Origin of the sequence: Streptomyces physcomitrii, from assembly GCF_012273655.1 — a bacterium.
In the GTDB taxonomy this organism is placed as follows: Bacteria; Actinomycetota; Actinomycetes; order Streptomycetales; family Streptomycetaceae; genus Streptomyces; species Streptomyces physcomitrii.
The window spans coordinates 57,672-173,014 of sequence record NZ_JAAWWP010000009.1 but is presented as its reverse complement, the minus strand read 5'-3'; the positions used below and the strand labels follow the sequence as shown (position 1 = coordinate 173,014).

Annotated in this window: 86 protein-coding genes and 1 pseudogene (2 of these 87 cut by a window edge); 31 read left to right on the top strand and 56 right to left on the bottom strand. The window is 73.2% G+C overall.

The window, feature by feature from the left end:
- Together HFV08_RS16630 and HFV08_RS16625 are read right to left on the bottom strand one after the other, a co-directional pair.
- A protein-coding gene (locus HFV08_RS16630; RefSeq protein WP_168540258.1) for a sensor histidine kinase crosses the window boundary here: on the bottom strand, window positions 1–635 show its beginning. It extends 646 nt beyond the left edge of the window; 635 of the gene's 1,281 nt are visible here — the first part of the coding sequence; the start codon lies at window positions 633–635; its stop codon lies beyond the left edge, outside the window.
- A 4-nt stretch (window positions 636–639) separates the two neighbouring features.
- Window positions 640–1,293, bottom strand: a complete 654-nt coding sequence (locus HFV08_RS16625) for a response regulator transcription factor (protein ID WP_168540256.1) — start codon at window positions 1,291–1,293, stop codon at window positions 640–642.
- Between the two features lie 350 nt (window positions 1,294–1,643).
- On the opposite strand from HFV08_RS16625, the gene HFV08_RS16620 reads away from it, so the two are divergent.
- On the top strand, window positions 1,644–1,817 hold the full coding sequence (locus tag HFV08_RS16620; protein ID WP_168540254.1) for a hypothetical protein: 174 nt from the start codon (window positions 1,644–1,646) through the stop codon (window positions 1,815–1,817).
- A 97-nt stretch (window positions 1,818–1,914) separates the two neighbouring features.
- Here the strand turns inward: HFV08_RS16620 and HFV08_RS16615 are convergent, their stop codons facing one another.
- Complete coding sequence (locus tag HFV08_RS16615; RefSeq protein ID WP_168540252.1) at window positions 1,915–2,718, bottom strand: inositol monophosphatase family protein; 804 nt, start codon at window positions 2,716–2,718, stop codon at window positions 1,915–1,917.
- Window positions 2,719–2,816: 98 nt separating this feature from the next.
- Window positions 2,817–3,944, bottom strand: coding sequence for a ferrochelatase (locus tag HFV08_RS16610; protein ID WP_168540250.1), 1,128 nt, complete (start codon window positions 3,942–3,944; stop codon window positions 2,817–2,819).
- Window positions 3,945–4,213: 269 nt separating this feature from the next.
- On the opposite strand from HFV08_RS16610, the gene HFV08_RS16605 reads away from it, so the two are divergent.
- On the top strand, window positions 4,214–5,521 hold the full coding sequence (locus tag HFV08_RS16605) for a D-arabinono-1,4-lactone oxidase (RefSeq protein ID WP_168540248.1): 1,308 nt from the start codon (window positions 4,214–4,216) through the stop codon (window positions 5,519–5,521).
- Window positions 5,522–5,549: 28 nt separating this feature from the next.
- Here HFV08_RS16605 and HFV08_RS16600 read toward each other — a convergent pair whose 3' ends face one another.
- Window positions 5,550–6,806 (bottom strand): hypothetical protein, encoded by a 1,257-nt coding sequence (locus HFV08_RS16600; RefSeq protein ID WP_168540246.1) that lies wholly within the window; start codon window positions 6,804–6,806, stop codon window positions 5,550–5,552.
- 481 nt (window positions 6,807–7,287) lie between these two features.
- Here HFV08_RS16600 and sepH point away from each other — a divergent pair, with 481 nt between their 5' ends.
- A complete protein-coding gene (sepH, locus tag HFV08_RS16595; RefSeq protein ID WP_168540244.1) occupies window positions 7,288–8,376 on the top strand; it encodes a septation protein SepH in 1,089 nt (362 codons plus the stop codon).
- Window positions 8,377–8,583: 207 nt separating this feature from the next.
- On the opposite strand, the gene HFV08_RS16590 is transcribed toward sepH, so the two are convergent.
- Window positions 8,584–9,414 (bottom strand): sulfurtransferase, encoded by an 831-nt coding sequence (locus HFV08_RS16590; RefSeq protein ID WP_168540242.1) that lies wholly within the window; start codon window positions 9,412–9,414, stop codon window positions 8,584–8,586.
- Between the two features lie 335 nt (window positions 9,415–9,749).
- Between HFV08_RS16590 and HFV08_RS16585 the strand changes: the two genes are divergently transcribed.
- Window positions 9,750–10,577: a VOC family protein gene (locus tag HFV08_RS16585; RefSeq protein WP_168540240.1), complete on the top strand. Its 828-nt coding sequence runs from the start codon at window positions 9,750–9,752 to the stop codon at window positions 10,575–10,577.
- Between the two features lie 39 nt (window positions 10,578–10,616).
- Here the strand turns inward: HFV08_RS16585 and HFV08_RS16580 are convergent, their stop codons facing one another.
- The 4 genes from HFV08_RS16580 to HFV08_RS16565 form a co-directional block, all read right to left on the bottom strand.
- Window positions 10,617–11,267, bottom strand: coding sequence for a thymidine kinase (locus HFV08_RS16580; protein ID WP_040247360.1), 651 nt, complete (start codon window positions 11,265–11,267; stop codon window positions 10,617–10,619).
- A 52-nt stretch (window positions 11,268–11,319) separates the two neighbouring features.
- Window positions 11,320–12,507 carry an alkaline phosphatase family protein gene (locus tag HFV08_RS16575; protein WP_168540238.1) on the bottom strand — a complete coding sequence of 396 codons (1,188 nt, stop codon included), beginning with the start codon at window positions 12,505–12,507 and terminating at the stop codon, window positions 11,320–11,322.
- The gene (locus tag HFV08_RS16570) at window positions 12,507–13,094 is read right to left on the bottom strand and encodes a DUF5998 family protein (RefSeq protein ID WP_040247366.1); all 588 of its coding nucleotides are present in this window, start codon (window positions 13,092–13,094) and stop codon (window positions 12,507–12,509) included. Before HFV08_RS16570 ends, HFV08_RS16575 begins: the two co-directional genes overlap by 1 nt.
- Window positions 13,095–13,156: 62 nt before the next feature.
- A complete protein-coding gene (locus HFV08_RS16565) occupies window positions 13,157–16,072 on the bottom strand; it encodes a bifunctional acetate--CoA ligase family protein/GNAT family N-acetyltransferase (protein WP_168540236.1) in 2,916 nt (971 codons plus the stop codon).
- A gap of 161 nt (window positions 16,073–16,233) precedes the next feature.
- Here HFV08_RS16565 and HFV08_RS16560 point away from each other — a divergent pair, with 161 nt between their 5' ends.
- Complete coding sequence (locus tag HFV08_RS16560) at window positions 16,234–16,515, top strand: HPr family phosphocarrier protein (protein WP_040247371.1); 282 nt, start codon at window positions 16,234–16,236, stop codon at window positions 16,513–16,515.
- Between the two features lie 301 nt (window positions 16,516–16,816).
- Here the strand turns inward: HFV08_RS16560 and HFV08_RS16555 are convergent, their stop codons facing one another.
- The 4 genes from HFV08_RS16555 to HFV08_RS16540 all read right to left on the bottom strand — a co-directional run bounded on the left by HFV08_RS16555 (window position 16,817) and on the right by HFV08_RS16540 (window position 21,656).
- A complete protein-coding gene (locus HFV08_RS16555) occupies window positions 16,817–17,503 on the bottom strand; it encodes a GntR family transcriptional regulator (RefSeq protein ID WP_168540234.1) in 687 nt (228 codons plus the stop codon).
- 198 nt (window positions 17,504–17,701) lie between these two features.
- Window positions 17,702–18,484: a M23 family metallopeptidase gene (locus HFV08_RS16550; RefSeq protein WP_168540232.1), complete on the bottom strand. Its 783-nt coding sequence runs from the start codon at window positions 18,482–18,484 to the stop codon at window positions 17,702–17,704.
- Window positions 18,485–18,921: 437 nt separating this feature from the next.
- Window positions 18,922–20,292 carry a M16 family metallopeptidase gene (locus tag HFV08_RS16545; protein ID WP_168540428.1) on the bottom strand — a complete coding sequence of 457 codons (1,371 nt, stop codon included), beginning with the start codon at window positions 20,290–20,292 and terminating at the stop codon, window positions 18,922–18,924.
- 8 nt (window positions 20,293–20,300) lie between these two features.
- Window positions 20,301–21,656, bottom strand: coding sequence for a M16 family metallopeptidase (locus tag HFV08_RS16540; RefSeq protein WP_168540230.1), 1,356 nt, complete (start codon window positions 21,654–21,656; stop codon window positions 20,301–20,303).
- 327 nt (window positions 21,657–21,983) lie between these two features.
- Here HFV08_RS16540 and HFV08_RS16535 point away from each other — a divergent pair, with 327 nt between their 5' ends.
- Window positions 21,984–24,437 (top strand): DNA gyrase/topoisomerase IV subunit A, encoded by a 2,454-nt coding sequence (locus HFV08_RS16535; RefSeq protein WP_168540228.1) that lies wholly within the window; start codon window positions 21,984–21,986, stop codon window positions 24,435–24,437.
- 191 nt (window positions 24,438–24,628) lie between these two features.
- Here the strand turns inward: HFV08_RS16535 and HFV08_RS16530 are convergent, their stop codons facing one another.
- Window positions 24,629–25,807, bottom strand: a complete 1,179-nt coding sequence (locus HFV08_RS16530) for a CobW family GTP-binding protein (RefSeq protein ID WP_312885653.1) — start codon at window positions 25,805–25,807, stop codon at window positions 24,629–24,631.
- Window positions 25,808–26,006: 199 nt separating this feature from the next.
- On the opposite strand from HFV08_RS16530, the gene HFV08_RS16525 reads away from it, so the two are divergent.
- Complete coding sequence (locus tag HFV08_RS16525) at window positions 26,007–26,384, top strand: VOC family protein (RefSeq protein WP_168540226.1); 378 nt, start codon at window positions 26,007–26,009, stop codon at window positions 26,382–26,384.
- Window positions 26,385–26,450: 66 nt separating this feature from the next.
- Here HFV08_RS16525 and HFV08_RS16520 read toward each other — a convergent pair whose 3' ends face one another.
- On the bottom strand, window positions 26,451–27,689 hold the full coding sequence (locus HFV08_RS16520; protein WP_168540224.1) for a citrate synthase/methylcitrate synthase: 1,239 nt from the start codon (window positions 27,687–27,689) through the stop codon (window positions 26,451–26,453).
- A 260-nt stretch (window positions 27,690–27,949) separates the two neighbouring features.
- Here HFV08_RS16520 and HFV08_RS16515 point away from each other — a divergent pair, with 260 nt between their 5' ends.
- From HFV08_RS16515 to HFV08_RS16500, 4 genes are all read left to right on the top strand, one after another.
- Window positions 27,950–29,221 carry a citrate synthase gene (locus HFV08_RS16515; protein ID WP_168540222.1) on the top strand — a complete coding sequence of 424 codons (1,272 nt, stop codon included), beginning with the start codon at window positions 27,950–27,952 and terminating at the stop codon, window positions 29,219–29,221.
- Between the two features lie 78 nt (window positions 29,222–29,299).
- Window positions 29,300–30,229, top strand: a complete 930-nt coding sequence (locus HFV08_RS16510; protein ID WP_168540220.1) for a ferredoxin family protein — start codon at window positions 29,300–29,302, stop codon at window positions 30,227–30,229.
- Window positions 30,230–30,325: 96 nt separating this feature from the next.
- Window positions 30,326–32,164 carry a sensor histidine kinase gene (locus HFV08_RS32550; RefSeq protein WP_168540218.1) on the top strand — a complete coding sequence of 613 codons (1,839 nt, stop codon included), beginning with the start codon at window positions 30,326–30,328 and terminating at the stop codon, window positions 32,162–32,164.
- Window positions 32,161–32,829, top strand: a complete 669-nt coding sequence (locus HFV08_RS16500) for a response regulator (protein ID WP_168540216.1) — start codon at window positions 32,161–32,163, stop codon at window positions 32,827–32,829. Before HFV08_RS32550 ends, HFV08_RS16500 begins: the two co-directional genes overlap by 4 nt.
- Window positions 32,830–33,018: 189 nt before the next feature.
- Here the strand turns inward: HFV08_RS16500 and HFV08_RS16495 are convergent, their stop codons facing one another.
- From HFV08_RS16495 to HFV08_RS16475, 5 genes are all read right to left on the bottom strand, one after another.
- Window positions 33,019–34,611, bottom strand: coding sequence for a monocarboxylic acid transporter (locus HFV08_RS16495; RefSeq protein WP_168540214.1), 1,593 nt, complete (start codon window positions 34,609–34,611; stop codon window positions 33,019–33,021).
- On the bottom strand, window positions 34,608–35,078 hold the full coding sequence (locus HFV08_RS16490) for a DUF485 domain-containing protein (RefSeq protein WP_168540212.1): 471 nt from the start codon (window positions 35,076–35,078) through the stop codon (window positions 34,608–34,610). Before HFV08_RS16490 ends, HFV08_RS16495 begins: the two co-directional genes overlap by 4 nt.
- Window positions 35,079–35,171: 93 nt before the next feature.
- Complete coding sequence (locus tag HFV08_RS16485; RefSeq protein WP_168540210.1) at window positions 35,172–35,870, bottom strand: response regulator; 699 nt, start codon at window positions 35,868–35,870, stop codon at window positions 35,172–35,174.
- Window positions 35,867–37,018, bottom strand: coding sequence for a sensor histidine kinase (locus HFV08_RS16480; protein WP_168540208.1), 1,152 nt, complete (start codon window positions 37,016–37,018; stop codon window positions 35,867–35,869). The genes HFV08_RS16485 and HFV08_RS16480 overlap by 4 nt, the downstream gene beginning before the upstream one ends.
- A gap of 265 nt (window positions 37,019–37,283) precedes the next feature.
- Window positions 37,284–39,404, bottom strand: coding sequence for a DNA gyrase/topoisomerase IV subunit B (locus HFV08_RS16475; protein WP_168540206.1), 2,121 nt, complete (start codon window positions 39,402–39,404; stop codon window positions 37,284–37,286).
- 456 nt (window positions 39,405–39,860) lie between these two features.
- Between HFV08_RS16475 and HFV08_RS16470 the strand changes: the two genes are divergently transcribed.
- Complete coding sequence (locus tag HFV08_RS16470) at window positions 39,861–40,091, top strand: DUF7455 domain-containing protein (RefSeq protein ID WP_040247410.1); 231 nt, start codon at window positions 39,861–39,863, stop codon at window positions 40,089–40,091.
- 11 nt (window positions 40,092–40,102) lie between these two features.
- Here the strand turns inward: HFV08_RS16470 and HFV08_RS16465 are convergent, their stop codons facing one another.
- From HFV08_RS16465 to HFV08_RS16435, 7 genes are all read right to left on the bottom strand, one after another.
- Window positions 40,103–41,032, bottom strand: coding sequence for a S1 family serine peptidase (locus HFV08_RS16465; RefSeq protein WP_168540204.1), 930 nt, complete (start codon window positions 41,030–41,032; stop codon window positions 40,103–40,105).
- 143 nt (window positions 41,033–41,175) lie between these two features.
- Entirely contained in the window at window positions 41,176–42,738 is a 1,563-nt protein-coding gene (locus HFV08_RS16460) for an RNA polymerase sigma factor (protein WP_168540202.1), read from the bottom strand.
- 444 nt (window positions 42,739–43,182) lie between these two features.
- Window positions 43,183–44,070: a FadR/GntR family transcriptional regulator gene (locus tag HFV08_RS16455; protein ID WP_168540200.1), complete on the bottom strand. Its 888-nt coding sequence runs from the start codon at window positions 44,068–44,070 to the stop codon at window positions 43,183–43,185.
- A 162-nt stretch (window positions 44,071–44,232) separates the two neighbouring features.
- Window positions 44,233–46,395 carry an ATP-binding cassette domain-containing protein gene (locus tag HFV08_RS16450; protein WP_168540198.1) on the bottom strand — a complete coding sequence of 721 codons (2,163 nt, stop codon included), beginning with the start codon at window positions 46,393–46,395 and terminating at the stop codon, window positions 44,233–44,235.
- Between the two features lie 161 nt (window positions 46,396–46,556).
- Entirely contained in the window at window positions 46,557–47,315 is a 759-nt protein-coding gene (locus tag HFV08_RS16445) for an NUDIX hydrolase (RefSeq protein ID WP_168540196.1), read from the bottom strand.
- Between the two features lie 163 nt (window positions 47,316–47,478).
- A complete protein-coding gene (locus HFV08_RS16440) occupies window positions 47,479–48,981 on the bottom strand; it encodes a DUF4192 domain-containing protein (RefSeq protein ID WP_168540194.1) in 1,503 nt (500 codons plus the stop codon).
- 356 nt (window positions 48,982–49,337) lie between these two features.
- Window positions 49,338–49,961, bottom strand: coding sequence for a ScbR family autoregulator-binding transcription factor (locus HFV08_RS16435; protein ID WP_210430392.1), 624 nt, complete (start codon window positions 49,959–49,961; stop codon window positions 49,338–49,340).
- Between the two features lie 165 nt (window positions 49,962–50,126).
- Here HFV08_RS16435 and HFV08_RS16430 point away from each other — a divergent pair, with 165 nt between their 5' ends.
- Window positions 50,127–52,286, top strand: a complete 2,160-nt coding sequence (locus HFV08_RS16430) for a RecQ family ATP-dependent DNA helicase (protein WP_168540193.1) — start codon at window positions 50,127–50,129, stop codon at window positions 52,284–52,286.
- A gap of 184 nt (window positions 52,287–52,470) precedes the next feature.
- A complete protein-coding gene (locus HFV08_RS16425; protein WP_246341797.1) occupies window positions 52,471–53,106 on the top strand; it encodes a hypothetical protein in 636 nt (211 codons plus the stop codon).
- 66 nt (window positions 53,107–53,172) lie between these two features.
- Here the strand turns inward: HFV08_RS16425 and HFV08_RS16420 are convergent, their stop codons facing one another.
- Both HFV08_RS16420 and rnhB read right to left on the bottom strand, forming a co-directional pair.
- On the bottom strand, window positions 53,173–53,793 hold the full coding sequence (locus tag HFV08_RS16420; protein ID WP_168540191.1) for a hypothetical protein: 621 nt from the start codon (window positions 53,791–53,793) through the stop codon (window positions 53,173–53,175).
- A gap of 67 nt (window positions 53,794–53,860) precedes the next feature.
- On the bottom strand, window positions 53,861–54,562 hold the full coding sequence (gene rnhB, locus HFV08_RS16415) for a ribonuclease HII (RefSeq protein WP_168540189.1): 702 nt from the start codon (window positions 54,560–54,562) through the stop codon (window positions 53,861–53,863).
- Between the two features lie 397 nt (window positions 54,563–54,959).
- On the opposite strand from rnhB, the gene HFV08_RS16410 reads away from it, so the two are divergent.
- Window positions 54,960–56,507 carry an MFS transporter gene (locus HFV08_RS16410; RefSeq protein WP_168540187.1) on the top strand — a complete coding sequence of 516 codons (1,548 nt, stop codon included), beginning with the start codon at window positions 54,960–54,962 and terminating at the stop codon, window positions 56,505–56,507.
- A 25-nt stretch (window positions 56,508–56,532) separates the two neighbouring features.
- Here HFV08_RS16410 and HFV08_RS16405 read toward each other — a convergent pair whose 3' ends face one another.
- From HFV08_RS16405 to nrdR, 5 genes are all read right to left on the bottom strand, one after another.
- Window positions 56,533–57,429: an ADP-ribosylglycohydrolase family protein gene (locus HFV08_RS16405; protein WP_168540185.1), complete on the bottom strand. Its 897-nt coding sequence runs from the start codon at window positions 57,427–57,429 to the stop codon at window positions 56,533–56,535.
- 12 nt (window positions 57,430–57,441) lie between these two features.
- Window positions 57,442–58,137 carry a histidine phosphatase family protein gene (locus HFV08_RS16400; RefSeq protein WP_168540183.1) on the bottom strand — a complete coding sequence of 232 codons (696 nt, stop codon included), beginning with the start codon at window positions 58,135–58,137 and terminating at the stop codon, window positions 57,442–57,444.
- Window positions 58,138–58,214: 77 nt separating this feature from the next.
- Window positions 58,215–58,820: a YdbC family protein gene (locus HFV08_RS16395; protein WP_040256399.1), complete on the bottom strand. Its 606-nt coding sequence runs from the start codon at window positions 58,818–58,820 to the stop codon at window positions 58,215–58,217.
- 245 nt (window positions 58,821–59,065) lie between these two features.
- Window positions 59,066–61,975: a vitamin B12-dependent ribonucleotide reductase gene (locus HFV08_RS16390; RefSeq protein ID WP_168540181.1), complete on the bottom strand. Its 2,910-nt coding sequence runs from the start codon at window positions 61,973–61,975 to the stop codon at window positions 59,066–59,068.
- A gap of 165 nt (window positions 61,976–62,140) precedes the next feature.
- The gene (nrdR, locus tag HFV08_RS16385; RefSeq protein ID WP_168540179.1) at window positions 62,141–62,695 is read right to left on the bottom strand and encodes a transcriptional regulator NrdR; all 555 of its coding nucleotides are present in this window, start codon (window positions 62,693–62,695) and stop codon (window positions 62,141–62,143) included.
- A 520-nt stretch (window positions 62,696–63,215) separates the two neighbouring features.
- On the opposite strand from nrdR, the gene lexA reads away from it, so the two are divergent.
- Window positions 63,216–64,010 (top strand): transcriptional repressor LexA, encoded by a 795-nt coding sequence (lexA, locus tag HFV08_RS16380; protein WP_168540177.1) that lies wholly within the window; start codon window positions 63,216–63,218, stop codon window positions 64,008–64,010.
- A 152-nt stretch (window positions 64,011–64,162) separates the two neighbouring features.
- On the opposite strand, the gene HFV08_RS16375 is transcribed toward lexA, so the two are convergent.
- The 7 genes from HFV08_RS16375 to HFV08_RS31170 all read right to left on the bottom strand — a co-directional run bounded on the left by HFV08_RS16375 (window position 64,163) and on the right by HFV08_RS31170 (window position 75,441).
- A complete protein-coding gene (locus tag HFV08_RS16375) occupies window positions 64,163–66,133 on the bottom strand; it encodes a helix-turn-helix domain-containing protein (RefSeq protein WP_168540419.1) in 1,971 nt (656 codons plus the stop codon).
- A 176-nt stretch (window positions 66,134–66,309) separates the two neighbouring features.
- Complete coding sequence (locus HFV08_RS16370; protein ID WP_168540175.1) at window positions 66,310–67,716, bottom strand: MFS transporter; 1,407 nt, start codon at window positions 67,714–67,716, stop codon at window positions 66,310–66,312.
- Between the two features lie 124 nt (window positions 67,717–67,840).
- The gene (locus tag HFV08_RS16365; protein ID WP_168540173.1) at window positions 67,841–68,683 is read right to left on the bottom strand and encodes a 3-hydroxybutyrate dehydrogenase; all 843 of its coding nucleotides are present in this window, start codon (window positions 68,681–68,683) and stop codon (window positions 67,841–67,843) included.
- 100 nt (window positions 68,684–68,783) lie between these two features.
- Window positions 68,784–70,778 (bottom strand): ATP-dependent DNA helicase, encoded by a 1,995-nt coding sequence (locus HFV08_RS16360; RefSeq protein WP_168540171.1) that lies wholly within the window; start codon window positions 70,776–70,778, stop codon window positions 68,784–68,786.
- Window positions 70,779–71,360: 582 nt separating this feature from the next.
- Window positions 71,361–72,119, bottom strand: a complete 759-nt coding sequence (locus HFV08_RS31635; protein WP_168540169.1) for a GNAT family N-acetyltransferase — start codon at window positions 72,117–72,119, stop codon at window positions 71,361–71,363.
- 38 nt (window positions 72,120–72,157) lie between these two features.
- Entirely contained in the window at window positions 72,158–74,092 is a 1,935-nt protein-coding gene (locus tag HFV08_RS31630; protein ID WP_376770643.1) for an IucA/IucC family protein, read from the bottom strand.
- Window positions 74,093–74,097: 5 nt separating this feature from the next.
- Window positions 74,098–75,441: an aminotransferase class III-fold pyridoxal phosphate-dependent enzyme gene (locus HFV08_RS31170; RefSeq protein ID WP_312885650.1), complete on the bottom strand. Its 1,344-nt coding sequence runs from the start codon at window positions 75,439–75,441 to the stop codon at window positions 74,098–74,100.
- Window positions 75,442–75,734: 293 nt separating this feature from the next.
- On the opposite strand from HFV08_RS31170, the gene HFV08_RS16345 reads away from it, so the two are divergent.
- Together HFV08_RS16345 and HFV08_RS16340 are read left to right on the top strand one after the other, a co-directional pair.
- Window positions 75,735–76,958 carry a trypsin-like serine peptidase gene (locus tag HFV08_RS16345; RefSeq protein ID WP_168540167.1) on the top strand — a complete coding sequence of 408 codons (1,224 nt, stop codon included), beginning with the start codon at window positions 75,735–75,737 and terminating at the stop codon, window positions 76,956–76,958.
- Between the two features lie 181 nt (window positions 76,959–77,139).
- Window positions 77,140–78,339, top strand: coding sequence for a trypsin-like serine peptidase (locus HFV08_RS16340; RefSeq protein ID WP_168540165.1), 1,200 nt, complete (start codon window positions 77,140–77,142; stop codon window positions 78,337–78,339).
- Window positions 78,340–78,413: 74 nt separating this feature from the next.
- Here HFV08_RS16340 and hflX read toward each other — a convergent pair whose 3' ends face one another.
- Window positions 78,414–79,919, bottom strand: a complete 1,506-nt coding sequence (gene hflX, locus HFV08_RS16335; protein ID WP_168540163.1) for a GTPase HflX — start codon at window positions 79,917–79,919, stop codon at window positions 78,414–78,416.
- A 434-nt stretch (window positions 79,920–80,353) separates the two neighbouring features.
- On the opposite strand from hflX, the gene HFV08_RS16330 reads away from it, so the two are divergent.
- From HFV08_RS16330 to HFV08_RS16315, 4 genes are all read left to right on the top strand, one after another.
- On the top strand, window positions 80,354–81,169 hold the full coding sequence (locus tag HFV08_RS16330) for an SCO2400 family protein (protein ID WP_168540058.1): 816 nt from the start codon (window positions 80,354–80,356) through the stop codon (window positions 81,167–81,169).
- Between the two features lie 345 nt (window positions 81,170–81,514).
- Window positions 81,515–81,880, top strand: a complete 366-nt coding sequence (locus tag HFV08_RS16325; protein ID WP_040247461.1) for a bifunctional 3-phenylpropionate/cinnamic acid dioxygenase ferredoxin subunit — start codon at window positions 81,515–81,517, stop codon at window positions 81,878–81,880.
- Complete coding sequence (locus HFV08_RS16320) at window positions 81,877–83,061, top strand: NAD(P)/FAD-dependent oxidoreductase (RefSeq protein WP_168540161.1); 1,185 nt, start codon at window positions 81,877–81,879, stop codon at window positions 83,059–83,061. Before HFV08_RS16325 ends, HFV08_RS16320 begins: the two co-directional genes overlap by 4 nt.
- Before the next feature lie 139 nt (window positions 83,062–83,200).
- Window positions 83,201–84,322: an aromatic ring-hydroxylating oxygenase subunit alpha gene (locus HFV08_RS16315; RefSeq protein ID WP_168540159.1), complete on the top strand. Its 1,122-nt coding sequence runs from the start codon at window positions 83,201–83,203 to the stop codon at window positions 84,320–84,322.
- A gap of 42 nt (window positions 84,323–84,364) precedes the next feature.
- On the opposite strand, the gene HFV08_RS16310 is transcribed toward HFV08_RS16315, so the two are convergent.
- Both HFV08_RS16310 and purU read right to left on the bottom strand, forming a co-directional pair.
- Window positions 84,365–85,171, bottom strand: coding sequence for an IclR family transcriptional regulator (locus HFV08_RS16310; protein WP_168540157.1), 807 nt, complete (start codon window positions 85,169–85,171; stop codon window positions 84,365–84,367).
- Between the two features lie 183 nt (window positions 85,172–85,354).
- Window positions 85,355–86,230, bottom strand: coding sequence for a formyltetrahydrofolate deformylase (gene purU, locus HFV08_RS16305; protein ID WP_168540155.1), 876 nt, complete (start codon window positions 86,228–86,230; stop codon window positions 85,355–85,357).
- A 198-nt stretch (window positions 86,231–86,428) separates the two neighbouring features.
- Between purU and HFV08_RS16300 the strand changes: the two genes are divergently transcribed.
- The 6 genes and pseudogenes from HFV08_RS16300 (at window position 86,429) to HFV08_RS16275 (ending at window position 96,361) form a co-directional block, all read left to right on the top strand.
- Window positions 86,429–88,867 carry a GcvT family protein gene (locus HFV08_RS16300; RefSeq protein WP_168540153.1) on the top strand — a complete coding sequence of 813 codons (2,439 nt, stop codon included), beginning with the start codon at window positions 86,429–86,431 and terminating at the stop codon, window positions 88,865–88,867.
- A gap of 140 nt (window positions 88,868–89,007) precedes the next feature.
- Window positions 89,008–90,297, top strand: a complete 1,290-nt coding sequence (glyA, locus tag HFV08_RS16295; RefSeq protein ID WP_168540151.1) for a serine hydroxymethyltransferase — start codon at window positions 89,008–89,010, stop codon at window positions 90,295–90,297.
- Window positions 90,294–91,526 carry a sarcosine oxidase subunit beta family protein gene (locus tag HFV08_RS16290; protein ID WP_168540149.1) on the top strand — a complete coding sequence of 411 codons (1,233 nt, stop codon included), beginning with the start codon at window positions 90,294–90,296 and terminating at the stop codon, window positions 91,524–91,526. The genes glyA and HFV08_RS16290 overlap by 4 nt, the downstream gene beginning before the upstream one ends.
- A 12-nt stretch (window positions 91,527–91,538) precedes the next feature.
- Window positions 91,539–94,669, top strand: a pseudogene (locus HFV08_RS16285) (sarcosine oxidase subunit delta).
- On the top strand, window positions 94,659–95,276 hold the full coding sequence (locus HFV08_RS16280) for a sarcosine oxidase subunit gamma (RefSeq protein ID WP_168540147.1): 618 nt from the start codon (window positions 94,659–94,661) through the stop codon (window positions 95,274–95,276). Before HFV08_RS16285 ends, HFV08_RS16280 begins: the two are co-directional and overlap by 11 nt.
- 2 nt (window positions 95,277–95,278) lie before the next feature.
- A complete protein-coding gene (locus HFV08_RS16275) occupies window positions 95,279–96,361 on the top strand; it encodes an S-(hydroxymethyl)mycothiol dehydrogenase (protein ID WP_168540145.1) in 1,083 nt (360 codons plus the stop codon).
- Between the two features lie 18 nt (window positions 96,362–96,379).
- Here HFV08_RS16275 and HFV08_RS16270 read toward each other — a convergent pair whose 3' ends face one another.
- From HFV08_RS16270 to HFV08_RS16255, 4 genes are all read right to left on the bottom strand, one after another.
- A complete protein-coding gene (locus tag HFV08_RS16270; protein WP_168540143.1) occupies window positions 96,380–98,530 on the bottom strand; it encodes a RelA/SpoT family protein in 2,151 nt (716 codons plus the stop codon).
- Between the two features lie 166 nt (window positions 98,531–98,696).
- Window positions 98,697–99,584 (bottom strand): diaminopimelate epimerase, encoded by an 888-nt coding sequence (gene dapF, locus HFV08_RS16265; protein WP_168540141.1) that lies wholly within the window; start codon window positions 99,582–99,584, stop codon window positions 98,697–98,699.
- Between the two features lie 63 nt (window positions 99,585–99,647).
- Window positions 99,648–100,103, bottom strand: coding sequence for a hypothetical protein (locus HFV08_RS16260; RefSeq protein ID WP_168540415.1), 456 nt, complete (start codon window positions 100,101–100,103; stop codon window positions 99,648–99,650).
- 379 nt (window positions 100,104–100,482) lie between these two features.
- Window positions 100,483–106,419 carry a WD40 domain-containing protein gene (locus HFV08_RS16255; RefSeq protein ID WP_168540139.1) on the bottom strand — a complete coding sequence of 1,979 codons (5,937 nt, stop codon included), beginning with the start codon at window positions 106,417–106,419 and terminating at the stop codon, window positions 100,483–100,485.
- Between the two features lie 258 nt (window positions 106,420–106,677).
- Here HFV08_RS16255 and HFV08_RS16250 point away from each other — a divergent pair, with 258 nt between their 5' ends.
- Window positions 106,678–107,844, top strand: coding sequence for an ArsB/NhaD family transporter (locus tag HFV08_RS16250; RefSeq protein WP_168540413.1), 1,167 nt, complete (start codon window positions 106,678–106,680; stop codon window positions 107,842–107,844).
- A gap of 4 nt (window positions 107,845–107,848) precedes the next feature.
- On the opposite strand, the gene HFV08_RS16245 is transcribed toward HFV08_RS16250, so the two are convergent.
- The 4 genes from HFV08_RS16245 to HFV08_RS31625 all read right to left on the bottom strand — a co-directional run bounded on the left by HFV08_RS16245 (window position 107,849) and on the right by HFV08_RS31625 (window position 111,338).
- A complete protein-coding gene (locus HFV08_RS16245) occupies window positions 107,849–108,805 on the bottom strand; it encodes an inositol monophosphatase family protein (RefSeq protein ID WP_168540137.1) in 957 nt (318 codons plus the stop codon).
- Window positions 108,789–109,526: a hypothetical protein gene (locus tag HFV08_RS16240; RefSeq protein WP_168540135.1), complete on the bottom strand. Its 738-nt coding sequence runs from the start codon at window positions 109,524–109,526 to the stop codon at window positions 108,789–108,791. The genes HFV08_RS16245 and HFV08_RS16240 overlap by 17 nt, the downstream gene beginning before the upstream one ends.
- A gap of 149 nt (window positions 109,527–109,675) precedes the next feature.
- A complete protein-coding gene (locus HFV08_RS16235) occupies window positions 109,676–110,632 on the bottom strand; it encodes a hypothetical protein (protein WP_168540133.1) in 957 nt (318 codons plus the stop codon).
- 400 nt (window positions 110,633–111,032) lie between these two features.
- Complete coding sequence (locus tag HFV08_RS31625) at window positions 111,033–111,338, bottom strand: hypothetical protein (protein ID WP_246341796.1); 306 nt, start codon at window positions 111,336–111,338, stop codon at window positions 111,033–111,035.
- Here HFV08_RS31625 and HFV08_RS16230 point away from each other — a divergent pair.
- Complete coding sequence (locus HFV08_RS16230; protein WP_246341795.1) at window positions 111,328–112,464, top strand: phospholipase D-like domain-containing protein; 1,137 nt, start codon at window positions 111,328–111,330, stop codon at window positions 112,462–112,464. The two genes, HFV08_RS31625 and HFV08_RS16230, sit on opposite strands and share 11 nt — an antisense overlap.
- 57 nt (window positions 112,465–112,521) lie before the next feature.
- Here HFV08_RS16230 and miaA read toward each other — a convergent pair whose 3' ends face one another.
- Window positions 112,522–113,475 (bottom strand): tRNA (adenosine(37)-N6)-dimethylallyltransferase MiaA, encoded by a 954-nt coding sequence (miaA, locus tag HFV08_RS16225; RefSeq protein WP_168540129.1) that lies wholly within the window; start codon window positions 113,473–113,475, stop codon window positions 112,522–112,524.
- Window positions 113,476–113,687: 212 nt separating this feature from the next.
- On the opposite strand from miaA, the gene HFV08_RS16220 reads away from it, so the two are divergent.
- Window positions 113,688–113,936 (top strand): antitoxin, encoded by a 249-nt coding sequence (locus HFV08_RS16220; RefSeq protein ID WP_040247496.1) that lies wholly within the window; start codon window positions 113,688–113,690, stop codon window positions 113,934–113,936.
- A gap of 100 nt (window positions 113,937–114,036) precedes the next feature.
- Here the strand turns inward: HFV08_RS16220 and HFV08_RS16215 are convergent, their stop codons facing one another.
- Together HFV08_RS16215 and miaB are read right to left on the bottom strand one after the other, a co-directional pair.
- Window positions 114,037–114,756, bottom strand: a complete 720-nt coding sequence (locus HFV08_RS16215) for a class III extradiol ring-cleavage dioxygenase family protein (protein WP_168540127.1) — start codon at window positions 114,754–114,756, stop codon at window positions 114,037–114,039.
- A gap of 190 nt (window positions 114,757–114,946) precedes the next feature.
- Window positions 114,947–115,343 carry the 3' portion of a tRNA (N6-isopentenyl adenosine(37)-C2)-methylthiotransferase MiaB gene (gene miaB, locus HFV08_RS16210; RefSeq protein ID WP_168540125.1) on the bottom strand. It continues 1,109 nt past the right edge of the window, so only the last 397 of its 1,506 coding nucleotides appear in the window; its start codon lies beyond the right edge, outside the window — the gene reads right to left on this strand; the stop codon is at window positions 114,947–114,949.

Genomic DNA, 115,343 nt, shown 5'->3' with positions numbered 1-115,343 from the left:
GGGGTGCGCAGCTCGTGCGAGGCGTTGCCGACGAAGCGCTGCTGTGCGGTGAAGGCCCGCTGGAGCCGCTCCAGCATGTCGTCGAAGGTGTCCGCCAGCTCCTTCAACTCGTCGTCGGGACCGTCGAGTTCGATCCGCCGGGCGAGGTCGGAGCCGGCCACCTGCCGGGCGGTACGGGTGATCCGGCCGAGCGGCGAGAGGACCCGTCCGGCCATGGCGTAGCCGAAGGCGAAGGCGATCACGCTGAGGCCGAGCAGGGCGAGCAGCGAGCGGCTCAGCAGGTCGTCCAGGGCCTCCTGGCGCTGGTGGTTCACGCACTCGTTGAGCGCCTGGTTGAACGCGTCCTGGGAACCGGTGGCGGAGACCAGGGCCGGACAGGCGTCGCTGGAGACCCGCAGCACGGTGCCCTGGACGATCTTGAACGGGAGTTCGTTGCCGACGTGGACGGCCTGCGCGGCGAGCAGGTAGATGATCGAGAGCAGCAGGATGCCCGCGATCAGGAACATGCCCCCGTAGAGCAGGGTGAGCCGTATCCGGATGGTCGGGCGCAGCCAGGGGAAGGGCGGGTCGACGCGGCGGGGGTCCCAGTTCGGGCGCGGCGGGGTCCCCGGGGGCGTGGGCGCGGAGCTGACCACGGGCTCAGATCCGGTAGCCGGAGCCGGGCACGGTCACGATGACCGCCGGTTCGCCGAGCTTGCGGCGCAGGGTCATCACGGTGACCCGTACGACATTGGTGAAGGGGTCGGTGTTCTCGTCCCAGGCCTTCTCCAGGAGCTGCTCGGCGGAGACCACGGCGCCCTCGCTGCGCAGCAGCACCTCCAGGACCGCGAACTCCTTCGGGGCGAGCTGGATCTCCCTGCCGTCGCGGAAGACCTCGCGGCGGTTGGGGTCCAGCTTGATCCCGGCGCGCTCCAGGACGGGCGGCAGCGGCAGGCTGGTGCGGCGGCCGAGCGCCCGGACCCGGGCGATCAGCTCGGTGAAGGCGAAGGGCTTGGGCAGGTAGTCGTCCGCGCCGATCTCCAGGCCCTCGACCCGGTCGCTGACGTCCCCGGAGGCGGTGAGCATCAGGACCCGGGTGGGCATGCCCAGCTCCACCAGGCGGCGGCAGACGTCGTCGCCGTGGACGAGCGGCAGGTCGCGGTCGAGGACGACCACGTCGTAGTCGTTGACCCCGATGCGCTCCAGGGCGGCGGCACCGTCGTAGACGACGTCTACGGCCATGGCCTCCCTGCGCAGTCCGGTGGCCACCGCATCGGCGAGCAGCTGCTCGTCCTCGACCACGAGTACGCGCACGTGACGTCCTTCCTGTGGAACCGCGCGGGGCGGCCCCGGCTCCGGGGGTGAGCCTCCATCCTGCCCCTTTCGGCCATAAACCGGCGGTAAGGCGGAGGGCGGCCCGGGGGCGGGGTCCGGACCGCGGCGGCGCAAGGGTCGCGCCCCGGACGGGGGAACGGGCGGAGATTTTCTTGCGGAGGCGAGGTTTCCGTCCAGGACGGCAGGGGGAAGACGACTGCACACCCGCGATCAGGCTTCCGCTGTGGCGTACCCACGAACCGCTTTCCGCAGGGCGGGGCAGCCGTGATCGTCCCCATTGGGCACACCCCCGTGCCACCGACCACGACCCAGGACGAGGGGGCGCAACCATGGACGCTTTCACCACGGGACTTCTGCAGCGCATAAGGGCGACCGAGTCCGACCTCCACCGGGCCCAGGAGACGGGCGACGACTTCCTCGTCGAGGTCGAGCAGTCCGAGCTGGACGATCTGCACCGGCTCGCCGCCGATCACGGAGTGGAGCTGGACGTACAGCACGCCTGAGCCCGCGCGGCTCGGCCCACGCAGGGGCAGGGCCCCGGCACCGGAGGGCTTCCGGTGCCGGGGCCCTGCCGTGTGCCGGGGTCCCGCGCGCCGGGTCTCAGTCGTCGTGCCAGGCGCCCAGCTCTTCGAGGCGCCCCTGCAGGGCTTCGAAGAGTCCGGGCGGCGCGGCCACCGTCAGCTCGCCGGACGCCGCCTGCCCGGGGCGCCCGCCGGTGAGGGCGCCCGCCTCCCGGGCGATGAGGTCGCCGGCCGCGATGTCCCAGGGGTTGAGTCCGCGCTCGTAGTACGCGTCGAGCCGGCCGGCCGCCACATCGCACAGGTCGATGGCGGCCGAGCCGCCGCGCCGGATGTCGCGCACCCGCGGGACGAGTGCCCGGACCACCTCGGCCTGCTTCGCGCGCCGCTCGGCGAGGTAGCCGAAGCCGGTGCCGACCAGGGCGAGGGCGAAGTCGGGGGCCGGGCGGACCCGGATCGGCCGGTCGTCGAGGTAGGCGCCCCCGCCGAGCACGGCGCGGCAGGTCTCGCCGCGCATCGGGGCGTGGACGACCCCGACCAGCGTCTCGCCGTCCTTGCGCGCCGCGATGGACACGCACCAACTGGGCAGTCCGTAGAGGTAGTTGACGGTGCCGTCGACGGGGTCGATCACCCACTGGACGCCGCTGGTGCCCTCGACGCTCGCGCCCTCCTCGCCGAGCACCCCGTCCTCGGGCCTGCGCTCGGTGATCAGCGAGGTGATCATGCGCTCGGAGGCGAGGTCCATCTCGGTGACGACGTCGACCGCGCTGGTCTTGGTGGCGGCCACGCCCAGGTCGTCGGGGCGGGCGTCGCGCAGGAAGTCGCCCGCGCGGCGGGCCGCCTCCAGGGCGGTGTCGAGGAGTTCGGCCCTCAGCTGGTCGGTCACTCGTTTCCTCCGGCCGGTCGTACGGGGTGGATGTGCGGGCCGGGCGGCGCTGCCCGGCCGGACAGGGGCGCGGATCCGGGCCGCCCCCGCCCAGGCTCTCAGGCGTAGGGACTCCCGGCTCCGGCGGCCGCCGGGCGGGGGGTCCTGGCCGGGCAGCAGCCGACCGGGCACAGGTCGTGGCTCGGGCCGAGGGCGCCGAGGGCGCAGCGCTCGACCGGCTGCCCGCGTTCGGCGGCGGCGCGCTCCAGGACCAGTTCGCGCACCGCGGCGGCGAACCGGGGATCGGCGCCGACGGTGGCCGAGCGGCGCACCGGCAGGCCGAGCTCGGCGGCCTTCTCCCTGGCCTCGGTGTCCAGGTCGTAGCGGACCTCCATGTGGTCCGAGACGAAGCCGATGGGGGCCATGACCACGGCGGGCGCCCCGGCCGCGTGGACGGACTCCAGGTGGTCGCAGATGTCGGGCTCCAGCCAGGGGATGTGCGGGGCGCCGGAGCGCGACTGGTAGACGAGCCGCCAGGGGTGGTCGACGCCGGTCCGCTCCCGTACCGCCCCGGCGATCAGGCGGGCGACCGCCAGGTGCTGGGCCACGTAGGCGCCGCCCTCGCCGTGCGCCTCCTCGGGGCCCGAGGTGTCGGCCGCGGCGGTGGGGATGGAGTGCGTGGTGAAGGCGAGGTGGGCGCCCTCGCGCACCTCGGCGGGCAGGTCCGCGAGGGAGGCGAGCACCCCCTCGGTCATCGGCTCGACGAAGCCCGGGTGGTTGAAGAAGTGGCGCAGTTTGTCGACGCGGGGCAGCGGGAGCCCCTCGGCCTCCAGGGCGGCCAGCGACTCGGCGAGGTTCTCGCGGTACTGGCGGCAGCCGGAGTAGGAGGCGTAGGCGCTGGTCGCGAGGACGAGGACGCGCCGCCGCCCGTCGCGGACCATCTCGCGCAGGGCGTCGGTCAGATACGGCGCCCAGTTGCGGTTCCCCCAGTACACGGGAAGGTCCACGCCGTGCTCCGCGAAGTCCTCGCGCAGCGCGGCGAGCAGCTCGCGGTTCTGCTCGTTGATCGGGCTGACGCCGCCGAAGAGGAAGTAGTGCTGCCCGACCTCCTTCAGCCGCTCCCGGGGGATGCCGCGGCCCCGGGTGACGTTCTCCAGGAAGGGCAGCACGTCCTCGGGGCCTTCGGGGCCGCCGAAGGAGAGCAGCAGCAGGGCGTCGTACGGACCGGGATCGCGCTCTGGGGACATGGCAGAGATCCTGCCACCCGGCCCCCGCCCGGCCGCAGGCGACCGGCCCGGGCTCCGCCACCGCTTCCCCGCGCCCGGCATCCGGGGGGCGGACCGGTAGCGGGCCGAAGGCCGCGAAAGGGCACATGAGTATGATCCAGCAGCGAACCGGCGGGTCACACGGGCGCCGGTCGCGGTGCCCCTCGTCGCGAGCCGCGGGTCCCAGGACCCGTCCGGGGGGTACGTGCCATGCGCGCGCGGCGCGTCGCGACCCGGAGGGACCTCACCACATGCCGAAGAACAGCGGTGCCTGGCGCAACTGGGCCGAGAACGTCGTCGTCCGCCCCGCGCGGGAGGTCACCCCCGCCTCGGTGGAGGAGCTGCGCGAGGCGGTGGCGGCGGCCGCCGCGGACGGGCTGCGGGTCAAGGCGGTGGGCACCGGGCACTCCTTCACCGCCGCCGCGGCCACCGACGGAGTGCTGGTCCGCCCCGAGCTGCTCACCGGGATACGCGAGATCGACCCGGCGGCGGGCACGGTGACCGTCCTCGCCGGGACCCCCCTGAAGCGCCTCAACCGGGCGCTCGCCCGAGAGGGGCTCTCGCTCGCCAACATGGGCGACATCGAGGAGCAGACCGTCGCCGGGGCCGTCGCCACCGGGACGCACGGCACCGGCCGCGAGACCGCCTCGCTCGCCGCCCAGGTCCGCGCCCTGGAACTGCTCACCGCCGACGGCGAGTTGCTGCGCTGCTCCCCCGAGGAGAACCCGGAGCTGTTCGCCGCGGCGCGCCTCGGACTCGGCGCGCTCGGCATCGTGACGGCGCTCACCTTCGCGGTGGAGCCGCTCTTCCTGCTCACCGCGCGTGAGGAGCCGATGAGCCTCGAGCGGGTCACCGCGGAGTTCGACCAACTGCACGCCGAGAACGAGCACTTCGAGTTCTACTGGTTCCCGCACACCGGCAACTGCAACACCAAGCGCAACAACCGCAGCGCGGGACCGGCCGCCCCGGTCGGCCGGGTCCGCGGGCTCCTGGAGGACGAGGTCCTCTCCAACGGCGCCTTCCAGCTGGTCAATTCGCTCGGCCGGGCGGTTCCGGCGACGATCCCGCCGCTCGCCCGGTTCTCGAGCACCGTCCTCTCGGCCCGGACCTACACCGACATCCCGCACAAGGTCTTCACCAGCCCCCGCCGGGTCCGCTTCATCGAGATGGAGTACGCCCTCCCGCGCGCCGCCCTGGTGGAGGTGGTGCGCGAACTCCGCGCCCTGATCGAGCGCTCCGGGCTGCGGGTCAGCTTCCCGGTGGAGGTGCGCACCGCGCCCGCCGACGAGGTCTGGCTCTCCACCGCCGCCGGCCGCGAGACCGCCTACCTCGCGGTGCACCTGTACCGCGGCACCGCCCACCAGGCCTACTTCGGCGCCGCCGAACGCCTCTTCACCGCCCATGGGGGCCGCCCGCACTGGGGCAAGATCCACACCCGGAGCGCCGAGTACCTCGCCGCCGCCTATCCGCACTTCGGCGATTTCAGGGCCCTGCGCGACCGCCTCGACCCCGGCCGCCTCTTCCAGAACGACTATCTGCGCCGGGTACTCGGCGACTGAGCCGGGCGCCCGCCCCGGCCGCGGAACCTCACCGCCCCTCGCGCCCCGAGGTCGAATTCCCCTGCCCGGCGGGCGACTTGCCGCTCTCGCCGGACTCGCCGGTGGCCTTGCCGCCGCTCGGCTCGGGCGCGGGCGTCGAGTCGCCGTCCCCCGGTACCTCCGGTGAACTGCCGTTCGGATCGCTCTCCCCCGGCCGCTGCGACCGACTCGCCCCCGGGGAAGGCGTGTTCGCCCCGTCCCCCTCCGGGGCCCCGTCCTTCCCCGGCGTCTCCTTCTGCTCCGGAGTGGGCGAACCGCCGTCCTGGCTCCCGGAGTCGGAGGGCTCCTCGCCGGTGTCCGCGGGCCCCCGGGGCGCGGGGTCCGAACGGTGACCGCCGCCGGAGACCACATCACCGACCGTGGTGCCGCCGCGCCCGCCGTCCAGGCTCTGGCCGGAGACGAGTTCGTACGCGGTGATCCCGCCCATGGTCAGCGCGAAGACCGCCGCGGTGGCGAGGAGCGGGCGCTTCAGGGAGGCGCGGCGGGCGCGGTGCACCGAGGGGGCGCCGAAGCCGTCGTCCGGGCGGGGGCCGTCCGGGTCGCCGAACCGGCCGTCCCGGTACGGCTGTCCGGCCTCCCCGTACCGCGCGCTCCGCGGTTCGGACCCGGCGGCGAACGGGCCCGGGGCGGCGCCCGTGAGCAGGCGGGTGGCGTCCCGGCCCGGGTCCTCCCCGGGCGCGGACTCACCCGGGGGGAGCCCGGGGACAGGTGTGCGGTCGCCGCCGGGCTCCGGGGTGACCCGGGGCAGCAGGCGGGTGCGGTCGGCGGCCGGGTCGCGCAGCAGCGGGGTGCCCCCGGCCGCCGCGCCCCCGGCGGCGGCGGTGCCCCAGGTGGTCAGGGCGGGCGGGCCGCTCGGCAAGGGGGGCGGGGCGGAATCAGGCCGGAAGGTGGGCGGTACCGGTTCACCGCCCGAAGTCACCGGCACCTGGCGGGACTTGGGCTTCGCCTGGACGGCCACCTCGCGGATCTGCTCGCCGGTGCGCCGGAAGAAGTGCTGGAAGAGGGTGCCGCCGCAGGTGGCCACCACGCTCACCACACCCGCGCCCAGGATCGTCCCGTAGACCCCGAGGTTGGCGGCCAGTTTGGCGGCGACCACCGCCGCCACCGCGCCGCCCGCGACCTGCGGCAGGTTCAGGTCGAGCCGGCGCCCGCGCCCGGACTCCTCTTCCTCCTCGGCCGCCGCGCGCCCCGGCGCCCCGGCCCGGGCGCGGCCGCCGCCCGACGGCTTCCGGTCCCTCTCCGGCATCCTTCGCATACCTGACCCTTGCCTGCCTTTCTCGTCGAAGTACATGGGCTCCGGGAGAAAGGGACGTACGGGCGAAGTCCGTAGTTCCGATTACGGCGATCACGTGAAGAACGCCACGGACCGTGACGGCCGAATCAGGGCCCCGCGCGGCCAACTGCCGCCCCCCGCGAGAAGTTCGGTGGCGCGCCGCCCCACCGACATGGCACGAATGGAGTAGTGTGACGAGCCCTGGGTCAGGTCTCCCACCAGGGTGACGGGGGCTCGCCAGGGCCGCCAGGGGGGAGACTCGTTGCACAGGGTGACCTGCCCGGTCACCGAGCGTTGCGAACTGGTAACCGTGCCATAACGGCGGTCCAGGGCCCACGCCCGACACGCCGGGCAACTCGGCAAGGTTGTGGCAGGCTGCACCCGGGCAGGCCACACTCGACTAGCGGAAGCAGCGACGCAGGTGACGTCGGCAGGCACCACCCGGGAGGTCCCCATGCCCGAACTGCGTGTCGTGGCCGTCTCCAACGACGGCACACGGCTGGTGCTCAAGGCTGCGGACAGCACGGAGTACACGCTTCCCATCGACGAACGGCTCCGCGCTGCCGTACGCGGTGACCGTCCGCGCCTCGGGCAGATCGAGATCGAGGTGGAGAGCCACCTCCGCCCCCGTGACATCCAGGCGCGGATACGAGCCGGTGCCACCGCCGAGGAGGTCGCCCAGCTCGCCGGTATCCCCGTCGACCGGGTGCGCCGCTTCGAGGGCCCGGTCCTCGCCGAGCGCGCCTTCATGGCCGAGCGCGCCCGCAAGACCCCGGTGCGCAGGCCCGGCGAGAACACCGGCCCCCAGCTCGGGGAGGCCGTGCAGGAGCGCCTGCTCGTCCGCGGTGCCGAGAAGGACACCGTGCAGTGGGACTCCTGGCGCCGCGACGACGGCACCTGGGAGGTCTGCCTGGGCTACCGGGTGGCCGGTGAGGCGCACACCGCGAGCTGGACGTACGACCCGCCCCGGCGGCTCGTCCAGGCCGTGGACGACGAGGCGCGCTCGCTGATCGGCGAGTCCGACGACCTCGCCGAGCCGGAGCCGAGCTTCCCCTTCGTCCCGCGGATCGCCCGCCTGCCCAGGGACCGGCCGCTGGACCGGGACCGCCCGCTGGACCGCGGACTCGACCGGCAGCTGCCGCCCGCCTCCCCGCCGCCCGCGGCGGAGACGGAGGAGTCCACGACCGCGACCGCCGGGACCGACCAGGGCCGCGACTCGCTCACCAGCCTCCTGGAGGCGGTGCCGAGCTTCCGCGGTGACCTGGTCGTGCCCGAGCGTCCGGCTCCGGCCGCCGCCGAGCACACCCCGGAGGACGACGAGCCCGAGGCGGAGCCGGAGGCCGAGGAGCCGCCCGCGAGCGCGGCCGGAGCCGGTGCCGCCTACGCGGACGTGCTCATGCCGCGCGCCGTGGCCAGCCACCGCGACCGCCTGGTCGGCTCCACCGACCGGCAGGCGGAGGCCGACGGGGTGCGCCCCGGCCGCCGGGCTGCCGTGCCCAGCTGGGACGAGATCGTCTTCGGCACCCGGCGCAAGAAGGAGTAGCGGTCCGGCCCTCGCCGGGCAGGACCCCGAGCGGTCGGCACCTGACCGCGCATGGCTGAGGGGAGCGCACCGCTTCGGTGCGCTCCCCTCAGCCATGTCCGGCGGAGTCGGCGGCTGACGGCAACGGGGCAGTCGCGCGTGCCGGCCCCCGCGAGCCCGGCCCGATCCGATCCGGAGAGGGAAGGCCCCGGGCTCAGTGCCCCGCGCTCACTGCGGCTCGGCGCCGGTGGCCACCGGCCGGGAGCGGTCCGCGGTCCACTCGGACCAGGAGCCCACATAGAGCGCCGCCTCGATTCCGGCCACCTCCAGGGCCAGCACCTGCTGGGCGGCGGAGACCCCGGAGCCGCAGTAGACGCCGACCTCCTCGGCCGCGGGGGCGCCGAGGGCCGCGAAGCGGGCCGCCAGCTCGGGGGCGGGCCGCAGCCGTCCGTCCGCGGCCAGGTTCTCGGTGGTGGGCGCGGAGACGGCGCCCGGGATGTGGCCGCCCACCGGGTCGATGGGCTCCACCTCGCCGCGGTAGCGCTCGGCGGCCCTGGCGTCCAGGAGCAGCCCCCGGCGGGCGAGCTTCGCGGCGCCGTCGGCGTCCAGGACCGGCATCCCGCCCGGCCGGGGCACGAAGTCACCGGGCGCCGGCGTCACCTCGCCGCTCTCCCGCTCCCCCGTCCAGGCCGGGAACCCGCCGTCCAGGACCCGTACGCGCGCGTGCCCGGCCCAGCGGAGCAGCCACCAGGCCCGCGCGGCGCCCCAGCCGAGCCCGTCGTCGTAGACCACGACCTCGGAGTCCGCCGACACACCCGCCCGGCGCAGGGCGGCCCCGAGGACGGCCGGATCGGGCAGCGGATGGCGCCCAGCCGGTCCCGGCGGGCCCGCCAGCTCCGCGTCGAGGTCCACGAACACCGCGCCCGGGAGGTGTCCCGCCAGGTAGGCGGGGCGCTGGTTCGCCCCGCCCGCCGGCTGGAAGCGGACGTCGAGGAGGACGGGCGGCCGCTCGCCCGCGAGGGCGTCGGCGAGCCCGGCGGCGGTGATCAAGGAAGTCATGCTCCCCATCCTCGCGCACCCGGTGGCCGATTCGGCTCGGCTCGGCCAATCTGCACTCAGCAACGCGCACCACCACAGGGTGTACGGGAGTGGGCACACGGTGTAGAACTGAGCGACGCCTCTCGGCGAGCGGACGGTCACCCACCGGAATCCGCGCGGTGGCCGCCCTCCGGCGAACCGCATCCCGGTGGTGGACGCCGTACCGGAGTGCGTCCGCCACGCGCGCAGGACACGAACCGGACCCGGTCGCCGCACGGCGCCCCGGGCACCGGCCGCGGGCGACGGCACCGGGCGGTGGACGGGTGAGGCCCCGAGAGGGCCCGAGGAGAGTGACGATGACCGAGGCACAGCAGCCGCAGACCACGGGGCTTCGCGACAGGGCGCCGCGGCGGTCGCCGGGCGAGCCCTGCTGGGTGAGCCTGATGGTCCACGACATCGCGGGCATCCAGCACTTCTACGAGTCCCTCTTCGGCTGGGAGTTCGCCCCCGGACCGGAGCAACTGGGGCCCTACGTAAGGGCGTTGGTCGGCGGCCACGATGTCGCGGGAATCGGCCAGCTGCCGCCGGACCGGCATCTGCCGGTGGCCTGGACCCCGTATCTGGCCACCGAGGACACCAACCGCACCGCGGAGACCATCCGGCTCTGCGGGGGCACGGTCGGGGTGGGGCCGCTGGACGCCGGGGAGGCGGGGCGGCTCGCCCTCGCCTCCGACACCGCGGGGGCGGTCTTCGGCATCTGGCAGCCCGCCGAGGGGCTCGGCACCGCGGTCAGCGGGGTGGCCGGGGCCCCGGCCTGGAACGAACTCCTCACCCGGGAGACCGAGAGCGTGGTGAAGTTCTACCAGGCGGTCTTCGGCTACGAGGTGGAGGCCGAGGTCTCGGCCGACTTCGACTATCTGACGCTGCACGTGGGCAGCAGACCGGTGGCCTCCCTGCACGGCGTCGGCCAGTCGCTGCCGCGCGACCGCGGGGCGCACTGGATGACCTTCTTCGAGGTCGACGAGCCCGACGAGGCGGCCGCGCTCGCCGCCGACCTCGGCGGGCAGATCCTGCAGCCGCCGCGGGACGCCGCGCACGGCCGGGTGGTGACGATCGCGGACCCCGAGGGCGCCGCCTTCACGCTGATCCGCTCGGCGCACCGGCGGCCCCGGACGGCTCTCTGAACGGAGGCCCCGGCAGGTGCAGTCGGGTCCGCCGCGCTCTCAGTGCGGGGACACCGGCAGTACATCGGGCGAGAGGGCGCCGGCCCGGGCCGCCGCACTGGTCATCCGGCGCCGGTGGTGGCGGCGGCACAGCACCTCGTAACCGACCTCCTCCGCCGCCTGGTTGACGTCCCCGACCACGACCTGGGCGCCCTCGACGATCATGCGGCCGCCCACCGTACGGGCGTTGTGGGTGGCCCGGGCTCCGCACCAGCACAGCGCCTCGACCTGCAGTACCTCTATGCGGTCGGCGAGTTCGATGAGGCGCTGGGAGCCGGGGAAGAGCTTGGTGCGGAAGTCGGTGGCGATACCGAAGGCGAAGACGTCGAGTTCCAGGTCGTCCACGATCCGGGCGAGCTGGTCGATCTGCTCCGGGGCGAGGAACTGCGCCTCGTCCACCAGGACGTAGTCGACCCGGCCGCCGCGGGTGATGAGGTCGACCACGTAGGCGTACATGTCCATGCCCTCGGCGGCCTCGACGGCGTCGCGGACCAGCCCGAGGCGGGAGGAGAGCTTGCCGTGCCCGGCCCGGTCGTCGCGGCTGAGGATCACTCCCTGCAGGCCCCGGGCGGAGCGGTTGTGCTCGATCTGGAGGGCCAGCGTGCTCTTTCCGCAGTCCATGGTTCCGGAGAAGAACACCAGCTCGGGCATGGGAAGGAGACCTTTCGGGTGGGGGTCGGCTTCGGGCGGCGGTCGGGCCGGCTCAGGTGCGGACTTCGACCAGCGGGACGAGCTGCTCGGCGGGCGTCATCGAACCATGGTTGCCCACCATCGCGGACTCCTTGGGCTCCCGGCGCGAGGCGGTGACCAGGACGTCGTCCCGGGCCGCGGCGATCACCTCGCCCAGCCGCGGCAGGACGCGCTCGTCGACCTCGGGCCCGAACCAGCCCGCCGCGACGGCCTCGTCCCGCCCGGCCACCCAGAACTGCTCGCCGAGGACCTCGCGCCACACCGTGAGGACGTCCCCGGCGGCGCCGGGCACCGCGTAGACGTGCCGGGCGCGGCCCTCGCCGCCGAGCAGGGCGACTCCGGCGCCCAGCTCCCAGTCCTCGTCGAAGTCGATGCGGTGCTGCTCGTCGAAGGGGATGTCGACCATGCCGTGGTCGGCGGTGACATAGAGGGCGCTGCGCGGCGGGAGCTGCTCGGCGAGGCGCCGGACCAGGGAGTCCACGTAGCGCAGCTGGGCCCGCCAGGGCTCGGAGTCGACGCCGAAGCGGTGCCCGGCGCCGTCCAGTTCGGAGTAGTAGGTGTAGACCAGGGCCCGGTCGTCGGCGGCGAGTTGAGCGGCCGCGGTGTCCATGCGCTCCTCGCCGGTGGGTCTGCCGAGAAACGTTCCGCCGCTGAGCGCGATCTTGGTGAGCGGGGTGTTCTGGAAGGCCGGGGCGGTGACCTGCGCGGTGCGCACCCCCGCCGCGGCGGCCCGCTGGAAGACGGTCGGATACGGCTGCCAGGCCTCCGGCGGCGACCAGGGCTGCCAGCGCAGCTGGTTCATCAGCTCGCCGGTGGCCGGGTTGCGCACGGTGTAGCCGGGCAGCCCGTGCGCGCCCGGCGGCAGCCCGGTGCCCACCGAGGCGAGCGAGGTCGCGGTGGTGGCCGGGTATCCGGCGGTCAGCGGCAGTCCGGTGCCGCCGCGCGAGGTGTGCAGCAGCGAGGTGAGGAAGGGCGCCTCGCCGGGGTGGGCCTTCAGCTGCTCCCAGCCCAGCCCGTCGACGAGGAAGACGCAGACCCGGTCCGCGACCGGCAGCTCGGTCAGCCGCGCCTCGAAGCCGGGCACGCCGAGACCGGCGGCGAGGGTGGGCAGCAGATCGGCGAGGGAACCGGTGCCGTAGAGCGGCACGGGGGCGGTGTCGAGCGCGAGGGGCTCGGGTTCGTCCCAGGTGGCCTGGCCCATCAGTTCCGGGTGTCCGGTGTCGCTTCGGAGAGGGCCTTGGCGAAGGCGAGGGTCTGCCGCACGGTGTCGGCGCCGTCGCCCGCCTCGCTGACCCGCAGGCTCAGGTCGTCGGCGGTCGAATTGCCCGTATAGCCGTGGTCCGCCTCGCAGTTGGGATCGCCGCAGGCCGCCGGCTCCAGGTCGATACGGGAGACGGCGCCCCAGCCGATGGTGAGGACGACCTCCCGCGGCAGGGTCCCGGGGGTGTACGACTCCGGGTTCGCCACCACCCGGCTCACCACGACCGAGGAGATCCGGCCGAGCTTCACGGACTCCGTGGAGGTGGTGGCGTAGGGGCTCGGGGAGGTCGCGTCGGCCGCCTGCTCGTCGGTGTGGCTCACGATGAAGCGGGTGCCGGTCAGCACCAGCACGGTGACGTGGCGGCGGACCTCGTTCGCGTCGAAGGTCGTCTCCTGGTGGACCAGGTACGAGCAGAGGGGCTCCGAGCCCACCGCGGCCTCCACGGCCTCGGCCACGAGAGCCGGGTAGTAACCGCTGCGCTCGATCGCCGCGCGCAGCCCCTGGGTCGTCGTACTGGTCTTGGCCATGCGGCCATCCTACGGCCCCCGGCGGCCCCCGCGGTGCGTGCGTGCGGCGGTCCCTTCACCCGTCAGTAGGAGGGGAGGGTGCGCGGGCCCAACTCGCCGCGCGCGGGCGGCCTGGCCAGACGCAGGCTCGCCCCGAGGACGGAGAGCCCGTGCGGGGCGACCACGACCGGTTCCAGGGTGACCGCGACGACCTCCGGGTGGTCGTCGACGAGCCGGGACAGGCGCAGCAGCAGCTCTTCGAGGGCCGCGGTGTCCACCGGTGCCGAACCGCGCCAGCCGAAGAGCAGCGGGGCGGTGCGGATCGAGCGGATGGCGGACTGGGCCTCCCGGTCGGTCACCGGGATGAGGCGGTGCGCGGTGTCGCCGAGGAGTTCGGAGGCGGCGCCCGCGAGACCGAAGGTGAGCACGGCCCCGGCGGCCGGGTCGACCACGGCGCGCACCACGGTGTCCACGCCGCGCGGCATCATCGCCTGCACCACCGGGCGCAGCTCGGCGGGGCTGCCGAGGCTCTCGGTGAGCTCGGCGTAGGCGCGGCGCAGCCGGTCCTCGTCGGCGAGGTCGAGGCGGACGCCGCCGAGGTCGGCGCGGTGCCGCAGATGCGGGGCGGTGGTCTTGAGGGCGACCGGGTAGCCGAGCGCGCGGGCGGCCTCGGCGGCGGCGTCCGCACTGGGCGCCGGGGGCGAGGGGCGCACGGCGATGCCGTAGGCGGCGAGCAGCGCCTCGGCGGCCACCGGTTCGAGGGTGAGGCCGCGGGGGTCGTCCCCGGCGCCGGCCAGCTGCTCCTCGATGAGCGCGGCGGCGGCCTGCTCCTCGATGTCCTCGTACTCGGGCACCCGGCCGGGGTCGGCGGCCCACTCCCGGCGCCACTGGGCGTAGCGCACGGTCTCGGCGAGGGCCCGCACGGCGCGCTCCGCGGCCGGATAGGCGGGGATGCGGCGCGGCGGGCCGGGCTCGGTGTCCGGGCCGCCGGGGTCCGCGATGCCGGTGTCCGGGGCCCCGGTGACGGAGGAGCCGGTGGGAGCGGGGCCGGGGGTCGCAGCCCCAGGGGCCGCGGGGCCCGGGGCCTCGGGCCGCGGTCGCGGGGTGGCGGAGGAGGAGCGGGGCGGGGCGGTGCTGGTCGCGGCGGACAAGGCCCGGGCCAGTCCGCCGAGTTCGAGGTGGACGACGGCCACCGGCTTGGCCGGGTACTCGGCGGCCGCCGCGCGCAGGGCCTCGGCCAGCGCCTCGTCGCCCGCGCCGCCCTCCTGCACGCTCGGGATGGCGGTGACCACGACCGCGTCGCACCGCTCGTCGGCGAGGGCCCCGCGCAGCGCGTCGCGGAAGGCCTCGGGCGAGGCCTCGGTGGTGAGGTCCAGGGGGCGCAGCGGGCGCAGCCCCTCGGAGAGGCAGGCGTCGTAGGTGAGCAGGCCGAGGGATTCGGAGTTGCCGAGGATGGCCACCCGGGGCCCGCCCGGCAGCGGCTGCCCGGCGAGCAGCAGCCCGGCGTCGACGAGTTCGGTGATGGTGTCCACGCGGATCACCCCGGCCTGCCGCAGCAGGGCCGAGACGGTGGCGTACGGCAGGCGGCTGGCGCGGACCGCGTGGCCGAGCGGGGAGACCCCGCTGTGCCGGGCGCCCTGCACCACCACGAGCGGCTTGGCGGCGGCGGTGCGGCGGGCGAGGCGGGTGAACTTCCGCGGATTGCCGAGGGTTTCGAGGTACATCAGGGCGACATCGGTGTCCGGGTCGTCGTACCAGAACTGCACGAGGTCGTTGCCCGAGACATCCGCCCTGTTGCCCGCGGAGACGAAGGTGGAGACGCCGGTCACCCCGGTCACACCGCCGCCGCGCCGGTGCAGGCTGGAGAGCAGGGCGATGCCGATGGCGCCGGACTGCACGAACAGGCCGATGCGTCCGGGCCGCGGCAGCTCGGGGGCGAGCGAGGCGTTGAGCAGGGTGCCGGGCGCCGTGTTGACCACCCCGAAGGCGTTCGGGCCGATCAGCCGCATCCCGTACGAGCGTGCCTGGCGCACCAGTTCGCGCTGGAGCTCGCGTCCGGCGGGGCCGCTCTCGGCGTATCCGGCGGAGAGCACCACCAGCCCCTGGACGCCGTGTTCGCCGCACTCGGCGACCGCCTCGGGGACCTGCGGTGCGGGCACCGCGAGCACCGCGAGGTCCACCGGCTCGGTGATCTCGGCCAGGGTCCGGTGCGCGGGGACGCCGTCCAGCTCGGTCTGCTCCGGCGCGAAGGCCCGGTTCACGGCGTGTACGCGGCCCTGGTACCCGGCGGCCAGGAGATTGCCCAGGACGGTGCGGCCCACTCCGCCGGGGGCCCGGCCGGTGCCGATGACCGCGACCGAACCGGGGTTGAGCAGGCGCTGCACGGAGCGGGCCTCGGCGCGCTGCTCGCGGGCCCACTGCACGGCGACCGAGGCCTCGGTGGGCTCCAGGTCGAAGGAGAGGCGGACGACGCCGTCCTCGAAGCTGCGCTCCTGCTGGTAGCCCGCGTCGGTGAAGACCTTGATCATCTTGCTGTTGGCGGGCAGCACCTCGGCGACGAAGCGGCGGATCCCGCGCTCACGCGCCACCGCCGCGATGTGTTCGAGGAGGGCGGAGGCGACCCCGCGGCCCTGGTGCGCGTCCTGGACGAGGAAGGCGACCTCGGCGCCGTCGGCGGGGGCGGAGGCGGCCCGGCCGTTCACGTCGATGCGGTCGTAGCGCACGGTGGCGATGAACTCGCCGCCCACGGTGGCCGCGAGGCCCACCCGGTCCACGTAGTCGTGGTGGGTGAAGCGGTGCACATCGCGAGCCGACAGGCGCGGGTAGGGCGCGAAGAAGCGGTAGTACTTCGACTCGTCCGAGACCTGCTCGTAGAAGCTGGTCAGGCGGTCGGCGTCCTCGGTGGTGATGGGCCTGATGCGCGCGGTCCCCCCGTCGCGCAGCACGACGTCCGCCTCCCAGTGGGCGGGGTAGTCGTGCCGGTCCGACGGCGTCTGCATGGGGCCAGCGTACGGGCCCCGGCCCGGTGCGGGCCCGTCCGGGAGGCGGACCCGGGGGTGGGCGCGGCCCTCGGCGGGGCGGGGGTTCCGCGGGGCGGAGCGGGCGTGCGCGACACTGGACGCCGAGACGGTGGGACACCCGAACAGAAGGGCTGCATCAGATGGCTGAGCGTCGCGTCAAGGTCGGCTGGCCGGAGGGCCTCCACGCCCGGCCCGCCTCCATCTTCGTCCGTGCCGCGGCGGCCTCGGGGGTACCGGTGACGGTGGCCAAGGGCGAGGGCGCCCCGGTGAACGCCGCCTCCATGCTGGCGGTCCTCGGGCTCGGGGCGCTGGGCGGCGACGAGATCGTGCTCAGCTCGGACGTGGAGGGCGCCGAGCAGGCCCTGGACCGCCTGGCGAAGCTGGTCACCGAGGGGCTCGGGGAACTGCCGGAGACGGTCTGAGACCTGCCGGGACGGGCCGGGACGCGGGACGGTCCGCGGTCCGGCCCGAGGCCGGTTCGAGGTCCGAGGCGGTCCGAGGGCGGCGGGTGAGCGGCGCGGAAGGACCCCGGCGCGGGAAAGTCCGGCATCGGAAAACGGCGCACGGGAGAATTCCGTGCCGGCGGCGGACAGACACACGGAGCGCCGCATCGACCGAATTCTTTCGGTGCGGCGCTTTCCTCTTCCCGGCCGCCGAAAAGGAATGCGGGCAGCAGAAAGAGACGCCTGCGAAATGCTCTGCTCTTTGTATACGGCAGCCGTGTTAATCGCGGCCGCTCGCCGTGTTTACGGCATGTTGCGAACTCCTCACCGGCGGGCTCTTCCTGGCGAACCGCACCCGGTGGCCGGCGGCCGCCCGCTCGTGGTGCAGGGCCGTGAGCCCGCGCGCCCGCTCCGCGTCCCCGCGGGCGACGGCGTCGACTATCGCCCCGTGCTCCGCCCAGGAGTCCGCGGGCCGCGCGGGCCCCTCGACCGTGTACATCCAGGCGATCTTGTGCCGCAGCTGGGTCAGCAGGGTGATCAGGCCGGGGCTGCCCGAGGCCTGGACGAGGGTCTCGTGGAACCAGCCGCCGAGCGAGCGCAGATCCTCGCTGTGTCCGCGTCCGGCCCGCTCCTGCCCCAGCCTGACCAGGCCCCGGAGCACCTTGAGATGGGCCTCCGTACGGCGCTGCGCGGCCCGGGCGGCGGCCAGCGGTTCGAGCACCGTCCGGATGTCGAGGACGTCGGCCGCCTCCTGCTCGGTGGGCTCGGCCACGCAGGCGCCCGCGTGCCGCCGGGTGATGACGAAGCCCTCGGCCTCCAGGGTGCGCAGGGCCTCGCGCACCGGGACCCGCGAGACGCCGTAGCGCCGGGCGAGGACTTCCTCGGTCAGCCGCCCGCCCCGCTCGTGGACCCCGGCGACGATGTCGTCCCGGATTGCCGTGCATACCGTGTGCGCGGGAATGCGCATGACCGGACCTCCGCATTGATCCGCGCGTAACGCTCTGCAGGAACACTCGTGTCGTGACTCTATTGCAGAACGACGGAATTTCCGATGGCGCACGGGAATCCGGAGATATTTTTGGGACAACCGTGAAAGCCCCGGCTCACGAGCCGGGGCTTTCACGGCATTTCCGCCCAGGGCCTGTCCGGCCGTGCGGCGTTCCGCTCAGAGGTCGACGCCGTGCGAGCGGAGATAGGCGACGGGGTCCATGTCGGAGCCGTAGTCGGGTCCGGTGCGCGCCTCGAAGTGGAGGTGCGGCCCGGTGGTGTTGCCGGTCGCGCCGGACAGGCCGAGCTGCTGCCCGGGGGTCACCGACTGGCCGGCGCTCACCCCGATCGAGGAGAGGTGCCCGTACTGGGTGTACGTGCCGTCGTGCATCTTCAGCACGACCTCGTTGCCGTAGGCGCCGCCCGAACCGGTGCTGACGACGGTGCCGCGGCCGACGGCGTGGACCGGGGTGCCGGAGGCGGCGTGGAAGTCGACGCCGGTGTGGCTGCCGGAGGACCAGATCGCGCCGCCGGTGCGGTAGCCGGTGGAGACGTACGAGCCGGAGACGGGCGCCACATAGGCGTTGAGGCGGCGGCGTTCGGCGGCCCGGGCGGCGCGCTCCTCGGCGGCGCGCTCGGCACGGGCCTTGCGCTTGGCCTCCTGGGCCCGGCGCTCCGCCTCGGCCTCCGCCTTCCTCTTGGCGGCGGCCGCGTCGGCGGCGCTCTCCTGGGCGTCGGCCTGGGCCGCGATCTTCTCGGCGAGCGAGGTGCCGACCTCGTCGACGGCTATCGCGCCGGCCAGCGCCGAGCCCTCGGGCTCCGGCTGGGCCGCGCCCGCGGGGGACGCGAGGGTGCCGAGGACGCCCGCCGTGGTGAGGGCGGCGACGCCCGCGGCGGTGGCGGAGGTACGGGTCAGGCGGCTCGGCCTGCGGTGTCTGCCGCGGGCACGGGTGATCGCCATACGTGTGGCTCGTCCTTTCCTTCCCTATCGCCTACCGGGTTAGCGGTGGGGGTACCTCCCAGGCCCTTGAGGCACTGGGGGAGGGTTCGGAGCAGGAAGGTCTCCTACGGAACGCCCTTGCGAGGGCGCCCGATTCACCCCAGGAACTGCGTTCCCGGCGCCGCGGACGGCGGGCGGGAGGTGGGTCCCCGGCTCCCCTGGCTCGCGCCGTGGGGGGACTCGGCGATGGCTGCCCGGTGCCGCGGGTGCGGCGCGCACATGACGAACAGCCGGAGAGACGCTAAGCGGGACAACCGCCCGGACCAAACCGAAACGGGCTTTTGTCACGCACACCACACGGCAGATCGGAAACCCGGCCCCAATACGGACATGACCGACCCCGGCGGCCATGTCGCCGCCGGGGTCGGTCGCGGGGCGCGGACGCCGCCGCGGGGCCTCTACTGGCCGGTGACCACGGTCACTTCACCGATGCCGAGGGCGCGCACCGGCTCCTCGATCTGGGCGGCGTCGCCGACGAGCACCGTGACGAGGCGGTCCACCGGGAAGGCGTTCACCACAGCGGCGGTCGACTCGACGGTGCCGGTCCCGGCGAGCTGCTGGTAGAGCCTGCCCTGGTAGTCGTCCGGGAGTTGCTGCTCCACCTGGTCCGCGAGCGTCGAGGCGACGGCGCCCGCCGTCTCGTACTTCAGCGGGGCCACGCCCACCAGGTTCTGTACCGCCACATCGCGTTCGGCGTCGGTCAGGCCCTCGGCGGCGAGGGTGCGCAGCACCTTCCACAGGTCGTCGAGGGCGGGGCCGGTGGAGGAGGTGTCCACCGAGCCGGAGATGGCGAGCATCGCGGCGCCCGAACCGTCCTCGGCGGACCGCAGGACCTGGGTGAAGGCCCGTACGCCGTAGGTGTATCCCTTCTCCTCGCGCAGCACCCGGTCGAGGCGGGAGGTGAGGGTGCCGCCCAGGCAGTAGGTGCCGAGCACCTGGGCGGGCCAGACGCTCTCGTGCCGGTCGGGGCCGATCCGGCCGATGAGCAGCTGGGTCTGGACGGCGCCGGGGCGGTCCACGATGACCACCCGGCCGGTGTCGTCGGCGGTGACCCGCGGCGGGGTGCTGGGCTCGGCGGTGCCGCCGGTCCAGGCGCCGAGGGTGTCGCCGAGCAGGGCGTCCAGGTCGATGCCGGTCAGGTCGCCGACCACGACCGCGGTGCCGGTGGCGGGGCGGACGTGCTTCTCGTAGAAGGCGCGTACGGCGGCGGAGTCGATCGCGGCGACCGTCTCCTCGGTGCCCTGGCGCGGCCGGGACATCCGGGAGCCCTCGGGGAAGAGCTGCCGGGACAGCTCCTTGGCGGCGCGGCGGGCGGGGTTGGCCGCCTCGTGCGGGATCTCGTCGAGGCGGTTGCGGACCAGCCGCTCGACCTCGCTGTCCGCGAAGGCGGGCGCGCGCAGGGCGTCCGCGAGCAGACCGAGGGCCTTGGCGAGCCGGGAGGCGGGCACCTCCAGGGACAGGCGCACACCGGGGTGGTCGGCGTGCGCGTCCAAGGTGGCGCCGCAGCGCTCGAGTTCGGCGGCGAACTCCTCGGCGGAGTGCTTGTCGGTGCCCTCCGAGAAGGCGCGGGCCATGATGGTGGCCACGCCGTCCAGGCCCGCGGGCTCGGCCTCCAGGGGGCTGTCCAGGAGCACCTCCACGGCGACGACCTGCTGGCCGGGGCGGTGGCAGCGCAGCACGGTCAGGCCGTTGGCGAGGGCGCCGCGCTCCGGTGCGGGGAAGGCCCAGGGCTTGGCCTCGCCGGCCTGGGGCTGCGGGTGGAACTGCATGGTCGCGCTCACTTCGCCGTCTCCTCGTCGTTGCCTGCGGCCTCGGCCTCGTCGCCCTCGGCGGTCAGCGGCTCGTAGACGAGCACCGCCCGGTTGTCGGGGCGCAGCCGCGCCGCGGCGACCTCGCGCACCTCCTCGGCCGAGATGTCCAGGACGCGCTGCACCGCGGTCAGCGCGAGCTGTGGGTCGCCGAACAGGACGGCGTAGCGGCAGAGTTCGTCGGCGCGGCCCGCTACGGTGCCGAGCCGGTCCAGCCACTCGCGCTCCAACTGGGCCTGGGCGCGCTCCATCTCCTCGGGCGTGGGGCCCTCGGCCGCGAACCGAGCCAGCTCCTCGTCGACCGCGGCCTCGATCTCGGGCACCTCGACCTCGGCGGAAGTCTTCACGTCCAGCCAGCCGAGCGAGGGCGCGCCCGCCAGCCGGAGCAGCCCGAATCCGGCGGCGACCGCCGAACGGTCGCGGCGCACCAGGCGGTTGTAGATCCGGGAGGACTCGCCGCCGCCGAGGACGGTCAGGGCGAGGTCGGCGGCGTCGCCCGCGCGGGTGCCGTCCTCGGGGAGCCGGTAGGCGGCCATCAGCGCGCGGGCCGGGACCTCCTCCTCGACGACCTCGCGCAGCTGCTCGCCGAGGATCTCGGGCAGCGAGCCGTCGCGCGGGGCGGGCTTGCCGTCGTGTCCCGGGATGGACCCGAAGTACTTCTCGATCCATGCGAGGGTCTGCTCGGGGTCGATGTCGCCGACGACCGACAGGACCGCGTTGTTGGGCGCGTAGTAGGTGCGGAAGAAGGACTGGGCGTCCTCCAGGGTGGCCGCGTCGAGGTCGGCCATCGAGCCGATGGGCGTGTGGTGGTAGGGGTGGCCCTCGGGGTAGGAGAGCGCGGTGAGCTTCTCGAAGGCGGTGCCGTAGGGGACGTTGTCGTACCGCTGGCGGCGCTCGTTCTTCACCACGTCGCGCTGGTTGTCCAGGGACTGCAGGTCGAGCGCGTCGAGCAGGGAGCCCATCCGGTCGGCCTCCAGCCACAGGGCCAGTTCGAGCTGGTGGGCCGGCATGGTCTCGAAGTAGTTGGTGCGCTCGAAGCTGGTGGTGCCGTTGAGCGAACCGCCCGCGCCCTGCACCAGTTCGAAGTGCCCGTTCCCCTGCACCTGCCTCGACCCCTGGAACATCAGGTGCTCGAAGAGGTGAGCCAGGCCGGTGCGGCCCTCGACCTCGTGGCGGGAGCCGACGTCGTACCAGAGGCAGACCGCGGCGACCGGAGTCAGGTGGTCCTCGGAGAGCACGACCCTGAGGCCATTGGCCAGGCGGTGCTCGGTCGCTGTCAGGCCGCCGGAACCGGCCTGCGCTGTGGCCGTGTGACCCATGGGCATGTACGTCCCTTCGATCCAGAACTGCTGAACGCGGTGTGATCGTGCTGTTCGGTCGTGTGCGTCGTGCTCGTGCTGTTCGCCGTGCCGGTGGTGCTCGTCATGGCCGCTGGTCGTGCCTGCGGCGGCGTCATGCGCTGCCACTGTATGCAAGCGTGCTGACACCTGGCGAAGTTCCCGCAGTCGGCACGCCCTGAGTGAACGCCGCGGCGCCGTCCGCGGCGGTCGGATCGCCCTCTTGTGACGGGTCGCGGTCGGCGTTGTCGGTGCGCAGGTCCACAATGGTCGGCGTCAGATCACGTTCATGTTGGTGAAGGAGCCGCAGCAGCGATGGCCCGCCGCAGCACGAAGACCCCGCCGCCCGGGGAGGAGTTCGAGGAGCGGATCCTCGACATCGACGTCGTCGACGAGATGCAGGGCTCCTTCCTCGAGTACGCGTACTCGGTCATCTATTCCAGGGCCCTGCCGGACGCCCGCGACGGGATGAAGCCGGTCCACCGGCGCATCGTCTACCAGATGAACGAGATGGGGCTGCGGCCCGATCGCGGGTACGTGAAGTGCGCCCGCGTCGTCGGCGAGGTGATGGGCAAGCTCCACCCGCACGGCGACGCCTCGATCTACGACGCGCTCGTCCGGCTCGCGCAGCCCTTCTCGATGCGGCTGCCGCTGGTCGACGGCCACGGCAACTTCGGCTCGCTCGGCAACGACGACCCGCCCGCCGCGATGCGGTACACCGAGTGCCGGATGGCCGACGCCACCAGCCTGATGACGGAGTCGATCGACGAGGACACCGTCGATTTCGCGCCGAACTACGACGGCCAGGAGCGGGAACCGGCCGTCCTCCCGGCGGCCTACCCCAACCTCCTGGTGAACGGCTCCTCCGGCATCGCCGTGGGCATGGCCACCAACATGGCGCCGCACAACCTGCGCGAGGTGATCGCCGCCGCCCGCCACCTGATCCGGTACCCGGGCGCGGACCTCGACGCCCTGATGCGGCATGTGCCCGGCCCCGACCTGCCCACCGGCGGGCGGATCGTCGGTCTCGGCGGCATCCGGGACGCCTACGAGAACGGCCGGGGCACCTTCAAGATCCGGGCGACCGTGGCCGTGGAGGACGTCACGGCGCGCCGCAAGGGCCTGGTGGTGACCGAACTCCCCTTCACCGTCGGCCCGGAGAAGGTGATCGCCAAGATCAAGGACCTGGTCGGGGCGAAGAAGCTGCAGGGCATCGCCGACGTCAAGGACCTCACCGACCGCGAGCACGGGCTGCGCCTGGTCATCGAGATCAAGAACGGCTTCGTGCCCGAGGCGGTCCTGGAGCAGCTCTACAAGCTGACGCCGATGGAGGAGTCCTTCGGCATCAACAACGTCGCCCTGGTGGACGGCCAGCCCCTGACCATGGGCCTCAAGGAGCTCCTGGAGGTCTACCTCGACCACCGCTTCGGCGTGGTGCGCCGCCGCAGCGAGTTCCGCCGCGGCAAGCGCCGCGACCGCCTGCACCTGGTGGAGGGCCTGCTCGTCGCGCTGCTCGACATCGACGAGGTCATCCGGCTGATCCGCTCCAGCGAGAACTCGGCCCAGGCCAAGCAGCGCCTCATCGAGCACTTCTCGCTGAGCGAGATCCAGACCCAGTACATCCTGGACACCCCGCTGCGCAGGCTCACCAAGTACGACCGCATCGAGCTGGAGTCCGAGCGCGACCGGCTCAAGCAGGAGATCGAGGAGCTGACCCGGATCCTCGAATCGGACGCGGAGCTGCGCAAGCTCGTCTCCTCCGAACTCGCCGCCGTGGCCAAGAAGTTCGGCACCGACCGGCGCACCGTGCTGCTGGAGTCCTCCGGCGCCGCGGCCCCGGTGGTCGACCTTCAGGTCGCCGACGACCCCTGCCGGGTGCTGCTCTCCTCGACCGGGCTGATCGGCCGTACGGTGACGGCCGAGCCGCTGCCCGAGGGCGACGGCAAGCGCACCAAGCACGATGTGATCGTCTCCGCGGTCCCGGCGACCGCGCGCGGCGAGATCGGCGCCGTCACCTCCGGCGGGCGGCTGCTGCGGCTCAATGTCGTCGACATCCCGCAACTGCCCGAGGCGGCCGCGCCGCCGAACCTCGCGGGCGGGGCCCCGGTCGCCGAGTTCCTGACCCTGGAGGGGGACGAGACGCTGGTCTGCCTGACCACGCTCGACGAGTCCTCCCCCGGGCTCGCCCTCGGCACCCAGCAGGGCGTGGTGAAACGCGTGGTGCCCGACTACCCGTCCCACAAGGACGAGTTGGAGGTCGTCACGCTGAAGGACGGCGACCGGATCGTGGGCGCCGTGGAGCTGCGCACCGGCGAGGAGGACCTGGTCTTCATCACCGACGACGCCCAACTGCTGCGCTACCAGGCCTCCCAGGTGCGCCCGCAGGGCAGAGCGGCGGGCGGTATGGCGGGCGTCAAGCTCGCGGAGGGGGCGAGGGTGCTCTCCTTCACGGCCGTCGATCCCGCGGTGGAGGCGGTGGTGTTCACGGTCGCCGGTTCGCGGGGCACCCTCGACGACTCGGTGCAGACCACGGCGAAGATGACCCCCTTCGACCAGTACCCGCGCAAGGGCCGGGCGACCGGCGGCGTCCGCTGCCAGCGCTTCCTCAAGGGCGAGGACTGCCTCCACCTCGCCTGGGCCGGTCCCGTCCCGCCGCGGGCCGCCCAGAAGAACGGGGCGGCCGCGGAGCTGCCCGAGATGGATCCGCGCCGCGACGGCTCGGGGGTCTCGCTGCCCAAGACGGTCGCGGTGGTCGCGGGGCCGGTGTAGCCGGAGAGCCGAACTGCCGAACTACCGGACAGGCACCGGGAGTCGGCAGCCGGGAGGAGTCGGGCCGGGCCCCGGCGGGTGCGTTCCGTGCCCCGCCGGGGCCCGGTCGCGTGTCCGGCCCGGCGGCGTGTCCGACCGACTCGCTTGTCCGGCCCGGCAGCGTGTCCGGCCCGGCGGACGGTCCTGCCGGATCAGCCGGGGTACGCCGCCGGGTCAGCGTCCGGCGAGCGGTGGGCGTCCGGCTCCGCGCCGTCTCCGTCCGCGGGCTCCGGCGCCCCGTACTCCCCCGGGGCCGCCGCGGGCTCGGGATCGGCCACGTACCGCAGGACTCCCCACATGGTGTGCTCCTCCGGGATGTCACCGGGGCCGGACAGGCGGCAGCCGTGCAGTTCCTTCTCCAGGGCGGCGGTGTCGAAGCCGGAGCCGATGAGCACCAGTTGGGTGGTGCGCGGGGTGCCGGCGGGCCAGGGCTCCGGGGAGAAGCGCAGGAAGCGGCCGACCGCGTGCACCTCGTAGCGGTTGGCGGGGTCGAGGGCGCCGAAGTCGACGTACCCCTTGATGCGGTAGAGGCCCTCCGGCCGGCTGTCCAGGAAGTCCATCAGGCGGCGCGGGTGCAGCGGGGCCCCGCTGGTGAAGGCCAGGCTCTCGTAGCCGCTGTGCAGGTGGTCCGCCCCGTGGTCGTGGCCGTGGCCGTCGGAGGGATGGTCGCCGTCCCCGGCCGGGGCGGTGCGGAGGTCGTCGAAGGAGAGCTGTCCGAAGCGCTCGGTGACCGGCTTGCGCTCGAAGAGCAGCGCCGGGTCGATCCGCCCGAAGGAGGCGTGCACGACCGCCGCCCGGTCGGTGCGGGAGGACACCAGCTCCCGCAGGCGCGGGAGTTCCCCGGTGCCGAGGCGGTCGGCCTTGTTCAGGACGACCAGATCGGCCACCGCGAGATGCCGGTCGATCTCCGGGTGGCGCTGCCGGGTGGCCTCGAACTCGACGGCGTCCACCACCTCGACGAGCCCCCCGTACACGATCCGGCGGTTCTCGCTCGCGAGGACCATGCGGACGAGTTCCTCGGGTTCCGCGAGTCCGCTGGCCTCGATGACGATCACGTCGATCCGGGCGGCGGGCCGGGTCAGCTGCTCCAAGAAGCCGTCGAGCTCACCGACGTCGACCGCGCAGCACAGGCAGCCGTTGCCCAGCGAGACGGTCGAGTCGCCGAGCCGTCCCGCGACCGCCATCGCGTCGATCTCGATGGAGCCGAAGTCGTTGACGACGGCGCCGATACGGCTGCCCCTGCTGCTGTGCAGCAGATGGTTGAGCAGGGTCGTCTTGCCCGATCCCAGGAAGCCCGCGAGGACGACGACCGGAATCTGCGGCTCACTCACGGCGGGCCCTTTCGGCAGGAGGCGGCGGCTGACGACAGGTGTCGGACCCGCCTCACCGCGAGGCGGCAGGCCGGTCGTCGGCCAGGATACGAGCCGGGTCCGACACCGCTGCCGCGCCGCTCCTCCCCGGGCGGGCGTGGGCGGTAGCCTCCCGCCCACGCTCACGAAGCCCAGAGCACGAAGCTCAGAGGGAGTCACCATGGCCACCCCGCCACCGCGCTTCACCGGGACCGTCCTCGACGCCCCCGACCCCCGCCTACTCGCCCGCTTCTACGCCGACCTGCTGGGCTGGCGGATCGTCGCGGACGAGCCGGAGTGGGTGAAGCTCGCCGCCCCGGAGGGCGGCCCCGCTCTCGCCTTCCAGGCCGAGCCCCGCTATGTGCCGCCCGCCTGGCCCGCCGCCGAGGGCGCCCCGGGGATGATGATGCATCTCGACTTCGAGGTGGCGGACCTCGACACCGGTGCCGCGCACGCCGAGTCCTGCGGCGCCGTCCTCGCCGACTTCCAGCCCCAGGACGACGTACGGGTCCTCCTGGATCCGGCGGGGCACCCGTTCTGCCTGTGGGTGCGGACCTGAGGCCCTGCCCGGGGGTGCGGACCTGAGACCTGCCCGGGCGCCGGAGGCCCGCACGTCCCGCGAGCCTCAGGCAGCGGATTCCGGTGCGGGGACGGGCGGCACGGGCACGGGCGGCACCGGGCCCACATAGCGCGCCGCGGGACGGATGATCTTCGAGTCCTCGGCCTGTTCCAGGATGTTGGCGCTCCAGCCGACGACCCGTGCCGCGGCGAAGGTGGGCGTGAACATCTCCCGGGGCAGTCCGCAGAGTTCCATCACCACCCCGGCGTAGAACTCGACATTGGTGTGCAGCTCGCGGCCCGGCTTGAGCTCGGCGAGGAGGGCCTCCACCCGGCGCTCCACCTCGGTCGCGAACTCCACCAGGGGCCCGCCGAACCCCTCGGCCAGGGTCCGCAGCAGCCGCGAACGCGGGTCCTCCGTGCGGTAGACGGGATGCCCGAAGCCCATGATCCGCTCGCCCGCGAGGACCCGCGCGCGGATCCAGGGGTCGATCCGCTCCGGGCTGCCGATCGCGTCCAGGGTGTCCAGGGCCCGGCTGGGCGCACCGCCGTGCAGCGGACCGGAGAGCGCGCCGACGGCCCCGGCGAGGCAGGCGGCCACATCGGCGCCGGTGGAGGCGATCACGCGGGCGGTGAAGGTGGACGCGTTGAAACCGTGGTCGATCGTCGAGATCAGGTACGTCTCGACGGCCCGGGCGCGCTCCGGGTCCGGCTCCGAACCGGTCAGCATGTAGAGGTAGTTGGCGGCGTAGGGCAGGTCCTCGCGCGGCTCGACCGGCTCCAGGCCCCGGCCGAGCCGGTGCAGCGCGGTCAGCAGGGTCGGGGTGACGGCGCAGGCGGCGAGGGTGTCCTCCCGGCGCGTCTCGGCGTCGGTGTCGTAGACCGGCCGGAAGCCCTGGGCGGCGCCGTAGAGCGACAGCGCCGTGCGCAGACCGGCGAGCGGACCCGACCGCACGCTCGCCGCGGCCAGCGCGGGCAGCGCGGCCCTGACCTCCTCGGGCAGCCGCCGCAGTGCCGCGGTCCGCCGGGTGAAGGCCGTGCGCCGGGCCGCGTCCGGGAGTTCGCCGTGGACCATCAGGTGCCAGACGTCCTCGAAGCTCCTGGTCCGCGCCAGCTCGATCGCCGAGAACTGCCGGTAGTGGTAGAAGCCCTCGCGGCCGCGCACATCGCCGAGGGCGGTCCGCGTGACGACGACCCCGGCGAGCCCGCGCGGGGCGTCGGCGGCGCCGGGCCCGGTGGCCCCGCCCCCTCCCGGTGCCGTACCGAGCGGCTGACTTCCCGCATTCGCGGTCGAGTTGATCGACATATTGATCCCCTGCCTGTGCCGTGGCCGAGAAGGGAGCGCGAAGGGCTCCGCGCGGAGTCGACGCACGACTGCCCTCTCTCCTCCCACCCGGACCCTCTCTCCGTACGGGACTGCTGTGCCCGGGATGACCGGACTTCCTCAGATGCTTCGACTCTCCATGGTTGACTTGAAAGCTGTCAATATTGATTGAATCAATGCACAGCTCGGCCCCCATACAGAGTCGACGGCAGAGCACGGAGAAACAGGGATACGGTGACGCCATGACCGACGCGCAGCATCCTCAGCGGACCCGGGACGACGGCGGCGACGCCGAGCGCCGTCTGAGCACCCGGGAGGCCGCGGACCTCCTGGGCGTCAAGCCCGAGACGGTCTACGCCTACGTGAGCCGCGGCCAGTTGAGCAGCCGCCGCGGCGGAGGCGGACGGGGCAGCACCTTCGACGCCGCGGAGGTCGAGGCGCTCGCCCGGCGCAACGGGCGGGAGCGGCGCGGTGAGCCCGCGGCCGGAGACCTCGCCGTACGGACCCGGCTCACCCTCATCGACGAGGACCGCTACTGGTTCCGCGGCGTGGACGCCGCCGCACTCGCCCTGAGCCGCTCCTACGAGGAAGTCGCCGAGTGGCTGTGGACCGGGAAGCCGGTGCCGGGCGCCGAGTTCACCGCTCCCCCGGCGCATCTCGACGCCGCCCGCCGCTCGGTCGCCGCCCTGCCCGGGGAGAGCGGCCCGATCGACCGCCTGCGGGTGGCGGCCGTCGCCGCGGCGACCGCGGACCCGCTGCGGTTCGACCTCTCCCCCGAGTCGGTGCTCGGCACCGCCCGCACGCTGATCCCGACCCTGGCCTGCGCACTGCCCCCGCTCCAGGAGGCGGCACCGGACACCGGCCCCCTCGCCGCCCGCCTCTGGGGCCGCCTCACCCCGAGGGCGCCCGAGGCCGCCGCCGTGCACGCGCTCGACACCGCCCTCGGCCTGCTCGCCGACCACGATCTCGCCGCCTCCACCCTCGCGGTACGGGTGGCCGCCTCCGCCCGCGCGCACACCTACGCGGCCGTCTCGGCGGGGCTCGGCGTCCTCGAAGGCCCGCTGCACGGCGCGGCCAGCGCCCTGGCCCACCGGCTGCTCGACGAGGTGCTCCAGCGCGGCGGGGCCGGCCCGGTCATCGCCGCCGAACTGCGGGCGGGCCGCGGCATCCCCGGCCTCGGCCACCGGCTCTACCGGGGCGAAGACCCGCGCGCGCAGGCCCTGTTCGGGCTGCTGGAAGAGGTCCCCGGGGCCGGACCCGCCCTGGACGCGGCCCGGGACGTGGTCGAGACGGGCGCCCGCCACACCGGCCTGCACGCCAACGCGGATCTGGCCCTCGCGGTGCTGACCCTCGGCACCGGCATGTCCGCGGAGGCGGGCGAGACCGTCTTCGCCGTGGCCCGCACCGCCGGGTGGATCGCGCACGCCCTGGAGGAGTACGGGGAACGCCCCCTGCGCATGCGCCCCGTGGGCCGCTACGCCGGGCCCCTCCCGCCGCAGCCCCTGCCCGGGTGACCGGCCCCCGCGGGACGGCGCGAGAAGGCCACCGAGCCGCGCAGTTGCACACGGTCCAGGCAGGTTAGGCTCACCTCCGTGAGTATCTGCGCACCTGCATCGCAGCACCTCGGCGAGCCGCTCGCGGGGACCGCCGCCACCGCCGCCACCTGGCTGCTCGTCGAACAGCCCGGCCCCTGGGGCGCCAAGGCACTCACCGCCAGCCACCTCGACCCCGCCCTCGGCGCCGCCCTGGAGTCCGCGGCCGAGGGCACCGGCGTACGGGTCGCCCTGATCCGGCGCCCCGGCCGCCACTCCGACGCCGGACCCGACGCGGCCCGCCGGATCTACGCGGCGCACACGGCACCGGGCGGCGACTGGATCCGCACCGCCACCACCGAGGATTCCGCCCGCCTCCTCGACCTGGACCTCCCGGCCCTCGGCGCGGGCGACCCCGGCTCCTTCGACCGGCTGCCGGGCGCCGCCGCACACAGCGGGGCGCCCCTCGTCCTGGTGTGCACCAACGGCAAGCGGGACCGCTGCTGCGCCCTCCTCGGCCGCCCCCTGGCGAGGGAGCTGGCCGAGTCCGGGCAGGGCGACATCTGGGAGGTCACCCACCTCGGCGGCCACCGCTTCTCCCCCACCCTCCTCGTCCTGCCCTACGGCTACGCCTACGGAAGGGCCGCGGCGCACACCGTGAAGGACGTCCTGACCGCGGTCGCCGACGGGCATATCGTCCTCGAGGGCTGCCGCGGCAGATCCGCCTGGGAGCGCCCCGGCCAGGCCGCGGAGCTGGCCGTACGGGCCACGGCCCGCGAGACCCGGGCAGGGGTGCTGCGGGTGGCCCGCACCGAGGGCGCCGCCCCGCGCTGGGAGGTCACCGTCGCCCACCGCGACGGACGGCACTGGCAGGTCACCGTGGCCCAGGGCGCCTCCCTGCCGCCCCGCCCGGAGAGCTGCGGGGCCGCGCTGGGGACCCCGGCCCGGATGGACGTGGTGGCGGTGAGGGAGACCGCGCCCACGAGCTGAGCCGCGGGCCCGCCCAAGGGTGCCGGGCCGCACCGGCTGAGGCGCATGTCACAGGGATTGCCCCGGCCCTGGTACCGCCCCGTACCGTTCGTACCCATGAGCCCGATATCCGCCGCCCGCCGCCTGCGCCGGCTCCTGCCCAGGCGGGCCTTCGCGCAGGTGCTGCTGATGCAGCTGGGCATCGCCGCGGGCGTCGCGGTCCTCGCCACCGGCCTCTTCCTCGCACCGCTGGGCGACCAGCTCGACGACCAGGCCATGCGGCGCGCCCTCGCCATCGCCCAGACCACGGCGGCGCACCCCGCGCTGGCCGAGGAGCTGCGCACCAGCGAGCCGGGGGTCCACGGGCCGGTGCAGACCGAGGCCGAACGCATCCGGCGGGCGAGCGGGGCCGAGTACGTGGTCGTCATGGACACCCGGGGCGTGCGCTGGTCGCACCCCGACACCACCGGCCTCGGCCACCGGGTCTCCACCGACCCGGGGGCCGCGCTCGCGGGCCGGGAGGTCATGGAGATCGACGAGGGCACCCTCGGCCGCTCCGCCCGCGGCAAGGTGCCGCTGCGGGACGAGGAGGGCCGGATCGTGGGCGCGGTCTCGGTCGGCATCGCGTACGACAGCGTCCGCGCCCGCCTGATCCACGCCATTCCGGAACTGCTCGCCTACGCGGGCGGCGCCCTCGCCGTCGGGGCGCTGGCCGCCTGGCTCATCTCCCGGCGGGTGCAGCGCCAGACCCGCGACCTGGCCTTCTCCGACATCGCCGCGCTGCTCGCGGAACGCGAGGCCATGCTGCACGGCATCCGCGAGGGCGTGGTGGCCCTGGACCGCGAGGGCCGCCTGCGCCTTGTCAACGACGAGGCGCAGCGCCTGCTCGGACTCGGCGCCGGGGCCATCGGCGAACCCCTGGAGGCGGTACTCGGCCCGGGCCGCACCACCGACGTCCTCGCCGGGCGCGTGCGGGGCACCGATCTGCTGACCGTACGCGGCCCCCGCGTCCTGCTCGCCAACCGGATGCCGACCGAGGACGGCGGGGCCGTCGCCACCCTGCGCGACCGCACCGAGGTCGAGGAGCTGGGCCGCGAACTCGACTCCACCCGCGGCCTCATCGACGCCCTGCGCGCCCAGGACCACGAACACGCCAACCGGATGCACACCCTCCTCGGCCTGCTCGAACTGGGCATGTACGAGGAGGCCGTGGAGTTCGTCGCGGATGTCACCGGCGCCCACCGGATGACGGCGGAGCAGCTCACCGAGATGATCCACGACCCGCTGCTCTCGGCGCTCCTCGTCGGCAAGGCCACGGTCGCGGCGGAGCGCGGGGTGGACTTCACGGTCCGCGCCGAACCCGCCCTCCCCGACCGGCTGGTGGACGCCCGGGGCCTGGTCACCATCGTCGGCAATCTGGTCGACAACGCCTTCGACGCGGCCTCCGGGACCACCGGGGCCCGGGTCGAACTGGAGCTGCGGGTGGACGCGCGCACCGTGGTCCTGGAGGTACGGGACACCGGTCCCGGCGTCCCCGAGGCCGAGCGCGAGTCGGTGTTCGTGGAGGGCTGGTCCACCAAGCGGCCCCCCGCCCACGGCAAGCGCGGGATCGGGCTCGCCCTGGTACGGCGGCTCGCCGAACGCCAGGGCGGCAGCGCCACGGTCGACGAGACCCCGCACGGCGGCGCCCGCTTCACCGTGGTGCTGCCGGAGGCCTTGACCCCGCCCTCGGCACCGGCTGTGGCTGCGTCGGCGTCATCGGATGCGGCCGCTTCGGTGGCAACTGGCCCGGCGGGCACGGAAGATGGGGGCGGCTCGGCGGGTACGCCGAAGCCAGCCGGTTCGGTCGGCACGGTCGGTACGGATGGCACAGGTGACACGGGTGGTGCGGCAGGCACGCCGGGAGCCGCTGGTGCGAGCGGTGCGGCTGACGCCACGGGGGAAGGTGAGCGGTGATCGAGGTCCTCGTCGTCGACGACGACATCCGGGTGGCGGACGTCAACGCCGCCTACGTGGCACGCGTCCCCGGCTTCACCGTGACCGGTACCGCCCACAGCGCCGCCGAGGCCCTGCGACTGCTCGACGCCCACCACGTCGACCTGGTCCTCCTCGACCACTACCTGCCCGACGGCACGGGACTCGACGTGGTCCGCCACCTCCGCGAACGCGGCCACCAGGCCGACGTCATCATGGTGACCGCGGCCCGGGACGTGGCCACCGTACGAGCGGCCATGCGGCACGGCGCCCTGCAGTACCTCGTCAAGCCCTTCTCCTTCTCCGGCCTGCGCGCGAAGCTGGAGGCCTACGCGCAGCTGGGCTCCCTCGACGAGGGCGGCGAGGCCGAACAGGCCGAGGTGGACCGGATCTTCGGTGCCCTGTCCGCCACGGCACCCCCGGAACTCCCCAAGGGCCACTCCCCCACCACCGCCGAGCTGGTACGCCGCGTCCTGCGCGAAGCCGAAGGCCCCCTCTCCGCCCAGGACCTCGCCGACCGCACCCAGCTGAGCCGCCAGACCGCCCAGCGCTACCTGAAGCTCCTCGAACGCACCGGCCGCGTCCGCCTCACCCTCCGCTACGGCGACGCCGGCCGCCCGGAACACCGCTACGAGTGGGGCACGTAGCCGGGGCCTGAGCCCCGGGCCGGGGCGAGGGAAGCCTGAGCCCCGGGCCCGGAGCGAGCGAGGCCCAAGCTTCCGATACGAGGTCTGCCCACTTTCCGGCACGAGGGCCCCGTCTCGGGTACGAGGCCTTGCCCTCTGCGGTACGAGACCCCGTCCAGCTCTCCGGTACGAAGGCCCGCGGCGCTGCTCTCAGACCGCGCCCGCCCCGGTCAGCGAACGCACCTCGGTCTCCGCGTGCTTGTCCTCGTCCGCCTGCTCCGGGGAGGTCACGGTGCCGAGCCACCCGGCGAGGAAGCCGAGGGGGATCGAGACCAGCCCCGGGTTCTCCAGGGGGAAGAGCTGGAAGTCGAGTCCGGGGAACATCGAGGACCCGCTGCCGGAGACCACCGGCGACAGCGCGACGAGCAGCAGCGCCGGCAGCAGCCCGCCGTACACCGACCAGACCGCTCCCCTGGTGTTGAACCGCCGCCAGAACAGCGAGTAGAGCAGGACCGGCAGATTCGCCGAGGCCGCCACGGCGAAGGCGAGACCGACGAGGAAGGCGACGTTCAGGTCCCGCACCAGCAGCGCGAGGCCGATCGCCACCGCCCCGATCCCGGCCGCCGCCACCCGCGCCACGGCCACCTCGCTGCGCTGCTTGGCGCCCTCGCGCCGCAGACTCACGTAGAGGTCGTGGGCAACCGAGGCGGAGGAGGCCAGGGTGATGCCGGCGACCACGGCCAGGATCGTCGCGAAGGCGATCGCCGCCACCACCGCGAAGAGCACGGTGCCGCCCGTGGAGTCCAGTCCCCCGCCCAGATCCCCGGCGAGCAGCGGCACCGCGGTGTTCCCCGCCGCGTTCGAGTCCCGTACCTCCCGGGAGCCGACGATCGCCGCGGCACCGAAGCCGAGGACGATGGTCATCAGGTAGAAGCCCCCGATGAGGCCGATCGACCAGACCACGGACCGCCGGGCGGCGCGCGCCGTGGGCACCGTGTAGAAGCGGGAGAGGATGTGCGGCAGCCCGGCGGTCCCGAGGACCAGGGCGAGCCCCAGGCTGATGAAGTCGAAGCGCGCGGTCCAGTCGCCCCCGTACCGGAGCCCGGGTGCCAGGAAGTCCCCGCCGTGACCGCTGCGTTCGGCCGCGGTGCGCAGCAGGTGGTCGAAGTCCCCGTGGAACCTGACCAGGACGAGCACGGTGAGCGCGACGGCACCGCACATCAGCAGCACGGCCTTGACGATCTGGATCCAGGTCGTCGCCCGCATCCCGCCGAGGGACACATAGATCACCATGAGCGCGCCGACGCCGATGACCGTCCAGGCCTGGGCGAGGCCGCCGGTCCCGCCGAGGAGCAGGGCCACCAGGCTGCCCGCCCCGACCATCTGCGCGACCAGGTACAGCACCGACACCGTCACCGAGGAGGCCCCGGCGGCGATCCGCACCGGCCGCTCGCGCATACGGGCGGCGACTACGTCGGCCAGCGTGAAGCGTCCGCAGTTGCGCACGAGTTCGGCCACGAGCAGCAGCACGACCAGCCAGGCGACGAGGAATCCCACCGAGTAGAGCAGGCCGTCGTAGCCGTAGAGCGCGATGAGGCCCGAGATGCCGAGGAAGGACGCCGCCGACATGTAGTCCCCGGCGATGGCGAAGCCGTTCTCCATCGGTGAGAAGAGCCGCCCACCGGCGTAGAACTCCTCCGCCGAACCCTGCCGGTTCCGTCCCGCCCAGGTGGTGATCCCCAGTGTCGCCAGGATGAAGACACTGAACAGCACCAGGGCCAGGTTCTGGTGGTCGTCGGTCACTTGGTGATTCCTCGCGTCAGTTCCTGTGTGTCCCAGCGCAGTTCGAGCGCCGCCCGGTCCCTGCGCAGCCGGGCATGGCGTGCGTACGCCCAGGTGAGCAGGAAGGTGGTCAGGAACTGCCCGAGTCCCGCGAACATCGCGATGTTCACCACCCCGATGACCGGACGCGCCATCAGCTCGGGCACCGTCGTGGCGGCCACCACATAGGCCACGTACCAGAGGAGGAATCCGATGACGGCGGGGACGACGAACCGGCGGTACCGGCCGCGCACCTCCTGGAAGGCCGCGCTCTGCTGCACCTCCCGGTAGACACTTGCCGCGCTCCGCTCCGGTGAGCCCCCGGGTCCGGGCACGGGGACCGGCCGGTCGGCGGTGGCGTCGGTGCCCGCCCAGCCGACCGCCGGGGCGTCCTGCCAGGGATCGTCCAGCCGGATCTGCCCGGCCTCGCTCCCGTCGTGCTTGTCCACCGCACTCTCCTTGCCCGCGACTGCTTCAGACGCGTCATCAAGGATGGACGGACAGTGAGCGTCCCTGCTCGGCTCCTTCCCCTCTTCACACCATCAGGTGATGGACCGTCCAGGCGGTCGGACAAGTCCATGGGCGTATGCGTAACGCACCGCTCCCGCCCGGTCCTTGAGCCCCGCCTTGGCGAAGAGATTGTTGATGTGGGTCTTCACGGTGGCCGTGGAGACATGCAGGGCGGTGGCGATCTCCTGGTTGGAGCAGCCGTCCGCGATCTTGACGAGCACCTCGGTCTCCCGGGCGGTCAGTCCGTCCGGCGGCGGGGAGGCCGTCTCGGCGTCCGCAGGTGCCGACAGCCGCTCCAGAAGGCGGCGTTGGACACTCGGCGAGAACCCCGCCTCACCGGCCAGCACGCTGTGCACCACCCGGACGATCTCCTCGCCCCCGGCGTCCTTGGTCAGATAACCCCGCGCCCCGGCCCGCAGTGCGGGGAAGACCGAGTCGTCGTCCCCGAAGGTGGTCAGCACCACCACCTGGGTCCCCGGGTACTCCCGGCGGATGCGTCGGGTGGCCTCGACGCCGTCGCACCGCGGCATCCGGAGGTCCATCAGGACCGCGTCCGGGGCGAGTTCGGCCACCTTCGCCACGGCCTCCTCGCCGTCCCCCGCGGAGCCGACCACCGTGATCCCCGGCAGCAGACCGAGGATCATCACGATGCCCTCGCGCACCACCGTCTGGTCGTCGACCACCACGACCCGGGCCACCCGCTGCTGCCCCGCGTCCTCCCCGACGGTCATACCGGCACCTTCAGCCTCACCATGAATCCCTCTTCGTACGGCCCGGCGTGCAGGGAGCCGCCGAGCAGTTCGGCACGCTCCCGCATCCCGAGGAGACCGTAACCGGCGCCGGCCACCGCCAGTTCGCCCGCCGGTCCCCCGTCGTCCTTCACCGCCAGGGTGATGTGTTCTCCCCCGTACTCCAGCCGCAGGGCGACCCGGGCTCCGGGAGCGTGCTTGCGGACGTTGGTGAGGGCTTCCTGCGCCACCCTCCGCACGGCCTGGGAGGCCTCGGCGGACAAGGGGCACCGCTCCCCGGTGACGGTGACCTCCCCGTCCTCCGCGAGGGAGACCAGCTCCTTCAGGTACTCCTCCAGCGGTGTCATGTCGCCCCGCAGGGCCGAGAGCGCCTGACGGGTCTCGTCCAGTCCCTCCTTCGCCATGCCGCGGGCGGCGACGATCCGCTCCCGTACCGCTTCACGCCCGGCGTCCTGGTCCAGGAGGATCCGGGCCGCCTCCAGGTGGACGAGCTGGGCGGAGAGGCTGTGCGCGAGGACGTCGTGGATCTCTCTGGCTATCCGGGCCCGCTCGGCGAGGGCCGCCGACTCCCGCTCCGCCTCCCGCGCGGCGCGTTCCTGGGCCAGCAGCCGCCGGGCGCTGCCTCTGGCCTCCGCGTCCAGCCGGAGCACGTACCCCGCCAGGCACATGCCGACCGTGGTGACGGCGGTGACGATCCAGGCGTCGTTGTCGACGGCTATGTAGGCGCCGAGAGCCGCTGCCGTCGCCGGTACCGCGGCGAAGAGCGGCAGCCGTTCCAGGGCGGTGACGGCGCAGACGCACCACAGCACCAGCGCGGGCACCGCGAGCCCGACCTCCTGCGCGGCGATCCCGGCCCCGAGGAGCACCCCGAGCAGCAGCACCGACGGCCGGAGCCGGTGCCGGTAGGTCATCCGGAAGAAGGCCCAGGCCGCCGCGGCGCAGACGGCGAGTCCGAAACCCGCGCCCACGACGACCGTCACCGAGGCGTCCCGGTCCGCGAGCCCGCTCCAGACCACGAGCGCGACCACCATGATCCGCACCGCCCGGGTCAGGATCCGGCGCGCGGGAGTCATCTCGGCCGGCGACAACGCCTCCCGCGAGGGCCACCGGGACCAGGCCTCGGCGGTCATTCCCGCTCCCCTCGGGGCAGGCGGGCCGGGCGTCCACCGAGCGGCACCCGTATGGCCCCGGCGGTCGCCACGGCAGGAGTGACCGGGCCGCGAAGGGCGGATACGAGCGCGGACATGAGCGCCTCCGTCGAAGAGTCGTTGACGAGCACTTCGCACGGTACGGCGCCTTCTCCTGCACCCGGATCGGAGCAGGGGTGGATCATGGGTGGATCTGCGGTCTCCACCCGTGGGTGGAGGCATCCCGGAGATGCCCCCACCTGCCGCCTCAGGCGTCGATACGGGAGCGGTCGAGGGTCGCCGCCGAGCCCGTGATGAACTCCTTGCGCGGGGCCACCTCGTTGCCCATCAGCAGGTCGAACACCTGCTCCGAGGCCTCCAGATCGGAGATGTTGATGCGGCGCAGGGTGCGGTGCCGCGGGTCCATCGTCGTCTCCGCCAGCTGGTCCGCGTCCATCTCGCCGAGACCCTTGTAGCGCTGGATGGAGTCCTTGTAGCGCACGTTGGTGCGCTGGAGTTCGAGCAGCGTCTCGCGCAGTTCCCGGTCGGAGTACGTGTAGACGTACTTCTCCTGGCCCTTCTTGGGCTGGCTGAGCTCGATGCGGTGCAGCGGCGGCACCGCCGCGAACACCCGCCCGGACTCGACCATCGGGCGCATATAGCGCTGGAAGAGGGTCAGCAGCAGGCAGCGGATGTGAGCGCCGTCGACGTCCGCGTCCACGAGCAGGATGATCTTCCCGTAGCGGGCCGCGTCGATGTCGAAGGTCCGGCCCGAACCCGCTCCTATGACCTGGATGATCGCGCCGCACTCGGCGTTCTTCAGCATGTCGGACACGGACGACTTCTGGACATTGAGGATCTTGCCGCGGATCGGCAGCAGCGCCTGGAACTCGGAGTTGCGGGCCAGCTTGGCGGTACCGAGCGCCGAGTCGCCCTCGACGATGAAGAGTTCGCTGCGTTCCACGTCGTCGCTGCGGCAGTCGGCCAGCTTGGCGGGCAGCGAGGAGGTCTCCAGGGCGGTCTTCCGCCGCTGCGCCTCCTTGTGCTGGCGGGCGGCGATACGGGTGCGCGCCGCGGCCACCGCCTTCTCCATCACCGCGCGCGCCTGCGCCTTGGCGTCCCGCTTGGTGGAGGTGAGGAAGGCCTTCAGCTCCTTGGCGACGACATTGGCCACGATGCGGTTCGCGGCGGAGGTGCCGAGCACCTCCTTGGTCTGGCCCTCGAACTGCGGCTCGGCGAGGCGGACGGTCACCACGGCGGTCAGCCCTTCGAGGGCGTCGTCCTTGACGATGTCGTCCTCGGCCACCCGCAGCAGCTTCTGCGCCCGCAGCGCCTCGTTCATCGTCTTGGCCACCGACCGCTCGAAGCCCGCGACATGGGTGCCGCCCTTGGGGGTGGCGATGATGTTGACGAAGGACCGCAGCGTGGTGTCGTAACCGGTGCCCCAGCGCAGGGCCACGTCCACGCCGAGATCCCTGGTGACCTCGGTCGGCGTCATCTGGCCGTGGTCGTCGAGGACCGGCACCGTCTCCTTGAAGGACCCCTGCCCGGAGAACCGCAGCACGTCGCAGACCGGCTTGTCGGAGGCGAGGTACTCGCAGAACTCGCTGATGCCGCCGTCGTAGCGGAAGGACTCCTCGCCCTTGGTGCCGCCCTCGCCGAGGCCCATCTCGTCGCGGACGACGATGGTGAGACCGGGCACCAGGAAGGCCGTCTGGCGGGCCCGCTGGTGCAGGTTCTCCAGGGAGAGCTTGGCGTCCTTGAGGAAGATCTGGCGGTCGGCCCAGTAGCGGATCCGGGTGCCCAGCCGATTCTTCGGGATCTTCTTGGTCTTCTTCAGACCGCCCTCGGTGAAGGATCCCTCGGGTCCGCGGCCCGAGAAGGCCCCGGGAACCCCGCGGCGGAAGCTGACCGCGTGGGTGTGGCCGCCGCGGTCGACCTCGACGTCCAGGCGGGAGGAGAGCGCGTTGACGACGGAGGCGCCGACACCGTGCAGACCGCCGGAGGCCGCGTACGAACCGCCGCCGAACTTGCCGCCCGCGTGCAGCTTGGTCATGACGACCTCGACGCCGGACATGCCGGTCTTCGGCTCGACGTCGACCGGGATGCCCCGGCCGTTGTCGCGGACCTCCACGGAACCGTCGTCGTGGAGGAGGACGTCGATGTGGTCGCAGTAGCCGCCGAGGGCCTCGTCGACGGAGTTGTCGATGATCTCCCAGAGGCAGTGCATGAGTCCGCGGCTGTCCGTGGACCCGATGTACATACCCGGTCGCTTGCGAACCGCTTCGAGCCCCTCGAGGACCAACAGGTGCCGCGCGGTGTAGTTGGAGCCGTCACGGTCTGCTCCGGTCAGCAGCGCAGTGGACGGCACGGACATTTCGGCGGTCACGCGGGTTCGCTCCTCGCTGAATTTCAGTTGCGGCCCTGGTGGGTAAAGGGCCCGGCATCGGTCGCCGGTCAGAGCGTACCGAGGCCTGGTAGAGCCGTTGTCACGCCACCCTTGTTCCCTCGCAGACTAGTGCAGGCCCGGGAGGTAATCGTACGTACGTACGATCCCTCTGTGGGGTGAAGCCCACATCGCGTTCCCAAGAAGGCATGAACCATTTAGGCTCCGGGCACGTCCTCCTCAACAACCGGCAAGCCAGCCGGGGGGACCGAGACCGAAGAAACCGCGCGAACCCGTAAGACACATAGACACGCAATACGGCACATTCGCCGCCAACCGTCAGCAGCCAGCCATCCACGGAGAGAAAACTTCCAGGGAAACGCCGCGAGCGGGAACGTTTTCGGCCTGGTTGGATGTTGACCCTGGTACGACAGCTCGTCGAGCTAGAGAAGAGGCGACGTGACTACTGTTCTGACCCCCGCGAGCCCGCTGACCGCGGCCGACCGGTGCGACCGCTGCGGCGCCCAGGCCTATCTGCGCGTTGTCCTCCTGAGCGGCGGTGAACTGCTCTTCTGTGCCCACCACGGCCGGAAGTTCGAGCCGGAACTCAAGAAGATCGCCGCTGAGATACAGGACGAGACCGAGCGGCTGACCGCGTCCCCGGTGCCCGCCGAGGACGAGGACCGCTGATCCCTCGCAATTCAACGACGAGCCACTCCGGCAGAGGCCGGAATCGGGCGGTCGCCCCCTTCAGGGGTGACCGCCCGTTCGCTTTGCGTACGCGGCTCGTCACCCCGGGTCCCGCCCTGGAGAATCTCGCCCCTCAGGAACCCGAGGACCCCGGCCACGCGCGTGTAGACACCGGGGCTCGACGCCTTGCCGCAGCCGTTGCCCCAGGACACCAGGCCGATGAGCTTTCCCTGGGCCACCAGCGGCCCGCCGCTGTCCCCCTGACAGGCGTCCCGGCCCCCCTCGGCCTCCCCGGCGCAGAGCATGCGGGCCCCGACGAACCTGCCTTCCGTGCTTCCCGGGTACGCCTTCGCACAGGTCGCCTCGGGCAGCACCCGCACGGAGGCGGCCCGCAGCGCGTCCGGGTAGTCGTCCCGCCCGCTGGTGTCGCCCCAGCCGTACACGCGGGCCCTCACCCCGGCCCGGTAGGCGGGGTCCCCCGCGGGCGCCATCGCGATCACGGCCGAGCGCGGCAGGGGCTTCGCCAGAGTGAGCGCGGCCACGTCACCCTCGTTGGTGGAACTGTCGTAGCCGGGGTTGAGCGTCACCCGGCGCACGGCGGTCTCGGTGCCTCCGCCGGCCCGCAGGTCGGCACGGCCCGCCACCACCGTGAGGTCGCGCACCTCCCTCAGCGGCACGCCGAGGACCTCACCGCTCAGGCAGTGCGCCGCCGTGAGGACGGTCGAGGTGCCGACCACCGCCCCACCGCAGAACTGCCCGCCGCGCACGGCACCGAAGCGGTCCCGACTCACCAGGGCGACCACCCAGGGGCTCTCTGCGGCGCCGACCCGCTCGCCGCCCACCACACCGCCGCGGGCACCGGCGGAGCCCGGCAGAAGCGGCACCGAGAGCGCGAGAGAGCCCGCCAGGGCCGCCAGCACGCGGACAAGTCGCCGACGCATACGCTCTCCTCACTCCGCTCCGCACTCTGTGTAGAGGGCAGTAATCACAGAGTGAGGCAGGCGTCCGGGTGACGCATCCGCACCCATGCGTGAGGCCCGGACCGCCGTCGGGCGGATCCGGGCCTCTGCACGCACTCGGCGGACTAGTCGAGGTAGTCGCGCAGCACCTGCGAACGGGAGGGGTGACGCAGCTTCGACATCGTCTTGGACTCGATCTGGCGGATCCGCTCACGCGTCACGCCGTAGACCTTGCCGATCTCGTCGAGCGTCTTCGGCTGGCCGTCGGTCAGGCCGAAGCGCATCGACACCACGCCCGCCTCACGCTCGGACAGGGTGTCGAGGACGGAGTGCAGCTGCTCCTGGAGCAGCGTGAAGCTCACGGCGTCGGCCGGGACGACGGCCTCGGAGTCCTCGATGAGGTCACCGAACTCGCTGTCGCCGTCCTCGCCGAGCGGGGTGTGCAGCGAGATCGGCTCACGGCCGTACTTCTGGACCTCGATGACCTTCTCGGGGGTCATGTCGAGCTCCTTGGCCAGCTCCTCCGGGGTGGGCTCGCGGCCCAGGTCCTGGAGCATCTGGCGCTGCACACGGGCCAACTTGTTGATGACCTCGACCATGTGCACCGGGATACGGATGGTGCGGGCCTGGTCGGCCATGGCGCGGGTGATGGCCTGACGGATCCACCAGGTGGCGTACGTCGAGAACTTGTAGCCCTTGGTGTAGTCGAACTTCTCGACCGCGCGGATCAGACCGAGGTTGCCTTCCTGGATCAGGTCCAGGAAGAGCATGCCGCGGCCGGTGTACCGCTTGGCGAGGGAGACCACGAGACGGAGGTTCGCCTCCAGGAGGTGGTTCTTCGCGCGGCGGCCGTCCTCGGCGATGATCTCCAGTTCGCGCTTGAGCTTCGGCGCGAGCTTGTCGGCGCTCGCCAGCTTGTCCTCGGCGAACAGACCGGCCTCGATCCGCTTGGCGAGCTCCACCTCCTGCTCGGCGTTGAGGAGGGGGACCTTGCCGATCTGTTTCAGGTAGTCCTTGACCGGGTCGGCGGTGGCGCCCGCCGCGGCGACCTGCTGTGCGGGGGCGTCGTCCTCGTCCTCGTCGGACAGGACGAATCCCTGGCTGCCCTCTTCGGCGGGCTCCTCGCCCGGCTTGCCGGTGGCGGCCTGCGTCTCCTCGGCGGCCGACTCCTCCTCCGGAGCCTCCTCGCCGTCCTTCTTCCCCGCGGTCTTCTTGGCCGCGGCCTTCTTCGTGGTGGCCTTCTTCGCCACCGTCTTCTTCGCTGCGCTCTTCTTGGCCGCGGCCTTCTTGGCCGGGGCGGCCTCGTCAGCCGGCGCGGCGGACGTTCCGGCCTCCGCGCCGTCCTGTCCGGACGGGGCAGCGGCGGTGGTCTTCTTGGCCGCGGCGGACTTGGCGGCGACGGCCTTGGTGGCAGTGCGCTTGGCCGGACTCTTCGCCGCGACACTCTTGCGTGTGCGCTTGGGCTCCGATGCACTGACCATCAGCGTCACACCCTCTTCCTCGAGGATCTGGTTGAGGCTGCGCAGTACGTTCTTCCACTGAGTGGCCGGAATCTGGTCAGCTTCGAAGGCCCGACGCACATCGTCGCCGGCGATCTGCCCCTCAGACTTTCCCCGCTCGATGAGCGCCAGGACAGAGACGGAATCGGCGATCTCCGGCGGGAGCGTACGGGATGTGCTGGCCGACACGAACAACCTCTCGGAACGATGGAAACGGCTTCCGGCCCCGTCCGCTAGGACCGGGGCCGACGACCGCCGGCTTGGGGATGGGCCGGCGGCGCGCGGGCGGGGGCCGGGAGGACTCACAGCGCCGTGAACGGCGGCCGTATTCCCTCCTCGACTGTCACCTCTTAGGTCATCGCGCTGTTTCCGCAAGCGTTACGCCCAATCTGCGTGGCCCGGGTCACACCGCCGAAGCGCGCAGAAGCAGGCATACACGATCAAACAGCTGCACGGAACGCGCCCCGACCCTCACCAGAGTCCGTCACACCCGATCAGGCGCGGCCCCGAAACCACCCCGCCGGACCCGCGCGCGTGCCCGGCGGGGCAGCGGCGCGGGTCCGGCCGGAGCCGGCGGACCCGGGCAAGGACGGACGGCCGCGCGGCACGTCCCGGCGCTCGCCCCGGAGGGCGTCAGTGCTCGCGCGGAGCCGGAACGACGCGCTCCACCTCGGGGTGGACGGTGAGCAGTTGACGCATCGCGCTCTCCGCTCCCTGGCCGTCACCGCTCGCGAGGCAGTCCACGATGCGGCTGTGGTGACCGAGGGTGCCCTCGTGCGGCCGGTCGCAGCCGGTCGCGGGGGCGCCGGACACCTGGAGCGCGGCCGAGACGATGCCGGACAGGTGGTCGAGCATCCGGTTGCCCGCGAGCTGGATCAGCAGTCCGTGGAACTCCGCGTCGGCGCGGGCGTACGTGACACCGTCACCCTGCGCCAGCGCGTGCCCCATGATCTCGACCATGTCCGCCAGGCGCTGCTGCACCTCCTCGCGGCCGTGACCGGCGGCCAGCCGCGCGGCGAGTGGTTCGATCGTCCAGCGCAGCTCGCTCAGCTCACGACGCTGGTCGTCGCGCTGGGGCCCGAAGGCGCGCCATTCGATGATGTCCGGGTCAAGGAGGTTCCAGTCGCTCACCGGGCGCACCCGGGTGCCGACATTGGGCCTCGCACTCACGAGGCCCTTGGCCTCGAGTACCCGCAGCGACTCGCGGACGACCGTGCGCGAGACCTCGAAACGCTGCCCGATCTCCTCGGGCACCAGCGGCCGGTCGGCACCGAGGTCACCGGAAACGATCATCTGCCCGAGCTGCTGCACAAGTTGGCCGTGCAGGCCCCGGCCGCGGTTTCCCGCCGAGCGCCGGCCCACGCGTCCCAGTTCGGAGTCCGCGCCCTCCCACGCGGGTGCGCCTACGCGATCGGCCCCGGGGGCCTCGGCGTAGGGGTAGCGGTCGAGTTCGCCCGGTCCGGCGATACCGGACTCTGAGGATCGGGCGGCGGTCATCATGGTGTGCGCAAGAGTGCTCATGAGACTTTTGTCGGCCCCGTTCCCAAGTCCCTTGAGGGCTTTGGTGAAAAGCACACGAAAGGGTGATCGCTTCCCCCGCGGCAATTGACGCCTTATCAGAAGGATTTGAGCGCCCCGCAGAAGTATCCGTACAACACCCGTGTCGTTTCGGACCGTTTGCCGTTACTGGGCTCGACTCCGCAAGGACACCAGGACATAAGCGAAGGAAAGCAGGGAAAGCGACAACAGCACTGCCAGGCCGACCGGTTGCCCGACAGCCCGGACGAGCATGACGAAGGGACGTTCGGTCCCGAACGGCCACAGCGTGAGAGCCCTCAATCGCCCGGGCAGACCGGCGGCCGAGTGCGCGGAAGGCCCCTCCAGCGCCTTCTCCATCGCGGGCACCAGCAGTACCGGTACGGCAACCACGGCCGCGATCCCGGCCGTTGCCGACCGGAAGACCCCGGCGGCCAGGACGCCCGCCCAGCCGCACCCGGTCACCAGCCCGAGCCAACTCGCCGTCACGGCAGGCCAGTCGTCGGGTACCCGCGTGAATCCGGGGCCGTAGACGAGTTGGAGCAGAGCGGCGTCGATGCCCAGCGTGAGCAGGGCGAGGAGTAAGCCCGTCGCCGCAGAGACCGCCAACTTCGCGCCGAGCAGCGACAGACGCCGGGGTACGGCCCGCCGGTCCACGGCCAGGACGGGATAGCGGAACTCCTCACCGAAGGCCAGGGCGCCGAGCAGACCCGCGCCGAGAGCGGCAGGCGGCAGCGGAAGCCCCAACGGCCAGGCGGCGAGCACCCGCTGCTGCGGAGTATGGCCGCCGCGCGCCAGCAGGAGCGCCGTCAGGGCAGACACGGACACCGCGACGCCCAGGACGAGATAGGCGGTTGCCACGCCCGTCAGGCGACGCAGCTCGTAGCTCAGCGGCCGCAGCGGGTGCCGCACGGGACGTACGGTCAGCGGCGGAGGGAGTTCGGACAACTCCTCGGCCGCGGCGGGTGGGTGAGGCCGGTCGCGGCGGCGGACAGCCTTCCCACTCATGCCCGGCCCCTCCGCGACCGCCGTGGTGGTCTCGCGCGATGGCGGCTCAAGTGTCGCCTCGTCGTGGGCGGAAGTGCCTGACTCGCCGGACAGCGCGCGGCCCGGAAGGGGACACGGCGGTGGGGGCCCGTGCCGTCCTCGGGGCTCTGTCGGCTCGCCTACCGACTTCGGAGTCGGGACGGGATCGGAGTCGGCGATCGCCGCCGAGAGTCCGGGCTCCGCAGCCGCCTGGTGATGCACAGGCGCCGCCGGGTTGCTCCCCTCGGAGTCGGGGAACCGCTCTGCCCCGGCAAGGAGATCGACGGGCCCACCTGGAACGTGCGGCCGGCCGCCTCCATCGGTCTCCGCCCGGCCTCTTCTGTCGGCCCGTACGGCCCGGTTCATCTGCGGTGCCCGGCCGCGAGCGACGTCCTTCCCGTGCGCGCCGGGGCCCACATCCCCGCTCTCCTCGGCCAGTTGGTGCAGCAGAATGCCGTGCCGGTACGCGAGATCACCGACCTCCGCGCACGTACTCCCGTACACGGAAAGCCTGTTGGGGTCCTCGCTCGTCACCTCCACGGACGCACGGGCCGCTCGCGCCTCCTTGGCCAGGAGGGTGCTCAGGCGTGCTGCGTAGGGACTGCGGACGGTCACCCGCGGCCGGAGCCGAGTCCGTGCGAACTCCCTCACCGGCTGTTCGGCGATGATCCGCCCGCGTTCGAGCACCACGACACGATCCGCGATCCGCGCGGCCTCCCTGGCTTCGGCGGTGGTGAAGAGCACCGTCCCGCCCTGCACGGCATGGGCCCGCAGGAGCCCGTGCATCCACCGGGCCTCCTGACCCGTCAGATCGTGGACCGGTTCGTCGAGGACCAGGGTGTGCGGATCTCCGAGCAGGGCACCGGCCAGGCTCAGCCGGCGGTCCATCCCCGGGGAGAGCCTGCCGAGCCGTTCCTCCGCGAGCCCCGCCATGCCCACCACGTCGAGCACCTCGTCGGCCCGCCCCCGCGGCACGCCCACCGCCGCGCACAGCATCCTCAGCTGCCCGCGGACCGTACGCGAAGGATGGCCGGAGACCTCGTCGAGGAGGGCGCCGACCTCGCGCGCGGGGTGGCTGAACCAGTGCAGCGGCCTCCCCCGGAAGCAGGCGATCCCCCGGCCCGGTTCGAGGCCGAGGAGCAGGCGCAGCGTCGTGGTCCTGCCCGAACGGGGGCTTCCGAGCAGCGCCGTGACCTGGCCCGCCGGAGCCTCGAAGGTCACGTCCTCGACGGTGGGCGGGAGTTTGCGGTGCGGATTGCTCGTCAGTCCGATGGCCTGGATCATCGCTTCTCTCACAAGAGGTGCGACCGCTCGGCGGCCGGGGCGCTTCCGTGGGTTCGGACACGGACCGGCCCCGCAAGTACCTCAGTAAGATAGCGTGAAATATCCGATTTTCAGGGAAGCGGCAACCGGGTGGCGATCCGCTTGCTGCATCCGGGCCGGAATCACACCTCGGGACGCAGCATCGGCGGGTTGAGCAGGGTCGCTCCTCCGGCGCGGAAGAGCTGCGCGGGGCGCCCTCCCTGTCGCGTGGTGGTACCCCCGGTCGGCACGAGGAAGCCCGGGGTGCCCGTCACCTTCCGGTGGAAGTTCCGCGGGTCCAGCACGACACCCCACACGGCCTCGTACACCCGTCGCAGCTCCCCGACGGTGAACTCGGGCGGGCAGAAGGCCGTGGCCAGGGAGGAGTACTCGATCTTCGAACGGGCGCGCTCGACCCCGTCGGCCAGAATCCGCGCGTGATCGAAGGCCAGAGGGGCGGCCGGCTCCTCCTCAGGGGCGCTCGTCAGATCGAGGAAGTCCTCGACCGGTGCCCACCTGGCACTGTGGGCATCGCCTCCCGCACGCGGAGCCGGCAGGTCGGGCGCGAGCACCAGGTGCGCCACGCTGACCACGCGCATCCGGGGGTCTCGTTCGGGATCCCCGTAGGTCGCGAGCTGTTCGAGGTGGGCACCCTTGCCCTGCGGGTCGGCCGCCCCCGCCTCGGCGCTCAGCCCCGTCTCCTCGACGAGTTCCCTCGCCGCGGCGGCTTCCAGATCCTCGTCGCCCCGCACGAAGCCACCCGGGAGCGCCCACCGGCCCTGGAACGGAGGCTCTCCCCGCCGGACCGCCAGGGCGCACAGCGCGTGGCGCCGCACGGTGAGCACGACCAGATCCACGGTGACGGCGAAGGGCGGAAAGGCCGAGGGGTCGTAGGGCGACATGACGGTGATCATAGTCGTCTGCCTGACGATAAACATCCTGTTCGCACCCCGGCTTCACGCCCGGATCCGGACACCCCCGCCCGCCGCCCTCGCCACACCCCTACCGGCGTCCCGGGCGTGCTCTACGGCACCCTTCCCCTGTCGAGACCGCGCCGCCCGCGGATCACCGGCCGCTCCGGGCTCCCCTCCTTCCCGCCCTCCGGGTCTGCGGTGGGACGCGGGGCGCGGGGTGCGGCGAACCACCCGTGGGGCCCGAACCCGGCCGCTTCCTGCCACGACGGGCGGCGCGGGCAGGGCGGGGCTGCGGCCTGCCTTGAGCCACTGGCGTGTCAGCCGATGCAGCCGCCGTTCCCGCCTCCGGGCCTCCCGGTGCTTCCAGCTGTCCTGACTCCCCCGGTTCCCCTGTGCGGTCTCCCGTCCGCGAGGGCTCGGAGTCCCCGGCCGCCTCCTCCTCGGACTCCCGGTCGGCGCGCTCCTGCCGCAGGCATCTGCGGACCGCCTCCGGGTCGAGCCCTTCGGTGCACGCGCGGTGCAGCAGCCGGGCGAAGGTGTACTGCGGATCCGCTCCCAGGGCCATGGCAAGCGCCTCCCTGGCCTCGAACTCGTCACCGAGCGACCATGCGACCCATCCGGCGAGGGTGAGGGGCGCCGCGGCGTAGTCCGCGTACGGGCCGACGCAGCGTCGCGCGAGTGCCCGCCAGAGCCTCAGGGCCGGTGCGGCCTTCTCCCCTTCCATCCATTCGGCCACCCGGTCACGGGTGCTGCGGTCCTGGAGTCCCAGGAGCAGCGCCGCGGCCTCGTCATGGGCGAGGAGTTCGTCGTCCTGCGGATCCGGGCTCACCGATCGCCCCACGGGTGGCGCCTCGGCCAGTCGGGCCAGGACCCTCCGGGCGAGATCGGCGGTCTCCTCCGCCACGACGCCCCGGGTCTCCGCGGCCAGGATCCGCGGCCCGATGTCCGGACGGGCGGCGTCGAGCGCGCGTTCCTGCTCCTGGATGCGGGTGATCTGCTCCAGGCCGGTCGGCGCCCAGGGGCTGAGGCGGCTCCGCAACTCGTCGAGGGAGCCGCGTACTTGGATGCCCGCGTAGGTCGCCGCGGCGGCGAGAACCGAGGTGCCGGGTACGCCGAGGGGGACGCCCTCCGGCGGGCAGCACCCGTGGCCGGGGCAGCAGTAGGACCAGATGCGCCCGCCGGACAGGCACAGCGCCTCGACCACCGGGACGTCGAGGCTTCCGCACGAGGTGCGCAGCAGTTGGGCCAGCGGCCTCAGTCGCTCCATCACCTGCTGACCGGTCTCCTCGCCCTTCGGCTCCTGGGAGAGGTAGACGATCATGCCGTCGGGCTTCCCGCGCCGTCGCTCGATGCCGCCGATCAGCGAGCGCGCGGTCTCGCGCGCCACCGGCGGCCAGTCCTCCGGGCGTTCCGGGATGCCGAGCCTCGCCCTGCCGCCGAAGTTCCCCAGCCCGTCTCCTTCGTGCACCGCCGCGAGGACGATGCTGTCTCCGGGCCGGTACCCGAGGAGATAGGGCAGGGCGTCCGCCAGTTCGCCCGCGGTGCGCAGGGTCAGGGGATTCTGCTCGGTGAGTGGATCGGTTCCGGGCTCCGCGCCACGGCTCGTGGTGGGCTCCGGCTTGTCGAAGTGTTCCGCCTCGTGGTGATTCGTCATGCGGGCAAGCCTTGCGCGATTCGTCACCTCGTGGGGAAGCCTGTGGACAACTCGGATCAGGGGCATGCCAGGAGTTGTCCACAGGCTGACGGGGTCACTTGCCGGAATCCCGGGGAGCGGGGTTGCCTCGGCGCATGCGCGAAATTCAACAGCAGAACGCCACATACGCGATGAAGCCCGCCTTTTCAGGATTCCCGGGAGGTCCGGAGGCAGCCGGGCGCCGAGGTTCGGCGCACGACCTCGGTTCGCATCGGACGCCGCCTCACTCCGCCTCACGTACGCCGGACAGCCAGTCCCACGGCCCACACCGGCCGCCGCCACGACGGGCCCGGACTCCGCTCGGGCGCCTCGCGGGACTACTTCGCGGTGCCGTCGACCGGCTCCGGGGCGGTCCTCAGGTGAGGCAGCAACTCCGGAGCGGCGATACCCGGAAGCAGGCAGCGCCAGAGCACCGAGGTCCGGTGCAGCAGGTCCCTGCGCTCGGTGTAGATCTGCGACATCAGCTGAACGCCCGTGAAGGCGCCGACCACCAGATCGGCCACGTCCCCGACATCGGCGTCCGGCCGCAGTTCGCCCCGCTCCGCGGCCTCGGCAAGGAGGGCGAGGACGACCTCCGCCGAGCGCTGGTAGGCCACGACCTTCCCCTCGGAGAAGGAGGTCTGCTCCACGGTGAGCCGGACACCGGCCTGGAGCACGGGATCGCGCTGCAGCTTGCGGGCGAAGCTCAGGGTCAGGTCGATCGCCGCCTGGAGCCGGATCGGCCGTTCCGGGGCGACCAGCGCTTCCGACTGGACATCCACCAAGGCGGCGGCGATGTCCTCCTTCGAGGGGAAGTGGTGGTAGAGCGCGCCGCGGGTGAGGCCGGTGCGTGCCAGGATCGCCGTGGTGCTCGCCCCGTCGTAGCCGCTCTCCGCGAAGACACCCGCCGCCGCCTCGAGGATCAGACGGCGCGTTCTGATACCGCGTTCCTGCAGTGCCATCCGCACTCCGCCCCGGCCGAGGAGACACTCCCGGCAGCAGCCTACTCCCGAGGCCCTTCCGGGATGGCCCGCGAGCGGTCCTGCCCGGCGTCGGGCGGGGCCCCGCCGACGGGCCCGGAGGGGCGCGGTTGGCCCGATGTCACCGGGATCGGGTTGCATGGGGGGATGAGTGAAGATCTGCGATCCACCGCCGATGCGGTGCTGGCCCGGCTCGTCGGCGACGCCTCGGGGAGCGCCCGGCTGCGCGAGGACCAGTGGCGGGCGGTCGAGGCACTGGTGGCGCACCACCGCCGGGCCCTCGTCGTGCAGCGCACCGGCTGGGGGAAATCGGCGGTCTACTTCGTGGCGACGGCGCTGCTCCGGGAGCGGGGCAGTGGTCCCACTGTGATCGTCTCGCCGCTGCTGGCACTCATGCGCAACCAGGTCGAGGCCGCGGCCCGTGCCGGAATCCACGCGCGCACGATCAACTCCGCCAACCCCGAGGACTGGCAGGAGATCCAGGCCGAGGTCGCGGAGGGCAGCGTGGACGTCCTCCTGGTGAGTCCGGAGCGGCTCAACAACCCCGACTTCCGGGACCAGGTGCTGCCCAAGCTGGCGTCGGCGACCGGACTGCTCGTGGTGGACGAGGCGCACTGCATCTCCGACTGGGGCCACGACTTCCGCCCCGACTACCGCAGGCTGCGGACCATGCTCGCCGATCTCCCGCCCGGCGTCCCGGTGCTGGCGACCACGGCCACGGCGAACGCCCGGGTCACCGCGGACGTCGCCGAACAGCTCGGCACCGGCGCCACCTCGGATGCCCTGGTGCTGCGGGGCCCACTGGACCGGGAGAGCCTCAGCCTCGGTGTCGTCGAACTGCCCGACGCGGCGCACCGGCTCGCCTGGCTCGCCGAGCACCTCGACACCCTTCCGGGCTCGGGGATCGTCTACACGCTGACCGTGGCGGCCGCGGAGGAGGTCACGGCCTTCCTGCGCGGTGCGGGGCACACCGTCGCCTCCTACACCGGCAAGACGGAGAACGCCGACCGGCAGCAGGCCGAGGAGGATCTGCTGGCCAACCGGGTCAAGGCCCTGGTCGCGACCTCGGCGCTGGGCATGGGGTTCGACAAACCGGACCTGGGATTCGTCGTCCACCTCGGCTCACCCTCCTCCCCCATCGCCTACTACCAGCAGGTGGGCCGGGCCGGGCGCGGGGTCGAGCACGCGGAGGTGCTGCTCCTGCCCGGACGCGAGGACGAGGTGATCTGGCGGTACTTCGCCTCCCTGGCCTTCCCTCCGCAGGAGCAGGTGCGCCTCACCCTCGACACCCTGGCCGCGGCGGAGCGGCCGCTCTCCCTGCCGGCCCTGGAGCCCTTGGTGGAACTGCGCCGCTCCCGGCTGGAGACGATGCTGAAGGTCCTCGACGTGGACGGGGCGGTGCGCCGGGTCAAGGGCGGCTGGGTCTCCACCGGCCGACCGTGGACGTACGACACCGAGCGGTACGCCTGGGTCGCCAAGCAGCGGGAGGCGGAGCAGGGCGCGATGCGCGAGTACGCGCGGACCGAGGGCTGCCGGATGGAGTTCCTGCGCCGGCAGCTCGACGACCCGGAGGCGGCGCCCTGCGGTCGCTGCGACAACTGTGCGGGACCGCGGTTCGGCACCGAGGTGACGCCCGCGGCCCTGAGTGCCGCCAGCGGCGAACTGGGCCGCGCCGGCGTGGACGTGGAGCCACGCAAGATGTGGCCGACCGGGCTCGCCGCGGCAGGCCTCGCGCTCAAGGGCCGGATCCCGGCCGATGAGCAGGGGGCGCCCGGAAGGGCGCTCGGGCGACTCTCCGACATCGGCTGGGGCAACCGGCTGCGGCCCATGCTCGGCGCCCAGAGCGCCGACGGGCCGGTGCCCGAGGAGGTGGCCCGCGCGGTCGTCTCGGTACTCGCGGACTGGGCGAAGGGTTCGCAGGGCTGGGCCCCGGGAAGCCCGGGGGCCCAGCCGCGCCCGGTCGGTGTGGTCGCCGTGCCCTCGGGCACCCGGCCGCGGCTCATCTCCTCGCTGGCCGAGCGGATCGCCGAGGTGGGGAGGCTGCCCCTGCTGGGGTCACTGGCCTACGCACCGGGCGCGGAGGCCGAGTTGCGGGGGCGCAGCAACAGCGCCCAGCGGGTCAAGGCGCTCGAGGGGGCACTCGTCCTGCCCGCTGAACTCGGCGGCGCCCTGGCCCGGTCCGAGGGTCCGGTGCTGCTGGTGGACGACTACACGGAGACCGGCTGGACTCTGGCCATGGCCACCAGGCTGCTGCGGAAGGCAGGCGCGCAGGGGGTGTTGCCCCTGGTGCTCGCGGTGCAGGCCTGAAAGGGCGCCGGGTGGGCAGGCACCAGAAATGACGGCAGGTGGCGTCGATTACTCGTTGCCGCGAACGTGAACGGCAGGGAGAATTGGCCTTGCCTCCGCGTGTCCACTGTGCCGGGCGCCGCTGTGCCGCGGAAGCGCCTCCTGTTCCCCTGCCCTCTGCGGGCGCGTGTCCGAAGGGAGAGACATGACCTTCGAATCCACGCAGCCCCCACCCGGACCGGTGGAACGCCCGCGCCGTCCCGGCACCGACTTCTTCGGCCATCAGGACACCGCGCCACGTCTCCTGGAACCAGCCGAGTGGGCCTCCGCCGGTATCCCCCTGCTGCGTGATCCGCGGCAGGTGGTCGGCGGCCTGTACAGCAGACACAGTCCCACTCCGGAGACCGCGGTGGTGGCGGTGTTCGATCCCGAGGAGCGACTTCAGGCCAGTGCCTCCTTCCGCCGGAGTTCGGCACCGGACGGCTGGGCCTTCCGCAACGCGCTGCTCGACCGGCTGCGCCGGGTCATCCCGCACGATCTGCGGCGCAGGACTCCGGTGCGGACCGCCGTACTGCTCTACTGCCGTGCCGGAGACGGGCGTTGGACTGCGGAGGACGGGGCGTGGATGTGGGGCCTGCGGGACGCCTGCACCCTGCACGGCCTGCGGTGCGGGGCCTACATCACGCTGACGCCCGAGGGCTGGCGGGTGCAGGGCGAGGGACGCGGCGGGCGCAGCCCGCGCTCGGGTTCCGCGCCCGCGCCGCTGGAGGAGACCGAGGCACCGTATGTACGCCCCGGAGGCGGCACCCGGTCGCCGATGTGGTGGGCCGCCGCGCGCTGAGGGGGCCCGGCCCGAGGGCAGGCCGAGGGGCCGGAGCCCGTCCGGTCGGCCGCCGGGGCCGGGCTCTCAGACGCCCGCGCCGAGAACCGCGTTGATGCGCTGCGGGTCGCCGCAGACGATCAGCAGGGTTCCCGCCTTGGCCAGTGCGAGGGGCAGGGCGCTGACGGCGACGGCATCGGAGCCGCCGTTCAGGGCGACGACCACGACGGGGCGTTCGGTGGCCCGCGCGGCGATGTCGTGCTGGGTGTAGAAGACGTCGTCCCCGGCGTCGTGCTGGGCCCAGTAGGCGCCCTCGCCGAAGGAGAGTTCATGGGCGGCCCACGGGTGCGGGTCGCCCGTGGTCACCAGGAGGACCTCGCCCGGCGCGCGACCGGAGTCGAGCAGCAGGTCGACGGCTTCCTCGGCGGCGTCCAGGGCGCCTTCGGGGGAAGCGGGGATGAGCTGGATCTGCGGCGCCGTACGGGAGGGTGCGGCGACGGGGCCCGGAGCGGCCGTCTGCTGCTCGCGCGGCGTGCGCTGCGCGGGAGCCGACGGGCGTACGGGACCGGGACGGCCGGGGCGCGCGGGGGCCACGGGCCGGGGACCGGGTACGGGACGAGGGGTCGGCGCGGTGCGGCTGCTCGCCGCGGCGGCGCGGGGACCCTGGGCACTCTCGTGAATCTGAGGCTCCTCGGGAGGGAGAGGCATGAGCTGATGTCTATCAAACGCCGATTCGGATCGAGTCGGCGGGTGGCGCATCCGTACGGACGGCGGATCAGAAGTCGAAGCCGAGCTGGCCTTCGATCTCCGGAACCGTTTGCTCCGCCCAGAGACGGGGCTTCCTGAGGTGCCGCCACTGGGGCAGCGCATCAAGATACGCCCAGGTGAGCCGGTGATACGGGGTGGGTCCCCGTTCCTGCAGCGCGGCCTTGTGCACCGGGGACGGATACCCGGCGTTGGCCGCAAAGCAGAAGTCTGCATGGTCGGCACCGAGTTCGGCCATCATTTTGTCGCGGCGGACCTTGGCGATCACCGAGGCGGCGGCGACCGCGACGCAGGACTGGTCGCCCTTGATCACGGTGCGTACCCGCCAGGGCGCGCCCAGGTAGTCGTGCTTGCCGTCCAGGATGACCGCGTCGGGACGGACCGGAAGGGCGTTGAGCGCCCGTTCGGCCGCGAGCCTGAGCGCCGCCGTCATGCCGTGCTCGTCGATCTCCTCGTGGGAGGCGTGGCCGAGGGAGTGGGCGGTGACCCACTTCTCCAGCAGAACGGCGAGTTCCTCGCGGCGCTTGGGTGTCAGGAGCTTGGAGTCGGTGAGCCCCTCGGGGGGCCGCCGCAGCCCGGTGACCGCCGCGCAGACCGTGACCGGACCCGCCCAGGCGCCGCGTCCGACCTCGTCGACTCCGGCGATGATCCTGGCACCGGTAGTGGCGCGGAGTGAGCGCTCGACGGTGTGGGTGGGCGGTACGTACGGCATGACGCGTCCAGCCTACGCCGCGCACCGCGGCCGACGACACCCCGGTCCCCCACGACTTCCGGAAGCCGTCCTTCCGAACACGGCCGGTGGCGGATCCGGGGCGGAGGGGAGGCGGACTGCCGTGCGGGGCAGGGCCGTTGGCGCCGCCGCGGCGCGCGGGCCGGGGCGGCGCCCCGTCGCGGTGCTTCGGCCGGGCGGCCGGGACACGCCGACGGGATCGGGGAGAGCGGATTCCGGCCCGGTGTTGCTTTCACTGACGGTGCATCACCACTGTCGGCACGGCCCCGGACCTCGGTCGGCACGATCGTGGACACCAGTCGGCACGACCGGGGGCGAGCGCGTTCCACCGCGGGCGCGCTCTCCCCCGTTCACCAGAGCACTTGTGGGTGACCCCTCCGTGACAAGCTCCCGTCTGAAACAGGATCAGCGGCCCGGTGCGGCGCGCCGGGGCAGGCATCCCGGCCTCGCCCTGGCGGTGATCGCCTCCTGCCAGCTGATGGTCGTACTCGACGCGACCATCGTGAACATCGCGCTCCCGGACATCCAGCGCGCGCTCGGCTTCTCCACCACCAATCTCACCTGGGTGGTCAGCGGCTACACCCTCACCTTCGGCGGGCTGCTGCTGCTCGGTGGCCGGGCGGGTGACATCCTCGGGCGCCGCCGTGTCTTCATCGCGGGCATCCTGCTGTTCAGCCTGGCCTCGCTGCTCGGCGGTTTCGCCCAGGAACCCTGGCAACTGCTCGCGGCCCGCGCCCTGCAGGGGGTGGGCGGCGCGATCTGCTCCCCCACCTCGCTGGCCCTGGTCACCACCACCTTCGCCGAAGGGCCGGACCGCAACCGGGCCTTCGGGGTCTTCGCCGCGGTGTCCGCGGGCGGCGGCGCGGTCGGCCTGCTCGCGGGCGGCATGCTCACCGAGTGGCTGGACTGGCGCTGGGTGCTCTTCGTCAACGCCCCCATCGGCCTGCTCATCGCCCTGCTCGCGCCGCTCTACATCGACGAGTCCGACCGCCACCCGGGCCGCTTCGACGTCGCGGGCGCCCTGGCCTCCACGCTCGGCATGGCCGCGCTGGTGTACGGCTTCATCCGGGCCGCCGACGACGGCTGGAGCGACGGGCTGACGCTCGGCTCCTTCGCGGCGGCCGCGTTCCTGCTCGTGGTCTTCGTGGTGATCGAGTCGAGGGCCCGGGAGCCCATCACCCCGCTGAGGATGTTCGCCGACCCCAACCGCTCCGCCACCTACGTGATCATGCTGAGCCTGGCCGCGGCGCTGTTCGGGATGTTCTTCTTCCTGGTGCTCTTCGTGCAGAACGTGCTCGGCTACTCGCCGATCCGGGCCGGGCTCGCCTTCCTCCCGATCACCGTGGCCATCGCGGTCGGCGCGGGCCTGTCCCAGCAGTATCTGCCGCGGTTCGGCCCCAAGCCGTTCATCGTGGTCGGCTCCGCGCTCGCCGCGGCCGGTCTGGGCTGGCAGACCCTGATCACGGAGGACAGTTCGTACGCGAGCGGGGTCCTCGGGCCGATGCTGGTCTTCGGCTTCGGCATGGGCCTGAACTTCGTGACGCTGACCCTGACGGCGGTCTCCGGGGTGGCGCCGCACGAGGCGGGCGCCGCCTCGGGGCTGCTCAACGCGATGCAGCAGGTCGGCGGCTCGCTCGGCCTGTCGATCCTGACCACCGTCTTCGGCACGGCGAGCCGCAACGAGGGCCGCCGGCAGGTGCGTGAATTCCTCGCCGAGGCCTCGCCCGAGCAGAAGGCGCGGTTCGCGCGGACCCGGCAGCTGCCGGCGCCCTGGAGCAGCGAGGTGCTCGCGCACGGCATCGCCACGGCCTTCGTCCCGGCGGCGGGGATGGCCGTGCTCGCCCTGCTCGTCGGCCTGATCGTGATGCGCGTCCGCCGCAGCGACCTCGACGCGCTGGCCGGTACGGCGGGTCCCGGCCCGGCCTGACCTCGCCGGGCGCGGGCGCCCCGGCTCAGCCGCGCGGCGCCCAGTCGGGCAGTTCCTCGGTGCGCGCGGACCACTGTGCGGGCGGCCGGGAACCCCGGGCCGCGACGATGCCGCCGACGATGGCGCAGTTGGTGTCCACGTCGCCGCCGACCTGGGCGGTGTTCCAGAAGGCCGCGGCGTAGTCGTCGAGGTGCCGGGCCGCGGACCACAGGGCGAAGGGGACCGTGTCGGGGGCGCTGGTGCGCCGCCCCCGGCCGAGGACCGCGGCGACGGTCGAGGCGTCCTCGTAGTCGAGCATGTCGCGGGCCCGGCGCAGGCCCGCGGCCACGGCGCTGCGCGGGATCAGGGCGCTCACCTGGTCGAGGAGTTCCGCACCGCCGCCCGGGCCGCCGCGAGCCGCCAGCGCGGCGGCCGCGGCCACCGCCATGGCCCCCGCTACCGCCTCGGGGTGCTGGTGGGTCGGGTAGGCGGAGATCTCGGCCTGGTGGGTGGCCTGCTCGGGGTCGTCCGCGTACCAGGCGCCGAGCGGGGCGATCCGCATGGCGGCGCCGTTGCCCCAGGAACCCTGCCCCTGGAAGAGGGCGGAGGCCAGCTCCCGCCAGTCCCCGCCTTCCCTGACCAGCCGGAGCAGGCGGTTCACGGCGGGCCCGTACCCCCGGTCGAAGTCGTGGTGCTCGGCGAAGGAGCGGGCCAGAGCGTCCTGGTCGATGCGGTGGTGGACGGCGAGCACGGCGAGGACCGAGCAGGCCATCTCGGTGTCGTCGGTCCACTGCCACTGCCCCGGTGGCAGGGCGCGCTCGCCGAGCAGCGGATGGTTGTCGGGGACGAAGAACTGGGAGCCGAGCGCGTCGCCGACGGCGAGGCCGCGCAGACTGCTCAGGGCGCGCTCCAGGCGCCCGGCAACGGTGGGGTCGTGGGTCATGGCCCGGCCAGCTTAACCGGCGGGCCAGCCTGCGGGTTTGCCCGGCGGCTGCCCGGTGACACCGTACGGCTCGGGCTCGCACCAGCGCTCGAAGGGCTGGTCGAGGGTGTACTTGCCGTCGGGGCCGCGTTCGAGCACCCGCATCTCGGCGTTGCCGGGGTTCGACAGGGACTCGAACTCGGCGACCGACCAGTGGAACCAGCGCATGCAGAGCAGCCGCATGGTCAGGCCGTGGGTGACCAGGAGGACGTTCGGCGGGTGGTCGTCCGCCTCGAAGCTGCGGTGCAGGCTCTCCAGGAAGGAGCCGACGCGGTCGTAGACGTCGGCGCCGGACTCGCCCTGGGCGAAGCGGTAGAAGAAGTGCCCGTAGGCGTCCCGGTAGGCCTTCTGGAGCCGTACGTCCTCGTGGTCCTGCCAGTTCCCCCAGTCCTGCTCGCGCAGCCGGGGCTCCTCGCGGATGCGGACCCGGGCGGGGTCGAGCGCGAAGGCGCGCAGGGTCTCGTGGGTGCGGCGGTAGGGGGAGACGTAGACGCTGACGCGCTCCTCGCCGAAGAGGCGGCGGAGCCGGGCGCCGGTCCTGACGGCCTGCTCGTGCCCGGCGCCGGTCAGCGCGAGGGCGTGGTCGGGCTCGCGTTCGTAGACCGAGTCGTCGATGTTGCCCTGGGACTCGCCGTGCCGGACGAGGACGATGCGTTGCGGACGTGCCATGTCTCAAACCCTAGATCGCCCGGCCGCGGACCGGAGCGCTGGCCCGGATCGCGGGACGGCGGCCGGTTCGGCCGAGGTCAGACGGTCCAGGAGGGTTCGAGGTCCACCAGGTCGCCGTCGATGGCGGCGATGTCGGCGCTGGTCTGGGCGCGCAGCGAGAGCCGCTCGACGCGTTCGGTGCGGTACTTGCCGTGTTCGGCGGCCGACTCCCAGAGCGAGAGGATCAGGAACTCGGTGCCGGGGGCCTCGGCGAACAGGCCCCGGACCATGCCGGGTGAGCCCGCCATCGCCGGGTTCCACACCTTCTCCTGCATGAGCGCGAAGTGCTCGGCGCGCTCCTCGTGGACCCGGCAGTGGGCGAAGCGGAGCAGATCGGCGCCGGTGAAGCGCGGTTCGAAGCCGGTCTTCACATCGAAGCGGTACTCGAAGAGCTTGACCTGGGGGTTCTTGAAGGTCCCGGACTGCGCCGCGGCGAGCCGGGCGTGGGAGCGGGCCATGAAGGAGTCGTAGAAGGCGCGGCTCTCCCAGAAGGAGAAGAGGTGCGCCACTCCCGCCTTGCCGCGGCTCCAGCCGCCGCCCTGCCCGCGGAAGCCCGGCTCACCGGGGAGTCCCGCCCATTTCCGCTGCCCTCGCTCAAAACCCCGGCGGTCGACGACGGTGCAGCGAATCCACTTGACCAGCACCGCGCCATCGTAAGGCCACGGGGTGTGGTCATGGTCATGCTCCGGCAGCACATCGGCCGGGTCGCGGGCGGCCCGGCGGAGCCACTCGCGCCGCGGTCTCCGGGGCACGGGCGCGCGGGAGTTGGGAAGAATCGGTTCCGCCGGGCTCCGGGCCCGGCCCGCCGACGCCGTGTGGCGGAGCCGTCGACTCCGGCTCCGCCACAGGTGTTCACTTCGGTCCGGGGTCAGCCCGGGATCGGCATGGCTCAGCTGCACCCGCTGGTCGAGCCGCAGCCCTCGCAGATGTAGCAGGAACCGGCGCGCTGCATCTTGGTGCCGCAGGAGAAGCAGAGCGGGGCGTCCGCCTGGATGCCCAGCTGCATCTCGACGAGTTCGGCGCTGGTGTGCGCCTGCGGCGGGGCGGGGGCGGCGCCCGCCTCCTTGGCGTCGTCGACCGCCTTCAGGGACTCGGTGCGCCGGGGCGCGGACTGGGCGAGGCCCTCCACGTCCACGTCCACCGAGTCGTCGTAGGACGGCTCGTACGAACCGGTCTCCAGGTGGCGCTGGCGCTCCTCGGCGGAGTGGATGCCAAGGGCGGAGCGGGTCTCGAAGGGCAGGAAGTCCAGCGCCAGGCGGCGGAAGATGTAGTCGACGATCGACTGCGCCATCCGCACGTCCGGGTCGTCGGTCATGCCCGCGGGCTCGAAGCGCATATTGGTGAACTTCGAGACGTACGTCTCCAGCGGCACGCCGTACTGGAGGCCGACCGAGACCGCGATGGAGAAGGCGTCCATCATGCCCGCGAGGGTCGAGCCCTGCTTGGACATCTTCAGGAAGACCTCGCCGAGACCGTCGTCCGGGTAGGAGTTGGCGGTCATATAGCCCTCGGCGCCGCCGACCGTGAAGGAGGTGGTGATGCCGGGGCGGCCCTTGGGCAGGCGCTTGCGGACCGGGCGGTACTCGACGACCTTCTCGACCGCGCCGCGGATGGCCTCCTCGGCCCTGGCCGCGATCTCGGCCTTCTCCTCATCCGCGACGTCCTTCTTCTTCGCGGAGAGCGGCTGGCCGACCTTGCAGTTGTCGCGGTAGATGGCGAGTGCCTTGACGCCCAGCTTCCAGGCCTCGAAGTAGACCTCCTCGACGTCCTCGACGGTGGCCGACTCAGGGAGGTTGACCGTCTTGGAGAGGGCGCCGGAGATCCAGGGCTGGATCGCGGCCATCATCCGGACGTGGCCCATCGCGGAGATGGAGCGCTCGCCCATCGCGCAGTCGAAGACCTCGTAGTGCGCGGGCTTCAGGCCGGGGGCGTCGATGACGTTCCCGTGCTCGGCGATGTGCGCGACGATCGCCTCGATCTGCTCCTCCTGGTAGCCGAGGCGGCGCAGGGCCTGCGGGACGGTGCCGTTGACGATCTGCATCGAGCCGCCGCCGACCAGCTTCTTGAACTTGACCAGCGCCAGGTCCGGTTCGAGGCCGGTGGTGTCGCAGGACATCGCCAGGCCGATGGTGCCGGTCGGGGCGATCACGGAGGCCTGGGAGTTGCGGAAGCCGTTCTTCTCGCCGAGCCGGATCACGTCCTGCCAGGCCTCGGTCGCTGCGGCCCACACCGGGGTGTCCAGGTCGTCCATGCGCACGGCCGCGGCGTTGGCGTCCGCGTGCTGCTTCATGACCTGCTTGTGCGGCCCCGCGTTGCGGGCGTAGCCCTCGTACGGGCCGACGACCGCGGCGAGTTCGGCGGAGCGCCGGTAGGAGGTGCCGGTCATCAGGGAGGTGATGGCACCGGCGAGGGCGCGGCCGCCGTCGGAGTCGTAGGCGTGGCCGGTGGCCATCAGCAGGGCGCCGAGGTTGGCGTAGCCGATGCCGAGCTGGCGGAAGGCGCGGGTGTTCTCGCCGATCTTCTGGGTCGGGAAGTCCGCGAAGCTGATGGAGATGTCCATCGCGGTGATGACCAGCTCGACGACCTTGGCGAAGCGCTCGGCCTCGAAGGACTGGTTGCCGAGACCGTCGTCCTTGAGGAACTTCATCAGGTTCAGCGAGGCGAGGTTGCAGGACGTGTTGTCCAGGTGCATGTACTCGCTGCAGGGGTTCGAGCCGTTGATCCGGCCGGACTCCGGGCAGGTGTGCCAGTGGTTGATCGTGTCGTCGTACTGGATGCCCGGGTCGGCGCAGGCCCAGGCGGCCTCGGCCATCTTGCGGAAGAGCGACTTGGCGTCGACCTCCTCGATGACCTCGCCGGTCATCCGGGCGCGCAGGCCGAACTTGGCGCCGGTCTCGACGGCCTTCATGAAGGCGTCGTCGACCCGGACCGAGTTGTTGGCGTTCTGGTACTGGACGGACGTGATGTCGTCGCCGCCCAGGTCCATGTCGAAGCCCGCGTCGCGCAGGGCGCGGATCTTCTCCTCCTCCTTCACCTTGGTCTGGATGAAGTCCTCCACGTCGGGGTGGTCGACGTCGAGGATGACCATCTTGGCAGCCCGGCGGGTGGCGCCGCCCGACTTGATGGTGCCCGCGGAGGCGTCCGCGCCGCGCATGAAGGAGACCGGGCCGGAGGCGTTGCCGCCGGAGGAGAGCAGCTCCTTGGAGGAGCGGATCCGGGAGAGGTTCAGGCCGGCGCCCGAACCGCCCTTGAAGATCATGCCCTCTTCCTTGTACCAGTCGAGGATCGACTCCATGGAGTCGTCGACGGAGAGGATGAAGCAGGCGGAGACCTGCTGCGGCTGGGGGGTGCCGACGTTGAACCACACCGGGGAGTTGAAGCTGAAGATCTGGTGCAGCAGGGCGTAGGCGAGCTCGTGCTCGAAGATCTCGGCGTCCGCCGGGGAGGCGAAGTAGCGGTGGTCCTCGCCGGCCTTGCGGTACGTCTTCACGATCCGGTCGATCAGCTGCTTCAGACCGGTCTCGCGCTGCGGGGTGCCCACCGCGCCGCGGAAGTACTTGCTGGTGACGATGTTGACCGCGTTCACCGTCCAGAACTCGGGGAACTCCACGCCGCGCTGCTCGAAGTTGACCGAGCCGTCGCGCCAGTTGGTCATGACGACGTCACGACGCTCCCAGGCCACCTCGTCGTAGGGGTGGACGCCGGGGGTCGTGTGCACACGCTCCACGCGCATTCCCTTGCCGGCCTTGGCTCCCTTGGAACGGGAACCTCGTGCCGGACCGCTCGCCGTCTCTGTCATGCCGCCTCCCTGTACCGGGCGATAACGCCCCGAAGTGCCGCGTTCTTCCCGTGACACATTGTTGAATCGATGCCGCGGGCATCACTGAGCCCGCCCGCAGCAAAACCTTCCTGCGCCGACGACCTGCCCCTTCACCGCCCGCTTGACGGGCGGCGGGGCGTGCGGTCAGTCGGCCGTCGCCGCAGACACGGGGGCGCCGTCGGTCACCCCGTGTCCACTGTCGCTCGCCTCGCGTGACCGTCCGGCATCCTCCTGCCGGGCGGCGGAACCGCGCGCGAGGCCGTTCCTCAGTTCGACGATGGCGGCCTCGAAGTCCTCCAGCGAGTCGAACGCCCGGTAGACGGACGCGAACCGCAGATAGGCGACGAGGTCGAGTTCCTGCAGCGGGCCGAGTATGGCGAGGCCCACGTCGTGGGTCGTCAGCTCGGCACTGCCGGTGGCACGCACGGCCTCTTCGACGCGCTGCCCGAGCTGCGCGAGGGCGTCCTCGGTGACCGGACGGCCCTGGCAGGCTTTCCGCACCCCGTTGATCACCTTGGTGCGGCTGAACGGTTCGGTGACGCCGCTGCGTTTGATCACTATCAGTGAACAGGTCTCGACGGTGGTGAACCGCCGCGAGCAGTCGGGGCACTGGCGGCGCCTCCTGATGGAGGTGCCGTCGTCGGTGGTCCTGCTGTCGACCACACGGCTGTCGGGGTGCCTGCAGAAGGGGCAGTGCATAACTCTCGACGCTCCTTCGCACGCACGAATCCTCGACACCGAGGGGCCGTTGAGGCCCCTCGGAAGCAGTGCCCAGCATAGGCGATCCCGCCGGTACTCCACGACCACTCAGCACAACTTCTGGGCCGCTGCCGCAATCCAACCACTAGATGTGGTGTCGCGGCGCGAATTTGCACGCCATCTCGCGTGTCGCCGCGGGGAGTTGGGAACGTGCCGCGCACGCCGGGTCACCCACCGGCAGCACGGGGCGACGGGCGGGCGCCGCTTCCGCGGGGCGGTACGGATCCCGGGGCCCGCCGGGTGGCAGACTTGCCCCGGCCGAGGGGCGGGGCGGCGGCCCCGGTCACGGCGGTGCAGCGTACTCGACGGGCCCGGACGCCTCCCGGGAGGGGTTCCCTACACCGGTGCACATGATCACGTCAGGTAATCTGCACTTTTTCACTCGAACGTGTGTTTGGCGCAACCTTTCGAAAGCAACTACCGTTGTCCAACCAGGGAGAAGATGCCGAGAGGGGCCGACGTGACCACCAGCGCAGACAGTGCAGCCATCACTGCCCAGGACCGTTCCCCGGGCCGATTCGAGCCGGTGCATGCCATGAACGACGCAGCGAGGAACCAGGCACCGCAGGAGGGGACGCGCCCCGCGCGCTCCCTGCCCGGCAGGCCACCCGGGATCAGGGCAGACAGCTCGGGGCTCACCGACCGCCAGCGGCGGGTGATCGAGGTGATCCGCGACTCCGTGCAGCGCCGGGGGTACCCGCCGTCGATGCGCGAGATCGGCCAGGCCGTCGGCCTGTCCAGCACCTCCTCGGTGGCCCACCAGCTGATGGCCCTGGAGCGCAAGGGCTTCCTGCGCCGCGACCCGCACCGCCCGCGCGCCTACGAGGTCCGCGGCTCGGACACGCCGAGCGTGCAGCCCACCGACACCAGCGGCAAGCCCGCCGCCTCGTATGTACCGCTGGTCGGCCGGATCGCCGCGGGTGGCCCGATCCTCGCGGAGGAGTCCGTCGAGGACGTCTTCCCGCTCCCCCGCCAACTGGTCGGCGACGGCGAGCTGTTCGTGCTGAAGGTGGTCGGCGACTCGATGATCGACGCCGCGATCTGCGACGGGGACTGGGTGACGGTGCGCCGCCAGCCGGTCGCGGAGAACGGCGACATCGTGGCGGCCATGCTGGAGGGCGAGGCCACCGTCAAGCGCTTCAAGCGGGAGGACGGCCATGTCTGGCTGCTCCCCCACAACACGGCCTACCAGCCCATCAACGGCGACGAGGCCACCATCCTCGGCAAGGTGGTCGCGGTCCTGCGCCGCGTCTGACCTCCCTCTCCCGGCCCCGGCGCCACCGTGCGCCGTCCCTGCCGACCCCGGAACCAACTGCGCCGGTTCCGGGGTCGGTTGTGTGACGCCGCCTCCCGGCCGCGGACCGGCTCAGGATTCCGCGGCCGGTCCGTATGCGGGTGGCGACCGGCTCAGGATTCCGCGGCCGGGGGTGAGTCCGGTGAGCCCTCCGCCAACTGGTGCAGCCGCAGGGCGAGTTGGAGTTCCAAGGCCCGCTCGGGGCTGTTCCAGTCCTTGCCGAGCAGGGCGCCGATCCGGTCGAGCCGCTGCACCACCGTGTTGACGTGCACGTGCAGAACGTCCTTGGTACGGGTCAGGCTGCCACCGGAGGCGAAGTAGGCCCCCAGGGTGCGCACCAGCTCGGTCCCCCGGCGCCGGTCGTAGGCGAGCAGCGCGCCGAGCGCCGCCCGTACGAAGCCGTCGACGTCGTGGCTGTCGCCGAGCAGCACCCCGAGGAAGCCCAGCTCCGCCGCGCAGGCGCCCTCGCCGGTCCGCCCGAGGATGTGCAGGGCCCGCAGGCAGCGCACCGCCTCGGCGTGCGCCTCGGCCAGCTCGGGCGGACCGGCCGCCGGGCCCGCCCCGGCCACGGTGACCGGGACGCCGAGCCGGTGGCTGAGGTCCGCCGCGGCGGCGCGGGCGGCGCTGCCGGGCTCGGTGCCCTCGTACGGCAGCAGCAGGACGACGCGCTGGCCGTGCTCGGCACCGATGCCCTCGCCGCCGAAGAGGTACTGCGGGGCCGCCGCGGCGAGCCGGGCACGGCTCTCGGCGGGGGCCTCGGCGGCGAGCACCAGGAGGGGGCGGGTGAGGTCGAGGCCGAGCCGGTGACCGCGGGCGACGAGTCCGTCCGGATCGCGGTCGGGGGCGGCGAGGAGATCGGCGACCAGTTCGCCGCGTACCCGGTTCTCGGTCTCCGCGACGGAGCGGCGCAGCAGCAGGAGGAGCGCCGTCACCACCCCGGCGCGTTCGAAGAGGCGGCGGTCCGGGTCGCTCAGCTCGGCCCGCTCGTGCAGCACCAGGGAGCCGAGGAGCTGGGCCCCGGCGAGCACCGCGCACACCCAGCGGCCGTCCCGGTACACCGCGCGGCCCGCGGCCCGCGACTCCTCGGCGGCGCGGGTGGCGAAGGGCGCCGCGACGGCGCCCCGGTAGGCCCCGCCCCCGGTGCCGCCGACCGCGGCGAGGGTGCGGCCCTCGGGGTCGTGGATGGTGATCGGGCCGCGGAAGAGGGAGGCGACGGCGGCGGCCACGTCCGCGATGTCGCCGCCGCCGAGCACCAGGTCGCTGAGCCGGTCGTGGGCCTCCTCGGCCCGCTGCATGGCGGCGGAGTGCTCCCGGATGACGGCGTTGGCCTCGGCGAGTTCGGCCAGTGCCCGGCGGGCGTTCTCGATGGCGTGCGCGGTGTCGATGGCGATGGCGGCGTGCGCGGCGAGGGAGCCGAGCAGCGCCACCTCCTCGGGGCTGAAGGACCGCGGCGAGCGGTCCGCGGCGAAGAGGACGCCGATCACCTTGCCGCCCTCCGCCGCGTCCGAGCCGAGCAGCAGCGGCACCCCGAGGATGGCGACCAGGCCCTCCTCGCTCACCCCGTTGTCGATGTTCGAGGTGTGCCGGAAGCGGCTGTCGGTCGGGTAGTCGGCGGTGGCGTAGGGCCGGGCGGTCTGCGCGACGAGCCCGCCGAGGCCCTCGCCGAGCTCCAGGCGCAGGTTCTGGAAGACCGGGGAGACGCTGCCGTCGGTGACCCGCATATAGGTGTCGCCCGCGGCCTCGTCGGGGAGCGTGAGGTACGCGGTGTCGGTGCCGAGCAGGGTGCGGGCGCGGCGGACGATGGAGCGCAGTACGGCGTCGAGTTCGCGCAGGGCGGCGAGGTCCCCGGCGGTGTCGAAGAGGGCGGAGAGCTCGGCCTCCCGGCGCCGGTGCTGGTGCAGGGTGCGGCGGATGCGCAGGGCGGTCTGCGCGGCTCCTTCGAGGGTGTCCAGGGCGGGCGGGCGCAGGCCCTCGCCGCGGGCGGCGGCGAGCAGGGCGCCGAAGTCCTCCGCGGGCGCGTCCCGGTCGAGGAGGTCGAGCAGCCTGCGCAGGTGGGGGGCGAGGGCGGGGGCGGGTTCGCGCATGGTGCGGGCCATCGTGTCAGAGCGGGGGCGGGGAGGGGGCCGGAGCGGCCGACAGGCATCAGATGACGGATGACAGATGACAGATGACAGATTTCAATGATCGTCATCCGTCATCTGTCACCTGCCATCTGTCAGACGGGAGGGGCCCGGAGCGGCGGCGACCCCCTCCTCGCCCCTCACCTGCGGGTGACGGCCGCCTTCCCGGCCGTCGGGCGGACATCCTCGGGCGCGCCGGGTTCCACCGCGGCCAGGTCCCGGCCGCGGGTCTCCCGGGCGGCGAGCAGGGCCACCAGGGTGAGCACGGCGGCCAGCGTCATATAGACCGAGATCGGGGTGGAGGTGCCGTAGCCGGAGAGCAGGGCGGTGGCGATCAGCGGGGCGGGCGCCCCGGCCGCGACGGAGGAGAACTGGGCGCCGATGGAGGCCCCCGAGTACCGCATCCGGGTCGCGAACAGCTCGGAGAAGAAGGCGGCCTGCGGGGCGTACATCGCGCTGTGGAAGACCAGTCCGACGGTGACCGCGAGGACCAGCGCGGGGAAGGACTTGGTGTCCAGGAGGGCGAAGAAGAACCAGGTCCAGACGCCGACGCCGAGGGCGCCCACGAAGTAGACCGGTTTGCGGCCCACCCGGTCGGAGAGCGCGCCGAAGAGCGGGATGAGGCAGAACTGCACGGCGGAGCCGATCAGTACGGCGTTCAGCGCGGTCTGCTTGCCGAGTTCGAGGTGGTCCACGCAGTAGGCGAGGACGAAGGTGGTGATCAGGTAGTACGAGATGTTCTCCGCCATCCGGGCGCCCATGGCGACCAGGATGTCCCGCCAGTGGTGGCGCACCACCGCCAGCATCGGCGGCTGCTCGACGGCGCCCTGCTCGGCCTTGCGGCGCTCGGAGCGGGCCAGCGCCTCCTTGAACAGCGGGGACTCGTCGACCGCGAGCCGGATCCACATGCCGATGCCGACCAGGACCGCGGAGAACAGGAAGGGCACCCGCCAGCCCCAGCTGTTGAAGGCCTCGTCGCTGAGCAGGGTGGTCATCAGCGAGAGCACCCCGACCGCGATGAGGTTTCCGGCGGGGGCGCCGCCCTGCGGCCAGGAGGCCCAGAAGCCGCGGCGCCGGGCGTCACCGTGCTCGGAGACCAGGAGCACCGCCCCGCCCCACTCGCCGCCGAGGGCGAAGCCCTGCACCACCCGGAGCAGGGTGAGCAGGATGGGCGCCGCGATGCCGATGGTGTTGTAGCCGGGGACGCAGCCGATCAGGGTGGTGGCGCCGCCCATCATCAGCAGGCTGACGACCAGAAGCTTCTTGCGGCCGATCCGGTCGCCGTAGTGCCCGAAGACCAGGGCGCCGAGCGGCCGGGCGGCGAAGCCGATGGCGTAGGTGAGGAAGGAGAGCAGGGTGCCGGTGAGCGGGTCGGACTCCGGGAAGAAGACCTTGCCGAAGACCAGGGCGGCGGCTGATCCGTACAGGAAGTAGTCGTACCACTCCACGGTGGTACCGATGAGGCTGGCTGCGACGACCTTGCGCAGGGCCCGGGGGCTGGTGGGTGCGGTGCCGGGGGGTCCGGCGTCGGCGGGAGCGCTGGCCATGGGTGTCACCGTTCTCGGGGAGGGGACGGGGGTGCGGGTGTCCGGGTGCGCGGGGCGGCCGCGACCGGTGCGGGGAGCGGGTGAAAAGCCTTCGGTGGTACGGGTGTTCAGGGGCGGCGATGGTTCAGCGGGCCGTCCAGCCGCCGTCCATGGGCAGGGACATGCCGGTGACCGAGGCGCTGAGCGGGCCGCAGAGCCACAGGGCGGCGCCGGCCACCTCCTCGGGTTCCACCAGCCGCTTCACGGCGGAGGTGGCGAGCAGGACCTCGTCGAGGACCTGCGCCTCGGGGATGCCGTGCGCGCGGGACTGGGCGGCGATCTGCTCGGTCACCAGGGGGGTGCGGACATAGCCGGGGCACAGGCAGTTGCTGGTGACCCCGTGCAGGGCGCCCTCCAGGGCGGTCACCTTGCTCAGCCCTTCGAGGGCGTGCTTGGCGGTGACGTACGCGGACTTGAACGGGGAGGCGCGCAGCCCGTGGACGGAGGAGATGTTGACGATCCGGCCCCAGCCGCGGTCGTACATATGGGGCAGGGTCCGGCGCAGGATGCGGAAGGGGGCCTCCACCATCACGCGCTGGATGGCGGTGAAGCGCTCGGGCGGGAACTCGTGCAGGGGGGCGATGTGCTGGAAGCCCGCGTTGTTGACCACGATGTCGATCTCGGCGGGCAGGGCGTCCACCGCCTCGGGGTCGGCGAGGTCGACCGCGTGCACGGTGCCGCCGGTCTCCTCGGCGACCGCCTTGGCCTCGTCCGCGGCGCGGTCGACAACGTGGACATGGGCCCCGGCGGCGGCGAGGGCGTAGGCGCAGGAGCGCCCGATGCCGCTGGCCGCCCCGGTGACGAGTGCGGTGCGGCCGGCCAGGAACCGGCCGCCCGGCAGCGGAAGCGCGGCGTGGCCCTGCTCGGCTGCGGGCGCGTCGGCGGTGGGCTGCGGCGGGCGGGCCTGGGGACCGCGGGTGCTCTCCATGGCCGTCACCGTAGGAACGGCGCGGTGTCCCGGACATGGGGCCGACCGCCATAGTTGGCGGCGCGGTCGTGGCGGGCAGAGCTATACCCACTGCGGCGGACTAGGAGGACGCGCGCGCCGCCGCGTCGATGGCGGCCAGGGACCTGCGGGCCTGGTTGCGGTCGGTGGTGTACCAGAAGGCGGGCATCGAGGCGCGCAGATAGCTGCCGTACCGGGCGGTGGCCAGGCGGGGGTCGAGGACCGCCACCACGCCGCGGTCGCCGGCGGCGCGGACCAGGCGGCCCGCGCCCTGGGCCATGAGCAGGGCGGCGTGGGTGGCGGCGATCGCCATGAAGCCGTTGCCCCCGCCCTCCTCGACCGCCTTCTGCCGGGCGCTCATCAGCGGGTCGTCGGGACGCGGGAAGGGGATCTTGTCCATCACCACCAACTGGCAGGCGGGGCCCGGGACATCGACGCCCTGCCAGAGCGAGAGGGTGCCGAAGAGGCAGGTCTTCTCGTCCGCCGCGAAGTTCTTGATCAGCTCGCCGAGGGTCTCCTCGCCCTGGAGCAGGATCGGGAACTCCGGGATGCGGGTGCGCAGTTCCTCCGCGGCGAGCTGGGCGGCGCGCATCGAGGAGAAGAGGCCGAGGGTGCGGCCGCCCGCCGCCTGGATCAGCTCGGTCAGTTCGTCGAGCATGTCGCGCCGGTCCGCGTCCCGGGCGGGCCGGGAGAGGTGCGAGGCCACGTACATGATGCCCTGCCTCGGGTAGTCGAAGGGCGAGCCGACGTCGAGGCCCTTCCACACCGGGGCGGGGGTGTCCTCGGTGCCCTCGGGGGTGACCGTGCCCTCCGGGGCGAGGCCGAGGGAGGCGCCGACGCCGTTGAAGTCGCCGCCGAGCTTGAGGGTGGCGGAGGTGAGCACCACCGAGCGCTCCGCGAACAGCTTCTCGCGCAGCAGCCCGGAGACGGACATGGGGGCGACCTTCACCGAGGCGCCGAAGCGGTCGTGGCGCTCGTACCAGACGACGTCGTACTCCGAGCCGTGGGTGATCCGCTCCGCGACATCGTGCACGGTCTCCATGGAGGCGAGCGCCATCTTGCGGACCGCGTCCTCGTCCTGCACGGACTTGTCGCGGGTCCGGCCGAGCGCGGAGACCACATTGCGGGCGGCGTCCCGCATCGCCAGCATCGCGTACGAGAGGTCCTCGGGGACGGTTTCGAGGCGGCCGGGCAGGGCCAGCTCCATGAGGCGCTCGAAGCCCTCGGCGGCGGTCTGCATCTGGTCGGCGATCTTCTCGTCGACCAGTTTGGCGGCGCGGCGGACCGCCCGGTTGACCTGGCCCGGGGTCAGCTCACCGGTGGCCACGCCGGTCACCCGGGAGACGAGTTCATGCGCCTCGTCGACGATGAGGACGCCGTGCTTGGGCAGCACCGGGGCGCCCTCGATGGCGTCGATGGCGAGCAGGGCGTGGTTGGTGACGACCACGTCGGAGAGCTTGGCGCGCTCGCGGGCGTTCTCCGCGAAGCACTCGGCGCCGTACGCGCAGCGGCTCGCGCCCAGGCACTCGCGGGAGGAGACCGCGACCTGCGCCCAGGCCCGGTCGGAGACGCCGGGGGTGAGGTCGTCGCGGTCGCCGGTCTCGGTCTCGTCGGACCAGTCGCGCAGCCGCAGCAGATCCTGGCCGAGCTTGCTGGAGGGCGCGGCGGCCTCGAACTGGTCGAAGAGGCCCTCCTCTTCCTCCTGCGGCATGCCCTCGTGCAGCCGGTGCAGGCACAGGTAGTTCGAGCGGCCCTTGAGCATCGCGAACTCGGGCCTGCGGCGCAGCAGCGGATGGAGCGCGTCCACGGTGCGCGGCAGGTCGCGCTGGACCAGCTGGCGCTGCAGGGCCAGGGTCGCGGTGGCGACGACCACCGGCTCGCCGTGGGCCAGCGCGGGGACCAGGTAGCCGAGGGACTTGCCGGTGCCGGTGCCCGCCTGGATCAGCAGGTGGGAGCCGTCGTCGATGGCGTCGCCGACGGCTTCGGCCATGGTCACCTGGCCGGGTCGCTCGGTGCCGCCGACCGCTTCGACGGCGGCGTGCAGAAGCTCGGGGAGTGTGGGGCGCGAGGACGTCATAGGGCGACCAGCCTACGACGTGGCACCGACAGCGCGCCCGCCTCCCGGGCCCCGTGCACCGGAGGCGGGGAGGGGTTCGAACCGGCGTGTGGGAGGGCGTCCCGGGTGGCCGGCCGGGCCGCGGCGGCGGGCGGCCGGAGGCCCGCGGGAAGGGGCGGTCCGGCGGTCGGCCGGAGGGCGCGGACCGGTGGACAGGGCGGGCAGCCAGGCAGTCAGGCCGTACGGAGCGGACCGGCGGACAGCCCTGAGCGACCGGCAGCCCGGCGACCCGGCAGCCCGGCGGCCCGACAGCCCGGAGGTCAGTCCCCCGGCCCGTCCTCGCGGGTGAGCCGGTCGAGGACGAGCCGTGAGGATGCGCTCCGAGATCTCCTCGCCCGCGCTGGCCCGGGAGAGGACCAGCGCCCCGACCAGGGTGGACAGTTCGGCGAGCGCCCGGTCCTCGTCCACCCCCTCACCGCCCGGTGTCCGCGCCGAACCGGCCGCGCCCGCCGCCGACCGGGAGCGAGGCGGAGCGGCGGTGGTTCCGGGAGAAGCGGCCGGTTCCCTGCTGAGCCCCGGCCGCCACCGGGACCGGGCGGTTCGCTACCGGAGCGGGGTCAGGGCGGAGCGCAGGGCGCGTTCGCGCACCATCAGGGCGGCGCGCTTGCCGGGGAGGTCGACCTCGGCGCTCAGCCGGAACCCGGCGCTCAGAAAGGCCGCCACGGAAGGCGTGTTGCGCAGGTCCGGCTCGGCGAGGATCCGGGTGCAGCGGGGGCGGTGCGCGAGGACGAGGTCGGCGACGGCGCGCAGCAGGGTGCTCCCGAGGCCCCGGCCGCGGTCGCCCACCGCGCCGATGAGCAGATGGACGCCGGTGTCGTGCGGGCGGGCCGGGTAGTGGCGGGCCAGCGGGTCGAGGTCGGCCCGGTAGAGCTCCCAGTAGCTCATGGGGGCGCCGTCCAGGAGTCCCAGGCAGGGCAGGCTGCGGCCGTCGCCCTGGAGCTGGGGCAGCAGATGCGCGGCGGTGGTCTCCTCGGGTCCCGCCAGTTCCCAGAACTCGTCCACGGCGGGGTCGTTCATCCACCGGCTCAGGAGCGCCAGGTCCCGCTCCGGGCGCACCGGTTCGAGCTGGAACTCGCCGAAGGCGGTACGGGCGGGCCCCCATCCGGCGACCCCGTCGAGCAGGTCCTCGCCCGCTGATCCGGCGGCGGGCCCGGCCGGGCGGGAGAGGAAGAGCTGGGTGAACTCGGCGGGCAGCCGCAGTTCGAGGGTGTCCTCGGGGCCCGCGGTGTCCGCAACCACCGGGGCCCGGGGCCCCGAGGCGGCGGGGGCGCCGGGACTCGTACCGGCTTCGGCAGGGGGCACGGCGGGCTCCTCGGGGACGGCCGGGAACGGCGGCGGGGTCAGGGCAGCAGGGGGTTGGCGAGGGTGACGTAGACGGACTGGGTGTCGACCGGGCCGACCAGTTCGTCCAGTCCGCGCAGCCTGGTGAGCAGGTTCGCCTTGCAGCGCAGTACGGGCGCCTCCAGGAGCTGGGCGGGCAGGGCCGAACGTCCGCTGCCCACCGCCTCGGTGAGGAAGCGGCGGAAGGCGGCGAGCAGGAGTTCCTCCTCGGCCAGGCCCTGGGAGCCGAAGGCGCCGATGAGGCCGAGGACGTTGTTGATGCCGAGGTAGTAGGCGAAGCGCTCGTCGGTCACGGCGTCGGCGACGAAGGTGTCCCCGGCCTCGCCGACGCCGGGGAGCAGCGCGGAGAGTTCGGCCCGTCTGGACTCGCGGAAGTAGTAGCCCTGGTTGTCGCGGTAGCGGCCGCCCGCGGGCCAGCCCTCCGGGTCGAGGAGCAGCAGGGTGTTCTGCTGGTGCGCCTCCAGGGCGATGCCCGCCTCGCCGTCCAGCCAGAGCACGGGCCGTACGACCTGTTCCAGATAGCGCAGGAACCATTCGGCGGAGACCGCGTGCAGGGGTGCCCCGGTGCGGGCCGCGAGGCGGCCGACGGTCTCGGCGAGGCGGGAGCGCAGCGGGCCGGTGCCGTCTCCGACGGGGCGCGGGGCGAGGAAGCCCGCGACGCAGGCCACGTCGTCGCCGGGGCCGAAGGGGTTGTGCCGGATCATCACATCGAGCCCGGTGACGGGCGTGCCGTCCGGTCCGTCGATACCGAGCCAGGCGGGGTCGCGCACGATGTCGAAGCCGGGGTGCCGCTGCCGCCAGCGCGCCGCGAGCCCGCCGCGCAGCAGCCGGTGCACCTCGACCCCGCGGTGGAGTTCCTTGCGCAGGTTCTCGCGGCGGGAGTTGGTGATCCGCACGCCGAGCGAGAGCTTGAGCATGGCGGGGGCGCCGGTGCGGTAGACGGTGCGCACCGAGGAGGTGGGGCTCCAGGGGTCGCCGTGCGCCCCGAGGTCGAGGAGCAGCCCCGCGGAGAAGAGGGCGCCGACGTCCTCCCGGTGGCGCAGTTCCCGGATCTGCCAGGGGTGCGCGGGCACGGCGGCGAATCCTTCCGGCAGTACGAGGTCCCGGCCGCCGAGCCGGGCGGCGAGGGTCTCGGCGGGTACCGCCCGGCCGCGCTCGGTCCACGCGGAGTCGGCGCGCAGCACCGAGTGGTGGGCGGCGATCCAGTGCAGGGGGAAACTGCCGCGCAGTTCGGGCGCGTACCGCTCCCCCTCGGCCTCGGAGAAGCCCTCCCTGCTCTTCGGCGCGGGGTGCAGGGGGTGCCCGAGGACGAGGGACTGCTCGGCGGCGAGGAAGAGGTCGGGCTGGTCGCCGGGGCGGGCCCGGCGGCCGGCGAGGAATCCGGCGGTGCGGCGCACCGAGTCGGCGACCCTGGCGACGAGGTCGGTGGCGTCCGGTGACGGCAGGGCGGGGCGGCGCCCGGCGCCCTGGCCCGGCACCCGGCCCTGCTCGGCGGGCGCGGCCTCGGCGCCCTCCGCGCCGAGCAGCGCCGCGAGGGCGACCGCGTCGAGCGGGGGCGCGGCGGCCGGGGCACCCTCCAGGCGCGGCAGCCCGAAGCGGTGCCAGCCGCAGGCCGACCAGTAGTGCACCGGCACCAGCAGGGCGGTGCCAGTCGCGGGCAGCGGAAGCCGCAGGACGCCGCCCTCGGGCTCGGCCGGATGCCGCTCGCGCACCCAGCAGCGCAGCAGGTTCTCGGCCGCGGCGCCCTGCGCGGCGAGCCGGGCGTCGGGGTGGTCGAGGAGGTCGGCGCCCGCCTGCCCGGGCACCTCCCGGGCGGGGTGCGCCGGTACGGGGCGCGGTCCGGCCGCCTGCCGGGGCACGGCGGCACCGGGCGGGCCGTACTCCTCCCGGCCGGGCTTGCGGGGGGTGCCGTCGGATGAGGGCGTGGCGTTCACGGGGTCTACCTCGGGGGTGTGGGAAAGGTGCGGTCCGCGGGCGCGGTGAGGGCCGCGGACAGGGCTTCGGCGAGCCGGTCGAGCACGGCCGCGGTCTGCTCCTCGGTGAGGGTGAGCGGCGGAAGCAGCCGTACGACCGAGGAGTCGGGGCCGCCGAGTCCGACCAGGAGGCCGCGGGCGAGGCAGGCGGACCGGACCCGGCGGGCGAGCCGGGGCGCGGGGGCCGGGGGCTCGCCCGCGGTGCCGCCCGGGGTGAGGAGCGGGATCCCGATCATCAGGCCCCGGCCGTGGACCTCCCCCATGGCCTCGAACCCGTCCGCGAGCGACCGGAGCCGCCCGAGGAGGTACCCGCCGAGTCGCGCCGCCCGGTCGGCGAGACCGGCCCGGCGGATGTGGGCCAGGGTGGCGGCGCCCGCGGCCAGGGCGAGCTGGTTGGCGCGGAACGGGCAGGCGGAGTCGGGGAGTTCGCCGTCGTACTCCGCGCGGTGGACGAGGGCGGCGAGCGGCAGACCGCCGCCGAGGGCGCCGGCGAGGACCATCACGTCCGGGACCACCCCGCTGTGCTCGACGCCCCAGAAGGTCCCGGTGCGGCCGAGGCCGGTCCTGGTCTCGTCGGAGAGCAGCGGGACGCCGTGGGCGGCGGTGAGCGCGCGCAGTCGGCGCAGCCACGCGTCCTGGGCGGAGGGGGTGCCGCCCTCGTCCCGGACGGGGGCGAGGAGTACGCCCGCGATGCCGCCCGCCCGGCCTCCGGCCCCGGTGAGCAGCGCCTCGGCCTCCCGGAGTCCGGCGGCCTCCGGGTCTCCCGGGTGCTCGCGCGGGGCGGGCAGCCGGATCACCTCGGCACCGGCCAAGTCGTCCGCGCAGGAGTCCGGTCGGGCATCGGCGAAGGTGAGGAGCGTGGAGCGGCCGGTGGCCGGGCGGACCAGGCGCAGGGCCGCGGCGGCCGCCCGGGCGCCGGCCGGGGAGCAGAACCGCACCCGGGCCCGGCCGGCGAGATCCGGCGGCAGTGTCCTGAACAGTTCGGTGACGAAGGCGTCCTGGAGGCGGCTGGTCAGACCGGCCGCCTGGAGGGGTTCGCCGGAGTCGAGGACGTCCCGGATCGCCGCGAGCACCACGGGGTGGTTGTGTCCGAGGGCGAGCGCGCCCCCGCCGGAGAGGCAGTCCAGGTAGCGGCGGCCGTCGGCGCCCTCCACGGTGAGCCCGCGGGCGCGCACCGGCACGATCGGCAGGGCGCCCGGCTCGGTGCCGTGTCCACGGGGGCGCCGCGGGCGCCCGGCCGCGGGCTCCTCGCTCCGGAGCGGGCCGGGCTCGCGGGGCCCTGGGGTGTGCGCGGGCTCGGTCAGCGCCACGGGTCCTCGTCCTCCCCTGCTGCGCACCGGCGCCGCCTGCGCCTTCGCTCAGCGCGGAGGGCCGGGCACCGGTGGCGGACCCCCCGCCCCTACAACGACGCATCCGCCGGGGGATCACGGGTGGCCGGAAGATCCTTGTCGTGACGGAACCGTTGCCGTCCCGTCGGAACCCGCGAACGGCCCCGGCATAGTGTGGGTGGCCGTTCAGCAGCACAGAGCCGGACGGCGCCCGGTCCGCCGGGGCCCCGCCGTCCGGCGGGTGCGTCTCATTTCAGCCAGGGGGAGTCAACTCCATGCGATCCATACGCCCGCTCTTCGCCGCGCGCAGGGGAGGCCCCGCGCGCCGCAGAACCCCGGTGGCGGCAAGTCTCGCCCTCGGTGCGGCACTTGCCCTGACCGCGACCGCCTGCGGACCCGAGGACGACAACGCGGGCGGCGAGAGCAGCCCCACCGCCTCGGACCCGGGCCACAGCGAGCACGACGGGATTCCGGCGGACATCCGGGACCGGCTCAAGGAGCGCGGGATCGACCTGGACTCCTGGAAGAACGGCGACTGGAAGAACTGGGACCGGGACAAGTGGCTCCGCGAGGCCAAGGACTTCATCAACCCGATCATCGACGGGCTGTGGGACCCGGACCGGATGCGTGACGCCAACCCGCCGGAGAAGGACGTCGACGAGAACGACATCTCCGGCGACCAGGGCGTCACCGACCCGACCCCGTCGCCGGTCAAGGCCGAGGCGGCGGCCGCGCCCTACCACGGCAACGCGGCCGAGGCCGGGAAGCTGCTCTTCGACTCCCCCAAGGGCTCGATGGTCTGCTCGGCGACCGTGGTGAAGGACCCGGCGCACCCCGGCAAGTCCAACCTGGTGTGGACCGCGGGTCACTGCGTGCACGCGGGCAAGGAGGGCGGCTGGTACCGCAACATCGCCTTCGTGCCCTCGTACAACAACGACGCGAAGCCGACCTCGGAGCTGGAGCGGGCCACCCGCGAGGAGATCGCCCCCTACGGCGTCTGGTGGGGTGACTGGGTGCAGACCTCGGACCAGTGGATCGAGCAGGGCGGTCCGGTCGGCGGCGAGGGCGCGCCGTACGACTTCGCGGTCATCCATGTGACCCCGGAGAAGGGCAAGGAGGGCAAGTCCCTGGAGGAGACGGTCGGTTCGGCGGTGCCGGTCGACTTCGACGCCCCGGCGGTCCCGAAGATCGCGTCGCTGAAGGCCAAGGGCTACCCGGCCGCGCCTCCCTACGACGGGCAGAAGCTCTTCTCCTGCGCCGACAAGCCGGGCCGCCTCTCGCTGGCCGAGGCGCAGCCGACGATGTACCGGATCGGCTGCACCATGACCGGCGGCTCCTCCGGCGGCGGCTGGCTCGCCACCGGCTCGGACGGCAAGCCCGCGCTGGTCTCCAACACCTCGATCGGCCCGGTGACTTCGGGCTGGCTGGCCGGTCCGCGCCTGGGCAAGGAGGCCAAGGGCGTGTACGAGGCCGTGAGCAAGAAGTACGCCGGCCGGTAGGCAGGGCGCGGGACCGGGCCGGGGCGGGGTGGCCGACTGCCAGATCTTCACCACCCCGCCCCGGTTCGTCCTCGATCGGCCCGGCATAGTAGGGCCCGCGGGGCAGGGGGCCGAGGACTCGATCAGGCCACGCCCTGACCAGCACATGACACTTTTCGGTACACACGGGGGTTTTCGCACCATGCGTTCCATACGATCGCCCTTCTCCCGGGGCCGGCGCCTGACGGTCGCCGCCACGGGCCTGATCGCCGCCCTGTCGCTCACCGCGACCGGCTGCGGCGGGGGCGACGACGACACCTCGGCCGCGGACAAGCCGTCCGGCGCCGCCTCGCAGGGCACCGAGGGCGACAAGGTCCAGCTGCCCGGCAATCTGAAGGAGCGCCTCAAGGAGCGCGGCATCGACGCCGACAAGTGGGCGAACGGCGGCTGGAAGAACTGGGACAGGGACAAGTGGCTGCGGGAGGCCAAGGACTTCGTCAATCCGGTGATCGAGGGGCTGTGGAAGCCCGACCGGATGGAGAAGGCCAAGGACCCGGGCACCACGCTCGCCGCCAAGAGCTCCTACGGCGACGGCGGTTACAGCGACCCCGACCCGCAGCCCGTGCAGGCCAAGCGCGAGAAGACGCCGTACCACGACTACGCGGCCCCGGTCGGGAAGATCTTCTTCGACTCCCCCGAGGGCTCGATGGTCTGCTCCGGCACGGTCGTGAAGGACCCGCGCAACCCCGGTAAGTCCAACCTGGTGTGGACCGCGGGCCACTGCGTGCACGCCGGTGCCCAGGGCGGCTGGTACCGCAACATCGCCTTCGTGCCCTCGTACAACGACAACGGCAAGCAGGGCGCCGCGCTGCAGAGCGCCACCCAGCAGGAGATCCAGCCCTACGGCCAGTTCTGGGCCGACTGGGTCGCCACCTCCAACGAGTGGATCGAGGGCGGCGCGCACTCCGGCAGCGACGCCTTCGCCTACGACTACGCGGTGATGCACGTCAAGCCCGAGCAGGGCACCAAGTCCCTGGAGGAGACGGTCGGCAACGCGCTCGACGTCGACTTCACCGTGCCCGAGGCCCGCGAGATCGGCACCATGGGCGCCTGGGGCTACCCGGCGGCCCCGCCCTACGACGGCCAGGTCATGCACAAGTGCCTCGACCGTCCCGGCAATCTGTCCATCGGCGCCCAGCTGCCGACCATGTACCGGATCGGCTGCACCATGACCGGCGGCTCCTCCGGCGGCGGCTGGTTCCGTGCGGTGAACGGCAAGTCGCAGCTGGTCTCCAACACCTCGATGGGCCCGGCGGACAACAGCTGGCTGGCCGGACCGCAGCTCGGCCAGGGCGCCAAGAGCGTCTACGACATGATGAGCGAGAAGTACGGCTCGCAGTAGCCCGCGCGCCCGGCGAAGGGCCCGCACTCCCGATGGGGGGTGCGGGCCCTCGTACTGCCGGGGTGCGCCGGGGCTCAGCCCGCGGCGGCCGGGGTGTACGGCGCCAGCTCCGCGGCGAGTTCCTCGTGCACCCGCGCCTTCAGCAGGGTGCCCTCCGGGGTGTGCTCCTCGGAGATCACCTCGCCGTCGTCGTGCGCGCGGGCCACCAGGCGGCCGAGCGCGTACGGCACCAGGGCGGTCACCTCGACCTCGGGGCGCGGGAGTTCGGCGTCGATCAGGGCGCGCAGCTCCGCGATGCCCTGGCCGGTGCGGGCCGAGACCACCAGGGCCCGCTTCTCCTGGCGCAGCAGCCGCTGCAGGACGAGCGGGTCGGCGGCGTCCGCCTTGTTGACCACCACGATCTCGGGGACCTTGGTGGCGCCGACGTCCCGGACCACCTCGCGGACGGCCGCGAGCTGCTCCTCGGGGGCCGGGTGCGAGCCGTCCACCACGTGCAGGATGAGATCGCTGTCGCCGACCTCCTCCATGGTGGAGCGGAAGGCCTCCACCAGGTGGTGCGGAAGGTGCCGGACGAAGCCGACGGTGTCCGCGAGGGTGTAGAGCCGCCCGCTCGGCGACTCGGCCCGGCGCACGGTCGGGTCGAGGGTGGCGAACAGCGCGTTCTCCACCAGCACACCCGCGCCGGTCAGCCGGTTGAGCAGCGAGGACTTGCCCGCGTTGGTGTATCCGGCGATGGCGACCGAGGGCACCTTGTTGCGGCGGCGCTCCTGGCGCTTGATCTCGCGGCCGGTCTTCATCTCCGCGATCTCCCGGCGCATCTTCGCCATCTTCTCGCGGATCCGCCGCCGGTCCGTCTCGATCTTGGTCTCACCGGGACCGCGGGTGGCGAGGCCGCCGCCCTTGCCGCCGCCCATCTGACGGGACAGGGACTGGCCCCAGCCGCGCAGCCTGGGCAGCATGTACTGCATCTGCGCCAGCGCCACCTGGGCCTTGCCCTCACGGGACTTGGCGTGCTGCGCGAAGATGTCGAGGATCAGGGCCGTACGGTCGATGACCTTGACCTTGACGACGTCTTCGAGGTGGATCAGCTGGCCCGGGGACAGCTCACCGTCGCAGATGACGGTGTCCGCCCCGCTCTCCAGGACGAGGTCGAGCAGCTCGCGGGCCTTGCCGGAGCCGATGTAGGTGGCCGCGTCGGGCTTGTCGCGACGCTGGATGACGCCGTCGAGGACGAGCGCGCCCGCGGTCTCCGCGAGGGCGGCCAGCTCCGCGAGGGAGTTCTCCGCCTCCTGGGAGGTGCCGGTGGTCCAGACGCCGACCAGGACCACGCGCTCCAGGCGCAGCTGCCGGTACTCGACCTCGGTGACGTCCTGCAGTTCGGTGGAGAGTCCGGCGACGCGGCGCAGCGCGGCGCGGTCGGAGCGGTCGTACTGCGCGCCGTCCCGCTCGGTGTCGATGCCGTGGCTCCAGGCGACGTCCTCTTCCATCAGGGCATCGGCCCGTAGGTCCTTGGCGAGTCCATCGACGGAAGTCCGAGCGGAGCTCTGTGCGGCCTGGGGGAGGGAAGAGGAGGAGGTCATTGGATCCTTACGCAGTGCGAATGGGACAGCGGAAGGGACTTCTCCGCCTGCTGTGACAACGTCCGGGACGCCCCGTGGATTCCCGGGTGCCCCGGTGCCGTACCGGTACGGACCGGGCGGCGGCGTCGCTCGAAGATGGTCGCACGGCGGCCCCTCCCGCGTCACCGGAGTTTGCGGCGCGCCCCGGAGGCGGTGGCCGCAACGCGGCACTCGACGGGCTCCGGGCGCCTTTCGGGCCCCTCGACCGACACGTCCGAAGGGTGCGCGATTCCCCAGAGATCTTCGCAAGAGCATCACACAGAGTGAGCTCTCGGCCCCGCGGCTGCCATTAGCGTTGCTCCCCCGTTCCTCCTCCACACCGGCTCCCGCGCGGGAGTCCCCTTCACCGATGGTCGGCCCCCGCTGGCGCGACACCAGTCAGAGAAAGAGCGCGGATGGATTACTGCGACACCTGCCGCCGCACGCTCAACGGGGCCCTCGTCTGCCCTGGCTGCGGCGCCTACGCCCCGGACATCGCGCCGTACGGCTCGTCCGGCGCCGCGGCCACCGCCACCATGGCCCCCTACGAGGCCCTGGACCCGTCCGCCCCGGCCGAGCACCTGGACTTCCCGGAGCCCGCGGTGGAAGCCGCCGCCGGGGCCTCCGCCGCCACGGCGGCGCAGGGCCGACCGCCGGAAGCGAGCGCCGCATCGGGCCTCGGCCGGGCCGCCCGGCGCCGCCAGCAGGAGCGCTGGCGGAAGAACAAGCGCCGGGCCGCCGCGGCGACCGCCTTCGCCTTCATCGGCGGCGGCTTCACCATCGCCGCGCTCCCCGGCAAGTCCGCCCCGGGCTCCTCGCATGCCGCCACCCCGCCCGAGCCGGTCACCGCGCCCTCCTCGGGCACGCCCGGCTCCGGCCCCTCGGCGACACAGGAACCGGACAGCCGGACCTCGACGCGGCCCGTGCAGGAGTCCGGCGGGCACGCCTCGGAGCAGGCCCGCTCCCGGCCCGCGGAGGCCGGTTCGCCGAGCCGCGCGCACCGCTCCGCCGACCACCCGCAGGGCACGCCCTCCGCGAAGCCGTCCTCGGCCACGCCGGAGCGTCCCGAGCACACCGACCCGGTGCCGACCGAGGAGCCGCCGCAGTCGCCGGGCACCACCCCGCCGCCGACGACACCGCCGACCACTCCGCCGCCCTCCACCACGGAGCCGAGCGATCCCCCGGCGACGGACCCCTCCGGAATCTGCGTGCTCTTCATCTGCATCGACTGAGACCGGCCCCGGCCGGCCCGCCGATCGTCACCGCCCCCGGACCCTCCCCGGTCCGGGGGCTTTCGTCTGTCCGCACGGGGCACCGGCGGCTCGCATTACGCAACAGAACCCGTAGTTTGAGACAGACTTCCCCGCCCTGTCCTGGCCTTCCGCACCCTCGGCGGCCGCGCGCCGGAGCGTCAACTCCCGCTGTGAGCTGGGCTTTTACGAGGTCCGAGCCCCCGGGTCCGGCCCCGCGTCCGTCCGGGCAAGGAAGGGCGGGCAGCTCCTTGACAAGGTATGGGGGCGTCTCCACACTGGCGTTGCGCGGCTCGCAATCTGTTTCACTATACGCACCGGAGTGTCATGATGATTCCCGTGTGCCGTCTCGCCGATCTTCCGCGAGGCGAAGCCTTCCGGCTCGACACCAAGCCCCCCGTCGTGGTGTTCCACACCGAGGACGGCGAGTTCTACGCGATCGACGACACCTGCACCCACCAGGACGCCTCCCTCGCGGAGGGCTGGTTGGAGGGGTGCGCGGTCGAATGCCCCTTGCACGCCTCGAAGTTCGACCTGCGCACCGGGCAGGCCGACGTCCCGCCGGCCCGGCTTCCGGTACGCACCCACCAGGTGGTGATCGAGGGGGAGACGATCCACCTGGTGCTGTCGGACGCCGTTCCGAACCTTCCCTTCGCCGCAGGCCGCGGCCCTGTCGCAGGAGGCGCGACATGAAGAGTGTGGCCATTGTCGGAGCATCACTGGCAGGTCTTTCCGCCGCCCGGGCCCTGCGCAAGCAGGGCTACGCGGGACGCCTGCTGATCATCGGCGAGGAGGCGCACCGCCCCTACGACCGGCCCCCGCTCTCCAAGGAGTTCCTCGCCGGAAGCATCGACGAGGAGGCCCTGTCCCTGGAGGCCGAGGACGAGGACCTCGGCGCGCAGTGGCTCCTCGGCACCCGGGCGACCGCCCTGGACGGGCCGAGCCGCACCCTCGGCCTCGACGACGGGTCCACCCTCAGGGCCGACGGCATCGTGCTGGCCACCGGCGCCTCGGCACGCGAACTCCCGGGCGCGCGGCGGCTGCCCGGCGTCCACCTGCTGCGCACCCTCGACGACGCCCGCGCCCTGCGCCGTGATCTGCGCGGGGGCGGACGCCTGGTCGTGGTGGGCGGCGGCTTCGTCGGCGCGGAGGTCGCCTCGACCGCGCGCGGACTCGGCATGGACGTCACCCTGGTCCAGTCCGGCCCGGCCCCGCTCGCCGGGGTGCTCGGCACCGCCATGGGCCGCGCCGTCTCCCTGCTCCACGTGGACCACGGGGTGCGGATGCTCTGCGGGACGGGCGTACAGGGCCTCACCGGGACCGACCGGGTGAGCGGGGTGGTCCTCGCGGACGGGCGCACCGTACCCGCCGACATCGTCGTCCTCGGCATCGGCTCGCGCCCCTGCACCGACTGGCTCCACGGCTCCTCGGTGGCGCTCGGCGACGGCGTGGTGTGCACGGCCGCGGGTGCCACCTCGGTGCCGGGTGTCGTCGCCGTGGGCGACTGCGCCTCCTGGTACGACCCGCTGCTCGGCACCGGCCGCCGGGTGGAGCACTGGTCCGGCGCCCGGGACCGCGCCCCGGCCGCCGTGGCCACCCTGCTCTCCGGCGGCACGGCGGGCGGGGAACTGCCCCGGCCGCCCTACTTCTGGTCCGACCAGTACGGGGTGCGGATCCAGTTCACCGGGCACACCGGCCCCGCCGACAGCGTGGCGATCGAGGAGGGCGCGGTGGACGACCGCAGCTTCCTCGCCGTCTACCGGCAGGCCGGGCGCCCGGTGGGGGCGCTCGGGGTGAACAGGACGCGCTCCTTCATGCGGTGGCGCCGCCAGCTGGCCGGGGCCCGCGTGCCGCAGCAGCCCGCCGTGCTGTGACCCCTCCCCCGCAGGCGGCCGGCTGACGCGCCGCCCCGGCCACCGTCCCCGCCGCCCCGCCCGCCGGGGCGGCGGGGGCGGTCCGCCCTGACTTCCCCCGTCGTAGGGACGACCCCATCGTGTAAGTGAGGAGTGCACCGTGACGACAAGCAGCCGGACCCAGAGCCTCATCGCCACCCTGCCGGGCACCTACTACACCAGCCCCGAGGTCTTCGCACGGGAGCAGGAGCACATCTTCGAGACCTCGTGGTTCTGCGCGGTGCGCTCCGCCGACCTCGCCGCCCCCGGCGCCTTCCGCACCGTGACCGTCGGGCGCGAGAGCGTCCTGGTGGCCCGGGGCCGCGACCAGGGGGTGCGCGCCTTCCTCAACGTCTGCCGCCACCGCGGCGCCCGGCTGTGCACCGAGGAGTCGGGCACGGTCCGGCGGGCCTTCCAGTGCCCGTACCACGCCTGGACCTACAACCTCCAGGGCGAGCTGATCGCGGCGCCGAACCTGACGAGCATGGCCGATGTCGACCGCCGCGACTACGGGCTCGGCCGGGTGCAGGTGCGCGAGTGGCTCGGCTATGTGTGGGTGAACCTGGCCGAGCGGCCGGGCTCCTTCGAGGAGGAGGTGATGGCGGCCGTCACCGCCCGCCTCGGCGACGGCGAGGCGATCGCCCGCTACGACCTCGCGGGCCTGGAGACCGGCAAGCGGATCAGCTACGACGTACGGGCCAACTGGAAGCTGATCGTCGAGAACTTCATGGAGTGCTACCACTGCGCCACCATCCACCCCGAACTCACCGAGGTGCTCCCGGAGTTCGCGGACGGCTTCGCGGCGCAGTTCTACGTGGGGCACGGCGCCGCCTTCGCGAAGGAGGCGGAGGGGTTCACCGTGGACGGCTCGGCGGGCCTGGAGCGGATACCCACCGTCGCGGCGGAGCAGGACCGCCGCTACTACGCGATCACCGTGCGGCCGCAGGTCTTCGTCAACCTCGTACCCGACCATGTCATCTTCCACCGGATGTATCCGCTGGCCCCGGACCGCACGCTCGTCGAGTGCGAGTGGCTGTACCTGCCGGAGGTGGTGGCGCAGGGCAGGGACCTGACGCGTTCGGTGGAGCTCTTCGACCGGGTCAACCGGCAGGACTTCGACGCCTGTGAGCGCTGCCAGCCCGCCATGAGCTCCCGGGGCTACGCGGGCGGCGGCGTCCTGGTGCCCAGCGAGCACCACCTCGCCGAGTTCCACGACTGGGTGCGGGGGCGTATCGGGGAGTGAGGCGACCGGGAGGGACCTGGGCAGGGCGCGCGGGCGCCGCGCTCAGTCCAGCTGCTCCATCTGCCCCATGCGGTTGCTGATCTCGGCGGCGCCCGCGAGGAGTTGGGGCGCCAGCTCGTGCATGCGCTCCTCGGTGAAGCGGTAGGCCGGGCCCGAGGCGCTGAGCGCGGCGAGGGGCTCGCTGTCGGGGGTGCGGATCACCGCGGCCATCGCGTGCAGGCCGGCCTCGAACTCCTCCAGGGTGACCGCGTAGCCGCTCTCCCGGATCAGTTCGAGGTCCTTCTCCAGCTTGGTCTTCGCGGTCAGGGTGCGCTGGGTGAGCTTGGGCATGCCCGCCGCCGCGAGGAGCTTGGTGCGCTGCTCGCGAGGGAGGTGGGCGAGCATCGCCTTGCCGCTGGAGGTCGCGTGCAGCGGGGTCAGCCGGCCCACCCAGTTCTGGGCGGCGACGGCGGCCGGGCCGAGCGCCTGGTAGACGTTGATCGCGTGGTGCTCCTCCAGGACCGCGATGTTGACCGTCTCGCCGAAGACCTCGGCCAGCCGCTCGCAGACGGGCCGGCCCTCCTTGGTGATGTCGAAGCGCCGGGTGACCGCGCCCGCGAGGCGCACGATGCCGAAGCCGAGCCGGTACTTGCCGCGCTCCGCCGTCTGGTCCACGAGTCCGCGTGACTCCAGGGCGCCGAGGAGGCGGAAGGCCGTGGACTTGTGGACGTCGATCTCGGCGGCCACCTCGCTGACGCCCGCCTCACCGCGCTGAGCCAGAATCTCCAGGACGCTCACCGCCCGGTCGACCGACTGGACGCCGCCGGGGGCCGGGGACCCGGAATCGCCTGCTGCCGTCTGGTTGCTCATGGCGCAACCATACGCGTGACCGGAGAAGGCACCGCGATCACGGCGGCAAAGTTTCTGGGCCGCGATGCTTCCGTGACGTGCGTGTGGCCGAGCGGAGCCGCCCCGCGCGAGCGCCCTGGGCAAACAGGGCAAAGGGGAGGCGCCCGGTGCGCACGGGGCGCGTGCCGGGCGCCCGCGGGAGGCTCAGCGCAGCACCACGGTCCGTTTGCCGTTGACGACGACCCGGTTCTCGGCGTGCCACCGCACCGCCCGGGCGAGCACCGTGGCCTCGACGTCCCGGCCGACGGCGACCAGGTCGGCGGGGCCGAGCGCGTGGCCGACCCGTACGACGTCCTGCTCGATGATCGGGCCCTCGTCCAGGTCCCCGGTGACGAAGTGCGCGGTGGCGCCGACGAGTTTGACGCCGCGCTCGTGCGCCTGGGCGTAGGGGCGCGCGCCCTTGAAGCTCGGCAGGAAGGAGTGGTGGATGTTGATGGCCCGGCCTTCGAGGTGCTTGCAGAGGTCGTCGGAGAGGATCTGCATATAGCGGGCCAGGACGACGGTCTCGATGCCGAGGTCCTCGACGACGGCCCGGAGTTCGGCCTCCGCCCGCTCCTTGGTGTCCGGGCCGACCGGGATGTGCCGGAAGGGCACCCCGTAGGAGCGGGCGAGACCCGCCAGGTCCGGGTGGTTGGAGACGATCAGCGGGACGTCGATGTTGAGCTCCCCGGTGCTGGTGCGCGAGAGCAGGTCGCTCAGGCAGTGGCTGTAGCGGGAGACCATCAGCAGGGTGCGCTTGGGCACCGCCGCGCCCGACAGCTCCCAGCTCATGCCGCGGCCCTCGGCGACCCGCGCGAAGGCGGCGCGCAGGGCCTCGGCCGAGGAGCCCGGGCCCTCGGGCACGGTGAACTGCACCCGCATGAAGAAGTGTGCGCGCTCGGGGTCGTTGAACTGCTGGCTCTCCAGGATGTTGCCGCCGTGCCGCAGCAGGAAGGCGCTGACGGCGTGCACCAGGCCGGGCCGGTCGGGACACGAGAAGGTCAGGACGTACTCGCGTCCGGAGTCGGGGCGAGGAGACATGGCGCTCCCTCCGTGAGTGCGCGATGCGCAACGCTGTGTCCGATGTGCAACATCGTCAGGATCCGCGCCGCCGCGGTCAAGAGGGCCGCAGGGAGTCGTCCGGGGTGCCGGAGACCCCCTTGACAGTGCCTCGGGCTGCCCTCACTGTGAGTTGCGCAGCCTGAATCTTGTTGCGTCAAAAGCAACGGAGGTGTGTTGATGGCAGGGCCTCGCGTGGTCATCATCGGAGCCGGTGTCGTAGGCGCGGCACTGGCCGACGAACTCTCCCACCGCGGCTGGACCGAGATCACCGTGGTCGACCAGGGGCCGCTCCCGGCGACCGGCGGATCCTCGTCCCACGCGCCCGGTCTGGTCTTCCAGGCCAACTCCTCGAAGACCATGACGGAGATGGCCCGCCGCACGGTGGAGAAATTCCTCGCCCTCGAAGTCGACGGCGAGTCCTGCTTCCAGCAGGTCGGCGGGCTCGAACTCGCCACCACCGCCGAGCGGTTGGCCGAACTGCACCGCAGGCAGGGCTGGCTCACCTCCTGGGGCGTCGAGTCCCGGGTGGTCGGGCCCGAGGAGTGCCTGCGCCTGCACCCCCTGGTGGACCGGGAGCGGGTGCTCGGCGGGCTCCATGTGCCCACCGACGGGCTGGCCCGGGCCCTGCCCGCGGTGGCGGCCCAGATCCGGCGGGCCGAGGAGCGCGGGGTGCGCTTCCTGGCCCGGCACGAGGTGCTCGACATCCGCAGCGAGGAGGGCAGGGTCACCGCGGTCGTCACCGACCGGGGCGAACTCCCCGCCGAGATCGTCGTCTGCTGCGCCGGCATCTGGGGCCCGAAGATCGCCCGGATGGCCGGGACGGAGCTGCCGCTGACGCCGCTGGCCCACCAGCTGGCGCGTACCGGACCGATCCCCGCACTCGCCGGGCAGGAGCGGGAGGCCGTCCGCCCGATCCTGCGCCACCAGGAGGCGGACCTCTACTACCGCGACCGCTGGGACCGGCTCGACATCGGCTACTACGGCCACCGGCCGATGCCGGTGACCGTGGACCAGATCGCCTCGGTGGACGAGGCCGAGGAGATGCCCTCGGTACAGCCCTTCACCGAGGCCGACTTCGCCGAGGCCTGGACCGAGACCCGCTCGCTGCTCCCGGCCACCCGCGAGGCCGAGCTGAAGGAGGGGATCAACGGGCTCTTCTCCTTCACCGCCGACGGGCTGCCGCTGCTCGGCGAGTCCGCGCGGACCAAGGGCTTCTGGGTGGCCGAGGCGGTGTGGGTCACGCACTCCGCCGGAGTGGGCCTGGCGATGGCGGAGTGGCTGGTCGACGGCTACTGCTCCTCCTTCGACCTGCACGCCTGCGACCTGAACCGCTTCGAGCCGCACCAGCTCTCCCCCGAGTACGTACGGGCCCGCTCCTGCCAGAACTTCGTCGAGGTCTACGACATCGTCCACCCGCTCCAGCCGCCCGCCACCCTGCGGCCGCTGCGGCTCAGCCCCTTCCACACCCGCCAGCGCGAGCTCGGCGCCCACTTCCTGGAGGCCTCCGGCTGGGAGCGCCCCCAGTGGTACGAGGCCAACGAGGCGCTCCTGGCGGACCGGCGGATCCCGGCACCCGGCGACTGGGCGGCCCGGCACTGGTCGCCGATCGTGGGCGCCGAGGCGCTGGCCACCCGGGAGGGCGTCGCCCTGTACGACATGACCGCGCTCAAGCGCCTGGAGATCACCGGGCCCGGCGCGGGCGCCTTCCTCGAATACCTGACGACGGCTCATGTCGACAAGTCGGTCGGCTCGGTGACGTACGCGCTGCTGCTCGACGAGGACGGCGGCATCCGCAGCGACATCACGGTGGCCCGGCTCGGCCGCGAGCACTTCCAGGCCGGGGTCAACGGGAGCCTGGACCTCGACTGGCTCACCCGCCATCTGCCCGGCGACGGCTCGGTGCAGGTCCGCGACATCACCGCGGGCACCTGCTGCATCGGGCTGTGGGGGCCGAGGGCCCGCGAGGTGCTCCAGCCGCTGACCGAGGCCGACTTCTCCGCCACCGGGCTGCGCTACTTCCGCGCCAAGCGGGCCCACATCGGCACGGTCCCGGTGACGGCGATGCGGCTGAGCTACGTCGGCGAACTCGGCTGGGAGCTGTACACCGAGGCCGACCTCGGCCTCAAGCTGTGGGACACCCTCTGGGAGGCGGCCCGCCCGTACGGCGGGATCGCGGCGGGGCGCGGCGCCTTCAACAGCCTGCGTCTGGAGAAGGGCTACCGCTCCTTCGGCACCGACATGACCAACGAGCACGACCCCTACGAGGCGGGCCTCGGCTTCGCGGTGAAGAAGGACAAGGGCGACTTCCTGGGCCGGGCCGCCCTCCAGGCCCGCTCCGGCGAGGTCCGCCGCCGCCTGGCCTGCCTGACCGCGGCCGACCCGCGGGACACCGTCCTCGGCAACGAGCCGGTGTACGACGGCGCCGCACCGGTCGGCTACGTCACCAGCGCGGCCTTTGGCCACACCCTCGGCAAGGCCATCGCCTACGCCTGGCTCCCGGCCCGGCTGGCCACCCCGGGGCAGCGCCTCGACATCGGCTACTTCGACCGGCGCGTCCCGGTCGTCGTCACCGAGGAGCCCCTCTTCGACCCGTCGATGACGCGACTGCGCGGCTGACGGCGGTCCGGTTCTTTCACGGCCCGGTCCCGGTACCCCCGGTCCGGTCCCGGTGCTCCCCACCCGGTCGCGGTACGCCCCGTCCGGCTCCGGTACTCCCCACCCGGTCTCGTGCCACGTCCCTTCGGAGGCAGGCAGACATGAACCCTTCCGACTCCCCCGCCGCCACCTCGCTCGCCGCCCTGGACCCCGAGGTGTTCGCCGCGGTCCAGGCCGAGTTGGACCGCCAGCGGTCCACCCTGGAGATGATCGCCTCGGAGAACTTCGCGCCGCCCGCGGTCCTCGAGGCCCAGGGCTCGGTGCTCACCAACAAGTACGCCGAGGGCTACCCGGGCCGCCGCTACTACGGGGGCTGCCGGCACGTCGACGTCACCGAGCAGCTCGCGATCGACCGGGCCAAGGAGCTCTTCGGCGCCCGCTTCGCCAATGTGCAGCCGCACTCGGGGGCGCAGGCCAACATCGCCGCCTACTTCGCGCTCCTGGACCCCGGCGACACCGTCCTCGGACTCGACCTCGCGCACGGCGGCCACCTCACCCACGGCATGCGCCTGAACTACTCGGGCCGCATCCTCCGGATGATTCCGTACCAGGTGAGTCCGCGCGACCACCTGGTGGACATGGACGAGGTGGAGCGCCTCGCCAAGGAGCACCGGCCCAAGATGATCGTCGCGGGCTGGTCGGCGTACCCGCGGCAGCTGGACTTCGAGCGGTTCCGGGCCATCGCCGACCAGGTCGGGGCGCTGCTCCTGGTCGACATGGCGCACTTCGCCGGCCTGGTCGCCGCCGGACTGCACCCGAACCCGGTCCCGTACGCCCATGTGACCACCACGACCACCCACAAGACGCTGGGCGGCCCGCGCGGCGGAATGATCCTGACCGGGGACCCGGCGCTGGCCAAGAAGATCAACTCGGCGGTCTTCCCGGGCATGCAGGGCGGCCCCCTGGAACACGTCATCGCCGCCAAGGCGGTGGCCCTGCGCCTGGCCGCCCAGCCCGCGTTCCAGGACCGCCAGCGCCGCACCCTCGCCGGTGCCCGCCTGCTCGCCGACCGGCTCAACCGCCCGGACCTGGCGGCCGCCGGGGTGCGGGTCCTCACCGGCGGCACCGATGTGCACCTGGTCCTGGTCGACCTGCGCGAGGCGCACCTGGACGGCAGGCAGGCCGAGGACCTCCTCGACGGCATCGGCATCACCGTCAACCGCAACGCCGTGCCCTTCGACCCGCGCCCCCCGATGGTCACCTCGGGCCTGCGCGTCGGCACCCCCGCGCTCGCCACCCGGGGCTTCGGCGAGGCGGAGTTCACCGAGGTCGCCGACGTGATCGCGCGCGCCCTGCTGCCCGAGCCCGACACCGCCGCGCTGCGCGCCCGGGTGGTGGCGCTCACCGCCCGGCATCCGCTGTACGCCGAACTCCCGGGAGCCGAGGGATGAGCGCCGACGCCCGGGCCGCCGACGCGGTCGAACACCCCGAATGGCTCTGGCACGCGGCCGAGCCGAAGAAGTCCTACGACGTGGTGATCGTCGGCGGCGGCGGACACGGACTCGCCACCGCCCACTACCTCGCCCGCAACCACGGCATCACCCGGGTCGCGGTACTGGAGAAGGGCTGGCTCGCGGGCGGCAACATGGCCCGCAACACCGCCATCATCCGCTCCAACTACCTCCTCGACGCCAGCGCCGCCCTCTACGAGCACGCGCTGAAGCTCTGGGAGGGTCTCGCGGAGGACCTCGACTACCCGCTGCTCTTCTCCCAGCGGGGCGTGCTGAACCTGGCGCACAGCCCGCAGGACGTACGCGACGGGGTGCGCCGGGTGGAGGCCAACGCGCTCAACGGGGTGGACGCCGAGTGGCTCGACGCCGAGCAGGCCCGGGAGGTCTGCCCGATCCTGAACATCTCGCCCGAGGCGCGCTATCCGGTCCTCGGCGCGACCTACCAGCCGCGGGCCGGTATCGCCAAGCACGACCATGTCGCCTGGGGCCTGGCGCGCTCGGCCGCGGCGGCGGGCGTGGACCTCGTCGAGAACTGCGAGGTCACCGGCATCGACGTACGGGCGGGCCGGGTCACCGGGGTGCGCACCACGCGCGGGGTGATCGCCGCGGACCGGGTGGCGCTCTGCGCGGCCGGGCACTCCAGCCGCCTCGCCGCGCTGGCCGGTTTCCCGCTGCCGCTGCAGAGCCACCCGCTGCAGGCCCTGGTCACCGAACTCCTGGAGCCCGTCCACCCCACGGTGGTGATGTCCAACGCGGTGCACGCCTACGTCAGTCAGGCGCACAAGGGCGAACTGGTCCTCGGCGCCGGGATCGACGCGTACAACGCCTACACCCAGCGGGGCGCCTTCCACATCGTCGAGCGCCAGATGGCCGCGCTCCTCGAACTCTTCCCGCTCTTCGCCCGCGCCCACGTCCTGCGCGCCTGGGCGGGCGTGGTCGATGTCAGCCCCGACGCCTCACCGGTCATCGGCCACACCCCGGTGGAGCACCTCTATGTCAACTGCGGCTGGGGAACCGGCGGTTTCAAGGCCACCCCCGCGGCCGGCTGGGTCCTCGCGCACACCCTCGCCCATGACACCGCCCATCCGCTGGGCGCCCCCTTCGGACTCGAACGGTTCACGACCGGCGCGCTCGTCGACGAGCACGGCGCGGCCGCCGTGGCCCACTGAGGAGGCCCTTCGATGCTGCTGATCGCGTGCCCCTGGTGCGGTCCCCGCGACGAAGCCGAGTTCCACTACGGCCCTGAGGCGCACCACGACCACCCGGCCGACCCCGCCCTCCTCTCCGACGAGGAGTGGGGCCGCTACCTCTTCTTCCACGACAACACCCACGGCCCGCGCGCCGAGCGCTGCTGCCACAGCGCGGGCTGCCGCCGCTGGTTCCACACCGTCCGGGACACCGCGCACCACGAGATCCTCGCCGTCCACCGGATCGGCGAGCCGAAGCCGGAGACCGCATGACTTCCCAGCCGCACCGCCTGCCGGACCGGGGCCGCGTCGACCGCGCGCGGCCGCTCGACTTCGTCTTCGACGGCACCCCCCTGACCGGGTACCGCGGCGACACCCTCGCCTCGGCGCTGCTCGCCAACGGCGTGCACCGGACCGGGCGCAGCGTCCGGCTCGGGCGCCCGCGCGGCATCCACACCGCGGGGAGCGAGGAGCCCTGCGCCCTGGTCCAGGTCGAATCCCCCTTCCCGGAACCGCTGGTGCCCGCCACCACGCTGGAACTCCACGAGGGACTGCGGGCCTCCTCCCTCGCGGGCCGCGGCCGCCTCTCCCCCGATCAGGACCCGGCCCGCTACGACACCCTGCACGCCCACTGCGACCTGCTCGTGGTCGGCGCCGGACCCGCGGGCCTGGCCGCCGCCCTCGCCGCCGCGCACAGCGGGGCCCGCGTCGTCCTCGCCGACGAACAGCCCGAGCCGGGCGGGAGCCTGCTCGGCACCGGCGAGTACGTCGACGGGCTGCCCGGCGCCGTCTGGGCGGCCCGCGCCCGCACGGAGATCGAGGCCGCCGGTGCCCGGTTCCTGCCGCGCACCACCGTGAGCGGGTACTTCGACGACAACTACCTGCTCGCCGTCGAGCGCCGCACCGCGCACCTCGGCGACCTGGCGCCCGCCTCGGTCTCCCGGGAGCGGGTCTGGCGGATCCGGGCCCGCCGCGTGCTGCTCGCCACCGGCGCCCACGAGCGCTCCCTCGCCTTCGCCGACAACGACCGCCCCGGCATCATGCTCGCCGGTGCCGCCCGCGCCTATCTGCACCGCTGGGGTGTGCTGCCCGGCCGCCGGGCCGTGGTCCTCACCACCAACGACAGCGCCTACGCCGGGGCGGGCGAACTCGCCGCCGCGGGGCTGGACATCGCCGCCGTCCTCGACGCGCGGCCCCGGCCCGGCCGCCGGGCGGCCCGCGCCGCTCGGGCGGGACTCGACGTCCGCGCCGGGCAGGTGGTCCTCGGCACCGGCGGCGAGGAGCACCTGTCCTCGGTGACCGCCGCCGTCCGGGGCGACGCCGACCGCACCGCCCAAGACCTCGACGCCGACCTGCTCCTGGTCTCCGGCGGCTGGAGCCCCGCCGTCCACCTGTACAGCCAGTCCGGCGGGCGACTCCGCTTCGACGAGGGACTCGGCGCCTTCCTGCCCGCCGGGTCCAGGCAGCGGGTGGAGAGCGCCGGTGCGGCACGGGGCATCGGGAACCTCGCGGGCTGCCTCGCCGACGGCGCCGCCGCCGGACGCCGGCTGGTCGAGGCGGAGGGATTCCCTGCCGGGCGCACCGCCTCCTACGCCACCGAACCGGAGGAGGCGGAGACACCGCCGGTGCACCTGTACGTCGTACCGGGCCGCGGCGGGTCGGGCCACGCGCGGCACTTCGTCGACCTCGCCCGGGACGTCACCGTCGCGGACCTCGGCCGGGCCACCCGCGCGGGACTGCGCTCGGTGGAGCACATCAAGCGGCACACCACCGCCGGTACCGGCCGCGACCAGGGCCGGACCTCCGCCCTGCTGACCACCGGGGCCCTCGCCCAGCTGCTCGGCGCCGAGGTCGGCGAACTGGGCACCACCACCTTCCGGGCGCCCTACCACCCCGTCTCCATGGCCGCGCTCGCCGGACGGGACCGCGGCCGGCTCTTCGACCCCGTACGGGTCACGCCGCTGCACGCCTGGCACACCGCCCACGGCGCCGCCTTCGAGAACGTCGGCCAGTGGAAGCGGGCCTGGTACTACCCCCGCGAGGGCGAGGACATGGCGGCGGCGGTGGAGCGCGAGTGCCGGGCCGCGCGCACGGGCGTGGCCCTGATGGACGCCTCCACCCTCGGGAAGATCGACGTCCAGGGGCCCGACGCGGGCGTCTTCCTGGACCGGCTCTACACCAACATGATGAGCACCCTGAAGGTCGGCCGGATCCGCTACGGGGTGATGTGCCGGGCGGACGGCATGGTCTTCGACGACGGCACCGTGCTGCGCGCGGGCCCCGACCGCTTCCTGGCCACGACCACCACCGGCAACGCCGCCGCCGTACTCGACTGGATGGAGCAGTGGCTGCAGACCGAGTGGACGGACCTGAGGGTGCGCTGCACCTCGGTCACCGACCACTGGGCCACCCTCGCCCTGGTCGGCCCCGCCTCCCGCGCACTGCTCGCCGGACTCGCCCCGGACCTCGCGGTGGACAACGACAGCTTCCCCTTCATGAGCCTGCGGGACGCGGTGGTCGCCGGGGTCCGGGCCCGGGTCTGCCGGATCAGCTTCTCCGGGGAGCTGGCCTACGAGATCAACGTCCGCTCCTGGGAGGCCCCCGCGGTCTGGGAGTCCCTGTACGAGGCCGGGCGCCCCCTGGACCTGACCCCGTACGGGACGGAGACCATGCACGTCCTGCGGGCGGAGAAGGGGTACCCGATCATCGGGCAGGACACCGACGGCACCGTGACACCGCAGGACCTCGGCATGAGCTGGGTCGTCTCGAAGAAGAAGGCGGACTTCCTCGGCAGGCGCTCGCACAGCCGGGCCGACACCAGCCGCGCGGACCGCCCCCAGCTGGTCGCCCTGCTGCCCGCCGATCCCCACTTCCTGCTCCCCGAGGGCACCCAGCTCGTCGCCGAGGACACGCTGCCCGCCGAGCGGCCGGTGCCGATGCTCGGCAATGTCACCTCCAGCTACCGCAGCGCCGCCCTGGACCGCACCTTCGCGCTGGCCCTGGTCAAGGGCGGCCGCGAGCGCACCGGGCAGCTCCTGTACGCGCGGACCGGCGAGGCACTGGTCCCGGTGACCGTGGCGCACCCGGTCCTCTACGACCCCGAGGGGGAACGCCGTGACGGCTGAATCCGTGCCCCGGCACAGCCCGTTGGCCCACGCCGCCGAGCACTTCCGCACGGTGACCCGGCTGAGCGGGGGCGCGCTGCGCCTGGCCGAGGTCCCGTATCTGACCCAGCTGACGGTGCGCGCCGAGCCCGGGGGCCCGGCGGTGCCGGGCGCGGAGCGTGCCCTCGGCCTGCGGCTGCCCGCCGAACCCAACACGCTCACCCGGCACGGCAGCCGCACCGCCCTGTGGATGGGCCCCGACGAATGGCTGGTCCTCGCCCCGCCCGAGGAGGCCGGTGGCCTGGAGGACCGGCTGCGGGAGGCCCTGGCGGACGAGGAGTCGGCCGCGGTCGCCGACGTCTCCGGGCAGCGCACCACCGTCCTCGTCGGGGGCCCCGCGAGCCAGGAACTCCTCGCCCGCGGCTGCGCCCTGGACCTGCATCCCCGGGCCTTCCGGGGCGGCTGCGCGCAGACCACGCTCGCGCACGCGCCGGTGGTACTGGTGGCCCGCGGCGCGCAGAAGCCCGGCTTCTGGGTCCTGGTGCGGTCCTCGTACGCGGGTCATCTGGGCGCGTGGCTGCTGGACGCGGCCACGGAGTACACATCGGTTCTCGTCAGGGAGTGGTGAGGATGCAGCAGGTTCAGGGGGTCGTCGCGACGGGCAAGGGGGCCGCCGTCGGCCTGGAGACGATCCGGGTGCCCGACCCGGGACCCGGCGAGGCACTGGTGAAGGTCGAGGCCTGCGGGGTCTGCCACACCGATCTGCACTACCGCGAGGGCGGCATCGGCGAGGACTTCCCCTTCCTCCTCGGCCATGAGGCGGCGGGCCGGGTGGAGTCGGTCGGGCCGGACGTCACCGAGGTCCGGCCCGGTGACTTCGTCATCCTCAACTGGCGTGCCGTCTGCGGCCGTTGCCGGGCCTGCCGCCGGGGCAGGCCCTGGTACTGCTTCGACACGCACAACGCCCGGCAGAAGATGACCCTGGCGGACGGCCGGGAGCTCTCGCCCGCCCTCGGCATCGGCGCCTTCGCCCAGAAGACACTGGTGGCGGCCGGGCAGTGCACGGTCGTCGACGAGCGGGTCCCGCCCGCGGTCGCCGGGCTCCTCGGCTGCGGGGTGATGGCCGGGATCGGCGCGGCGGTCAACACCGGGCAGGTGGGCCGCGGGGACAGTGTCGCGGTCATCGGCTGCGGCGGTGTCGGGGCCGCGGCGATCGCCGGGTCCCGTCTCGCGGGCGCGGCACGGATCATCGCGGTCGACGTCGACGACCGGAAGCTGGCCACCGCGCGGGAGATCGGCGCCACGCACACCGTGAACTCCCGCTCCACCGACCCGGTGGCGGCGATCCGCGAGCTGACCAGCGGCTTCGGCGCGGATGTCGTCATCGAGGCGGTCGGCCGCCCCGAGACCTACGAACAGGCCTTCTACGCACGGGACTTGGCCGGAACCGTGGTCCTGGTCGGCGTCCCCACACCGGAGATGAAGCTCGAACTCCCGCTGCTCGACGTCTTCGGCCGCGGCGGCTCCCTCAAGTCCTCCTGGTACGGGGACTGCCTGCCCTCCCGCGACTTCCCGCTCCTGGTCGACCTGCATCTGCAAGGGCGCCTGGTCCTCGGCGCGTTCGTCTCCGAGACGATCACCCTGGACGGGGTGGAGAAGGCCTTCGAGCGGATGCGCCGGGGGGAGGTGCTGCGGTCGGTGGTGCTGCTCTGAGGGCGCGGCGGCCCGCGGTCAGGCGTGCTGGGCGGCGCTGGCCCGGCTGACGTCGTACACCCCGGGCACCTCCCGCATGGCCCGCATCAGGCCCGGAAGGTGCCGGGCGTCGGGCAGTTGGAGGGTGTAGGTGTGCCGCACGCGCTGCTCGCTCGGCGGTTCCACGGTGGCCGAGACGATGGCGGCCCCGGCCACCGCGATGGCCTCGGTGAGGTCGGCGAGCAGCCGGGCCCGCCCGAAGGACTCGGCGCGCAGGGTGACCCGGCACTGCGGCGTCCCCGCCCAGCGCACCTCCACCTCGGGGCGCCCCTCGGCCTTCATCCGGGCGGCGCCGGAACACTCGGCGCGGTGCACGGCCACATGCCCGCCGCGTACCGCGAAGGCGGCGACCTTGTCGGGCGGCACCGGCGTACAGCACCCGGCGAGGCGGACGCCCGCGCCGGGCTGCTCGGCGACGGCACCGGCCTGGTCGGGGCGGACGGTGAGCGCGGGGGCGGGCGCGGGCTGCCGGGCGGGCTCCTCGGCGCGCGGGCCGCGGGCCGGGCGCTCGGGCTCCTGCTCGGGTACGTCCTGGGGGTGGGTGGCGAGCCAGCGGCTGATGGCGATCCGGGCGGCCGGGGTGCGCGCGTACTCCAGCCATTCGCGCGGCGGGCCGGAGGCGGGGTCCTGCCCGCGCAGCAGCTGCACGCTGTCGCCGTCGGTGAGCACGGTGCCGAGGGTGGCGAGGCGGCCGTTGACGCGGGCGCCCATACAGGCGTGGGCCTCCTCGCCGTACTGGGCGTAGGCGGCATCCACGCAGCTCGCGCCCTCGGGCAGGCCGAGCGCGCCGCCGTCGGGGCGGTAGACGGTGATCTCCCGGTCCTGGGCGAGGTCGGCGCGCAGGGTGGACCAGAAGGTGTCCGGGTCGGGCGCGGCGCGCTGCCAGTCGAGCAGCCGGGAGAGCCAGCCGGGCCGGGTCGGGTCGGCCCGCTCGGCGAGGCCCCGCTCCTGCTCGGCGCGGTCCTCGCCGCCGTGCTCGTAGGGGTTGCCGAGGGCGACGACCCCGGCCTCGGCGACCTTGTGCATCTGGTGGGTGCGGATGAGGACTTCGGCCACCTCGCCGTCCTCGCGGGCGACGGCGGTGTGCAGCGACTGGTAGAGGTTGAACTTGGGCACCGCGATGAAGTCCTTGAACTCCGAGACCACCGGGGTGAAGCAGGTGTGCAGCTCGCCGAGGACCCCGTAGCAGTCGGCGTCCTCGGCGACCAGGACGAGGAGCCGCCCGAAGTCGGCGCCGCGCAGGGTGCCGCGTTTGCGGGTCATCCGGTAGACGGAGACGAAGTGCCGCGGCCGGACGAGGACTTCGGCGGCGAGCCCCGCCTCGCGCAGCACCGCGCGGGCCCGCTCGGCGATCTCGGCGAGGGCGTCGGCGCCCTCGGCGGTGCCGCTGGTGACCAGGGCGCGGGTGCGGGCGTACTCCTCGGGGTGGAGGATGGCGAAGACCAGGTCCTCCAGCTCGGTCTTGAGGGCCTGCACCCCGAGGCGTTCGGCGAGCGGGATGAGCACATCGCGGGTGACCTTGGCGATGCGCTGCTGCTTCTCGGGGCGCATCACGCCGAGGGTGCGCATGTTGTGCAGCCGGTCGGCGAGCTTGATCGACATCACCCGGACATCGTTGCCGGTGGCGACCAGCATCTTGCGGAAGGTCTCGGGCTCGGCGGCGGCGCCGTAGTCGACCTTCTCCAGCTTGGTGACCCCGTCGACCAGGAAGCGCACCTCGCGGCCGAATTCGCGGCCCACCTGATCGAGCGTCACCTCGGTGTCCTCGACGGTGTCGTGGAGCAGCGAGGCGGTCAAGGTCGTGGTCTCGGCGCCGAGTTCGGCGAGGATCAGGGTGACCGCGAGCGGGTGGGTGATGTAGGGCTCGCCGCTCTTGCGCATCTGCCCGCGGTGCGAGGACTCGGCGAGCAGATAGGCCCGGCGCAGCGGTTCGAGGTCGGCGTCCGGATGGTGCGCGCGGTGCGCCTCGGCGACATGGCCGATCGCGTCGGGCAGCCGGTGGCGTCCGGCGGAGCCGAGCAGGGCGGCCCGGCCGAGCCTGCGCAGCTCGATCCGGGGGCGGGGGCGTCTGCGCTGCGGCCCGGCCGTGGGGACGGGCGGCGTGGCGGGGTTGCTCGCCTCCGCACTCATGGGGCACCTCCGGCTGCGTCGACCGGCGCGGTACGGCGGGGTCCCGGGGCTTCTGGTCCTGAAGCGGGCTCTCCCGACGGGCCGGTGCTTGATGCTACCGAGCCCACCACGCCGGGCACCGCGGCTCTCGTCCGGCGTGAAAAGGATCACCCATTCGAGCGAGTATTCAGGCGTTCAGGTTTTCGAACCAGGCGCCGTCGATCTCGCCCTCGGCGACGATCTCCGCCGGGCCCGTCATCTCGATCTCGCCGTCCGGGCGTTCGGTGATCACCAGGCGCCCGCCGGGGACGTCCACGGTGTACGTGGCCGGGGTCCCGGTGACCGCGGGGTCGACGCCGTCGCGGCGGGCGGCGGCCACCGCCACGGCGCAGGCGCCGGTGCCGCAGGAGCGGGTCTCGCCGGAACCGCGCTCGTGCACCCGCAGCGCGAGGTGCGCGGGCCCCCGGTCGACGACGAACTCGACGTTGACGCCCTCCGGGTAGGCGGCGGCCGGGGCGAAGCGGGGCGCGGTGGACAGCTCACCGGCGTGCGCGAGGTCCTCGACGAAGGCGACCGCGTGCGGGTTGCCCATGTCCACGTGCCGGGCGGGCCACTCGCGCTCCCCGACGCCCACCGTGACCGCGCCCCCGGGCAGCAGGGCGCGGCCCATCGCCACGGTGATCTCGCCGGGGCTCCCGTCCGCGGCGGACTTGGCGAGGTGCACCCGCTTGACACCGCCGCGGGTGGCCACCGCGAGATCGCCCTCGCCGACCAGTCCCGCGCGCTGGAGGTAGCGGGCGAAGACCCGTACCCCGTTGCCGCACATCTCGGCGATCGAGCCGTCGCCGTTGCGGTAGTCCATGAACCACTCGGCCTCGGCGGCCATCGCGACGGCCTGCGGGTGCGCAGCCGAGCGGACCACGTGCAGCAACCCGTCGCCGCCGATGCCCGCCCGCCGGTCGCACAACGCGGCGACCCGGCCGGGGCCGAGGTCGAGGGTGTTGCCGGGGTCCGGGACGATCACGAAGTCGTTCTCGGTGCCATGACCCTTGAGGAAGGCGATCGACGTGCTCATGCCTCGATCGTACGGGGTCGGCGGGCGGCCCGGCGCGGGCGGCCGCGGCGGCCCCGGCCCAGCTCAGCGCAGCCGGGCCACCCGCCAGACGGCGAGCACGGTGACCGCGCCGAGGGCGAGGACGTAGCCGATGACCACACGCCAGTCGGGGCGTCTGCCGGAGTCCGCGGGGGGCAGTCCGGGCAGGGCGAGGCCCACCCGGCGGGCGGCCATCAGGCCCCAGCCCGCGGCGCAGCAGCAGAGCAGGAGACCGAGCATCGCCACCACCGCTCCCCCGTCGCCGAACTCGAAGGCGAGCGGGAAGGCGAACATCAGGGAGCCGACGGCGGTCAGGCAGACGACCGGGGCGAGCTGCCAGAAGCCGAGCCGGCGCTGCGGCCGCAGTTCGACCTCGACCTCCTCGGGCGCGGGCTCCTGGGCGGGGCCGTCGTCGCTGACGGACGGCGCGTCCAGGTCCTCGGGCCCGTCGGGGCTGAGCTGTTCACCGCCCGGTGCGGTGTTTCGAGGGCCGGCCTCCATCGCCACGCGCCCTCCCACTCAGGACTTCACTGGTCGATCGAAGGTCGATGATGGCACGGCCGCGGCGGCCCCGATGACCGCCGGGGCGTCCCGATGCCAACGCGTGATCAGGCTGTTACAGCCCCGCTTCGGGATCTCTGCAGGTGAGACGCCTGCATCTGACCGGCGAGCCGGCAGAGGGCCGGCGGGAATCCCAGGTCAGCGTCGGTTTCGCCGGTCGCGGCCACCCTCGCTCCCCTGCCCCTCCTCGATCGTCCGGCAGGTCGCGAGGGAGCGGTGGACACGGGCGGAGACGGATGCTTCCGCCTGTGTGTCGACGAGGGTGGCGGTCCGCACCCGCACGCTCCGTGCGGATCTCAGCCGGGCGGCACCCTCCCCGTCACAACTCGTCCCCCGCCGCCAGCCGCCACGCGCCCGGCAGTTGCCGTTCCAACTCCCCCGGCGCGAATCTCGTCATGCCGACCACGTGCCAGAACTCGCCCGCGGTCTCCCCCTCGGCCTTGTAGGCGCCGTCCCATCGGAAGGCCGCCCAGCCGCCCGGCACCCCGACGAGCGTGGCCTTCACGCTCACCGGAACCGCGCCGGCATCTGCGACACCGTTCACCCGCCACAGCCGTACCGTGCCGTCGTCGCCCGCACTCGCGAGGTGTCTCCCGTCCGGGCTGAACGAGACGGAGTAGATCCGTCCGCTGTGGCCGGTGAGGGCGCTCACCGCGGTCCCCGTCGTGAGGTCCCAGAGCCGGATGACGCGGTCGTCGCCCGCCGTGGCGAGCAGCGGAAGGGAGGGGTGAGCGGCTGCCGTCCACAGCTTGCCCGTGTGCTCCCGCAGCACGTACCGGGCGGCCCCGTCACGCCAGATCACCGCCGTGCCGTCCCACGAGGCGCTCACGACACAGGAGAGGTCCGGGCCGTAGCACACGGCGTAGACGCGGTCGGTATGGGCACCCAGAGTGTCGGTGAGGGTCCCGTCCGTGGCACGCCAGAGCCGCACGCGTCCGTCGTCGCAGCCCGTCGCGATCGAAGAGCCGTCCTTGGCGAAGGCGACCGACCTCACCCGGCCCTGGTGGCCGTCGAGCTGGAGTCCGTGGGAGCCGGTCGCCCGGCGCCACAGACTGACCGAGTCGTCGTCGTCGGCGGTGGCGATCTCCTCGCCGTCCGAGCTGAAAGCCTCCGCCCATGTCCGGTCGGTCTCGACGTCCAGCTCGCGCAGGAACGTGCCGGTCCGGGCGTCCCACAGATAGACGTGCCCCGTGCTTCCCGCCGTCGCGAGGACGGCGCCCGCGGGACTGAAGGCGGCCGAGATCAACCGGTCGCCGCGTCCGACGAGTTCGTGCAGGCACCGCCCCGTGCCCACCTCCCACAGGCGTACGATCCCGTCGCTTCCGGCGCTCGCGAGGATCGTGCCCGTCGCGTCGAAGGCGACCACGTTGACGCGTCGCCCGTGCCCGCGGACGATCGACTTGCCCTGACCCGTCGCCGCGTCCCAGATCTGTACCGCGCCGTCGTCCCCGGCCGTCACGAGCTGAGTGTCGTCGGGACGGAAGCGGCACGCCCAGGCCGAGCCCTGGTGCGGGGAGGGCTGGACGTGCTCCGGGGTGGCTTCGTACCCCTCGTGGCCGGCCGAGAGCTGCCACAGACGGACGTCGCCGGTCGAGTGGCACGCGGCGAGGCGGTGCCCGTCATGGGCGAAGACGACCTGGTAGACACCGCCGGAGCCCTGTTCGAGTTCCGGCCCCGGCAGTCCCGTGCGCGGGTCCCACAGTCGGACACCCCCCTCCGTGTCCCCGCTGACGAGGAGGTCGCCCGTGGGATGGAAGTCGAGTGTGTACACGCGCCCCGTGTGGCCGTGCATCTCGTGCAGGAGCCGCAGGTCGCCGACGCGCCAGATCCGTACGGTCCCGTGGTCGTCCGCTCCCTCGTCGGCGGAGGCGAGGAGACTTCCGTCCGGGCTGAACCGGACCCGGAACACCGGACCCTGGTGCGGCCCCAGGGCCGCGACGAGCTGTCCGGTCGACGTGTCCCACAGGCGTACCGTCCCGCTCCGGTCGCCCGTGGCGAGGATGCGTCCGTCGGGGCTGAAGACGGTCGTGAAGATGAGGACGCTGTGCCCGGGCAGCGCGTGGAGCTGTTCGCCGCTCTCGACGTCCCACAGCCGTACGACGCCGTCGCCGTCGCCGGTCGCGAGCAGCGTGCCCGCCGAGTCGAGCGTGATCGGCCAGACGCCGTCCCGGTGCACGGCGAGCGTGGCGCGGCACTGGCCCGTCACGGGGTCCCACAGGCGGACGGTGCCGTCGGCGCTGCCGGTCGCGAGGACCGAGTCCCTGAAACGGACCGCGTAGACACGGTCGGTGTGGCCGTGCAGGACGCGCAGCGCCTCGCCGTTCTCGGGAGCGCAGATCAGGACGCTTCCGTCCTGGCTGCCCGCGGCGAGGAGTTCGCCGTCGGGGCTGTACGCGACGGGCTCGGGCAGCCGTCCGTACTGCCTGCTGAAACCGTAGGGGACGCTCACGGCTGCCGGTCGCAGCACCGTTTCCAGGGGCATGCCGGGCGCGATCGTCGCAAGGGCCAGCTCCACCGACCCGGCCTCCTGCTCGTCGAGTTCGGTGCGGATGAGGGCGGCGCGCCGCCAGCGGCTGCCGGAGAGCAGCGCACCGCGCAGGTCCGCGCCGATGAGCCGTGCGCGGCGCAGGTCGGCGTGGCGCAGGTCGGCCCCGCGCAGATCACTGCCGTCGAGCCGGGCACCGTCGAGGCGGGCGCCGCGCAGGACGGCCCGGGAGAGGTTGGTGCCGGTGAGCTGGGCGTCCGCCAGGTTGGCCCCGGTGAGGTCGAGCCCTGACAGGTCGCGTCCGGACAGGTCCTCGCCGGGGAGGTGCACACCGCGCAGGTCGGCGTCGGCAGGCACACGGAGCCGCCTGGTGATGCGGTAGGCGTTGGTACGGGCCGCGTCGGTGACCGTCCCCGCGGCCAACCGGCCCGCGCCGTGCCCGGCAGCCGTCTCCGTCGGCCCCGCACCTCTGCCCGCGCCACTCGTGTCCGCGGCGGCCACCGCGTCCGCGACCGGTGGCCGACCGGGGCTCTCCAGCGTCCGCCGCGCCCACGAGGCGATCCGTTCGGAGTCTGCCAGGTCGCATACGAACTCGATGGCGAGCGGTGAGAGTTCACGTCTTGAGAGGAGTTCCTCGTCGTCCTCGCCGAGGCGTCGAGCCGCCTCTCTCGCCACGAGCCACTCGACGACCGATTCGTGGATGAAGTGGAAGATGCCGTCGTCGACGCGGATGAGGAGGGTGCCCGCGCCCACCGCCTGCGCCTCCTGGGCGAAGAGCATCCCGTCGCTGCCGTGCCCGAAGATCCCGGCCACGATCTCGGTCAGCTCGTCGAGCCGCAGGCTCCCGCGTCCGCTCTCCCACAGGTGCAGCGCCATCGCGGTCACCGACCGCCACAACTGGTCCAGGTCCAGCCCCGGCGCGGCACCGGGGCCGCCCTGACCACGCCGTTCCTCGAAGCGCAGCCACGTGGTGAAGACGTCCTCGTACAGACGCGCCGCGCTGAGCGTCCGTTCGGAGCGTGCGACGGCTCGTACCTGCTCCTCACCGAGTGCGGCGACGAAGCTGAGCAGCCGGGGATTGCCGCACAGGTCGAGCAACTGGGGCACACCGAGGAGCAGTTCGTAGCGGCGTGCCGCGGTCGCCTCCTCGCCGTAGTAGTTGACGAGGTAGCGGCGGATCTCGTGGGGCGAGAAGCCCTCGACGGAGAGGAGGCGTCTCTGCGTGAGGACGCCGACCTGCTCGCCCAACGAGGTGAGCACCTGCTCGCGGGAGCGGAAGTGCTGGGTCCGGCCACTGACGATGATCTTGGCGCGGTCGACAGCGGCGTTGAGGAGGGTGTGCAGGTGATCGGCGGCCCGCTCGTAGCTGACGCGGTTGACGAGTTCGTCGAATCCGTCGAAGAGAAGGACGACGCGGCCCTGGCGGAGCATGTAGCGCAGGGCACGCAGGTCGATGACTTCCACGCCGTGGTTGGCGAGGTGGGCGGCGACGAGCCCGTCGAGGCTGTGCGAACGGTCCAGGGTGCGGAGCGGGATGAGCAACGGAACCAGGTGCGGCAGGCGTTCGGGGATGCGGCGGGCCAACTCCCGGAGCGCGAAGGTCTTTCCGTGGCCGAAATCGCCGAGAAGGAGGAGTACGCGGCCCTGGTCGGTCCCCAGGAGGTGGAGCATCTCCTCCACGAGGTCCTCGCCCCCCGCGCCTTCCGGCCGGGTCTCGTCGCGGTAGCGCTGCGGGAGGTACAACTCGGGGGAGTAGGCGCTGTCGTTGGCGAGTGCGGCCGTCTGGGCGGCGACGTACTCGCGCAGGTCGATGAGGCCCTGCAACTCGAGGAAGCTGCGCACGCGCACTCCGCCGCGCGCCGCACGCTCGCGCAGAGCCCGCGTGGGCCGGTCCCCCTCGTAGACCAGTTCGGCTTCGGTGCCCGCGTCGTCCGCGTGCGCCAGGGCGAGGAAGCGGTCGAGGTCCTCGTCGGTGAGGGTCCCGGGCCGGAGTCCGAGATGCAGCAGCCGTACCATGCCGTCCTCGTCCCAGGCGGCGACGATCCGCGTCAGGTCCCCGGGGTCGACGGGCCGGAGGTCGCGCAGGCGCACCCCGGGGCGACGGGCGCGCAACACGTCCTTGACCCGCTCGGCGAGTTGGGCGCCCGGAGTGTTGACCGCACGATTGTCGAAGGGCGCGGTGTCCCGCGCGGAGCCCTCGTCGTCCTCGGTGCTGCCGGGGAAACGGGGCGCCGAGCGCCAGCCGGCGGTGAAGGCCGCGGGGGCGTCGGCGGGCCCCTCGCCCTGCGGCACCCACTGTTCGACTCCTTGGACGCCGATGCGGAGGAGGCTGAACCGTCCGGGACCCGCGGCGCCGAAGAGCGGCAGGTCACCTGCGGCGGAGGCCAGTTCGGTGTACGTGGATGCGGCGCTCTGGTCCCGTCCGTCGCCGCCGGGGCCGTGCAGGAGGACGTGGAGACGGGGCGCGAGGAGCCGCTGGAAGACCTCGATGTCGCGGAGCGGTCCGGAGACCGCCCTGGTGCCGGCGTCGAGGTTCCGGCCGTGGGCGGGGGCAAGCAGCGGGTGCCGGATGAGCCCGACCCGGAGCCAGCCTTCGTCCTCGTACGGACGCAGCGCTTCCGCGAACCACGCCGCCTGGGACCGTCCCACCATTCCGTAGCGGTCCTCCTCGCGGTGCGTACGGGCGATCGACGAGTTGAAGCCGGCGACGACCGTGTGCAACTCGGGTACCGGGAAGAGCGTCCACGGCTGGTCCGCACCGAAGACGTTGTCGAGTCCCTGGTACAGCTCGCCGAACAGCCTGCTGAAGTGGCGCCACTTGGGCCAGTAGGGCGGCTGCGGCCGGATCTCGTCGGCCTCGCAGGTGTGGAAGTACGCCTGGCAGGCGGCGTCGCTGACGTCCTGGTTGCCCGGGACGACGAGCAGGCAGCCCGGGGAGAGACCGAGTTGCGCGCGCAGCCCGGTCAGGAAATCGAGTGCCTGCGCGCAGTTGCGGGGCGAGCCCGACGCGGTCAAGTCACCGGACAAGAGGACCAGTTCCGGGGCGGGAGCGCCGATGTCCCGCATCTCGATCAGGTCGCTCTGGATGTCCCTGAGCAGTTCCTCCGGCTCACGGCCGCGCCCGAACTCGGGTCCCGCGAGGTGCAGGATGTTCACGCCCTGCCGGCGGGCGGCGCCCGGCAGTGCGGGCGGATAGGGCGGCGCGCCGCCCGGCCGCCGCCGCCCGCCCCGCTCCGCTCCGCCGGTCAGGGGTTGGCGCCACAGGTGTCCGGAGGCGGCGGTCGCGGGACTCCTGCCGCCCGGATAGGAGGGACTGCTGCCGGGGCGCGCATGTCCGTCGACCGCCTGCTCGACACGGGTGAGGAGCAGACCGCGCGCGGTGCGGGCGTCGGGGACGCCGACCAGGTCGACGTACGTGATCGTCGCGAGCAGTCCCTCGACGGGGGCCTCGTCCACGCGCACGGTCAGCAGCCTGCGGTCGGGCTGGTCCGGCTCGGAGCGCAGCGCCGCCTGCCACTCCATCCGCCCGTACCGAGAGCCCTGGTAGTTCCGCGAGAGGACGGCGATGACCGCGGCGGACTCGCTCACGCCGCGGTCCATGTAGTCGATGAAGTTGCTGCCCGCGACGAAGTCCCAGGCCTGGATGACCGTACGGAAGCCGGCCTCCTCCAGGGTCCACGCGATCCACGAGGCCCACGCCTCGTCGGCCGGGGAGTAGCTGATGAAGAAAGTGGCCTGCCGCTGCGCCGCGTCCGTGCTGCCCGTCGCCATCCGACCATCCTAGAAACCCGGTCAGCCTCCCGCCGTTGGACAACCGGCCAAAAGTCGCCGATTCCCCGACTCCGCGCGTCTCCTCCACCAGGCGCAGCCCGGCAGGCCGAGGACGGACGAGGGGTGCCTGCGGTCGCTCCAGGACCCCGGCCGCCCGCATCACGGAGGCGACCCGGCGGGCCCTTCATCACCACCGCTCGGGTGTGCGAACCTGACGCGGTGTCGACACCGAGATCCCCGCGCCGCCTCCCGCACCCCCTGGACGTTCTGGCCTGCGCCCTGCTCGTGTGCGGTCTGGCCCTCCTCGCGACAGGCGCCCTGCCCGCCCGCGCGGCGGGCGACGTGGCACACCGCACGGTGCCCCTCCTGGCCTTCCTCGCGACCGTCATCGTCATGGCGGAACTCACCGGGCGGGCTCAGGTGTTCGACGTGTTGGCCAGCGGCATCTCCCGGGTCGGAAAGGGCAGCTATGCGCGGTTGTTCGGCCTGTGCGTGCTGCTGGCCTCCGCGACCGCGCTCGTCCTGAACCTCGACACGACGGCTGTCCTGCTCACTCCCGTCATGCTCGCGATGGCGGCTCGCGTCGGCATCACACCCCTGCCGCTCGCGATGACGACGGTGTGGCTCGCCAACACCGCGAGCCTGCTCCTTCCCGTCTCCAATCTCACGAACCTCCTCGCCGCCGACCGGGTCGGTCTCTCCGCGGGCGGCCTCGCGGCCCGCATGTGGGCCCCGCAGGCCGCGGTCATAGCCGTGACGGCGGTGTGCCTGTGGGCGATGTACTGGCGGCGAGGACGACGCGGCACCGACGGCTACGTGCCGACGGCCGCGTTCCGCCCGGCGGATCCCGTCCTCTTCCGCACCTGCGCTCTCGCCTGCGCGGGTTTCCTCGTCGCGATCCTGGTCGCCCCCGCCGTACCGCTGTGGGTGGACTCGCTCGCCGCCGCGCTCGTCGTGGTCGTCGCCTTCGCGCTCCGCAGACCGCACGAACTGCGTCTGTCGCTCGTCCCCTGGCGCCTGCTGATCATGGTCCCCGGGATGTTCCTCGTCGTCGAGACCGTGAACGTCCACGGTCTGCACAGTCTCCTGACGCACGCGATGGGCACGAGCGAGGACGCGGCCGGCCTCTTCCGTTCCGCCTCGGTCGGCGCCGGACTCTCCAACGTGCTGAACAATCTGCCGGTCTACCTCGCGGGCGAGTCCTCCGTGCCGGACGGCAACAGAGACCAGCTCCTCGCCCTCCTCATCGGCACCAACGTCGGGCCGCTCGTGACTCCTTGGGCCTCGCTCGCCACCCTCCTGTGGTTCGAACGCTGCCACGCCGCAGGAGTCAGAATTCCCCTCGCGCGCTTCTTCGGCACGGGGTTCGTCCTCGCGCTCACCGGTACGACGGCGGCGACAGGGGCGCTCGTCCTGACGAACTGACCGATCAGGGCTGGCACCACGGACCGTCAGGAATCGTCCGGCGGATCGGATCCCGGGCCACCGAGGCTCCCACCACCTCGGTCGTGAGCGTCACCAGTCGGTCGAGAACGCCGGGACGCCCGGCCACGAAGCAGCGCGTCGCGTCGGGTCCGGTGAAGCCGATACGGAACGGGCCGCCTTCCAGCGTACGGAATTCGCACCCCGCCTCCAGGGCGAGCAGCGCGCCGGGCGGGAAGTCCACCGCCTCCGCGCAGTACCCCACGAAGCCGTCGATCGTGCCGCGTGCCAGCATCGACCAACCGAGCAGCGGCGCCCACAGCGGCAGAACACGCCGCGTACGGCGTTCCAGCGCGACCCGCAGCGCCTCGGCGAGCGCGTCGTCCTTGCGCACCGAGTGCCCCTGTGTCCAAGCCACGACGAGACGCCGCGCGGAGGCGGGCACCGCGGCGTCGGGCGGCACCGCTGGGCCGGCCGGTCCGGGCCGCTCTGCCGGCAGGGGGGTTTCGCCCCGGCTGCCGAGCCGCCCGCCGAATCCGTGCGCCCCGGCGCCCCGTACCGCGTGCCACGTCGCCCCCGTCTGCGGCTCGTGCACCACACCCAGCACCGGCTCCCCGGCCACGCACAGCCCGATCCCCACCGCGTACGCGGGCAGTCCGATCGCGACGTTGTTGCTTCCGTCGAGCGGGTCGACGAGCCACGTACGGTCCGCCGCGCCGGCGAGGACGCCCGCCTCCTCCGACCAGACGCGGTCCTCGGGGAACGCCTCGCGCAGCCTGCCGAGCACGATTCGCTCCGCATCGAGGTCGAGTTCGGTGACGACATCACCGTCCTCGCCCTTCACGCCGATCTGCCACGTGCCGCCGAAGCGGGTGCGCAGCATCTGGCCCGCCTCCTCGGCCGCGGCCAGGGCAACCTTCAACTCGGCGGCGTAGGCGTGCTGCTCATCAGCCGTCCGCTTCATGAATCCTCCTCAGTGCGGCCCGCACCACCACGACGGTCTCACCCCGGTCGCAGACCTCCCGCACCGAGCGTCGTCCCTTGCCGGACAAGGGCCCGAGCGCCATGTCGCTGTGTCCGGACCGTGTCTCGCCGAGTACGAGCGTCGCCGCCGGACGCCCACCGCTCACCACCGTCGCATGAAATTCACCGGGCCTGACGACATAGACGTCCCCGATCGAGCTCCGCTTGAAGCCGTCCGGCTCCCCGCGTACGAGCCGCGCGGTACGTCGCACCTCGTCCGTCCCGTCCGGGCTGCTCACCACCTCGTAGACACGGTGCGTCGGCGCCACGGGATCGTCGACGACCCGCACCGATCGGTTGGTCACGTGCCCGAACAGCACCAGACTGGTCAGCGACCAGCTGTGCGCGTGGACGAGAGGCGCGTCCTCCTCGTCCTGTCCGCCCCTCTCTCCGCTCACACCGTCGAACAGGTGCACGCACACGCCCCTCGCCCCGTCCCTGAGCATCGGCAGGCATGTGAAGCCGAGTGGATGACGGATCGCGGGCACGTCCCAACGTCCCTCGGCGACGGCTCTCAGTGCCACCGCGGCGAGGCCGCTCGCGACGGCACGGCCCGCGGTCGGCTGTCCCCCGCCCGGGTCGGGGCCGGGGGCTGGGTCCGGCTCGCCGAGCAGCGCGTGCAGGACGTCGTAGTCGATGCCTATCCCGTGGGGCACATTCATGGCTTGGCGCGGCCCGTCCTCTCGGATCGGTGCGGCTCGGATCGAGCAGGTGCCGGACGTGTCCCGGTGGGTCCTGACAGCCCGGGAGGACCGCAGGGGACCGGACGACCGGAAACGGCCCGTCGGTCAGGGGCGTGGCTCGGGACGACTCAGATCGGATACGGGTTCGCCGCGTGCAGGGCCTTCTCCACGATCTGCCGGACGTCGGTGTCCGAGAAGACCGCGGGCAGGGGCAGGCCGACGTCCTCGAAGAAGTCCCGTGTCTGATCGGTGGTCGGGTCGTCGCCGAGTCGGCGTGCCCGGCCCAGCTCGATCTTGCGGGCCTGGTCGTGGCTCTGCTTGAGCTCGATCCTGTAGTAGCGGTGCAGGGGGTGGTTCTCGGTGACCAGGAGCCCGGGGCGCGAAGGGTCGTCCTGGGTGATGATCAGCCGGGACTGCGACATGTCGAAGCGCAGCGTCGGCGCGGTGGACGACAGGTAGAGGTGCACGGTCATCCCGAGCAGACGCTGGAGGTGCCAGGCCGCGGCGAGCACCGTCGCGTACGACTCCTTGCTCGTACGCTCCGGTGTCCACGTCTCCGGGTCGAGGTGCCCCTCCGCCGGCGTGTACGAACCCCGGAAACGGGCGTAGGCGGCGCAGGCGCGGACGTCCGTGGGGTCGACCACCTCGATCGTGAAAGTGAGGCTGGAGCGGCTGCCGCGGGCCCGCTCCACGCACTCCGGCAGTGTCACGGCCCGCAGATACGTGCCGGTGCCGCCCTTGAAGACCCAGAGGTCGGTCGTCTCCCGCGCCTTGCGCAGTTCGGCACCGATCTCACCGCCCGTCAGCGAACGGACCATCTCCATGTCCTGGAAGGCGCGTTGGATGGCGTCGACCGCTTCGGCGAGGCGGTCGTCCCGTCGGCGCTGGCGCAGCGACCCTGAGGCGAGGGCGCCGAGCACGAGGACCGTGGCGCCCGCTGTCGCGTCCTCACCGAGCGCGTCACCGAACAGGTCCAGGACTCCGACGGTGATCGCGCCGAGTACCGCAAGCAGCAACTCGAAGTTTCTGGCGACCCAGTTGAGCAGCCTCTCCAGGCGCCCCGGATCCCCCGGTCCGCCAACCATGGTCCCCCCGTCGTCCCCTGACCGCTCCTACGTCCCCTGACCGCTCCCATCAGATCGATGGTAGGCGCGAGGCCGAGGGGCCACCAGGATGCCTTTCAGCCGCCCGGGGCACCGTGTTCCCCTCGTCGAGCACTCATGGCCACAAGGGCACCTCCTTCACCGAGGGCCGGCACGGCACGGGTCCACGAGGGCCCCGCCCGGACGACGGTGCTTCCCCGATGCGGAGACAGCCCTGAACCGTCACGGCGGGGAGATGAGCCTGGTCGTCAGCCCCGGGGGTCCCCGCGTGATCCGTGCCGCCTCGGGCAACCCTCGGACGCCTTGGCGAGTCTCCTGTTCGCCCGCATATCTCCTCCCCTGCCCGGCCTCCGACGCGCGTCGCGTCGCCACGGCGAACGCCTCAGCGGTTCCCGGACATGCCGGACGAACGCCGCCAGACGAACGCCGCCACCTGACAGCAAGGCGCATCGGTCAGCCCGGGCGAATGACGGGCGAGCCCGTCACGCCGCACAGCGAAAGGCCCGCCCATGAAGCGAACCCTCACGTTGATCACGACACTGGCCGTCACCGCGGTGTCGCCGACGACCGCGCACGCGGCGCCCAGGAAGGCCAAAGCCCCGCTCAGTTGCGAGTCACGGACGTTCATCTCGAGACCGGGCGCACACTTCAGCGATCCGGAGGACGGCGACGCCCGGATGAACGTCATGGGCCCGATCATCGAATCGATCGACAGCGCCAGTTGCGGGCAGACCGTACGCGTCGCCGTGTACTCGCTCGGCAGCACGCAGCCGGGCCCGGACTTCGCCAACGCCCTGATCGCCGCGCACCGGCGCGGCGTCATCGTCAAAGTCCTGATGGACTCGCACAGCGACAACGCGACATGGCAGTCGATGGTCACCGAGTTGGGCAACGATCCCCAGGCCGCCAGCTTCGCCGCGTTGTGCCCGGGCGGCTGCCTGACCCACTACGCCGGTTCCGCCCTGCACGCGAAGTACTACATGCTCAGCGGCGGGAGCGACGCGAACAGGACGGTGACCGTCAGCAGCGCCAACCCCACCTCCGCCCAGGCCAGCACCGCGTGGAACAGCAGCGCCACCGTCAAGGGCAACACCGACCTGTACAACTCCTACATCCGCTACTTCACCGCCATGGCCAAGGGGGCGCTCAACGGTCCGGGCCCGCTGGTGCCCGACTACTACAACTCCACCAGCGGCCGGGCGGCCAGGACCCTGTCCCCGCCCTCCTACCAGTGGCCCAAGGCACGCACCGGTAGCGACACCTGGGTCGACTTCCTGAACAACATCAAGGCACCGGCCACGGTGAACATAGCCATGTTCCAGTGGACCTCGCACGGGCAGCCGGGCGACCGGAACTATCTGGAGCTGCCGAAGAAGCTGGTGAGCCTGGCACGGACCGGCGTCAAGGTGCACATACTCCTCACCGCCGGTCAGGTGGACGACAGCGTGCAGGACGTTCTGAAGGACCAACCGAACATCGACATGCACGACACCACCCGCGGCACCGACGCGAACGGCAACGCTCTGCACTACACGCACGACAAGTACATGCTTGTCAGCGGCAGCTACGCGGGGGTGGCCGACTCCAAAATCGTGTTCGTCGGTTCCTCGAACTGGACGAGCAACGGCATCTGGCACAACGACGAATCGGACCTGAAGCTGGTCGGCCCGTCCAGCTACGGCGCATTCCTGACGGACTGGCAGAAGCAGTACGACCGCTGCTGCGGGACGGCGGCGCGACAACTGAGTGCCGAGGAGCGCGCCGAGAACACGAGACGCGAGACTCCGATCGATCCGGAGCAGGCCCGGGAATAGGCCGCCGGTGCGGCTCTCCCGGAGTGAGGATTGCGACGCCTTCTGCCGGGCTCGCGGTCATTGCTCCTGTGATCGGGCCGTGACCGGTCGTTCGAGCAAGGCCAGTGCGCGGCCCCCGAGTTCGCCTCGGTCGGCCGCCGCGCCGCTGAGCCAGTGCACCCGCGGATCGCGCCGGAACCAGGAGTCCTGGCGGCGCGCGAAGCGCTTGGTGGCGCGTACGGTCTCGGTGCGCGCCTCCGCTTCGGTGCACTGCCCGGCGAGGGCGCCGAGCACCTGCTGGTAGCCGAGGGCGCGGGAGGCGGTGAGCCCCTCGCGCAGCCCCCGCTCCTCCAGGGCGCGCACCTCCGCGACGAGTCCCGCCTCCCACATGCGGTCCACCCGCCGGGCGATGCGCTCGTCGAGTTCGGGCCTGGCCACGTCCACGCCGATCTGCACGGTGTCGTAGAAGGCGTCGTGGCCCGGCAGGTTCGCGGTGAAGGGGCGGCCGGTGATCTCGATGACCTCCAGGGCGCGCACGATGCGGCGGCCGTTGCCGGGCAGGATCGCCTCGGCGGCCGGGGGGTCGGCGCGGGCCAGGCGGGCGTGCAGGGCGCCGGGGCCCTCGGCGTCGAGTTCGGCCTCCAGGCGGGCCCGGACGGCGGGGTCGGTGCCGGGGAAGTCGAGGTTGTCGAGGGCGCCGCGGACGTAGAGCCCGGAGCCGCCGACCAGGACGGGGGTGCGGCCCGCGGCGAGCAGCCGGTCGATCTCGGCGCGGGCGAGGCGCTGGTACTCGGCGACGCTCGCGGCCTCGGTGACGTCCCAGATGTCGAGCAGGTGGTGCGGGACGCCTTTGCGCTCCGCCTCGGTGAGTTTGGCGGTGCCGATGTCCATGCCCCGGTAGAGCTGCATCGAGTCGGCGTTGATCACCTCGCCGCCGAGTCGCTCGGCCAAAAAGACCCCGAGGTCGGACTTGCCGGCGGCGGTCGGGCCGACGACGGCGAGGACCCGGGGGGCGGAGGCTTGGTTCGTCACCCGGCCAGTTTCCCAAAGTCCCGGCCCCGGCGCGCACGGCCCTCGCCCCCGGCCGCCCGGCCCGTCACCGTCACCCGACACAGGTAGGGTGAGCAGGACATATAAGGCGTTTTCGCTCCGTTTACCCGTGGAGATCGCGGGCAGCCGGTCCGAAGGCCGAAGATCGGCCGCGAGGCATCGCAACGGCTTCCACAGCGAGGGAAGGTGACGTCATGGGCTTCATGGACAACCTCAAGGCCAAGCTCGGACCGGCGAAGGGCAAGGTCTCCGACCTCGCGCAGCAGCACGGGGGCAAGATCGACCAGGGTCTCGACAAGGCCGCCAGGGCGGTCGACCAGCGCACCAAGGGCAAGTACAGCGACAAGATCGAGACGGGTCGCAGCAAGGCCAAGGACGCGGTGGACAAGATGGCCCGCAAGGACGAGGGCGGCAGCACCCCGCCGCCTCCGCCCGCCCGGTAGCCCGGCCTGAGCGGTACATGATGATGGGCGCACGGCGATCTGCTCGCCGTGCGCCCGTCATCATGTTCCGCTCAGAAACGCTCCGCTCGGGGGCTCCGGTTCAGGCGTCCGTCGTCCAGGAGGCGACCAGGTAGCCGACCCCGTACGGGGCGTCCTCGTAGAGGAGTTGACCGTGCAGGGCCAGCCCGCCGGCCGCTCCGGCGAGGACCTGCCAGGGGGCCCGGCCCGCGGCCTTCAGCTCCTGGGCCAGCTCGGCGTCGAGGGCGGCCAGCGCCCCCGCGTCCGCACCGCCGAGCGCCCGGGCGGCGGCCGCGTCGAAGGCGGTGGCCCGTTCGTCGAGATACCCGGGCGCCTTCAGCGTCCGGCAGGCGCTGCCCTCGCCCAGGACGAGCATCGCCAGCCGCTCCCCGCCCGCCGCCGCGCGGGCGCCCGCCTCCAGGCAGCGCGGGGTCTCCAGCGGCTCCCCCACCCCGAGCCCCGTGACGGGCACGGCGACGGGACCGTACGCGTCCAGCAGCCAGGCCCCGACCGCCAGCGAGGGCGGCAGCGCGCGCCCGCTCGGCTCCCCCGCCCCGAGCCGTACGTCCACGTCCACCCCGAACTCGCGGAAGGAGCCCCGGGTGCCCTGGGGGTGGCTGCCGCGCCGCTCGCTGTCGGCGGCCGGGCCGAGGACGAGCAGCCGCTCGGGGCGCGCCGCGGCGAGCCGGGCGAGTGCCTCGGCGCAGGCGGCGCGCGCCGCGTCCAGTTCCGGAGCGGCGCCCGCGGCCACCTCCGGCACGAGCAGGGGCGGACCGGGGCAGACGGCGGCGGCGACAAGCATGATCCGCAGCCTAACGCGCACCCGGCCCGGCCCTGGGGGCGTCTTCGCAGTCCCTGGCGGCCCCGCCTCCGGGCTCGGCCCAACTGCCCCGCGCCTCCCGCGAGTTCAGGAAGAGAAGCGGTACGGGTACGAGCCGCCCGCCCCGCCCTCGGCCGCCCGCAGCGGCCGAAGTGCGGCGCAGGCCCGGCGGTCAGTCGCGGGCGCAGCCGCCGACGGCCGCGGGCAGCGGCTCGGGGACGCCGACCGTGGGCAGCCCGAGCATCACGCCCGCGGGCTTCGCCGCCTCGGCGGTGTTCCGCTTCTCCCAGGCGTCCCCGGCGCGGGTGCGGCGCACCTCGCGCACCGCGCCCTCGGCGAGCAGGTGGTGCGGGGCGGCGTAGGTGACCTCGACGGTGACCACGTCGCCGGGGCGCACCGGCTGCTCGGGCTTGGTGAAGTGCACGAGGCGGTTGTCGGGGGCGCGGCCGGAGAGCCGGTGGGTGGCGCCGTCCTTGCGGCCCTCGCCCTCGGCGACCATCAGCTCCAGGGTGCGGCCGACCTGCTTCTTGTTCTCCGACCAGGAGATCTCCTCCTGGAGGGCGACCAGG

What these genes read in the sequence shown, in the direction of transcription:
- HFV08_RS16620 (WP_168540254.1), top strand. Translation starts at nt 1,644, where the DNA reads ATGGACGCTTTCACCACGGGACTTCTGCAGCGCATAAGGGCGACCGAG.
- HFV08_RS16610 (WP_168540250.1), bottom strand. Translation starts at nt 3,944, where the DNA reads ATGTCCCCAGAGCGCGATCCCGGTCCGTACGACGCCCTGCTGCTGCTC.
- HFV08_RS16605 (WP_168540248.1), top strand. Translation starts at nt 4,214, where the DNA reads ATGCCGAAGAACAGCGGTGCCTGGCGCAACTGGGCCGAGAACGTCGTC.
- HFV08_RS16600 (WP_168540246.1), bottom strand. Translation starts at nt 6,806, where the DNA reads ATGCCGGAGAGGGACCGGAAGCCGTCGGGCGGCGGCCGCGCCCGGGCC.
- sepH (WP_168540244.1), top strand. Translation starts at nt 7,288, where the DNA reads ATGCCCGAACTGCGTGTCGTGGCCGTCTCCAACGACGGCACACGGCTG.
- HFV08_RS16590 (WP_168540242.1), bottom strand. Translation starts at nt 9,414, where the DNA reads ATGACTTCCTTGATCACCGCCGCCGGGCTCGCCGACGCCCTCGCGGGC.
- HFV08_RS16585 (WP_168540240.1), top strand. Translation starts at nt 9,750, where the DNA reads ATGACCGAGGCACAGCAGCCGCAGACCACGGGGCTTCGCGACAGGGCG.
- HFV08_RS16580 (WP_040247360.1), bottom strand. Translation starts at nt 11,267, where the DNA reads ATGCCCGAGCTGGTGTTCTTCTCCGGAACCATGGACTGCGGAAAGAGC.
- HFV08_RS16575 (WP_168540238.1), bottom strand. Translation starts at nt 12,507, where the DNA reads ATGGGCCAGGCCACCTGGGACGAACCCGAGCCCCTCGCGCTCGACACC.
- HFV08_RS16570 (WP_040247366.1), bottom strand. Translation starts at nt 13,094, where the DNA reads ATGGCCAAGACCAGTACGACGACCCAGGGGCTGCGCGCGGCGATCGAG.
- HFV08_RS16565 (WP_168540236.1), bottom strand. Translation starts at nt 16,072, where the DNA reads ATGCAGACGCCGTCGGACCGGCACGACTACCCCGCCCACTGGGAGGCG.
- HFV08_RS16560 (WP_040247371.1), top strand. Translation starts at nt 16,234, where the DNA reads ATGGCTGAGCGTCGCGTCAAGGTCGGCTGGCCGGAGGGCCTCCACGCC.
- HFV08_RS16555 (WP_168540234.1), bottom strand. Translation starts at nt 17,503, where the DNA reads ATGCGCATTCCCGCGCACACGGTATGCACGGCAATCCGGGACGACATC.
- HFV08_RS16550 (WP_168540232.1), bottom strand. Translation starts at nt 18,484, where the DNA reads ATGGCGATCACCCGTGCCCGCGGCAGACACCGCAGGCCGAGCCGCCTG.
- HFV08_RS16545 (WP_168540428.1), bottom strand. Translation starts at nt 20,292, where the DNA reads ATGCAGTTCCACCCGCAGCCCCAGGCCGGCGAGGCCAAGCCCTGGGCC.
- HFV08_RS16540 (WP_168540230.1), bottom strand. Translation starts at nt 21,656, where the DNA reads ATGCCCATGGGTCACACGGCCACAGCGCAGGCCGGTTCCGGCGGCCTG.
- HFV08_RS16535 (WP_168540228.1), top strand. Translation starts at nt 21,984, where the DNA reads ATGGCCCGCCGCAGCACGAAGACCCCGCCGCCCGGGGAGGAGTTCGAG.
- HFV08_RS16525 (WP_168540226.1), top strand. Translation starts at nt 26,007, where the DNA reads ATGGCCACCCCGCCACCGCGCTTCACCGGGACCGTCCTCGACGCCCCC.
- HFV08_RS16520 (WP_168540224.1), bottom strand. Translation starts at nt 27,689, where the DNA reads ATGTCGATCAACTCGACCGCGAATGCGGGAAGTCAGCCGCTCGGTACG.
- HFV08_RS16515 (WP_168540222.1), top strand. Translation starts at nt 27,950, where the DNA reads ATGACCGACGCGCAGCATCCTCAGCGGACCCGGGACGACGGCGGCGAC.
- HFV08_RS32550 (WP_168540218.1), top strand. Translation starts at nt 30,326, where the DNA reads ATGAGCCCGATATCCGCCGCCCGCCGCCTGCGCCGGCTCCTGCCCAGG.
- HFV08_RS16485 (WP_168540210.1), bottom strand. Translation starts at nt 35,870, where the DNA reads ATGACCGTCGGGGAGGACGCGGGGCAGCAGCGGGTGGCCCGGGTCGTG.
- HFV08_RS16480 (WP_168540208.1), bottom strand. Translation starts at nt 37,018, where the DNA reads ATGACCGCCGAGGCCTGGTCCCGGTGGCCCTCGCGGGAGGCGTTGTCG.
- HFV08_RS16465 (WP_168540204.1), bottom strand. Translation starts at nt 41,032, where the DNA reads ATGCGTCGGCGACTTGTCCGCGTGCTGGCGGCCCTGGCGGGCTCTCTC.
- HFV08_RS16455 (WP_168540200.1), bottom strand. Translation starts at nt 44,070, where the DNA reads ATGAGCACTCTTGCGCACACCATGATGACCGCCGCCCGATCCTCAGAG.
- HFV08_RS16450 (WP_168540198.1), bottom strand. Translation starts at nt 46,395, where the DNA reads ATGATCCAGGCCATCGGACTGACGAGCAATCCGCACCGCAAACTCCCG.
- HFV08_RS16445 (WP_168540196.1), bottom strand. Translation starts at nt 47,315, where the DNA reads ATGTCGCCCTACGACCCCTCGGCCTTTCCGCCCTTCGCCGTCACCGTG.
- HFV08_RS16440 (WP_168540194.1), bottom strand. Translation starts at nt 48,981, where the DNA reads ATGACGAATCACCACGAGGCGGAACACTTCGACAAGCCGGAGCCCACC.
- HFV08_RS16435 (WP_210430392.1), bottom strand. Translation starts at nt 49,961, where the DNA reads ATGGCACTGCAGGAACGCGGTATCAGAACGCGCCGTCTGATCCTCGAG.
- HFV08_RS16430 (WP_168540193.1), top strand. Translation starts at nt 50,127, where the DNA reads ATGAGTGAAGATCTGCGATCCACCGCCGATGCGGTGCTGGCCCGGCTC.
- HFV08_RS16425 (WP_246341797.1), top strand. Translation starts at nt 52,471, where the DNA reads ATGACCTTCGAATCCACGCAGCCCCCACCCGGACCGGTGGAACGCCCG.
- HFV08_RS16420 (WP_168540191.1), bottom strand. Translation starts at nt 53,793, where the DNA reads ATGCCTCTCCCTCCCGAGGAGCCTCAGATTCACGAGAGTGCCCAGGGT.
- rnhB (WP_168540189.1), bottom strand. Translation starts at nt 54,562, where the DNA reads ATGCCGTACGTACCGCCCACCCACACCGTCGAGCGCTCACTCCGCGCC.
- HFV08_RS16405 (WP_168540185.1), bottom strand. Translation starts at nt 57,429, where the DNA reads ATGACCCACGACCCCACCGTTGCCGGGCGCCTGGAGCGCGCCCTGAGC.
- HFV08_RS16400 (WP_168540183.1), bottom strand. Translation starts at nt 58,137, where the DNA reads ATGGCACGTCCGCAACGCATCGTCCTCGTCCGGCACGGCGAGTCCCAG.
- HFV08_RS16390 (WP_168540181.1), bottom strand. Translation starts at nt 61,975, where the DNA reads ATGACAGAGACGGCGAGCGGTCCGGCACGAGGTTCCCGTTCCAAGGGA.
- nrdR (WP_168540179.1), bottom strand. Translation starts at nt 62,695, where the DNA reads ATGCACTGCCCCTTCTGCAGGCACCCCGACAGCCGTGTGGTCGACAGC.
- HFV08_RS16375 (WP_168540419.1), bottom strand. Translation starts at nt 66,133, where the DNA reads ATGCGCGAACCCGCCCCCGCCCTCGCCCCCCACCTGCGCAGGCTGCTC.
- HFV08_RS16370 (WP_168540175.1), bottom strand. Translation starts at nt 67,716, where the DNA reads ATGGCCAGCGCTCCCGCCGACGCCGGACCCCCCGGCACCGCACCCACC.
- HFV08_RS16365 (WP_168540173.1), bottom strand. Translation starts at nt 68,683, where the DNA reads ATGGAGAGCACCCGCGGTCCCCAGGCCCGCCCGCCGCAGCCCACCGCC.
- HFV08_RS16360 (WP_168540171.1), bottom strand. Translation starts at nt 70,778, where the DNA reads ATGACGTCCTCGCGCCCCACACTCCCCGAGCTTCTGCACGCCGCCGTC.
- HFV08_RS16345 (WP_168540167.1), top strand. Translation starts at nt 75,735, where the DNA reads ATGCGATCCATACGCCCGCTCTTCGCCGCGCGCAGGGGAGGCCCCGCG.
- HFV08_RS16340 (WP_168540165.1), top strand. Translation starts at nt 77,140, where the DNA reads ATGCGTTCCATACGATCGCCCTTCTCCCGGGGCCGGCGCCTGACGGTC.
- hflX (WP_168540163.1), bottom strand. Translation starts at nt 79,919, where the DNA reads ATGACCTCCTCCTCTTCCCTCCCCCAGGCCGCACAGAGCTCCGCTCGG.
- HFV08_RS16330 (WP_168540058.1), top strand. Translation starts at nt 80,354, where the DNA reads ATGGATTACTGCGACACCTGCCGCCGCACGCTCAACGGGGCCCTCGTC.
- HFV08_RS16325 (WP_040247461.1), top strand. Translation starts at nt 81,515, where the DNA reads ATGATGATTCCCGTGTGCCGTCTCGCCGATCTTCCGCGAGGCGAAGCC.
- HFV08_RS16320 (WP_168540161.1), top strand. Translation starts at nt 81,877, where the DNA reads ATGAAGAGTGTGGCCATTGTCGGAGCATCACTGGCAGGTCTTTCCGCC.
- HFV08_RS16310 (WP_168540157.1), bottom strand. Translation starts at nt 85,171, where the DNA reads ATGAGCAACCAGACGGCAGCAGGCGATTCCGGGTCCCCGGCCCCCGGC.
- purU (WP_168540155.1), bottom strand. Translation starts at nt 86,230, where the DNA reads ATGTCTCCTCGCCCCGACTCCGGACGCGAGTACGTCCTGACCTTCTCG.
- HFV08_RS16300 (WP_168540153.1), top strand. Translation starts at nt 86,429, where the DNA reads ATGGCAGGGCCTCGCGTGGTCATCATCGGAGCCGGTGTCGTAGGCGCG.
- glyA (WP_168540151.1), top strand. Translation starts at nt 89,008, where the DNA reads ATGAACCCTTCCGACTCCCCCGCCGCCACCTCGCTCGCCGCCCTGGAC.
- HFV08_RS16290 (WP_168540149.1), top strand. Translation starts at nt 90,294, where the DNA reads ATGAGCGCCGACGCCCGGGCCGCCGACGCGGTCGAACACCCCGAATGG.
- HFV08_RS16275 (WP_168540145.1), top strand. Translation starts at nt 95,279, where the DNA reads ATGCAGCAGGTTCAGGGGGTCGTCGCGACGGGCAAGGGGGCCGCCGTC.
- HFV08_RS16270 (WP_168540143.1), bottom strand. Translation starts at nt 98,530, where the DNA reads ATGAGTGCGGAGGCGAGCAACCCCGCCACGCCGCCCGTCCCCACGGCC.
- dapF (WP_168540141.1), bottom strand. Translation starts at nt 99,584, where the DNA reads ATGAGCACGTCGATCGCCTTCCTCAAGGGTCATGGCACCGAGAACGAC.
- HFV08_RS16260 (WP_168540415.1), bottom strand. Translation starts at nt 100,103, where the DNA reads ATGGAGGCCGGCCCTCGAAACACCGCACCGGGCGGTGAACAGCTCAGC.
- HFV08_RS16255 (WP_168540139.1), bottom strand. Translation starts at nt 106,419, where the DNA reads ATGGCGACGGGCAGCACGGACGCGGCGCAGCGGCAGGCCACTTTCTTC.
- HFV08_RS16245 (WP_168540137.1), bottom strand. Translation starts at nt 108,805, where the DNA reads ATGAAGCGGACGGCTGATGAGCAGCACGCCTACGCCGCCGAGTTGAAG.
- HFV08_RS16240 (WP_168540135.1), bottom strand. Translation starts at nt 109,526, where the DNA reads ATGAATGTGCCCCACGGGATAGGCATCGACTACGACGTCCTGCACGCG.
- HFV08_RS16235 (WP_168540133.1), bottom strand. Translation starts at nt 110,632, where the DNA reads ATGGTTGGCGGACCGGGGGATCCGGGGCGCCTGGAGAGGCTGCTCAAC.
- HFV08_RS16230 (WP_246341795.1), top strand. Translation starts at nt 111,328, where the DNA reads ATGAACGTCATGGGCCCGATCATCGAATCGATCGACAGCGCCAGTTGC.
- HFV08_RS31625 (WP_246341796.1), bottom strand. Translation starts at nt 111,338, where the DNA reads ATGACGTTCATCCGGGCGTCGCCGTCCTCCGGATCGCTGAAGTGTGCG.
- HFV08_RS16220 (WP_040247496.1), top strand. Translation starts at nt 113,688, where the DNA reads ATGGGCTTCATGGACAACCTCAAGGCCAAGCTCGGACCGGCGAAGGGC.
- HFV08_RS16215 (WP_168540127.1), bottom strand. Translation starts at nt 114,756, where the DNA reads ATGCTTGTCGCCGCCGCCGTCTGCCCCGGTCCGCCCCTGCTCGTGCCG.